The organism is Pseudomonas sp. Q12-87, from assembly GCF_001269755.1.
Taxonomy (GTDB): domain Bacteria; phylum Pseudomonadota; class Gammaproteobacteria; order Pseudomonadales; family Pseudomonadaceae; genus Aquipseudomonas; species Aquipseudomonas fluorescens_S.
The window spans coordinates 55,953-169,523 of the sequence record NZ_LHVI01000008.1; the positions used below are offsets into that span (position 1 = coordinate 55,953).

General features: G+C 61.1%; 105 protein-coding genes and 1 other RNA gene (2 of these 106 running past the window's edge). 63 read left to right on the forward strand and 43 right to left on the reverse strand.

The window, feature by feature from the left end; translation table 11 throughout:
* Window positions 1–307, forward strand: partial view of a helix-turn-helix domain-containing protein gene (locus AD663_RS04225; protein WP_003178143.1) — the 3' portion only. 146 nt of this gene lie to the left of the window's left edge; 307 of the gene's 453 nt are visible here — the last part of the coding sequence; its start codon lies off the left edge, out of view; it ends in the stop codon at window positions 305–307.
* Between the two features lie 137 nt (window positions 308–444).
* Window positions 445–1,182 (forward strand): OmpA family lipoprotein, encoded by a 738-nt coding sequence (locus AD663_RS04230; protein ID WP_003178145.1) that lies wholly within the window; start codon window positions 445–447, stop codon window positions 1,180–1,182.
* Window positions 1,183–1,440: 258 nt separating this feature from the next.
* Here the strand turns inward: AD663_RS04230 and ehuA are convergent, their stop codons facing one another.
* From ehuA to ehuB, 4 genes are all read right to left on the reverse strand, one after another.
* Window positions 1,441–2,235, reverse strand: a complete 795-nt coding sequence (ehuA, locus tag AD663_RS04235) for an ectoine/hydroxyectoine ABC transporter ATP-binding protein EhuA (RefSeq protein ID WP_033045918.1) — start codon at window positions 2,233–2,235, stop codon at window positions 1,441–1,443.
* 74 nt (window positions 2,236–2,309) lie between these two features.
* A complete protein-coding gene (gene ehuD / locus AD663_RS04240) occupies window positions 2,310–2,966 on the reverse strand; it encodes an ectoine/hydroxyectoine ABC transporter permease subunit EhuD (protein WP_003178148.1) in 657 nt (218 codons plus the stop codon).
* Window positions 2,963–3,622 carry an ectoine/hydroxyectoine ABC transporter permease subunit EhuC gene (gene ehuC, locus AD663_RS04245; protein ID WP_003178151.1) on the reverse strand — a complete coding sequence of 220 codons (660 nt, stop codon included), beginning with the start codon at window positions 3,620–3,622 and terminating at the stop codon, window positions 2,963–2,965. The genes ehuD and ehuC overlap by 4 nt, the downstream gene beginning before the upstream one ends.
* Before the next feature lie 80 nt (window positions 3,623–3,702).
* Window positions 3,703–4,560, reverse strand: a complete 858-nt coding sequence (gene ehuB / locus AD663_RS04250) for an ectoine/hydroxyectoine ABC transporter substrate-binding protein EhuB (protein ID WP_003178153.1) — start codon at window positions 4,558–4,560, stop codon at window positions 3,703–3,705.
* Between the two features lie 288 nt (window positions 4,561–4,848).
* Between ehuB and AD663_RS04255 the strand changes: the two genes are divergently transcribed.
* The 8 genes from AD663_RS04255 (at window position 4,849) to AD663_RS04290 (ending at window position 14,382) form a co-directional block, all read left to right on the forward strand.
* Window positions 4,849–6,243 carry a PLP-dependent aminotransferase family protein gene (locus AD663_RS04255; RefSeq protein ID WP_003178155.1) on the forward strand — a complete coding sequence of 465 codons (1,395 nt, stop codon included), beginning with the start codon at window positions 4,849–4,851 and terminating at the stop codon, window positions 6,241–6,243.
* Window positions 6,244–6,480: 237 nt separating this feature from the next.
* Window positions 6,481–7,452 carry a hydroxyectoine utilization dehydratase EutB gene (eutB, locus tag AD663_RS04260; protein WP_003178157.1) on the forward strand — a complete coding sequence of 324 codons (972 nt, stop codon included), beginning with the start codon at window positions 6,481–6,483 and terminating at the stop codon, window positions 7,450–7,452.
* Between the two features lie 35 nt (window positions 7,453–7,487).
* On the forward strand, window positions 7,488–8,480 hold the full coding sequence (locus AD663_RS04265) for a cyclodeaminase (RefSeq protein ID WP_003178159.1): 993 nt from the start codon (window positions 7,488–7,490) through the stop codon (window positions 8,478–8,480).
* Window positions 8,481–8,523: 43 nt separating this feature from the next.
* Window positions 8,524–9,714, forward strand: a complete 1,191-nt coding sequence (doeA, locus tag AD663_RS04270) for an ectoine hydrolase DoeA (RefSeq protein WP_003178163.1) — start codon at window positions 8,524–8,526, stop codon at window positions 9,712–9,714.
* A 3-nt stretch (window positions 9,715–9,717) separates the two neighbouring features.
* The gene (gene doeB, locus AD663_RS04275; RefSeq protein ID WP_053213331.1) at window positions 9,718–10,719 is read left to right on the forward strand and encodes a N(2)-acetyl-L-2,4-diaminobutanoate deacetylase DoeB; all 1,002 of its coding nucleotides are present in this window, start codon (window positions 9,718–9,720) and stop codon (window positions 10,717–10,719) included.
* A 183-nt stretch (window positions 10,720–10,902) separates the two neighbouring features.
* Window positions 10,903–11,382, forward strand: a complete 480-nt coding sequence (locus tag AD663_RS04280) for an Lrp/AsnC family transcriptional regulator (protein ID WP_003178167.1) — start codon at window positions 10,903–10,905, stop codon at window positions 11,380–11,382.
* A gap of 130 nt (window positions 11,383–11,512) precedes the next feature.
* The gene (locus AD663_RS04285) at window positions 11,513–13,000 is read left to right on the forward strand and encodes an NAD-dependent succinate-semialdehyde dehydrogenase (protein ID WP_003178168.1); all 1,488 of its coding nucleotides are present in this window, start codon (window positions 11,513–11,515) and stop codon (window positions 12,998–13,000) included.
* Window positions 12,997–14,382, forward strand: coding sequence for an aspartate aminotransferase family protein (locus tag AD663_RS04290; protein WP_003178170.1), 1,386 nt, complete (start codon window positions 12,997–12,999; stop codon window positions 14,380–14,382). The genes AD663_RS04285 and AD663_RS04290 overlap by 4 nt, the downstream gene beginning before the upstream one ends.
* A 255-nt stretch (window positions 14,383–14,637) precedes the next feature.
* Here the strand turns inward: AD663_RS04290 and AD663_RS04295 are convergent, their stop codons facing one another.
* A complete protein-coding gene (locus tag AD663_RS04295; protein ID WP_003178172.1) occupies window positions 14,638–15,075 on the reverse strand; it encodes a YhcB family protein in 438 nt (145 codons plus the stop codon).
* Between the two features lie 148 nt (window positions 15,076–15,223).
* Here AD663_RS04295 and AD663_RS04300 point away from each other — a divergent pair, with 148 nt between their 5' ends.
* The 3 genes from AD663_RS04300 to zapE all read left to right on the forward strand — a co-directional run bounded on the left by AD663_RS04300 (window position 15,224) and on the right by zapE (window position 18,428).
* Window positions 15,224–15,853, forward strand: a complete 630-nt coding sequence (locus tag AD663_RS04300) for an alpha/beta hydrolase (RefSeq protein ID WP_003178174.1) — start codon at window positions 15,224–15,226, stop codon at window positions 15,851–15,853.
* Window positions 15,854–15,876: 23 nt separating this feature from the next.
* Window positions 15,877–17,232 carry a tryptophan--tRNA ligase gene (locus AD663_RS04305; protein ID WP_003178176.1) on the forward strand — a complete coding sequence of 452 codons (1,356 nt, stop codon included), beginning with the start codon at window positions 15,877–15,879 and terminating at the stop codon, window positions 17,230–17,232.
* A 101-nt stretch (window positions 17,233–17,333) separates the two neighbouring features.
* On the forward strand, window positions 17,334–18,428 hold the full coding sequence (gene zapE / locus AD663_RS04310) for a cell division protein ZapE (protein WP_003178179.1): 1,095 nt from the start codon (window positions 17,334–17,336) through the stop codon (window positions 18,426–18,428).
* A gap of 191 nt (window positions 18,429–18,619) precedes the next feature.
* Here the strand turns inward: zapE and AD663_RS04315 are convergent, their stop codons facing one another.
* Window positions 18,620–19,516, reverse strand: coding sequence for a GlxA family transcriptional regulator (locus AD663_RS04315; RefSeq protein ID WP_172680580.1), 897 nt, complete (start codon window positions 19,514–19,516; stop codon window positions 18,620–18,622).
* Window positions 19,517–19,763: 247 nt separating this feature from the next.
* Here AD663_RS04315 and AD663_RS04320 point away from each other — a divergent pair, with 247 nt between their 5' ends.
* Entirely contained in the window at window positions 19,764–20,900 is a 1,137-nt protein-coding gene (locus AD663_RS04320) for an acyl-CoA dehydrogenase family protein (RefSeq protein ID WP_003178183.1), read from the forward strand.
* A 234-nt stretch (window positions 20,901–21,134) separates the two neighbouring features.
* Here AD663_RS04320 and AD663_RS04325 read toward each other — a convergent pair whose 3' ends face one another.
* Window positions 21,135–22,175, reverse strand: a complete 1,041-nt coding sequence (locus AD663_RS04325) for an NADP(H)-dependent aldo-keto reductase (RefSeq protein WP_003178185.1) — start codon at window positions 22,173–22,175, stop codon at window positions 21,135–21,137.
* Between the two features lie 245 nt (window positions 22,176–22,420).
* On the opposite strand from AD663_RS04325, the gene rplM reads away from it, so the two are divergent.
* From rplM to AD663_RS04365, 8 genes are all read left to right on the forward strand, one after another.
* The gene (rplM, locus tag AD663_RS04330) at window positions 22,421–22,849 is read left to right on the forward strand and encodes a 50S ribosomal protein L13 (protein WP_003178186.1); all 429 of its coding nucleotides are present in this window, start codon (window positions 22,421–22,423) and stop codon (window positions 22,847–22,849) included.
* 14 nt (window positions 22,850–22,863) lie between these two features.
* Window positions 22,864–23,256, forward strand: a complete 393-nt coding sequence (gene rpsI, locus AD663_RS04335; protein ID WP_003178188.1) for a 30S ribosomal protein S9 — start codon at window positions 22,864–22,866, stop codon at window positions 23,254–23,256.
* Window positions 23,257–23,512: 256 nt separating this feature from the next.
* Entirely contained in the window at window positions 23,513–24,106 is a 594-nt protein-coding gene (petA, locus tag AD663_RS04340; RefSeq protein WP_003178190.1) for a ubiquinol-cytochrome c reductase iron-sulfur subunit, read from the forward strand.
* Complete coding sequence (locus AD663_RS04345; protein ID WP_003178191.1) at window positions 24,106–25,317, forward strand: cytochrome bc complex cytochrome b subunit; 1,212 nt, start codon at window positions 24,106–24,108, stop codon at window positions 25,315–25,317. The genes petA and AD663_RS04345 overlap by 1 nt, the downstream gene beginning before the upstream one ends.
* Entirely contained in the window at window positions 25,317–26,099 is a 783-nt protein-coding gene (locus AD663_RS04350) for a cytochrome c1 (protein ID WP_003178193.1), read from the forward strand. The genes AD663_RS04345 and AD663_RS04350 overlap by 1 nt, the downstream gene beginning before the upstream one ends.
* Window positions 26,100–26,257: 158 nt before the next feature.
* Window positions 26,258–26,875 carry a glutathione S-transferase N-terminal domain-containing protein gene (locus AD663_RS04355; protein ID WP_003178195.1) on the forward strand — a complete coding sequence of 206 codons (618 nt, stop codon included), beginning with the start codon at window positions 26,258–26,260 and terminating at the stop codon, window positions 26,873–26,875.
* Between the two features lie 17 nt (window positions 26,876–26,892).
* A complete protein-coding gene (locus AD663_RS04360) occupies window positions 26,893–27,306 on the forward strand; it encodes a ClpXP protease specificity-enhancing factor (protein WP_003178197.1) in 414 nt (137 codons plus the stop codon).
* Window positions 27,307–28,292: 986 nt separating this feature from the next.
* On the forward strand, window positions 28,293–28,652 hold the full coding sequence (locus AD663_RS04365) for a DUF6124 family protein (protein ID WP_003178199.1): 360 nt from the start codon (window positions 28,293–28,295) through the stop codon (window positions 28,650–28,652).
* A 655-nt stretch (window positions 28,653–29,307) separates the two neighbouring features.
* On the opposite strand, the gene AD663_RS04370 is transcribed toward AD663_RS04365, so the two are convergent.
* From AD663_RS04370 to AD663_RS04385, 4 genes are all read right to left on the reverse strand, one after another.
* Entirely contained in the window at window positions 29,308–29,886 is a 579-nt protein-coding gene (locus tag AD663_RS04370; protein ID WP_003178201.1) for a BON domain-containing protein, read from the reverse strand.
* Window positions 29,883–30,476, reverse strand: a complete 594-nt coding sequence (locus AD663_RS04375; protein ID WP_007904374.1) for a phosphoheptose isomerase — start codon at window positions 30,474–30,476, stop codon at window positions 29,883–29,885. The genes AD663_RS04370 and AD663_RS04375 overlap by 4 nt, the downstream gene beginning before the upstream one ends.
* A gap of 103 nt (window positions 30,477–30,579) precedes the next feature.
* Window positions 30,580–30,942 (reverse strand): YraN family protein, encoded by a 363-nt coding sequence (locus AD663_RS04380; protein WP_003178204.1) that lies wholly within the window; start codon window positions 30,940–30,942, stop codon window positions 30,580–30,582.
* A complete protein-coding gene (locus tag AD663_RS04385) occupies window positions 30,942–32,753 on the reverse strand; it encodes a penicillin-binding protein activator (protein WP_003178206.1) in 1,812 nt (603 codons plus the stop codon). The genes AD663_RS04380 and AD663_RS04385 overlap by 1 nt, the downstream gene beginning before the upstream one ends.
* Window positions 32,754–32,933: 180 nt before the next feature.
* Here AD663_RS04385 and rsmI point away from each other — a divergent pair, with 180 nt between their 5' ends.
* The 18 genes from rsmI (at window position 32,934) to lpxC (ending at window position 52,414) form a co-directional block, all read left to right on the forward strand.
* Window positions 32,934–33,839 carry a 16S rRNA (cytidine(1402)-2'-O)-methyltransferase gene (rsmI, locus tag AD663_RS04390; protein ID WP_172680578.1) on the forward strand — a complete coding sequence of 302 codons (906 nt, stop codon included), beginning with the start codon at window positions 32,934–32,936 and terminating at the stop codon, window positions 33,837–33,839.
* 73 nt (window positions 33,840–33,912) lie between these two features.
* Window positions 33,913–34,266, forward strand: an RNA gene (rnpB, locus tag AD663_RS04810) — RNase P RNA component class A.
* 308 nt (window positions 34,267–34,574) lie between these two features.
* On the forward strand, window positions 34,575–35,030 hold the full coding sequence (mraZ, locus tag AD663_RS04395; RefSeq protein WP_003178209.1) for a division/cell wall cluster transcriptional repressor MraZ: 456 nt from the start codon (window positions 34,575–34,577) through the stop codon (window positions 35,028–35,030).
* Complete coding sequence (rsmH, locus tag AD663_RS04400; RefSeq protein ID WP_003178211.1) at window positions 35,027–35,974, forward strand: 16S rRNA (cytosine(1402)-N(4))-methyltransferase RsmH; 948 nt, start codon at window positions 35,027–35,029, stop codon at window positions 35,972–35,974. Before mraZ ends, rsmH begins: the two co-directional genes overlap by 4 nt.
* Complete coding sequence (gene ftsL, locus AD663_RS04405; RefSeq protein WP_003178214.1) at window positions 35,971–36,264, forward strand: cell division protein FtsL; 294 nt, start codon at window positions 35,971–35,973, stop codon at window positions 36,262–36,264. The genes rsmH and ftsL overlap by 4 nt, the downstream gene beginning before the upstream one ends.
* Window positions 36,264–38,003: a penicillin-binding protein 2 gene (locus tag AD663_RS04410; protein ID WP_172680581.1), complete on the forward strand. Its 1,740-nt coding sequence runs from the start codon at window positions 36,264–36,266 to the stop codon at window positions 38,001–38,003. The genes ftsL and AD663_RS04410 overlap by 1 nt, the downstream gene beginning before the upstream one ends.
* Window positions 38,003–39,466, forward strand: coding sequence for a UDP-N-acetylmuramoyl-L-alanyl-D-glutamate--2,6-diaminopimelate ligase (locus tag AD663_RS04415; RefSeq protein ID WP_053213332.1), 1,464 nt, complete (start codon window positions 38,003–38,005; stop codon window positions 39,464–39,466). Before AD663_RS04410 ends, AD663_RS04415 begins: the two co-directional genes overlap by 1 nt.
* Entirely contained in the window at window positions 39,459–40,826 is a 1,368-nt protein-coding gene (gene murF / locus AD663_RS04420; protein ID WP_053213333.1) for a UDP-N-acetylmuramoyl-tripeptide--D-alanyl-D-alanine ligase, read from the forward strand. The genes AD663_RS04415 and murF overlap by 8 nt, the downstream gene beginning before the upstream one ends.
* The gene (gene mraY / locus AD663_RS04425) at window positions 40,826–41,908 is read left to right on the forward strand and encodes a phospho-N-acetylmuramoyl-pentapeptide-transferase (protein WP_003178223.1); all 1,083 of its coding nucleotides are present in this window, start codon (window positions 40,826–40,828) and stop codon (window positions 41,906–41,908) included. Before murF ends, mraY begins: the two co-directional genes overlap by 1 nt.
* A gap of 5 nt (window positions 41,909–41,913) precedes the next feature.
* Window positions 41,914–43,260, forward strand: coding sequence for a UDP-N-acetylmuramoyl-L-alanine--D-glutamate ligase (gene murD / locus AD663_RS04430; protein ID WP_053213334.1), 1,347 nt, complete (start codon window positions 41,914–41,916; stop codon window positions 43,258–43,260).
* A complete protein-coding gene (gene ftsW / locus AD663_RS04435; RefSeq protein ID WP_003178227.1) occupies window positions 43,257–44,474 on the forward strand; it encodes a putative lipid II flippase FtsW in 1,218 nt (405 codons plus the stop codon). The genes murD and ftsW overlap by 4 nt, the downstream gene beginning before the upstream one ends.
* Window positions 44,464–45,534: an undecaprenyldiphospho-muramoylpentapeptide beta-N-acetylglucosaminyltransferase gene (murG, locus tag AD663_RS04440; RefSeq protein WP_003178228.1), complete on the forward strand. Its 1,071-nt coding sequence runs from the start codon at window positions 44,464–44,466 to the stop codon at window positions 45,532–45,534. Before ftsW ends, murG begins: the two co-directional genes overlap by 11 nt.
* Window positions 45,527–46,987 (forward strand): UDP-N-acetylmuramate--L-alanine ligase, encoded by a 1,461-nt coding sequence (gene murC / locus AD663_RS04445; protein ID WP_003178230.1) that lies wholly within the window; start codon window positions 45,527–45,529, stop codon window positions 46,985–46,987. The genes murG and murC overlap by 8 nt, the downstream gene beginning before the upstream one ends.
* Window positions 46,984–47,949, forward strand: a complete 966-nt coding sequence (locus AD663_RS04450; RefSeq protein ID WP_003178232.1) for a D-alanine--D-alanine ligase — start codon at window positions 46,984–46,986, stop codon at window positions 47,947–47,949. Before murC ends, AD663_RS04450 begins: the two co-directional genes overlap by 4 nt.
* A gap of 3 nt (window positions 47,950–47,952) precedes the next feature.
* The gene (locus AD663_RS04455; protein WP_033045919.1) at window positions 47,953–48,819 is read left to right on the forward strand and encodes a cell division protein FtsQ/DivIB; all 867 of its coding nucleotides are present in this window, start codon (window positions 47,953–47,955) and stop codon (window positions 48,817–48,819) included.
* Window positions 48,820–48,834: 15 nt separating this feature from the next.
* Entirely contained in the window at window positions 48,835–50,094 is a 1,260-nt protein-coding gene (ftsA, locus tag AD663_RS04460; protein ID WP_003178237.1) for a cell division protein FtsA, read from the forward strand.
* A gap of 102 nt (window positions 50,095–50,196) precedes the next feature.
* Window positions 50,197–51,390: a cell division protein FtsZ gene (gene ftsZ / locus AD663_RS04465; RefSeq protein ID WP_003178239.1), complete on the forward strand. Its 1,194-nt coding sequence runs from the start codon at window positions 50,197–50,199 to the stop codon at window positions 51,388–51,390.
* 112 nt (window positions 51,391–51,502) lie between these two features.
* Window positions 51,503–52,414 carry a UDP-3-O-acyl-N-acetylglucosamine deacetylase gene (lpxC, locus tag AD663_RS04470; RefSeq protein WP_003178240.1) on the forward strand — a complete coding sequence of 304 codons (912 nt, stop codon included), beginning with the start codon at window positions 51,503–51,505 and terminating at the stop codon, window positions 52,412–52,414.
* 214 nt (window positions 52,415–52,628) lie between these two features.
* Here lpxC and AD663_RS04475 read toward each other — a convergent pair whose 3' ends face one another.
* From AD663_RS04475 to AD663_RS04495, 5 genes are all read right to left on the reverse strand, one after another.
* The gene (locus AD663_RS04475; protein ID WP_003178241.1) at window positions 52,629–54,113 is read right to left on the reverse strand and encodes a sensor domain-containing diguanylate cyclase; all 1,485 of its coding nucleotides are present in this window, start codon (window positions 54,111–54,113) and stop codon (window positions 52,629–52,631) included.
* A gap of 245 nt (window positions 54,114–54,358) precedes the next feature.
* A complete protein-coding gene (locus AD663_RS04480) occupies window positions 54,359–55,726 on the reverse strand; it encodes a heavy metal sensor histidine kinase (RefSeq protein ID WP_053213335.1) in 1,368 nt (455 codons plus the stop codon).
* Complete coding sequence (locus AD663_RS04485; RefSeq protein WP_053213336.1) at window positions 55,713–56,396, reverse strand: heavy metal response regulator transcription factor; 684 nt, start codon at window positions 56,394–56,396, stop codon at window positions 55,713–55,715. The genes AD663_RS04480 and AD663_RS04485 overlap by 14 nt, the downstream gene beginning before the upstream one ends.
* 9 nt (window positions 56,397–56,405) lie before the next feature.
* Entirely contained in the window at window positions 56,406–59,519 is a 3,114-nt protein-coding gene (locus AD663_RS04490) for a multidrug efflux RND transporter permease subunit (RefSeq protein ID WP_053213337.1), read from the reverse strand.
* Window positions 59,516–60,673: an efflux RND transporter periplasmic adaptor subunit gene (locus tag AD663_RS04495; protein ID WP_003178249.1), complete on the reverse strand. Its 1,158-nt coding sequence runs from the start codon at window positions 60,671–60,673 to the stop codon at window positions 59,516–59,518. The genes AD663_RS04490 and AD663_RS04495 overlap by 4 nt, the downstream gene beginning before the upstream one ends.
* A gap of 235 nt (window positions 60,674–60,908) precedes the next feature.
* On the opposite strand from AD663_RS04495, the gene AD663_RS04500 reads away from it, so the two are divergent.
* Window positions 60,909–61,166 carry a hypothetical protein gene (locus AD663_RS04500; RefSeq protein ID WP_053213338.1) on the forward strand — a complete coding sequence of 86 codons (258 nt, stop codon included), beginning with the start codon at window positions 60,909–60,911 and terminating at the stop codon, window positions 61,164–61,166.
* 28 nt (window positions 61,167–61,194) lie between these two features.
* Here AD663_RS04500 and AD663_RS04505 read toward each other — a convergent pair whose 3' ends face one another.
* Window positions 61,195–62,163: a LysR family transcriptional regulator gene (locus AD663_RS04505; protein WP_003178254.1), complete on the reverse strand. Its 969-nt coding sequence runs from the start codon at window positions 62,161–62,163 to the stop codon at window positions 61,195–61,197.
* A gap of 310 nt (window positions 62,164–62,473) precedes the next feature.
* Between AD663_RS04505 and AD663_RS04510 the strand changes: the two genes are divergently transcribed.
* From AD663_RS04510 to AD663_RS04525, 4 genes are read left to right on the forward strand one after another with little or no spacing between them, the layout of a single operon-like run.
* Window positions 62,474–63,949, forward strand: a complete 1,476-nt coding sequence (locus tag AD663_RS04510; RefSeq protein ID WP_053213339.1) for an efflux transporter outer membrane subunit — start codon at window positions 62,474–62,476, stop codon at window positions 63,947–63,949.
* Between the two features lie 7 nt (window positions 63,950–63,956).
* Window positions 63,957–66,149 carry an FUSC family protein gene (locus AD663_RS04515; RefSeq protein WP_053213356.1) on the forward strand — a complete coding sequence of 731 codons (2,193 nt, stop codon included), beginning with the start codon at window positions 63,957–63,959 and terminating at the stop codon, window positions 66,147–66,149.
* On the forward strand, window positions 66,139–66,339 hold the full coding sequence (locus AD663_RS04520) for a DUF1656 domain-containing protein (RefSeq protein ID WP_003178261.1): 201 nt from the start codon (window positions 66,139–66,141) through the stop codon (window positions 66,337–66,339). Before AD663_RS04515 ends, AD663_RS04520 begins: the two co-directional genes overlap by 11 nt.
* Window positions 66,340–66,349: 10 nt before the next feature.
* The gene (locus AD663_RS04525) at window positions 66,350–67,207 is read left to right on the forward strand and encodes an HlyD family secretion protein (protein ID WP_053213340.1); all 858 of its coding nucleotides are present in this window, start codon (window positions 66,350–66,352) and stop codon (window positions 67,205–67,207) included.
* Window positions 67,208–67,403: 196 nt separating this feature from the next.
* On the opposite strand, the gene AD663_RS04530 is transcribed toward AD663_RS04525, so the two are convergent.
* The 14 genes from AD663_RS04530 to AD663_RS04595 form a co-directional block, all read right to left on the reverse strand.
* Window positions 67,404–68,228, reverse strand: a complete 825-nt coding sequence (locus AD663_RS04530; protein ID WP_053213341.1) for an SDR family oxidoreductase — start codon at window positions 68,226–68,228, stop codon at window positions 67,404–67,406.
* A 36-nt stretch (window positions 68,229–68,264) separates the two neighbouring features.
* Window positions 68,265–68,729, reverse strand: a complete 465-nt coding sequence (locus tag AD663_RS04535; protein ID WP_003178267.1) for a hypothetical protein — start codon at window positions 68,727–68,729, stop codon at window positions 68,265–68,267.
* Between the two features lie 161 nt (window positions 68,730–68,890).
* Entirely contained in the window at window positions 68,891–70,342 is a 1,452-nt protein-coding gene (locus tag AD663_RS04540; RefSeq protein ID WP_033045920.1) for a mannose-1-phosphate guanylyltransferase/mannose-6-phosphate isomerase, read from the reverse strand.
* Window positions 70,343–70,559: 217 nt separating this feature from the next.
* Entirely contained in the window at window positions 70,560–71,225 is a 666-nt protein-coding gene (locus AD663_RS04545) for an alginate O-acetyltransferase AlgF (RefSeq protein ID WP_003178270.1), read from the reverse strand.
* A gap of 14 nt (window positions 71,226–71,239) precedes the next feature.
* Window positions 71,240–72,415: an alginate O-acetyltransferase gene (locus tag AD663_RS04550; RefSeq protein WP_053213342.1), complete on the reverse strand. Its 1,176-nt coding sequence runs from the start codon at window positions 72,413–72,415 to the stop codon at window positions 71,240–71,242.
* 11 nt (window positions 72,416–72,426) lie between these two features.
* Window positions 72,427–73,992 (reverse strand): MBOAT family protein, encoded by a 1,566-nt coding sequence (locus AD663_RS04555; RefSeq protein WP_053213343.1) that lies wholly within the window; start codon window positions 73,990–73,992, stop codon window positions 72,427–72,429.
* Between the two features lie 222 nt (window positions 73,993–74,214).
* Window positions 74,215–75,339 carry a mannuronate-specific alginate lyase gene (locus tag AD663_RS04560; protein WP_053213357.1) on the reverse strand — a complete coding sequence of 375 codons (1,125 nt, stop codon included), beginning with the start codon at window positions 75,337–75,339 and terminating at the stop codon, window positions 74,215–74,217.
* Window positions 75,340–75,362: 23 nt separating this feature from the next.
* Window positions 75,363–76,814 (reverse strand): alginate O-acetyltransferase, encoded by a 1,452-nt coding sequence (locus AD663_RS04565; RefSeq protein ID WP_003178290.1) that lies wholly within the window; start codon window positions 76,812–76,814, stop codon window positions 75,363–75,365.
* Window positions 76,815–76,826: 12 nt separating this feature from the next.
* Window positions 76,827–78,416 carry a mannuronan 5-epimerase AlgG gene (algG, locus tag AD663_RS04570; RefSeq protein ID WP_053213344.1) on the reverse strand — a complete coding sequence of 530 codons (1,590 nt, stop codon included), beginning with the start codon at window positions 78,414–78,416 and terminating at the stop codon, window positions 76,827–76,829.
* Window positions 78,417–78,442: 26 nt separating this feature from the next.
* The gene (locus AD663_RS04575; protein ID WP_033046404.1) at window positions 78,443–79,927 is read right to left on the reverse strand and encodes an alginate export family protein; all 1,485 of its coding nucleotides are present in this window, start codon (window positions 79,925–79,927) and stop codon (window positions 78,443–78,445) included.
* A gap of 5 nt (window positions 79,928–79,932) precedes the next feature.
* The gene (algK, locus tag AD663_RS04580; protein ID WP_003178296.1) at window positions 79,933–81,438 is read right to left on the reverse strand and encodes an alginate biosynthesis TPR repeat lipoprotein AlgK; all 1,506 of its coding nucleotides are present in this window, start codon (window positions 81,436–81,438) and stop codon (window positions 79,933–79,935) included.
* 15 nt (window positions 81,439–81,453) lie between these two features.
* Window positions 81,454–82,623: an alginate biosynthesis protein Alg44 gene (locus AD663_RS04585; protein WP_053213345.1), complete on the reverse strand. Its 1,170-nt coding sequence runs from the start codon at window positions 82,621–82,623 to the stop codon at window positions 81,454–81,456.
* A 35-nt stretch (window positions 82,624–82,658) separates the two neighbouring features.
* Entirely contained in the window at window positions 82,659–84,140 is a 1,482-nt protein-coding gene (gene alg8, locus AD663_RS04590; RefSeq protein ID WP_003178299.1) for a mannuronan synthase, read from the reverse strand.
* Window positions 84,141–84,240: 100 nt separating this feature from the next.
* The gene (locus tag AD663_RS04595; RefSeq protein ID WP_003178301.1) at window positions 84,241–85,557 is read right to left on the reverse strand and encodes a nucleotide sugar dehydrogenase; all 1,317 of its coding nucleotides are present in this window, start codon (window positions 85,555–85,557) and stop codon (window positions 84,241–84,243) included.
* 471 nt (window positions 85,558–86,028) lie between these two features.
* On the opposite strand from AD663_RS04595, the gene AD663_RS28865 reads away from it, so the two are divergent.
* Window positions 86,029–86,313, forward strand: a complete 285-nt coding sequence (locus tag AD663_RS28865; protein WP_152632670.1) for a hypothetical protein — start codon at window positions 86,029–86,031, stop codon at window positions 86,311–86,313.
* Between the two features lie 53 nt (window positions 86,314–86,366).
* Here AD663_RS28865 and yaaA read toward each other — a convergent pair whose 3' ends face one another.
* Window positions 86,367–87,146: a peroxide stress protein YaaA gene (yaaA, locus tag AD663_RS04600; protein ID WP_003178303.1), complete on the reverse strand. Its 780-nt coding sequence runs from the start codon at window positions 87,144–87,146 to the stop codon at window positions 86,367–86,369.
* Window positions 87,147–87,414: 268 nt separating this feature from the next.
* On the opposite strand from yaaA, the gene AD663_RS04605 reads away from it, so the two are divergent.
* The 7 genes from AD663_RS04605 to AD663_RS04630 all read left to right on the forward strand — a co-directional run bounded on the left by AD663_RS04605 (window position 87,415) and on the right by AD663_RS04630 (window position 92,745).
* Entirely contained in the window at window positions 87,415–88,539 is a 1,125-nt protein-coding gene (locus AD663_RS04605) for a polysaccharide deacetylase family protein (protein ID WP_003178306.1), read from the forward strand.
* 4 nt (window positions 88,540–88,543) lie between these two features.
* A complete protein-coding gene (locus tag AD663_RS28870) occupies window positions 88,544–88,789 on the forward strand; it encodes a hypothetical protein (RefSeq protein WP_157062703.1) in 246 nt (81 codons plus the stop codon).
* Window positions 88,790–88,875: 86 nt separating this feature from the next.
* The gene (locus AD663_RS04610; RefSeq protein ID WP_003178308.1) at window positions 88,876–90,270 is read left to right on the forward strand and encodes a PhoH family protein; all 1,395 of its coding nucleotides are present in this window, start codon (window positions 88,876–88,878) and stop codon (window positions 90,268–90,270) included.
* Window positions 90,271–90,530: 260 nt separating this feature from the next.
* Window positions 90,531–91,004, forward strand: coding sequence for a cyclic pyranopterin monophosphate synthase MoaC (moaC, locus tag AD663_RS04615; RefSeq protein ID WP_003178310.1), 474 nt, complete (start codon window positions 90,531–90,533; stop codon window positions 91,002–91,004).
* The gene (moaD, locus tag AD663_RS04620) at window positions 91,001–91,243 is read left to right on the forward strand and encodes a molybdopterin converting factor subunit 1 (RefSeq protein WP_003178312.1); all 243 of its coding nucleotides are present in this window, start codon (window positions 91,001–91,003) and stop codon (window positions 91,241–91,243) included. The genes moaC and moaD overlap by 4 nt, the downstream gene beginning before the upstream one ends.
* A 3-nt stretch (window positions 91,244–91,246) precedes the next feature.
* Window positions 91,247–91,696: a molybdopterin synthase catalytic subunit MoaE gene (moaE, locus tag AD663_RS04625; RefSeq protein ID WP_003178314.1), complete on the forward strand. Its 450-nt coding sequence runs from the start codon at window positions 91,247–91,249 to the stop codon at window positions 91,694–91,696.
* Between the two features lie 272 nt (window positions 91,697–91,968).
* The gene (locus AD663_RS04630; RefSeq protein WP_003178316.1) at window positions 91,969–92,745 is read left to right on the forward strand and encodes an ABC transporter substrate-binding protein; all 777 of its coding nucleotides are present in this window, start codon (window positions 91,969–91,971) and stop codon (window positions 92,743–92,745) included.
* A 128-nt stretch (window positions 92,746–92,873) separates the two neighbouring features.
* Here AD663_RS04630 and AD663_RS04635 read toward each other — a convergent pair whose 3' ends face one another.
* The 5 genes from AD663_RS04635 to AD663_RS04655 form a co-directional block, all read right to left on the reverse strand.
* Entirely contained in the window at window positions 92,874–93,527 is a 654-nt protein-coding gene (locus AD663_RS04635) for a transcriptional regulator (RefSeq protein ID WP_053213346.1), read from the reverse strand.
* Between the two features lie 87 nt (window positions 93,528–93,614).
* A complete protein-coding gene (locus tag AD663_RS04640) occupies window positions 93,615–94,742 on the reverse strand; it encodes an FAD-binding oxidoreductase (protein ID WP_003178320.1) in 1,128 nt (375 codons plus the stop codon).
* A gap of 147 nt (window positions 94,743–94,889) precedes the next feature.
* Window positions 94,890–95,843 carry an ornithine cyclodeaminase family protein gene (locus AD663_RS04645; RefSeq protein ID WP_053213347.1) on the reverse strand — a complete coding sequence of 318 codons (954 nt, stop codon included), beginning with the start codon at window positions 95,841–95,843 and terminating at the stop codon, window positions 94,890–94,892.
* 124 nt (window positions 95,844–95,967) lie between these two features.
* Window positions 95,968–97,431 carry an ATP-dependent RNA helicase RhlB gene (gene rhlB, locus AD663_RS04650; protein WP_003178323.1) on the reverse strand — a complete coding sequence of 488 codons (1,464 nt, stop codon included), beginning with the start codon at window positions 97,429–97,431 and terminating at the stop codon, window positions 95,968–95,970.
* A 96-nt stretch (window positions 97,432–97,527) separates the two neighbouring features.
* Entirely contained in the window at window positions 97,528–98,184 is a 657-nt protein-coding gene (locus AD663_RS04655; RefSeq protein WP_003178325.1) for an alpha/beta hydrolase, read from the reverse strand.
* A 472-nt stretch (window positions 98,185–98,656) separates the two neighbouring features.
* On the opposite strand from AD663_RS04655, the gene AD663_RS04660 reads away from it, so the two are divergent.
* The 4 genes from AD663_RS04660 to AD663_RS04675 all read left to right on the forward strand — a co-directional run bounded on the left by AD663_RS04660 (window position 98,657) and on the right by AD663_RS04675 (window position 102,818).
* Complete coding sequence (locus AD663_RS04660; RefSeq protein WP_003178326.1) at window positions 98,657–99,688, forward strand: amino acid ABC transporter substrate-binding protein; 1,032 nt, start codon at window positions 98,657–98,659, stop codon at window positions 99,686–99,688.
* Between the two features lie 65 nt (window positions 99,689–99,753).
* Window positions 99,754–100,935: an amino acid ABC transporter permease gene (locus AD663_RS04665; RefSeq protein WP_003178329.1), complete on the forward strand. Its 1,182-nt coding sequence runs from the start codon at window positions 99,754–99,756 to the stop codon at window positions 100,933–100,935.
* Window positions 100,936–100,945: 10 nt separating this feature from the next.
* Complete coding sequence (locus AD663_RS04670; protein WP_003178330.1) at window positions 100,946–102,043, forward strand: amino acid ABC transporter permease; 1,098 nt, start codon at window positions 100,946–100,948, stop codon at window positions 102,041–102,043.
* Window positions 102,044–102,053: 10 nt separating this feature from the next.
* Window positions 102,054–102,818, forward strand: a complete 765-nt coding sequence (locus AD663_RS04675) for an amino acid ABC transporter ATP-binding protein (RefSeq protein WP_003178331.1) — start codon at window positions 102,054–102,056, stop codon at window positions 102,816–102,818.
* A gap of 59 nt (window positions 102,819–102,877) precedes the next feature.
* On the opposite strand, the gene AD663_RS04680 is transcribed toward AD663_RS04675, so the two are convergent.
* Both AD663_RS04680 and AD663_RS04685 read right to left on the reverse strand, forming a co-directional pair.
* Window positions 102,878–103,360: a type II toxin-antitoxin system MqsA family antitoxin gene (locus AD663_RS04680; RefSeq protein ID WP_053213348.1), complete on the reverse strand. Its 483-nt coding sequence runs from the start codon at window positions 103,358–103,360 to the stop codon at window positions 102,878–102,880.
* Window positions 103,357–103,668, reverse strand: a complete 312-nt coding sequence (locus tag AD663_RS04685; RefSeq protein WP_053213349.1) for a type II toxin-antitoxin system MqsR family toxin — start codon at window positions 103,666–103,668, stop codon at window positions 103,357–103,359. Before AD663_RS04685 ends, AD663_RS04680 begins: the two co-directional genes overlap by 4 nt.
* A 164-nt stretch (window positions 103,669–103,832) precedes the next feature.
* Here AD663_RS04685 and AD663_RS04690 point away from each other — a divergent pair, with 164 nt between their 5' ends.
* From AD663_RS04690 to AD663_RS04710, 5 genes are all read left to right on the forward strand, one after another.
* Entirely contained in the window at window positions 103,833–104,492 is a 660-nt protein-coding gene (locus AD663_RS04690; RefSeq protein ID WP_003178336.1) for a FadR/GntR family transcriptional regulator, read from the forward strand.
* A complete protein-coding gene (locus AD663_RS04695) occupies window positions 104,482–105,810 on the forward strand; it encodes a CynX/NimT family MFS transporter (RefSeq protein ID WP_053213350.1) in 1,329 nt (442 codons plus the stop codon). Before AD663_RS04690 ends, AD663_RS04695 begins: the two co-directional genes overlap by 11 nt.
* An 87-nt stretch (window positions 105,811–105,897) precedes the next feature.
* Window positions 105,898–106,368, forward strand: a complete 471-nt coding sequence (locus AD663_RS04700; RefSeq protein ID WP_053213351.1) for a nuclear transport factor 2 family protein — start codon at window positions 105,898–105,900, stop codon at window positions 106,366–106,368.
* Between the two features lie 39 nt (window positions 106,369–106,407).
* Window positions 106,408–106,731: a GIY-YIG nuclease family protein gene (locus AD663_RS04705; RefSeq protein ID WP_003178342.1), complete on the forward strand. Its 324-nt coding sequence runs from the start codon at window positions 106,408–106,410 to the stop codon at window positions 106,729–106,731.
* A 78-nt stretch (window positions 106,732–106,809) separates the two neighbouring features.
* A complete protein-coding gene (locus AD663_RS04710) occupies window positions 106,810–107,745 on the forward strand; it encodes a glutathione S-transferase family protein (RefSeq protein WP_053213352.1) in 936 nt (311 codons plus the stop codon).
* A 55-nt stretch (window positions 107,746–107,800) separates the two neighbouring features.
* Here the strand turns inward: AD663_RS04710 and AD663_RS04715 are convergent, their stop codons facing one another.
* Both AD663_RS04715 and yejK read right to left on the reverse strand, forming a co-directional pair.
* Window positions 107,801–108,160, reverse strand: coding sequence for a glutaredoxin family protein (locus tag AD663_RS04715; protein ID WP_053213353.1), 360 nt, complete (start codon window positions 108,158–108,160; stop codon window positions 107,801–107,803).
* Window positions 108,160–109,164 carry a nucleoid-associated protein YejK gene (gene yejK, locus AD663_RS04720; RefSeq protein ID WP_003178348.1) on the reverse strand — a complete coding sequence of 335 codons (1,005 nt, stop codon included), beginning with the start codon at window positions 109,162–109,164 and terminating at the stop codon, window positions 108,160–108,162. The genes AD663_RS04715 and yejK overlap by 1 nt, the downstream gene beginning before the upstream one ends.
* A gap of 396 nt (window positions 109,165–109,560) precedes the next feature.
* On the opposite strand from yejK, the gene AD663_RS04725 reads away from it, so the two are divergent.
* Window positions 109,561–109,842: an HU family DNA-binding protein gene (locus AD663_RS04725; RefSeq protein WP_003178349.1), complete on the forward strand. Its 282-nt coding sequence runs from the start codon at window positions 109,561–109,563 to the stop codon at window positions 109,840–109,842.
* Between the two features lie 147 nt (window positions 109,843–109,989).
* Here AD663_RS04725 and rlmF read toward each other — a convergent pair whose 3' ends face one another.
* Together rlmF and AD663_RS04735 are read right to left on the reverse strand one after the other, a co-directional pair.
* Window positions 109,990–111,015 (reverse strand): 23S rRNA (adenine(1618)-N(6))-methyltransferase RlmF, encoded by a 1,026-nt coding sequence (gene rlmF, locus AD663_RS04730; protein ID WP_003178351.1) that lies wholly within the window; start codon window positions 111,013–111,015, stop codon window positions 109,990–109,992.
* A gap of 256 nt (window positions 111,016–111,271) precedes the next feature.
* A protein-coding gene (locus AD663_RS04735; RefSeq protein ID WP_003178354.1) for a valine--tRNA ligase crosses the window boundary here: on the reverse strand, window positions 111,272–113,571 show its 3' portion. 547 nt of this gene lie beyond the right edge of the window; only the last 2,300 of its 2,847 coding nucleotides appear in the window; its start codon lies beyond the right edge, outside the window — the gene reads right to left on this strand; the stop codon is at window positions 111,272–111,274.

The following is a 113,571-nucleotide window of genomic DNA, read 5'->3' on the forward strand; positions in this document are numbered from 1 at the left end:
GGCGAAAAATATCCTCGCCTCGCGCCTCAAGGCGTTGGTTGAAGTCGGCGTGTTCGAGACCAGGCCCGCCTCCGACGGCAGCGCCTACAAGGAATACGCGCTGACGCAGAAGGGCCGCGAAGTTTTTCCCATCGTGGTGTCGATGCGTCAGTGGGGTGAGCGGCATTTGTTCGAGGTCGGAGAAACCCACTCGGTATTGCTGGATAAGGAGCATGATGAACCGATCGCACCGCTTGAGGTGCGTTCTGCCAACGGCAGGAAACTCGAGCCAGGCGACTGCCATCGTCGCCGGGTGAGCAAACCCTGAGCGATGCGGTTCCTGATTGTAAGTTCTAGGTAAACGCAGCGCAGCGGGTGGAATTTTTAATCTTTATCGCGTTCCAACGCCCGCCAGAGTCGATTGTCTACGCCCTGGCACTTCAGACTGAAAACCAGGAGCATTCCATGTTCACCTCGCGTCGCTTGATCGTTGTCGCTACCGCTGTGGCCTTGTTGTCCGGCTGCGCGTCGCCTAACCCCTATGACAATCAGGGGCAGGCCTCCACGGAATCTTCCGGCATGAGCAAGACCGCCAAGTACGGCGGCCTCGGTGCCCTGGCCGGCGCACTGGCCGGTGCGGCCATCGGTCACGATAACCGTGGCAAGGGCGCGTTGATCGGCGCTGCGGTCGTGGGGGCTTCGGCGGCCGGCTACGGCTACTACGCCGACCAGCAGGAAAAGAAACTGCGCGCCAGCATGGCCAATACCGGCGTTGAGGTTCAGCGCCAGGGCGATCAGATCAAACTGATCATGCCCGGCAACATCACCTTCGCCACCGACTCGGCGAACATCGCGTCCAGCTTCTACCAGCCGCTGAACAACCTGGCCGGCTCCCTCAAGGAGTTCAACCAGAACCAGATTGAAATCGTCGGCTACACCGACAGCACTGGCAGCCGCCAGCACAACATGGACCTGTCCCAGCGTCGTGCGCAGAGCGTGGCGACTTACCTGACATCCCAAGGCGTGAGCGGCGCCAACCTGTCGGCCCGTGGCGCCGGCCCGGACAATCCGGTGGCCAGCAACGCCGACGTCAATGGTCGCGCGCAGAACCGTCGTGTCGAGGTCAACCTCAAGGCGATCCCCGGCCAGCAATATCAGGGGGCGCCGCAGCAGCAGGGGCAGACTTACCAGCAGTACCCTTGATTGCTGCGCTGTAAATGAAACGGGGCCATGGAAACATGGCCCCGTTTTTTTGTGGCTGCCGCCACCCCTGCCTAGTCCGGGGACATGGTTTACACACAACCTGTGGCGAGGGAGCTTGCTCCCGCTGGGCTGCGCAGCAGCCCCAAAATCATTCACCTCGGTCCCCCTGGCACACCGCGTTCGCTGATTAGGGACTGCTGCGCAGTCCAGCGGGAGCAAGCTCCCTCGCCACAAAAGTGTTCACTTCAGTGAGTGGGTTCAGTTGGCCTCTTTCACCGCACTCAAAAATGCGCACGTGCGCTCCTGCTGCGGATGCTCGAAGATCTGCGCAGGAGTCCCTTGTTCGTGGATCTGCCCTTTATAGAAAAAGCACACCCGGTCGGCGAATTCCCGGGCGAAGCCCATCTGGTGAGTCACCATCAGCATCGTCAGGTTGTGCTCGGCCCCCAGCTTGCGGATCACGTTGAGCACCTCGCCGCACAGCTCCGGGTCAAGCGCCGAGGTCACTTCGTCGAACAGCATCACCTTGGGCCGCATCGCCAGTGCCCGGGCGATGGCCACCCGCTGCTGCTGGCCGCCGGACAACTGTGAAGGATAGTGGTCGAGCTTGCTGCCCAACCCCACCAGTTCCAGCAAATCGGCGGCACGCTCCCGGGCTTCTTTCGGGTTCATGCCCAGCACCTGCACCGGCGCTTCGATCACGTTTTGCAGCGCGGTCATGTGGGGGAACAGGTTGAAACTCTGGAACACCATGCCGATCTTGCCGCGCACTCGGCGAATGTGTCGGTCGTTGGCCGGCACCAGCACGCCGTTGCGGTTAGGCATGTGGGTCAGGGAATCATCCTCGATTCGGATCTGGCCCTGGTCGATGCCTTCCAGCGTCATCAGCACCCGCAGCAGCGTCGACTTGCCCGAGCCGCTGGGACCGATGATCGCGACCTTTTCTCCCGGTGCGACATCCAGGTTCAGATGGTCGAGCACCGTGAAGCTGCCGTAGCTTTTGGTCACGTCCTGGAAACTCACAATCGGCCGGGACGGAGTCGAGTCTTGCATAGCCGAGGCCTCCTGCTGCGACGCCAGCGTACTGCGCCGGGACAAATCGGTGGGCGTGGACTGAGGTAAAGTCATTAGCGTAGCTCCATGCGCGTTTCAAGGCGCCGTACCAGATAAGCCAAGGCAAGGCTCAGGGCGAGAAAAAACAGGCCAACCATGGTGATCGGTTCCAGGTAGCGGAAATTTTCCGAACCGATGTTCTTGGCCTGCTGCATGATTTCCACCACGGTGATCGCCGACAGCACCGGCGTGTCCTTGAGCATTGCCACCAGGTAATTGCCCAGCGGCGGCACGATCGGACGCAGCGCCTGGGGCAGGATGATGTTGCGGTAGGCGCTGTAGGGCGCGATGTTCAATGCCGTCACCGCTTCCCACTGCGCACGCGGCACCGCATCGAGGCCGCTGCGATAGACCTCGGCGATGTAGCAGGCGTAGTGCAGACCGATGCCGAGGATGCCGACCTGCATGGCCGTCAGGCTCAAGCCGTAGTTGGGCAGCACGTAATAGAGGAAATACACCTGGATCAGCAGCGGCGTGCTGCGGATGAACTCGATCACCGCCGTGGCCGGCCAGGACAGCCAGAGCTTGCGACTACGCCGGCCGATGGCGAGAAACAATCCCAGGACAATCGCGATCAGGAAGCCGATCAGGGTGATGCCCACGGTATTGAGGGAGGCGCGCAACAGGTCCGGCAGGATCTGTGCGGCGTAGGACCAGTCGAACAGCGTCATGACAGACCTCCACGCATCCGGCCCCGGCTCAGCCGTCGCTCGACTTTGCGCATGCCGAAGTTGATGGCCTGGGCCAGGATGAAATACAGCACCAGCGCCAGGCTGAAAATTTCCAGGGTCTGGAAGGTCGCCTGGTCCAGTTGTCGCGCTCGGAAGCTCAGGTCCGACAGGGTGATCAGCGACACCAGTGAAGTGTTCTTCAGCAGCTCAATCAACAGATTGGTTCCAGGCGGGATCGCCGCCAACAGAGCCTGGGGCAGGATGATCCGCTTGAAACGCGTGAAGCCGCTGAAATTCAGTGCCGTACAGGCTTCATATTGCCCCTTGGCCACCGAGCTGATCGCGCCGCGCATGACTTCGGCACCGTACGCGCCGATGTGCAGGCCCAGGCCGACAATCGCCACGGCGTAAGGGCTCAGCTCGATGTTGAATGGTGGTAGCGGCAACACGAAAAACAGCCAGAACAATTGCACCAGCAGCGAGGTGCCACGGAACACTTCGATATAGGTGATCGAAAACCAGCGCAGCGCTCGCCAGGGCGACAACCGCCCGAGGGCCGCCAGCACCGCGGCGACAATCGCCAGCAGCGAACCGAAGAACGTCACCTGAAGCGTGACCCAGGCCCCTTGAATCAATAACGGAAGTAATTCGCCCATGGTTCAACCCGATATCCGATGAAACAGGCAACAGGCATCACGCAACGCGCGTCACGCCTGTTTCGGCACGTCAGTCTCGACTATGGCTGAGCGCAAAGCTCGGCCGCAGTTTTGCTGGTGACGTTGGATTTGTCGAAACCGAATGGCGCCACGGCCTTGAGGTGTTCTTCGGAGCCCAGCCACTTCTTCAGTTCGGCGTTGACCGCGTCGCGCAGGTCCTTGTCTTCGGGGCGGAAGGCGAGGGCGCCGTAACCGATGTGGGAAGGGTCGTCCTTGAATTCGGTCATCGCCTCGACCTTGTCGCCGCCCTTGCCGGCCAGGCCTTTCATGGTCAGTTGCGTGCCGACGGCGGCATCGGCACGACCGGCGCGCACCGCTTGCAGTTGTGCGGTGGTGTCGGGGACCTGGAGGATCTGTTCATCCTTGACCCCGGAATCTCGAGCGTAAGCCAGGTTCACCGTGCCGGCCATGATCGCCAGCTTCACATCCGGTTGCTTGGCGATGTCTTCGTAGCTGTGGAGTTTCTTCGGGTTGCCCTTGGCCACGAGCAACGCATCGGGCAACTGGTATTGCGGGTCGGTGAACAACACTTGCTTGCAGCGCGCCGGGGTGATGTACATGCCGGCGGCAATCACGTCGAAACGACCGGCACGCAGGCCCGGGATCAGCGAGCCCCATTCGGTGAGTACACCGTTGACCTGCTTGATACCCATTTTGGCAAAAATGATCTTGGCGATTTCAGGCGATTCACCGGTCACGGTGCCGTCGGTTTCGGTGAAGGCGAACGGGGTTTCATTGGCGTAGCCGATCCGGATGCTGCTATTGCTTTTGACGGTGTCCAGGGTGGCCGCTTGAACGCTGCCGACCAGGCCGAGGACGGCGCAGGCCAGCAGGAGTCGACGCAGGGGCGCGCCGGTGCTGGGAAGAAAATTGCTCATCGATAAAATCTCCTGTTTCTTGTGGATCCGTCGTTGGACGGCTCTGTGGTAGGAGGCAGTGTTACAAGAGCAAAACGTACAGCGGCTGATCCAGGCTGGGCCATGGATCGGGAACGGCGCCGGTACAGGTCGATCCGGCTTTTTGTCAGGATAAGAACCTGCCTGGATGTCGACCTTGGACCGAGCATACAAAAGCCCCGACACCGATTGTATTGCACTAGGACAATTGCTTTGCCGTGATTGCCGCGCAATGCTGTGCGCACCAGAACACACGCGGGTTGCAGCGTCATGGATAAGTGGAAATCAGCCCTGGAAGTCGCCCGCAGCGGTGAATCCAAATACAAGATTCTGGTGCAGGCCATTGCCGATGACATCGAGCAGGGTGCCTTGGCCAACGAGCAACGCCTGCCGCCGCAACGGCAAGTGGCCGACGCCATGGGCATCAGCGTGCAGACCGTCACCAATGCCTATAAGGAATTGGAACGCCAAGGGCTGGTACGGTGCGAAGTGGGGCGCGGCAGTTTCGTTTCGCGGCGCATGAGTGATCGGGTCGCCACCTATATCCTCGACAGTCCCGAGCGGGCCCTGGTGGATTTTTCCATCACGCGAATCATGCACACCCGTGAACACGACCAGTTCTGGCGCGACACCTGCCTGGAGCTGAGCACCGAGGAAGACCAGCCGTGGATCCATGCGTTTCGTCCGATTGCCGGTTTTGAATCCCACCGTGAAGCCGCTGCGCAATGGATCGGCCGCCAGGGGCTGAAGGTCGATCGCAACGATCTCTTGATCACCAATGGCGCGGCCCACGGGATTTTCCTGGCCTTGGCGTCCCTGGCCGGCCCCGATGATGTGGTGCTCTGCGAAGGCGTGACCGACCATGGGGTGATCGGCAATTCACAAGTGCTGGGCTTCACCCTCAAGGGCCTGGAGATGGACCGCTACGGCATCGATCCCGAGCACTTCGAAGACATGTGCAGCAACGAGCGCATCACCGCGTTGGTGTGCACGCCGAACCTGAACAACCCCACCACCAGCCTGATGCCCGACGCCCGTCGGCGGGAAATCGCCGAGATCGCCCGACGCTTCGGCGTGCACATCATCGAGGACGACGTCTACGGCCCGCTGCTGGATGAACGCCGGGCGCCACCCATCAGCCATTACCTGCCGGAGCTGTCGTTCTATTGCACCAGCATGACCAAGTCGGTGCTCACGGGGCTGCGCATCGGCTATCTGGTGGTGCCCAAGCGCCTGGCCCTGCGCACAGAAAGCATCTTGCGGGTGAACAGCTGGATGGCCACGCCCATGGTTTCGGAGATTGCCGCGCGCTGGATTCGCGATGGACGCGCCGAGTCGCTGGTGCATCTGCAGCGCCGCTTGCTGTCGGGGCGCCAGGCGATGGTCAGCGAATACATGGGCGAGCACCTGCTGGGCCAGCATCCCCATGCGCTGAACGCCTGGATCGGCATCCCGCCCCATTGGGAAGTGGACAGCCTGGTACGGGCGCTGCGGCACAAGCATATCGCCGTGACCTCGCCCGATCCGTTCACCGTCCGTGGCACACCCAAACCCCGCGCGGTGCGGGTATGCGTCGGGGCCGAATGCAGCGATGAGGAAATGCGCGATGCGTTGATCGGCATGCGGGAGATCTTCAATCAGTATCCGCAGATCCATGATTTCTGATGTTGCTGGATTAATGCCCAACACAACCCCCTGTGGGAGCGGGCTTGCTCGCGAAGGCGGCGGCACATCCAGCATTGATGTGACTGGCAGACCGCTTTCGCGAGCAAGCCCGCTCCCACACTGGAATTGTGCTGTTCACGGGATCTGTGTCACTACAAACTAAATTGCCCTAGTACATTCATCACCACAATCCAGCCCTCTTAGACTGCGCCCAACACATCAGCTCGGGACGCGGTCATGGCAGTGTTGCAGCTTCAGGATATCTACCTCGCTCGCCAGCGCATCGCGTCGCTGGTCAGGCGCACGCCCATGGAACATTCCGCCAGCTTGTCACGGCTGATGGGGGTGGCGGTTTACCTCAAGCTCGAATCCCTGCAAATCACCGGCAGTTTCAAACTGCGCGGCGCGAGCAATGCCGTGGCGCAACTCAGCCCCGAGCAGAAGGCCCTGGGCGTGGTCACCGCATCGACCGGCAACCACGGCCGGGCGCTGGCCCATGCCGCTTCGCAGCAAGGGGTCAAGGCGATTGTCTGTTTGTCGAGCCTGGTGCCGGCCAACAAGGTGCAGGCAATTCGCGACCTCGGAGCCGAGGTGTGCATCGTCGGCCAGTCCCAGGACGATGCCCAGCGCGAAGCCGAACGCATCGCGAGGGAACAAGGCGCGACGTTTCTGCCGCCATTCGATCACCCAGCGATCATTGCCGGCCAGGGCACCCTCGGCCTGGAGATCCTCGAACAACAACCGGACGTGGCCCAGGTGCTGGTGCCGCTGTCTGGTGGTGGCTTGTTCGCCGGCGTGGCCTTGGCCCTCAAGAGCGCGAATCCAACAATCCAGGTCCATGGCATCAGCATGGCCCGTGGCGCGGCGATGCACGCCAGCCTCGCCGCCGGCCACCCGGTGGACATCGAAGAACTGCCGACGCTGGCTGACTCCCTCGGCGGCGGCATCGGTTTGGACAACCGCTACACCTTCGACATGACCCGCCAACTGAGCGATGACCTGCACCTGCTTTCGGAAGCCTCCATCGCCAATGCCATCCGCCACGCCTATCACCACGAACGCCTGGTCCTCGAGGGCGCGGCGGCGGTCGGCATCGCTGCGCTGCTCGACGGCCTGATCGAACCTCGCGGGCCCATCGTGCTGGTGGTCAGCGGGCGCAACGTCGACACCGAACACCATGCCCGCGTGATCGCGGGTGCCAACGCCTGATAACAACACCTGATAACTGCGCAACGGAGCCTGTCATGAGTGAAGTCATCCTATTGAGCGAAGCTGATCTGCGCAGTTGCGTGGCCCTCGACCTGCCCAGCATCGACGCCGTCGAACAGGCTTTCGTGCAACTGGCGACGGCCGCCGTGGCGATGCCGCCGATCCTGCGGTTGGACATTCCCGAACATAACGGTGAAGTGGATGTGAAGACCGCTTACCTGCCGGGCCTGGAACGCTTCGCCATCAAGGTCAGCCCTGGCTTTTTCGACAATCCCAAGCTCGGCCTGCCCAGCCTCAACGGCATGATGATGCTGCTCTCGGCGCGTACCGGTTTGCTGGATGCGCTGTTGCTGGACAACGGCTACCTCACCGCCGTGCGCACGGCGGCGGCGGGCGCGGTGGCGGCGCGTTGCCTGTCCCGCAAGGCGAGCCGCAGCGTCGCACTGATCGGCGCGGGCGAACAGGCGGCGTTGCAGCTCCAGGCGCTGCGTCTGGTACGGCCTATCGATGAAGTACGGGTCTGGGCGCGCGATGCGCAAAAGGCCCGTGCATTCAGCGCCGGACTGGCCCGCGACACCGGGCTTGCGGTCACGCCATGCGCCAGTGTCGACGAAGCCCTGGAAGGCGTGGACATCGCGATCACCTGCACGCCAAGCCGCGAGCCGCTGATCGAAGCCCGACACTTGCACCCCGGCCTGCACATCACCGCGATGGGCTCGGACGCGGAACACAAGAACGAGATTTCCCCGCAAGCCCTGGCGGCTGTCGATCGCTACGTCGCCGATCGCCTCAGCCAGACCCGCCTGCTTGGCGAACTGCACCACGCCCTGGCGGCCGGCGCCGTGGACGATGAGCTGGCGCTGATGGAACTGGGCCAAGTCCTGGCGGGGCAGCGGGCCGGGCGGACCAACGAGGCGCAAGTCACCCTGTGTGACCTCACCGGTACCGGCGCCCAGGACACCGCCATCGCCAACCTGGCTTTCGACCGGGCACGGGCGGCGGGCAAAGGCTTCGCCTTCGGGCGCTAAAGCTGTTTTTTCATTCGTGCGTCATTGATCAGAGGGCAGAGGGATGTCAGAGAAAGTCGTCAATCTTCCGTTCCAACGGGAGGAATACGCCCAGCGCCTGGCGAAGGTTCGCGCCGCCATGCAGGCCCAGGGCCTGGAGCTGTTGCTGGTCACCGATCCGTCGAACATGGCCTGGCTCACCGGCTACGACGGTTGGTCATTTTATGTGCACCAATGCGTATTGCTGGCGCTGGACGGCGAGCCGGTGTGGTTCGGTCGCGGCCAGGACGCCAATGGCGCCAAGCGCACGGTGTTCATGCAGGCCGATAACATCGTTGGCTACCCGGACATCTACGTGCAGTCCCGCGAGCGCCACCCCATGGACTACCTGTCCCGGGAAGTGATCATCGCCCGTGGCTGGGGCGCGCTGACCATCGGTGTGGAAATGGATAACTATTACTTCAGCGCCGCCGCCTACCTGTCGCTGCAAAAACACCTGCCCCAGGCAAAACTGGTGGACGCGGTGGGCCTGGTGAACTGGCAGCGGGCGGTCAAGTCGCCCCAGGAAATCGCCTACATGCGCATCGCCGCGCGCATCGTCGAGAACATGCACGGGCGGATCCTCGAACGGATCGAGCCGGGCATGCGCAAGAACGAATTGGTGGCCGAGATCTACAGCAGCGGCATCCTCGGTGCCGACGGCCATGGCGGCGATTACCCGGCCATCGTGCCGCTGTTGCCCACCGGCGCCGACGCCAGCGCGCCCCACCTGACCTGGGACGATTCGCCGTTCGAAAAGGGCGCCGGCACCTTCTTCGAAATTGCCGGTTGCTACAAGCGTTACCACTGCCCGTTGTCGCGGACGATCTACCTGGGCAAGCCGCCGGCGCATTTTATCGAGGGCGAAAAAGCCGTGGTCGAAGGCATCGCTGCAGGCCTGGACGCGGCCAAGCCGGGCAATACCACCGGCGACATCGCCGTGGCGTTTTTCAAGGTGCTGGAGAAATTCGGCATCCACAAGGACAGCCGTTGCGGCTACCCCATCGGTATCAGTTATCCGCCGGATTGGGGCGAGCGCACCATGAGCCTGCGTCCTGGCGACACCAGTGTGTTGCAACCGGGCATGACCTTCCACTTCATGCCGGGGCTGTGGATGGATGATTGGGGCCTGGAGATCACCGAGAGCATCTTGATCACCGAGACCGGCGTCGAGACGCTGTGCAACGTGCCCCGCCAACTGTTCGTGAAGGATTGAACGATGAGTGAACTGCCCGCCAATCCCATCAGCGCCACAGTCGATTTCACTCGCGAAGGCGTGCAGCACGGTTTTCTCAAGCTGCCGTATTCGCGGGATGATTCGGCCTGGGGCGCGGTGATGATTCCCATCACCGTCATCCAACGCGGCAGTGGCCCGACGGCGCTGCTCAGCGGTGGCAATCACGGCGACGAATACGAAGGTCCGGTGGCCCTGAGCAAACTGGCGCAGCAACTGACGGCTGAAGAGGTGAGTGGGCGGGTGATCATCGTGCCGTTCATGAACACCCCGGCGTTTCATGCCGGGCGCCGGACTTCGCCGATCGACAAGGGCAACCTGAACCGCAGCTTTCCTGGCAGGCCGGACGGCACTGTCACTGAGAAAATCGCTGATTATTTCAACCGCACGCTGCTGCCCTTGGCCGACGTCGTGTTGGACATTCATTCCGGTGGCCGGACCCTGGATTTCCTGCCGTTCGCCGCTTGCCATGTCTTGCCGGATAAAGAACAGCAGGCGCGCTGCGAGGCTGGGATGCTGGCGTTCAACGCACCGTATTGCATGCGCATGCTGGAGCTGGACGCCGGGGCGATGTACGACACCGCGGCCGAATCCCAGGGCAAGGTGTTTGTGACCACCGAACTGGGCGGCGGCGGCTCGTCGACAGCCCGCAGCGTGGCGATTGCCGAGCGAGGCGTGCGTAATTTGCTGATCCACGCCGGCATCCTGCGCGGCGCGATCGACCTGCAGCCTTCGCTGGTGCTCGACATGCCGGACGCCAGTTGCTTCATCGCCAGCGAGCACGACGGCCTGCTGGAAATGTGCCGCGACCTGGGTGAACACGTAACCCAGGGCGAGGTGGTGGCGCGCATTTACGACGCCACCCGCAGCGGCGTCGCCCCGGTCGAATACCGCACCGCCCGCAGTGGCCTATTGGCGGCCCGGCACTTCCCTGGGCTGGTGCAATGTGGCGATACGTTGGCGGTGATTGCCGATGTGTTGGCGTGATGCAGATTGCGCAGGCCCCTTGTGGCGAGGGAGCTTGCTCCCGCTCGGCTGCGAAGCAGTCGTCGCTTCTGACCTGAAGCCGGGAAGGAACCGAGATTAGGGCCGCTGCGCGACCCAGCGGGAGCAAGCTCCCTCGCCACAGTAATCGGTGTGATGTCTGAACTGACTGGAGAGCCCCGGCCCATGCACAAGCTCGATCGCTACGACCTCAAGATCCTGCAAATCCTCGCCGAGGATGGGCGGATTACCAAATCGAGCCTGGCCGAGGCCATCAATCTGTCGGTGACGCCGGCCTGGGAACGGGTGCGCAAGCTGGAGATGGCCGGGTTGATCACCGGTTATCGCGCGCAGATCGACTGGGGCGCGGTGTTCAAGCGCCAGCAGGTGCTGGTGGAGATCACTCTGGCCCGCCATACCGCCCAGGACATGCGCCGGTTCGAACAGCGTATGGCCAGCGCTGCGCAAGTCGCGTTCTGTTATGCCACCGGTGGCGGGGTGGATTACCTGGCGATGATCCAGGCGCCGGACATCGATTATTACCAGCGTTTCGTCGATCAGTTGCTGCTCGAAGACCTCGGCATCGAACGCTACTTCACCTACATCGTCACCAAGACCATCAAGACTGGCGGCGCCTTGCCGGCGGAGTTGAGCGAGCCATCCTGAGCACAGCAGAAAAGCCGCTTTCGCTGCCTGGATTCAGAAAAAAACCAGGGTTTGACCCACGGCAAACGCCCGATTACCCAAGCGCCGCTGCCCTAGCATGGATTCACGCACACGCTCTGGAGTGAACGTCATGACTTACCAACACCCGCTGCTGTTCAAGGCGCTTTGTTATATCGATGGCCATTGGGTCCACAGCGACAGCGGCCACAGTATCGCCGTGCATAACCCGGCCACGCGCACGGTGATCGGCCATGTGCCGATGCTCGACCAACCGCAGATTATCGCGGCGGTGGACGCGGCCCACCGCGCGTTCACGGCGTGGCGCGAGCAGAGCCTGGACGCCCGCGGCGCGATCCTGCGGCGCTGGGCGGCGTTGATGCTCGAACACCGCGAAGACTTGGCGCGCATTCTCAGCCTGGAACAGGGCAAGTCGTTGGCCGAGTCCCGGGGCGAAATCGCCTATGCCGCGAGTTTCATTCCATGGTTCGCCGAAGAGGCCCGGCGCCTGTACGGGCAAAACATCCCCAGCCACATTCCCAATGCACATCTGGGCACGGTCAAGGAACCGGTGGGGGTCTGCGCGTTGCTGACGCCATGGAATTTCCCGTCGGCGATGATTACCCGCAAGGCCGCCGCTGCCCTGGCTGCCGGGTGCACCGTGGTGATCAAACCGGCCCACGAAACCCCGTACTCGGCCCTGGCCCTGGCGCAATTGGCCGAGGAAGCTGGGTTTCCCGCCGGGGTGTTCAACGTCGTACTGGGCGAGCCGCAGATGACCATGGAAAGCCTGGTCAAGGATCGCCGCGTACGCTCGGTGAGTTTCACCGGGTCAACCCGGGTCGGCAAACTGGTGCTGCAAGCCGCCGCCCATGACGTGAAGAAAGTCGCCCTGGAGCTGGGCGGCAACGCGCCGTTCATTGTTTGCTCCGATGCGGACCTGACGCTGGCGGTCAAAGTCGCGGTGGAGGCGAAATTCCAGACCTCGGGCCAGGATTGCTGCGCGGCCAACCGGATCATGGTGCAGCGTCCGGTGTACCAGGCGTTTCTCTCGCGTTTTGCCGCGGCGGTGCGGGCCTTGCGTGTCGGCCCTGCGATGGTCGATCAACAGGAGCAAGACGTGGACGTCGGCCCGTTGATGCATCAGGCCGCGTTCGACGTGACCGCCGACCGGGTTGCCGACGCGCTGGCCCTTGGCGCGCAACGTCTTGTTGGTGGCGAGGCCCATGCCTTGGGCGGGTTGTTCTACCAGCCGACGGTGCTGGCTGATGTCACGCCGCAAATGCGCATCTACTGCGAAGAAAACTTCGCACCCATCGCCGGGGTAATGCCGTTCGACACCTTGGACGAAGCCATCGACATGGCCAACGACACCGAATACGGCCTGGCGGCCTATATTTGCTCGAACCGCCTGGACGTCATCTACCCGCTGATCCGCCGTCTCGACCACGCCATGGTCGCGGTCAACGGCGTCAAGTTCACCGGCCATCCGATCCCCTTCGGTGGCATGAAAGCCTCGGGCCTCGGCCGTGAGGGTGGCAATGAGGGCTTCGAGCCCTTCGTCGAAACCAAATACTTTTGCCTGCACCACCAAGGCCAGTTCCCAGGAGAGCCCGCATGAGCCAAGAACTCAACACACTGTTCGAACAAGACCGTGCGCATTTCATGCACCCGTCCACCCACGCCCATGATCACGCCAGCGGTGCGCTCAAGGGGCGGATCATCAAGAGCGCGTCGGGCATCCGCATTCGTGACCATGAGGGCCGTGACTTCATCGACGCGTTCGCCGGCCTCTACTGCGTGAACATCGGCTATGGCCGCACCGAAGTGGCCGATGCCATCTACAAGCAGGCCAAGGAGTTGGCCTACTACCACACCTACGTCGGTCACTCGAGCGAGGCGATCATCGAGCTGTCCAGCCGCATCATGGACTGGGCGCCTGAGGGCATGAAAAAGGTCTATTACGGTTTGTCCGGCTCCGACGCCAACGAAACCCAGGTCAAGTTGGTGCGCTATTACAACAACGTGCTGGGGCGGCCACTGAAGAAGAAAATCATCTCCCGCGACCGTGGCTATCATGGCTCGGGCATCATGACCGGCAGTCTGACCGGGCTCGCGGCCTTTCATCAGCATTTCGACCTGCCGGTGGAAGGGGTCAAGCACACCGTGTGTCCTCACTGGTATCGCAAGGCCCCGGCGGGCATGGACGAAGCGACGTTCGTGCGTTATTGCGCCGATGAGCTGGAAAAAATGATCCTCGCCGAAGGTCCCGACACAGTGGCGGCGTTCATCGGCGAACCGCTGATGGGCACCGGCGGCATCATTGTCCCGCCTGCCGGCTATTGGGATGCGATCCAGGTCGTGCTGAAAAAATATGACGTGCTGCTGATCGCCGATGAAGTGGTCTGCGCCTTCGGCCGCCTCGGCTCGAAAATGGGCAGCCAGCGCTACGGCATGAAGCCGGACCTGATCACCACCGCCAAAGGCCTGACCAGCGCCTATGCACCGTTGTCGGCAGTGATCATCGGCGAAAAAGTCTGGAGCGTGATTGAAAAGGCTTCCCAGGCCGAAGGTGCCATGGGCCATGGCTGGACCTATTCCGGACATCCGATCTGCGCGGCGGCGGCGTTGGCCAACCTCGATATTCTCGAACGGGAAAACCTCACGGCCAATGCCGAGGACGTCGGTGGTTATCTGAATCGCCGCCTGCGTGAAACCCTCGAGGGCCATCCGCTGGTGGGAGAGGTGCGCGGTGATGGCATGCTGGCGGCGGTGGAATTCATGGCCGACCGTGAGCAACGCACGGCTTTCGATCCGGCATTGAAGGTCGGCCCGAAAGTCTCGGCCGCCTGCCTGGAGCGCGGCATGATCGCCCGCGCCATGCCCCACGGCGACATCCTGGGCTTCGCCCCGCCGCTGATCCTGACTCGCGAAGATGCGGACCTGATCGTCGATATCACCAAAGGGGCCATCGATCAGGTGGCGGGTGAGGTGTTGGCTTGAGATTTGTGGTGAGCGCGAAATTTTTGAATATCTGGGATCCAGTGTGGGAGCGGGCTTGCTCGCGAAAACGGTCTGCCTGAACCTATGATGTTAGATGTACCACCGCCTTCGCGAGCAAGCCCGCTCCCACAGCAGATTGTCAGTAGTTGCAGGATTTGTGTTCACCACGACCAATCTCCCACAGGGGATTTTCTTGGGCTAAAAAAAAGCCCGCCCGATCTCTGATCGGGCGGGCTTTTTGGTGTCGCGCGTAAATTACTTCTTCAAACCGTAATGCTCATCGAGCATGCCGGGCGAATTGGGGGCCTTTGGGGCGTAGTCCCGCGGCGGTTCCTGGATCCCTTTTGGTGGGGTCAGGCGTTCTCGTGGAGTCTGTGTCGCATCGGCTTGCAGGGCGGCCAGCAGACGTTGGCGAGTCTGCTCATCCAAGGCCAGACGATTGGCGCCTTCGGACAAATGATCTTGGACTTCCTGGTAGCTCTGGGTGAGTTTCTTCACCAGAGAAGCGGTGCTGTTGAAATGGGTGACCACTTCATTCTGGTAACTGTCGAAACGTTCCTGGATGTCGTCCAGCTGACGTTGGGTGCTGTTGGGCACCGCGTTGGGCAGCAATCGGGCAAGCAGGAATCCAATGGCGACACCGGCAACCAGGGCAAGAGTCGGCAACAACCAAACTAAGAGCGAGTGTTCCACGAGTCCTTCCTCTATAAACGGCTTTGCTTTACGTTAACGGCTCGGACCTGCGCTGTATACCGCGAAGAACATCGCAATCATGCCAGGCACAGACTTTTAGCTAGACGAGTCGACCCTATTCGGGGTCACGGAGTTCTTTCCCTTGCTTATGCGCGAAACCCCTGTAGTCATCGATGGCCCCGTCGGCCAACTGGAAGCCTTGTACCTGGACAGCGAGGCCCCCCGTGGCCTGGCGCTGATCTGCCACCCGAACCCGGTACAGGGCGGGACCATGCTCAACAAAGTGGTCTCGACCCTGCAACGCACCGCCCGTGATGCTGGCCTGGTTACGTTGCGTTTCAATTATCGCGGCGTCGGCGCCAGTGCCGGCAGCCATGACATGGGCACCGGCGAAGTGGACGACGCCCAGGCGGCCGCCCAATGGTTGCAGGCAAAATACCCGCAGCTGCCCCTGACCCTGCTTGGCTTTTCCTTCGGCGGATTTGTCGCCGCCAGCCTCGGCGGACGCCTGCAAGCCCAAGGTCAGTCGCCCAGGCACCTGTTCATGGTGGCCCCGGCGGTGATGCGCCTGGACGAGCAATCGCCCTTGCCGATGAACGGTGAGTTGACCGTGATCCAGCCGGAAAACGACGAAGTCGTCGATCCCCAGCTTGTCTACGAATGGTCAGACGCGCTGCAACGTCCCCATGAGCTGCTGAAAGTGGCAGAATGCGGACACTTTTTTCATGGCAAGCTGACCGATCTCAAGGATCTGATCCTGCCGCGCCTCTCGAATTGACAGCAGTCTGAAAGCGATAACCCATGACGACGCGTACCCGTATCCTGACCGGCATCACCACCACCGGCACCCCACACCTGGGCAACTATGCCGGCGCCATCCGTCCGGCGATCCTCGCCAGCCGCGACAGCAATGCCGATTCGTTCTACTTCCTGGCCGACTACCACGCCCTGATCAAGTGCGATGACCCGCTGCGCATCCAGCGTTCACGCCTGGAAATCGCCGCCACCTGGCTGGCCGGTGGCCTGGACGTGGACCGCGTAACCTTTTATCGCCAGTCCGATATCCCCGAGATCCCGGAACTGACCTGGCTGCTGACCTGCGTCGCCGCCAAGGGGCTGCTCAATCGTGCCCATGCCTACAAGGCCTCGGTGGACAAGAACGTCGAGACCGGCGAAGACCCGGACGCCGGCATCACCATGGGCCTCTACAGCTATCCGGTGCTGATGGCGGCCGACATTCTGATGTTCAACGCCCACAAGGTGCCGGTCGGTCGCGACCAGATCCAGCACGTGGAAATGGCCCGCGACATCGGCCAGCGTTTCAACCACTTGTTCGGCCAGGGCAAGGAGTTCTTCACCATGCCCGAGGCGCTGATCGAAGAGAGCGTCGCCACGCTGCCGGGCCTCGATGGCCGCAAGATGTCCAAGAGCTACGACAACACCATCCCCTTGTTCAGCAGCGCCAAGGACATGAAGGACGCGATCTCGCGGATCGTCACCGATTCCCGCGCCCCGGGCGAAGCCAAGGATCCGGACAACTCGCACCTCTTCACCTTGTTCCAGGCCTTCGCCACTGCGGCCCAGTCCGCCGAATTCCGTAGCGAACTGCTGCAAGGCCTGGGTTGGGGCGAAGCCAAGAATCGCCTGTTCCAGTTGCTCGACAGCGAGCTGGGTGAAGCACGCGAGCGTTATCACCAGTTCATCGAGCGTCCGTCGGACCTCGAAGACATCCTGCAACTGGGCGCGAAAAAAGCCCGGGCCGTGGCGACGCCGTTCCTCAACGAGCTGCGCGAAGCCGTTGGCCTGCGCTCGTTTGTCAGCCAGGTCCAGGTGGCGGCCAGCACCAAGAAGAAAGCCGCCAAGGCGGCGCGCTTCGTGAGCTTTCGCGAAGACGACGGCAGTTTCCGCTTCCGTCTGCTGGCGGCCGATGGCGAGCAACTGTTGTTGTCGCGCAACTTTGCCGATGGCAAGACTGCCGGCCAGGTCACCAAGCAATTGCAGGCCGGCCAGCCACTGGATGTGCGCAGCGACGAGCTGGGTTTCAGCGTTTGGCTCGATGATGCATGCGTGGCAGACAGCCCGGCTTTCGCCGACAGTGCCGCCCGGGATGCCGCCATCGAGGCGTTGCGCGTCGCCCTGACGCCTGCCCAGGACTGATTCAGCGCGTTATCCGACCATCGGCTCGAGTAAGGGCCGATTGCCATTCCCTTGGGCCGTCGCTACAGTGACGGCCCGTTTTTGTTGCCTTGCTAACGAATATGACGCCCCTAGAACGATATCAAGCTGATCTGAAACGCCCGGAATTCTTCCACGACGCAGCCCAGGAAACGGCCGTGCGGCATTTGCAGCGCCTGTACGACGATCTGGTCGCCGCCTCGAACAACAAGCCGGGCTTGTTGGGCAAACTGTTCGGCAAAAAAGACCAGACCCCGGTCAAGGGCCTGTATTTCTGGGGCGGCGTCGGCCGTGGCAAGACCTACCTGGTGGACACATTCTTCGAGGCGCTGCCGTTCAAGGAAAAGACTCGGACGCACTTCCACCGCTTCATGAAGCGTGTGCACGAAGAGATGAAGACCCTGGGCGGCGAGAAGAACCCGCTGACCATCATCGCCAAGCGTTTCTCCGACGAAACACGGGTGATCTGCTTCGATGAGTTTTTCGTGTCCGACATCACCGATGCGATGATCCTCGGTACTTTGATGGAAGAGCTGTTCAAGAACGGCGTGACGCTGGTCGCCACTTCCAACATCGTGCCGGACGGTCTCTACAAGGACGGTCTGCAACGGGCGCGCTTCCTGCCGGCCATCGCACTGATCAAGGAACACACCGAAATCGTCAACGTCGACAGCGGCGTCGACTATCGCCTGCGCCACCTCGAACAAGCGGAGCTGTTTCACTTCCCCCTGGACGCCGCCGCCGAAGAGAGCCTGCGCAAGAGCTTCCGCGCCCTGACGCCGGAATGCACCCAGGCTGTCGACAATGATGTATTGATCATCGAGAACCGCGAGATCCGTGCGATTCGCACCTGTGACGACGTCGCCTGGTTCGATTTCCGCGAATTGTGCGACGGCCCTCGCAGCCAGAACGACTACATCGAACTGGGCAAGATCTTCCACGCCGTGTTGATCAGTGGCGTCGAGCAGATGAGCGTCACCACCGACGACATCGCCCGCCGCTTCATCAACATGGTCGACGAGTTCTACGACCGTAACGTGAAGCTGATCATTTCGGCCGAAGTCGAACTCAAGGACCTCTACACCGGCGGTCGCCTGACTTTCGAGTTCCAGCGCACGCTGAGTCGTCTGCTGGAAATGCAATCCCACGAATTCCTGTCACGGGCGCATAAGCCGTAGGGCGATTCGGAAAACAAAAAAGGCCTGCGATTGCAGGCCTTTTTTGTGCCCTCGAGATCAGTCGTTTACTGCAAACCCTGTGGGAGCGGGCTTGCTCGCGAAGGGGTCAGTCTATTCAACATAGACGCAAGCTGAGCCGCCGCCTTCGCGAGCAAGCCCGCTCCCACATTGGGTTGTATTCAATCCTCGGTTCAGGCTGCCTGTTGAAACTGCTGCCGATACTGGTTCGGCGACAGGTCGGTATGTTGCCGGAACAGTCGTGCGAAGAAGCTCGCGTCGTCGTAGCCGACTTCATAGCTGATGGTCTTGATGCTCTTGCGGCTGCCGGACAGCAGGCCCTTGGCGGTTTCGATCCGTAGCCGTTGCAGGTAGTGCAACGGTTTGTCGCCGGTGGCGGTCTGGAAGCGGCGCATGAAGTTGCGGATGCTCATGCCGTGTTCCCGGGCGACGTCTTCGAAGCGGAACTTGTCGGCGAAGTGTTCTTCGAGCCAGTGCTGAATCTGCAGGATGATCACGTCCTGATGCAGTTTTTGCCCCCCGAAACCGATCCTCCCGGGTGAATAGCTGCGCTGGACTTCGTACAGAATGTCCCGCGCTACGGCCTGGGCCACGTTGGCGCCGCAGAAGCGTTCAATCAGGTAGATGTACAGGTCGCAGGCCGAGGTGGTGCCGCCGGCACAGAACAGGTTGTCGGCGTCGGTCAGGTGCTTGTCCTGGTTCAGGTGAACCTGGGGGAAGCGTTCCTTGAAGGCGTTGAAGAAGCGCCAATAGGTGGTGGCTTCCTTACCATCGAGCAACCCGGCCTCGGCCAGCCAGAACACCCCGGTGGCTTCGCCGCAGAGTACGGCGCCGCGGGCGTGCTGGTCGCGCAGCCAGGGCAGGACTTGGGGATACCGTTGGCACAGGGAGGCGAAGTCATCCCAGAAGGCTGGAAGGATGATGACATCGGTATTTTCCAGGCCGCTGTCCACCGGCATGATCACATCGCTGAAGCTGTTCACCGGCTTGCCGTCGGGGCTGACCAGCCGGGTTTCGAATGCCGGCGTCAGGCCGTGGCCCAGTTGTTTGCCGTAGCGCAGGCTGGCCAGGTGGAAAAAATCCTTGGCTTGCATGAGGGTAGAGGCGAAGACCCGGTCGACTGCCAGGATGCTGACGCGCCGCAAGGGCGAGGTGGCGTGAATAGAGGGCATAAGTGATCTTTATTTTTATAGGGGAAAGTGGTCATTCGACGGCTGGATCGTCTTATTTTTTGTCGGATGTGTCCAGTGTCCTGTCGCACGCCGCAGGCTTAGGCTTTGTCGGATAACAACGCCCAACCCTCACGAAAGGTGCGCCATGATCCCGAGAACACTGTTCACCCCCGAGCACGAATTGTTTCGTGACAGCGTACGAACCTTCCTCGAAAAAGAAGCGGTGCCGTACCACAGCCAATGGGAAAAACAGGGGCATGTGGACCGTCAGCTGTGGAACAAGGCGGGGGCGGCGGGGATGTTGTGCTCCCATATTCCTGAGGCCTACGGTGGACTGGATGCCGACTTCCTCTACAGCACCGTGGTGATCGAGGAGATCGGGCGCCTGGGGCTGACCGGGATTGGCTTTTCGCTGCATTCCGACATCGTTGCGCCGTACATCCTGCATTACGGCAGCGAAGCGCTGAAACACAAATACCTGCCGAAACTGGTATCGGGTGAAATGGTCACGGCCATCGCCATGACTGAGCCGGGGGCTGGCTCCGACCTGCAGGGCGTAAAGACCACGGCGGTGCTGGAGGGTGACGAGTACGTTATCAACGGTTCGAAGACGTTCATCACCAATGGCTTCCTGGCTGACCTGGTGATCGTGGTCGCCAAGACCGATCCGAAGGCCGGCGCCAAGGGCACCAGCCTGTTCCTGGTGGAGGCGGGCACGCCAGGCTTCGAAAAGGGCAAGCGCCTGGAAAAGGTCGGAATGAAGGCCCAGGACACGTCGGAATTGTTCTTCCAAGATGTCCGTGTGCCGAAGGAGAACCTCCTCGGACAAGCCGGCATGGGCTTCGCCTATTTGATGCAGGAGCTGCCCCAGGAACGCCTGACGGTTGCCATTGGCGGCTTGGCCTCGGCTGAGGCGGCGTTGCAATGGACCTTGGACTACACCCGTGATCGCAAGGCGTTCGGAAAGTCCATCGCGGACTTCCAGAACACTCGTTTCAAGCTGGCGGAGATGGCCACCGAGATCCAGATAGGCCGGGTTTTTGTCGACCGCTGCCTGGAGTTGCACCTGCAAGGCAAGCTCGACGTGCCGACGGCGGCGATGGCCAAGTACTGGGGCACCGACCTGCAATGCAAGGTGCTCGACGAGTGCGTGCAGTTGCATGGCGGCTACGGTTTCATGTGGGAATACCCGATTGCCCGGGCGTGGGCGGATGCGCGGGTGCAGCGGATCTATGCGGGGACTAACGAGATCATGAAGGAGATTATTGCGCGGTCGCTTTGATTATGCGGTGACTGTCAGGCCGCCTTCGCGAGCAAGCCCGCTCCCACATTCGACCGCATTCTTTCAGGAGAACTTGGTTAAATGTGGGAGATTATTGCGCGGTCGCTTTGATTATGCGGTGACTGTCAGGCCGCCTTCGCGAGCAAGCCCGCTCCCACATTCGACCGCATTCTTTCAGGAGAACTTGGTTAAATGTGGGAGCGGGCTTGCTCGCGAAGACTTTTTACCTGGCGATCAAGGAGCAGGGTTTGGGTGATCCTTGTGAATCGCCTCGATCCCCGCCAGCACTTCATCCGATAGCTTCAGGTCGAAGCTGGCTATGTTGCTGTCCAGTTGTTCCAGCGTGGTGGCGCCGATGATGTTGCTGGTCACGAACGGCTGCTGGGTGACGAACGCCAGGGCCATCTGGGCTGGGTCCAGACCATGTTCGCGGGCCAGCGCCACATAACGGCTGCACGCCGCTTCCGATTGCGGATTGAAGTAGCGCGCGAAACGGCTGTAGAGCGTCAGGCGGCCCTTGGCCGGTCGTGCGCCGTTTTCGTATTTGCCCGACAGGAAGCCGAACGCCAGGGGCGAATAAGCCAGCAGGCCGCACTGTTCGCGAATGGCAATCTCCGAAAGGCCGACTTCAAAGCTGCGGTTGAGCAGGTTGTACGGATTCTGGATCGACACCGCGCGAGGCCAGCCGCGGGCTTCGGCCAAGGCCAGGAACTTCATGGTGCCCCACGGCGTTTCGTTGGATATGCCGATGTGGCGGATCTTGCCGGCGCGGACTTGTTCGTCCAGGGCTTCGAGGGTTTCTTCCAGTGGGGTGAACGATTCCTCGGCGTTGTGCTTGTAGCCCAGTTGGCCGAAGAAGTTGGTGCTGCGTTCCGGCCAGTGCAATTGGTAAAGGTCGATCCAGTCGGTCTGCAGGCGCTTGAGGCTGGCATCCACCGCTTCGACGATGTGGCGGCGGTTGTGCTTGAGATTCTTGTCGCGGATGTAGTCGATGGTGTTGCCCGGGCCGGCGATCTTGCTTGCCAGGATCCAGTCGGCACGGTCACCGCGGCTCTTGAAATAATTGCCGATATAACGCTCGGTGGTGGCGTAGGTCTCGGCCTTCGGCGGCACCGGGTACATCTCGGCGGTGTCGATGAAATTGATGCCGGCACCCTTGGCGCGTTCGATCTGGGCGAACGCCTCGGCCTCGCTGTTCTGCTCACCCCAGGTCATGGTGCCGAGGCACAGGGCACTCACGTTCAGATCGGTACGGCCTAGCTGGCGATAATCCATCGGGGACTCCTTGGGCAAAACAATCATAAAAGCAGGTTGAAAAATTTTTCGCAATCTGCATAATTGCGCACCTCTTTCTGCAGTGGAAGTGATGCGCCGCCGCCGAAGAATCTTGCCGTTGAACGGACGCGCCGACCCGAGCCCCCGAAAGCGTCTGTATCCGGCTGCCTTTGACTTGTCAAAGTACGCACTATTCAGTAAGATCCGCCGTCTAATTTACAGGGCGGCCCCTGAGGCTATAAAGAATGAAAACTTTTACTGCTAAACCGGAAACAGTAAAGCGCGACTGGTTTGTCGTCGACGCTGCTGGTCAGACCCTGGGTCGTCTGGCCACCGAAATCGCGAGCCGTCTGCGTGGCAAGCACAAGCCTGAGTACACCCCTCACGTTGACACCGGTGACTACATCGTCGTGATCAACGCTGAGCAAGTACGTGTTACTGGCGCTAAAACCACTGACAAAATGTACTACTCCCACTCCGGTTTTCCTGGCGGCATCAAGTCGATCAACTTCGAAAAGCTGATCGCCAAAGCCCCTGAGCGCGTGCTCGAGACCGCGGTTAAAGGCATGCTGCCTAAAAACCCACTGGGTCGCGACATGTATCGTAAGCTGAAAGTCTATGCGGGCGCTGCTCACCCTCATACTGCTCAGCAGCCCCAAGAACTGAAGTTTTAACGGAATAGTTCATTATGTCGGCGACTCAAAATTACGGCACTGGCCGTCGCAAGACTGCAACCGCACGCGTTTTCCTGCGTCCGGGCACTGGTAACATCTCCATCAACAACCGCACCCTGGATAACTTCTTCGGCCGCGAAACTGCCCGCATGGTAGTTCGTCAGCCGCTGGAACTGACCGAGACCGTCGAAAAATTCGACATCTACGTCACTGTTATCGGTGGTGGTGTAAGTGGTCAAGCTGGCGCAATCCGCCACGGCATCACTCGCGCCCTGATGGATTACGACGAAACCCTGCGCGGCGCCCTGCGCAAAGCCGGTTTCGTAACTCGCGATGCTCGTGAAGTTGAACGTAAGAAAGTCGGTCTGCGTAAAGCGCGTAAGCGTCCGCAGTACTCGAAGCGTTAATTTCGCTTCCGCTTTCAAAAGGCGCCCAGTTCCTCACGGAGCTGGGCGTTTTTTTATGCGTGAAAGAATTGCTCTGTGACAACTTGCCACATTCATAGAGCCCCTATACTACAAGGCTTAGCGGTTTGGCCGCTTGGTAATTACCTTGTCAGAATTGGGGGTTTTCATTACCATTCGGCAAAATTTTTATAAGTTCAGATTTTTACTTAGTAGACGCCTGATCTAACAGGCCACAAAGCTGATGGGAGAGGACTGAATGAGCAATGACGGCGTGAATGCAGGCCGGCGTCGCTTCCTGGTAGCAGCCACATCCGTGGTGGGTGCTGCAGGAGCGGTGGGGGCTGCGGTCCCGTTCGTGGGGTCATGGTTTCCCAGTGCCAAGGCGAAGGCCGCAGGTGCACCGGTGAAAGTGAATGTCAGCAAGATCGAGCCAGGCCAGCAGATGATTGCTGAGTGGCGCGGCCAGCCGGTGTTCATCGTCCGCCGTACAGAGGAAATCCTGGGGAATCTGAAAAAGATCGAGGGCCAGTTGTCCGACCCTTCCTCCAAGAACTCGACTCAACCGGAATATGTCAATCCTGAGACGCGCTCGATCAAGCCGGAAATCCTGCTGCTGATCGGCATCTGCACGCACCTGGGTTGCTCGCCAACGTTCCGTCCTGAAGTGGCCCCTGCCGATCTGGGCAAGGATTGGGTCGGTGGCTATTTCTGCCCTTGCCACGGCTCCCACTATGACCTGGCTGGTCGCGTCTACAAGTCGCAACCTGCACCTCTGAACCTGCCAGTTCCCCCGCATTCCTATGAGACCGACGACGTCATTGTCATCGGCGTCGATACGGAGAAAGCGTGATGAGCAAATTCATGGATTGGGTTGATGCGCGCTTTCCCGCGACCAAGATGTGGGAAGACCATCTCAGCAAGTATTACGCTCCAAGAAACTTCAACTTCTTTTATTTCTTCGGTTCCCTCGCACTGCTCGTTCTGGTCAACCAGATCGTCACTGGTGTCTGGCTGACCATGAGCTATACCCCGTCGGCTGAAGAAGCTTTTGCTTCCGTCGAATACATCATGCGTGATGTCGAGTACGGCTCGATCCTGCGTCTGCTGCACTCCACCGGCGCCTCGGCGTTCTTCATCGTGGTCTATCTGCACATGTTCCGTGGCCTGCTCTACGGTTCGTACCAGAAGCCTCGCGAGCTGGTGTGGGTTTTCGGCATGCTGATCTACCTGGCGCTGATGGCTGAAGCCTTCATGGGCTACCTGCTGCCGTGGGGCCAGATGTCCTACTGGGGGGCCCAGGTGATCATCTCGCTGTTCGGTGCGATCCCGGTCATTGGGAACGACCTGACCCAATGGATCCGTGGTGACTACCTGATCTCGGGCATCACCCTGAACCGCTTCTTTGCCCTGCACGTGGTAGCCCTGCCGATCGTGATTCTCGGCCTGGTGGTGCTGCACATCCTGGCGCTGCACGAAGTCGGCTCGAACAACCCGGATGGCGTGGACATCAAGAAACACAAGGACGAGAACGGCGTACCGCTGGATGGCATTGCCTTCCACCCGTACTACACCGTGAAAGACATCGTCGGCGTGGTGGTCTTCCTGTTCATCTTCTGTTCCATCGTGTTTTTCTTCCCGGAGATGGGCGGTTATTTCCTCGAGAAGCCGAACTTCGAACAGGCGAACGCATTCAAGACTCCTGAGCACATTGCCCCGGTCTGGTACTTCACGCCGTTCTACGCGATTTTGCGAGCTATCCCGGACAAGCTGATGGGCGTCATCGCCATGGGTGCGGCCATCGCCGTGCTCTTCGTCCTGCCGTGGCTGGACCGCAGTCCCGTCAAGTCGATGCGCTACAAAGGCTGGCTGAGCAAGATCTGGCTCGTGGTGTTCTGCATCTCGTTCGTGATCCTGGGCGTGCTAGGGGTACTGGCACCGACACCGGAGCGTACGTTGCTGTCGCAGGTTTGCACCTTCCTGTACTTCGCCTACTTCATTCTGATGCCGTTCTACACCAGGCTCGAGAAGACAAAACCGGTTCCGGAAAGGGTGACTGGCTGATGAAAAAGCTATTTGCTGTACTGATTCTTGCTGCCATGCCTGTACTGTCCTTCGCGGCCGAACACGGTGGTCCAGAGCTGGAAAAAGTCGACATCGACGTTTCCGATAAAGCGGCCATGCAGGACGGCGCGCGTACGTTCGCCAACTACTGCATGGGTTGCCACAGTGCCAAGTTCCAGCGCTATGAGCGCGTGGCTGACGACCTGGGCATCCCGCACGAGCTGATGCTGGAGAAGCTGGTATTCACCGGCGCCAAGCTGGGCGACCATATGACCATCGGCATGCAGCCTGCAGACGCCAAGACCTGGTTCGGCGCTGCGCCGCCGGACCTGACCCTGGTGGCACGGGTGCGCGGCACCGATTGGCTCTACGGTTACCTGCGTTCGTTCTATGAAGATCCTGCGCGTCCATGGGGCGTGAACAACAAGGTCTTCCCGAACGTCGGCATGCCTAACGTCCTGGTCGGCCTGCAGGGTCGCCAGGTGGTAGGCTGCAAGCAGGTCCAGATTGTCGAGCACGGCAAGAAGCAATTCGATCCGCTGACCGGCACCGCTTTGACCCACGAAGCCTGCGATCAGTTGACCATATTGCCGAACACCGGCAGCCTGACACCGGAGCAGTTCGACGAGAAGGTCAAGAACCTGGTGACTTTCCTAGCCTACTCGGCCAACCCGGTGAAGCTGGAGCACCAGCGCATCGGTACTTATGTATTGCTGTACCTGGCGTTCTTCTTCGTATTCGCTTACCTGCTCAAGCGTGAATACTGGAAAGACGTGCATTGATAACGCTGTAAGCTGCAAGCCGTTGCTGTTAATCGTGCGCGCCCAAGGGCGTCTCTGAAGGTGTAACGAGCCTGGCCAGCCAGGTGTTACGAGAGACGTCCTCTGGGCGCGCTCGTTTTTCCGTTTTTCGATAATTTCAACAAGCGAGGAGGATCGCCATGGGCGTGACCAATCGGTTGGCCTGTTACTCCGACCCCGCCGACCACTATTCCCACCGGGTACGTATCGTACTTGCAGAGAAGGGTGTCAGCGCCGAGATCATTTACGTTGAGGCGGGTCGTCAGCCGCCGAAGCTGATCGAGGTGAACCCTTACGGCAGTCTGCCCACCCTGGTCGATCGCGACCTGGCGTTGTGGGAGTCGACCGTGGTGATGGAATATCTGGATGAGCGTTATCCGCATCCACCTTTACTGCCGGTGTACCCTGTCGCGCGTGCCAATAGTCGTTTGCTGATTCATCGCATCCAGCGTGACTGGTGCGGGTTGGTTGACCTGATCCTGGATTCCCGGACCAAGGAGCCCGCGCGAGTCGTGGCGCGCAAAGAGCTGCGTGAAAGCCTGACTGGCGTGTCGCCGCTGTTCGTCGACAAGCCGTTTTTCCTCAGTGAGGAACAAAGTCTGGTGGATTGCTGCCTATTGCCCATACTCTGGCGTTTGCCGATTCTGGGTATCGAACTGCCGCGGCCCGCCAAGCCGCTGCTTGATTATATGGAGCGCCAATTTGCGCGTGAGGCTTTCCAGGCGAGTCTGTCTGGCGTCGAACGCGACATGCGCTAAAGGCTTAGGGAGCCGCTATGAACTCCAGTCGACCTTATTTGGTCCGCGCGCTCTACGAGTGGATTGTGGACAACGATTGCACCCCGCATATGCTGGTCAATGCCGAGTATCCGTCGGTGCAGGTGCCGCAGGGTTTTGCCAATGATGGGCAGATTGTCCTGAACGTTTCGCCGGCTGCCGTGCGTCATCTGCACATGGACAACGACGCGGTCAGTTTCGAAGGGCGCTTCGGTGGTGTGCCACACACTTTGTACGTGCCTATCGCGGCGATCCTGGGGATTTATGCTCGGGAGAATGGCCAGGGTATGGTGTTTGAGTTGGAAGCACCGTTGGATGGTGAAGATGAGCTTGAGGCGGATGATGATTTGCCGCCACCGGATGATGAGCCGCCGCGGCCTAGCGGTCGGCCTAGTCTTAAGGTGGTGAAGTAGCGGAGCGGGTGATCTGTTCGCTGTTGCTGTTCGCTGAGGAAAATGCCTGTGTCGTGAGATGTGGGCATTTTTTTTGGCTGTATTCACTGGTGGATTGGTGTGTATATCCGTTTCTTCGGTAACGGCTACTTAGGGTTCCGCCCTTACGGCCGGTCACTTTTGGAAGAGCCGGGAGCCGGACCAGCCAAAAGTAACCAAAAGCGCTTTGCCCCACCACTGGGCACCTCGCCTAGGCTCGGTGTGCCCTCACTCCGGCATTGCTCCGTGGGCCCGCCGCGAAGGGCCATCCATGGCCCAGCGCGGCTATCCCGGCATCCATGCCGGGATGCCCACTGCGCAGTGCCTGCGTTCGGCCCTTGTGGTTAACGGGGCGCCCAAGATCAAAAGCAAAGCAAAAGCGAGGCGGCCTAACGGCCGACCTGGCTCTCAGGGTGTATCCCCAGTGAAGCAAATGCCATAGCCGAGCAAAGCCCTGGATTGCGCCACCTATCCCTGTGGCGAGGGAGCTTGCTCCCGCTGGGTGGCGAAGCCGCCCCAAATCAGTGGCGCATTTCTTCAGCTAAACCACCTGAACCGGCCATACGACGGCTACGCCGCCGAGCGGGAGCAAGCTCCCTCGCCACAGGGGGCATCGTATGCCTTCAGATTAATGTTCGACTTTACCATTTTGCCCACATAACCCCACACATCCTTGCGCCTTTGCCTACAACTACGCCAGAATCCGCCCGCTTGTGCGCCTTGTCCCTGGGTTCTATTGTCTTCCTGCCACTGCCCATCAGTGGTCGGGTTTAGTAGCCCGGTAATTGCAACGGTTGCATGAGTCTCATCAGTCAGGCCTTCGCCTGCACTTGATGGTGGCTGTGCGCATGGCGCCTTAGGGCGCGCCGGGTTTCCGTTGCCTTACCGGTCTACTAACTTGCGCACAGCTGCCTCCTTTCGTTTAGTAGCGAGACGGTAGCTGCCTACTAACTTAAGGGAACGTAAAAATGTACAAAATAACTCCGAATCCCCCAGAAGCAGCCTCTACCGCACAATCCGAAAAATCCAAAGCCAAGCAGCAAGACGAAGCCACGAAACGTGTACTTGATCACTACTTGCTGCCAAAGCCGGATAAATCCCAAGACGCGCCAAAACCGGGCCAGGTATTCACCGTCGTGAAAGGCCTCGATAACGAATGCCTGCTCGCCAATCTCAGCGAAACCCTGGCCTCGGCGGACGCCATGGCCAACGAACTCGCATTCGACCTGGACGGCTCACGGCGTCATTTGGCGCTTGGCATTCAGCAGCTGATCGAGCTGAGTTCACTGCTGGCGAACCAGGTGCTGGATAACGTCGACCCGCGATAGCCATTAACGGCCAAGCCAGTTTTCGCCAGGCACTCTGTCTTCTGTGGGAGCGAGCTTGCTCGCGATGGTGTCAGGTCAGCACCATCGGCGTTGGCTGGCACACCGCAATCGCGAGCCAGCTCGCTCCCACAGTTGGATTGAGGTGCAGCCGGAGAGGCAGCTCGGCTGTCAGACCGCCTTCGCGAGCAAGTCCGCTCTCACATTTGGAACGGAGTACGACCGGAGAGACAGGTCGGCTTTAAGGCCGCCTCGCTCCGGTTTTTGATCTTGGGCGCCCCGTTAACCACGCTGGCCGAACGCAGGTATTGCGCAGTGGGCATCCCGGCATGGATGCCGGGATAGCCGCGCTGGGCCATGGATGGCCCTTCGCGGCGGCCCACGGAGCAATGCCGGAGTGAGGGCACACCGAGCCTAGGCGAGGTGCCGAGTGGTGGGGCAAGAGCGTTTTGCTTACTTTTGCGCTTCTCAAAAGTGAGCCGCTGTAAGAGCGGAACCGTCAGTGGCCGTTACCGCGGCAACGGATATACACACGAACCCCCGCCCATAACAGAAAAGACGAGCCCAAAAAAAACGGCGCCTCCCCACCCTGGAAGAAGCGCCGTTTTTTAGTAGTCCAACAAGCTGCGTCTCACAAAGCCCGCAACCGAACCACCCCTTAATCGATGTATTCAAACAACTTAACGATCTTCTGTACCCCGGAAACACCTTGCACCAGGTTAGTCGCCTGAGCGGCTTCTTTCTTGGTCAGCAAGCCCAGCAGATAAACGATGCCATTCTCGGTCACAACCTTGATGCGCGAGCCGGGAATGCTGGCGTCCGTGAGCATCTGGGTCTTGATCTTGGTGGTCAGCCACGCATCGTTCTGGCGTGCCAGCAGCGAGGAGGGTTGCAGGACTTGCAGCTCGTTATGCACGGTCTTGACCCGTTGCACGGCGCTGGCTTCCTGTTCGGCCTTGGCCTTGAGGTCGGCGCGTGGGGTCTGGCCGGCCAGCAGCACGACACCGTTGAAGCTGGTGACGACGATGTGCGAGTTGTTGTCCAGGTCCGGGTCGGCCTTGGCGATGTTCACTCCCACCTTGGTTTCGATCAGGGAGTCGTCGATCTTGCTGCCGAAGGTGCGGGTGCCGCGGTCGTCTTCAATCGGCTTTTCCCGGCTGGCGTTAACCACCGATGTGCAGCCGCTGATACCGAGGCACAGGGTCAGGGCCAGAAGGCCTAGGCGATTAGGGGTCATTCTTCACTCCCGAACAGTTGGCTGTCGATCAAGTCGCAAAGACAATGGATCGCCAGCAGATGGACTTCCTGAATACGTGCGGTGACATTGGCCGGTACGCGGATCTCGACGTCTTCAGGCAATAGCAGTGATGCCATGCCGCCGCCATCGCGACCGGTCAATGCTACGACAATCATTTCGCGATCATGTGCGGCCTGGATCGCTTGAATAATATTGGCTGAGTTGCCGCTGGTGGAGATCGCCAGCAACACATCACCGGGTTGGCCCAGGGCGCGGATCTGCTTGGAGAATATTTCGTTGTAGCTGTAGTCGTTGGCGATCGAGGTGATCGTCGAGCTGTCGGTGGTCAGCGCAATGGCCGGCAGGCTCGGGCGCTCGCGTTCGAAACGGTTGAGCAGCTCCGACGAGAAGTGCTGGGCGTCGCCGGCTGAGCCGCCGTTGCCGCACGAAAGCATTTTGCCCTCGTTGAGCAAGGCATTGACCATCACTTGGCTGGCTTGCTCGATGTGCGGTGCAAGTACGTCCATCGCCTGTTGCTTGGTGTCGATACTGGCCTGAAAAAGCTGGCGAATTCGCGATTGCATGTCCATCTGTGTGACCTTAAGTAGCGCGGCTTATCGGCACGAACATGTGCGGCGCGCAAAGCAAAGAGCAAAAAAGTTTAGGTGACGGTGTCCGGCTCGGCATGGGCGCTCAACTGTCGAAGGCGTTTTGCAGCCAGTTCAACTGGTCGGCGTTGCTGTCGATGGCAACCACGTCGAAGCGGCAGGGGTGATCGGCCCAGCGAGATTCGCGTTGCAGGAAGTGCTGCGCAGCGAAAACCAGCTTCTGGCGCTTGCGCTCGTCGATACTGGCGAGCGCGCCACCCCATTGAGTATTTTTTCTGTAGCGGACTTCGACGAATACTACTGTATCGCCGTCAAGCATGACCAGATCAAGCTCGCCGCGCTTGCATAGCCAGTTCTGCGCCACCAGCCGCAGTCCGTGCTGTTGGAGGTGCGCGAGGGCCAGGCCCTCGGCATCCCGTCCGCTTTGCTGGCGTGATCGGTCAGGCATCAGCGCTGGGTGTCCGGCAGGCGCTGGACCTGGCCGTTGACGAACTCTGCCCATGGCAGTTGACGTTGTACGCGCTGGGTCGGCGATACGGCCAGGCTACCCGACAGGCCTTCGATGCGGCTGTCCGGCAGGGTCTTGAGCTGGCCAAGGCGTGGCGCCAGTCGATAGGCGTCGGCACCCATCGCATACAGCCGGCCCAAACTGCCGCCTGCCTGGGGCCACTGGGCGGTAACCTGCTTGCGCAGCGGGTCATTGGCGTCGAGCAGCCAAGGGGTTTCGCAGAAACGAATGCCGCTCATGTCGTTGTACTGGTTCTGGTCGCCGCTGGCGCTGAACACGGACGACGTCGCGTAGACCGGCACGTCGCCGGCGTACTGGAAGTTCAGGGTCGGCTTGATCTGTTGGGCCTGCTGCGGGGTCGATGCCAGGAAAATGAACTCGATGTCCTGGCGACGCGAAGGCTGGGCCGCGACATTGGTGCCAACGGCGCTTTGCAGGCTCTTGGCGCGACCTTCGCTTTGGCGCAGCTGGAACATGTCGGCGATCTGCTGGGCCAGTTGCACGGGCTGATCGACGCGTTCGATAGCGATGATGGTGCCGCCGTTGCCCTGCCAATCCTGGCTGAAGGCCTTCAATACGCGGTCACCCCATTCACCCTTCGGCACCATCACAGCGGCACGGTGCAGGCCATCGGCACGGGCGCGACGGGAGACTTCCCGAGCCTCGTCTTCAGGAGCCAAGCCGAACTGGAACAGTTGGGGCGGGCCTTGTTCGCCTTCGCTGTAGTTCAGTGCCAGGGTAGTGATCGGCAATTGCGGGCGGGTACTGATCTGTTTGACCAGTGGCTTTTCCAGTGGTCCGACGACCAGTTGCACGCCGTCGGCCTGGGCCTTGCGATAAAACTCGTCCATGGAGGTCAGGCTGGAACTGTCATAAAACTGGATGCTCGGCGGCTTTTGCCCGGCCTGCTGGGCCTGGTAATGCGCTGCCATGAAGCCTTCACGCAAAGCCTTTGCGACGGCGGCCAATTGGCCATTCTGCGGCAACAGCAGGGCGATCTTGCTCAGCGGCTGGCTCGCCAGCTCCTTGAGCTTGACCAGCGGTGCCGGCAATTGAAGTGCGGCGGGGTGCTTGGGGTTCTGTTCGCGCCAATGATCGATCGCTGCCTGCTGTTGCTCCAAGGTGCCGGCGGTTTTTACCGCCAGCGCCAGGCTCAGCCAGCCACCCAAGTCATCGTTGGAGGTCGGTTGCAGTTGGTCGGTAGGCAACGAGGCGATCAAAGACCAGATGGCCTCGTGGTTTTTCGCCGCAGCGTCGTTTTCCAGTAGCGGTGCAATGAAGATGCGTTCCTTGGCCGCAGCCAAGGTCTGGCCGTCAGCCTCCAAGGCGCGGGCGCGGACAGTGCCTGTGCGGACCTGCTGGTCCACCGGCATTTCGCTCAGGTGTTGCAGGCTTGGATGGTTCAGGGCGGTCAGCGCGGCCTTGGGCTGGTTGCGCGTCATCGCCAGTTCAGCCGACAGCGTGCTGGCGAAAATCTGCTGGCCGGGCTTGAGTTGCTCCATCGGCACCTGTTGCAGGATTTGTGCGGACTGGCCGGCATTGCCCTGGCGGTAGGCCAGGTCTGCGGCGCTGAGGCGCAACAGGGCGGCTTTTTCCGGTGTTTTGCTTTGGGCGGCCTGTTCGAGCAACTGCTCGATACTGGCGTCCGGGGTCCGTGGAAGCTCGCCAAGGCTGGACGAGGGCGAGCTGGCGCAGGCCGCCAGGAGGGCAGCGAGACAGAGGGCGGAGAACAGCCGCAGGCAAGCGATCATGTAAATGTTCCTGATACGAGATCAAATTAGCGTCGAATTGTACCCAAGCACTGGCCGGGGCGCGATGTTAGTGGCGTGAATCGATCAATTTAGGTATTTCAAAGAGTGCGGTGCAGCACAAAAGGCAGGTATTGCCCCAATGGCTAATGTGAACAGCCGAGACCGTCAGCACACGCTACAATGGCGGTTTTTACCGACCGTGAGGTGTGCGTTTTGACTGCTCCAGGTGCTTTGAATTCCGCTGCCGGCTCGCTTTATGTGGTGGCGACGCCCATCGGCAACCTGGACGATATCAGTGCCCGGGCGCTGAAAATCCTGCAGGAGGTTGCGCTCATTGCGGCTGAAGACACGCGGCACTCGCAGCGCCTGTTGCAGCATTTCGGTATTTCCACGCCATTGGCGGCCTGCCATGAACACAATGAGCGCGACGAAGGCAGTCGCTTCATTACCCGGCTGCTGGCAGGCGATAACGTCGCGCTGATTTCCGATGCGGGGACGCCGCTGATTTCCGACCCAGGCTATCACTTGGTGCGCCAAGCCCGGGCGGCCGGCATCGCCGTGGTACCGGTGCCAGGTGCTTGTGCATTGATTGCTGCGCTGTCGGCGGCGGGTCTGCCGTCGGATCGCTTCATCTTCGAGGGTTTCCTGCCGGCCAAGGCGGTGGGGCGACGGGCGCGCCTGGAGGCTATAAAGGAAGAGCCGCGCACGCTGATCTTCTATGAAGCGCCGCACCGCATCCTTGAGTGCCTGCAAGACATGGAGCTGGTATTTGGCCCCGAGCGCCAGGCGCTGCTGGCCCGTGAGCTGACCAAAACCTTTGAAACCCTGAAGGGCCTGCCGTTGGCGCAGTTGCGTGCCTTTGTCGAAGGCGACAGCAACCAGCAGCGCGGCGAGTGCGTCGTGTTGGTGGCGGGCTGGACGCCGCCGGACAATGAAGACGCTGTCAGCAGTGAAGCGATGCGCATCCTCGACCTGCTGCTGGAGGAAATGCCTCTCAAGCGTGCTACTGCCCTGGCGGCGCAGATTACTGGTGAGCGCAAGAACGTGCTTTATCAGGTCGCGCTGGAAAAACAGAAGGGGCAGTGAGCCGGGACGACGGGCGGGCTAAAGGCTTTTAGCGCTTGTTCTTCAGGCGCTCTACCGTTAACCTTCGCGGCGGAGAGTCGATCGGACAGTCGCTGCCCCCTATGAAAATTAGGGGGGGGAGGAAAGTCCGGGCTCCATAGGGCGAAGTGCCAGGTAATGCCTGGGAGGCGTGAGCCTACGGAAAGTGCCACAGAAAATAACCGCCTAAGCGCTTCGGCGCCGGTAAGGGTGAAAAGGTGCGGTAAGAGCGCACCGCACGGCTGGCAACAGTTCGTGGCTAGGTAAACCCCACTTGGAGCAAGACCAAATAGGGTCCCAAGGCGTGGCCCGCGCTGGGACCGGGTAGGTTGCTAAAGATGTCCAGTGATGGCCATCGTAGACGAATGACTGTTCAAGACAGAACCCGGCTTACAGATCGACTCTCCACCTTTTCCCTCCCTGCCAGAATCACTGGCAGACGCAGTTCCTAATACCAAAAAAATCTTACTCTTAACAAATCACTTTAACTTGTGCGCGCAGCCTCCTGTGCTCTCTCGGGTTGAGGCGAATATTCCTACGTCAGATTCTTGTTGACCCTCCTGAAACGCTCCTAAATCTCCGATCTATAAGGCTTTTCCTTCAATCCGCGCCTTGACGGTGCGGTAGGCGCATTCCTATAGTGTGCGCAAGTGGCGGAAAGTGGCACGAAGTGGGTTTTTTTGAAGGTAAAACGCTAAAAAGTGGAGAAACGCTGACGTGTTTCGCGGAGCTAACGCTATCAGTCTCGATGCAAAAGGCCGTCTCGCCATGCCGAGCCGGTATCGTGACGAGCTCGTTTCGCGAAGTTCGGGGCAGTTAATCGTCACGATCGACGCCGTTGATCCATGTTTGTCTGTTTACCCTCTGGATGAGTGGGAAATCATCGAAACCAAACTGCGCGCGCTGCCTTCGCTGCGTGAAGAAAACCGTCGCTTGCAACGCCTGCTGATTGGTAATGCCGTTGATCTGGAGCTCGACGGCAGCGGTCGTTTCCTGGTGCCGCCGCGCCTGCGCGAGTACGCCAAGCTGGATAAGCGCGCGATGCTGGTCGGCCAACTGAACAAGTTCCAGCTGTGGGACGAAGATGCCTGGAATGCGGTTTCTGCCGCTGACCTGGCTGCTATTCAACAACCGGGCGCCATGCCTGATGAACTGCGTGATTTGATCCTGTGACTACTGATAGCGGCTTTAACCACATCACCGTACTGCTTGACGAAGCCGTCGAGGCTCTCGCCGTACGTCCTGATGGCTGCTATCTGGACGGCACGTTCGGGCGTGGCGGGCACAGCCGGCTGATTCTCAGCCAGCTCGGTCCGGACGGCCGGCTGCTGGGGTTCGACAAGGATCCTCAAGCGATTGCCACCGGGCAAGCGCTGGCGGCCGAAGACGGCCGCTTTGTCGTTGTGCAGCGCAGCTTTGCCGAGCTGGGTTCGGAGGTCGCCGGGCGCGGCCTGGCCGGCAAGGTCAGTGGTGTGCTGCTCGACCTGGGCGTGTCTTCGCCGCAACTGGATGATCCCGAGCGCGGCTTCAGTTTCCTCAATGACGGCCCGCTGGACATGCGCATGGACCCGTCCCGCGGGATCAGCGCCGCCGAATTCGTCAACACCGCCCCGGTGGAGGAAATCGCCCGTGTCTTCAAGGAATACGGAGAAGAGCGTTTCTCCGGCCGTATGGCCCGTGCCGTGGTCGAGCGTCGCGACATCAAGCCATTCGAGCGCACCGGCGACCTGGCCGAGGTGCTGAAAGTCGCCAACCCAGCGTGGGAAAAGGGCAAGAACCCGGCGACCCGCGCGTTCCAGGGGCTGCGCATCCACGTCAACAATGAACTGGGCGATCTGGAAGCCGGCCTTGAGGCAGCGCTTGAAGCGCTGGAGATCGGTGGCCGGCTGGTGGTGATCAGCTTCCATTCCCTGGAAGACCGTATCGTCAAGCTGTTCATGCGCAAACTTACCAAGGGCGAAGCCGATAATCTGCCACGCAACCTGCCGGTGCGTTTCGAAGCCTTCGTGCCAAAGATCAAGATTCACGGCAAGGCGCAGTTCGCCTCCGAGGCCGAGCTCAAGGCCAACCCGCGTGCCCGTAGCGCTGTCATGCGTGTTGCGGAGAAGTTGCGGTGAGCAAGCTCTTCGCCAAGCCTCTGCCTGGCGGCAGCTTTTTCATGCTGCTGCTATTTATTGGCGTGCTCGTGTCGGCCATCGCCGTGTCTTATAGCGCGCACTGGAACCGGCAGTTGCTCAATACCCTTTACAACGAACTGAGTGTGCGCGACAAGGCGCAGGCCGAGTGGGGTCGGTTGATCCTGGAGCAGAGCACCTGGACCGCCCATAGCCGCATCGAAGTATTGGCCACCGAGCAGTTGAAGATGCGCATCCCCGGTGCCGCTGAAGTACAAATGGTGGCGCCATGATGAAACTCGAAGGGGCACTGTTCCCGTGGCGGTTCCGTCTGGTCCTGGGTTTGCTTGGGGTCATGGTCGCGGCGATTTCCTGGCGCATCATTGACCTGCAGGTTGTCGACCGCGACTTCCTCAAGGGGCAGGGCGATGCGCGCAGCGTGCGGCATATCCCGATTCCGGCGCACCGTGGCTTGATTACCGACCGCAATGGCGAACCGTTGGCCGTGAGTACTCCGGTGACGACCCTGTGGGCAAACGCCAAGGAAATGCAGCTGGCCAAGGAAAAGTGGCCTGCGTTGGCTGCCGCCCTTGGCCAGGATCCGAAGGCTCTGGCCGAGCGCCTTGAAGCCCAGGCCAACAAGGAATTCATTTATCTGGTGCGCGGGTTGACGCCCGAGCAGGGCCAGAGCGTGCTCGACCTTAAAGTGCCAGGCGTATATGGCATCGAAGAGTTCCGGCGTTTTTATCCGGCAGGTGAAGTCACGGCCCACATGGTCGGGTTCACCGACATCGATGATCGAGGCCGCGAAGGTGTCGAGCTGGCCTATGACGAATGGCTCGCCGGAGTCGCCGGCAAGCGCCAGGTCATCAAGGACCGGCGCGGCAGGCTGATCAAGGATGTCCAAGTCACCAAAAACGCCAAGGCCGGCAAGCCCTTGGCGTTGTCCATTGACCTGCGCCTGCAATACCTGGCCAACCGTGAGCTGCGCAATGCCATCGTCGAGAACGGTGCCAAGGCTGGCAGCCTGGTGATCATGGACGTGAAGACCGGCGAGATCCTCGCCATGGTCAACCAGCCCACCTACAACCCGAACAACCGTCGCAACTTGCAACCAGCCATGATGCGCAACCGGGCGATGATCGACGTGTTCGAACCGGGTTCGACCATGAAAGCCGTTTCCATGGCTGCGGCCCTGGAAACCGGGCGCTGGAAGCCGAGCGACACCGTCGAGGTTTATCCGGGCACGCTGCAGATCGGCAAGTACACCATCCGCGACGTTTCCAAGACCGAAGGCCCGGTGCTTGACCTGACCGGCATCCTGATCAACTCCAGTAACGTGGGCATGAGCAAGATTGCCTTCGACATCGGCGGCGAGACGATCTACCGCCTGGCACAGAAAATCGGCCTTGGCCAGGATACCGGCCTGGGCTTCCCGGGCGAACGCGTCGGCAACCTGCCGAACTACCGCGACTGGCGCAAGGCTGAAACGGCGACCTTGTCCTACGGCTACGGTGTTTCCGTGACGGCAATCCAGTTGGTCCATGCGTTTTCCGCGCTGGCCAACAATGGGCGCATGGCACCGCTGACCCTGATCAAGACCGACAAGGCGCCGCAGACGACCCAGGTGATTCCGGAGAATGTCGCCAAGACCATGCAAGGCATGCTGCAACAGGTGATCGAAGCTCCGCGTGGCGTGTTCCGCGCCCAGGTTCCGGCCTATCACGTAGCAGGCAAGTCGGGTACGGCCCGTAAAACCTCCGTGGGCACCAAGGGCTATGCCGAGAACTCCTACCGTTCGCTGTTCGCCGGCTTCGGCCCGATGAGCGATCCACGCTATGCAATCGTCGTGGTCATCGACGAGCCGAGCAAGGCCGGCTACTTCGGTGGCCTGGTGTCGGCGCCGGTATTCAGCAAGGTGATGTCCGGCACCCTTCGCCTGATGAACATTACCCCGGATAACCTGCCGCCGACGCAGCAGGCCAATACCGCGCCGGTCATACCCTTGAAAGCCGAAGGAGGGCGTGGCTGATGTCCCTGAGCCTGAACAAGATCTTTGCCCACGCCGGCCACGACCTGTTGATCCGCGAGTTGGCCCTGGATAGCCGCAATGTACGTGCCGGGGACCTGTTCCTGGCGGTGCCGGGTGCTCGTTTCGATGGTCGTGCCCATATCGCCGATGCGTTGAAGCGCGGCGCGGCAGCCGTGGCTTATGAAGTGGCAGGCGCGACCGTGCTGCCGATCACTGACGTTCCGCTGATACCGGTCAAGGGGCTGGCGGCGCAACTGTCGGACATCGCCGGGCGTTTCTACGGCGACCCGAGTCGCCACCTGAACCTTGTTGGCGTGACCGGCACCAACGGCAAGACCAGCGTGACCCAACTGGTGGCCCAGGCTTTGGACCTGCTCGGCCAGCATTGCGGCATCGTCGGTACCCTGGGCAACGGTTTCCATGGCGCGCTGGAAAGCGGCCTGCACACCACGCCGAACCCCATCGCCGTGCAAGCGACCCTGGCGGACCTGAAGAAGGCCGGCGCGAAGGCCGTTGCGATGGAAGTCTCCTCCCACGGCCTGGACCAGGGGCGAGTGACTGCGCTGGCGTTCGACGTCGCCGTGCTGACCAACCTGTCCCGTGACCACCTGGATTACCACGGCACCATGCAGGCCTACGGCGAAGCGAAGGCCAAGCTGTTCGCCTGGAATGAGCTGAAATGCCGGGTCATCAACATCGATGACGAGTTCGGCCGGCAATTGGCTGCCGACAAGCGCGAGTCCCGCTTGATCACCTACAGCCAGGAAGATGCCAGTGCCTACTTATATGTACGCCAGGCGCAATTCACCGATGAAGGTGTGCTCGCCACGCTGGTTACGCCCCGGGGCGAGCATCATTTGCGCAGCACCTTGCTGGGACGCTTCAACCTGAGCAACGTACTGGCCGCCATTGGTGCCTTGCTCGGCCTGGACTATGCGCTGGACGAAATCCTCAAGGTCCTGCCGAAGCTCGAAGGGCCGGCGGGGCGCATGCAACGCCTGGGTGGCGGTACGCAACCGCTGGTGGTGGTCGATTACGCCCATACTCCCGATGCCCTGGAAAAAGTCCTGTCGGCCCTGCGGCCTCACGCCAAGGGCAAGTTGCTGTGCTTGTTCGGTTGCGGTGGCGATCGTGATCGCGGCAAGCGTCCGCTGATGGCCGAAGTGGTCGAACGCCTGGCCGACGGCGTGCTGGTCACCGACGACAACCCGCGCAGCGAAGACCCGTTGCGAATTTTCGATGACATCCGCGGCGGTTTCTCGGCCGTGGACAACGTCACCTTCGTGGCCGGTCGCGGCCAGGCCATTGCCCAGTTGATCGCCAGCGCGTCGGCGGACGACGTCATCGTCCTGGCCGGCAAGGGGCACGAGGACTATCAGGAAATCAATGGCGAACGCTATGCTTTTTCCGATCTGGTGGAAGCCGATCATGCCTTGACCGCGTGGGAGGTGGCCCATGCTTAAGGCCTTGAAACTGAGCGAACTGACCAACGCCCTGAATGCGCGTCTCGTCGCTGCCGACGCCAGCTTCGATGGCGTCAGCATCGACAGCCGGGCCATTGCGCCTGGGCAGTTGTTCGTGGCCCTCACCGGGCCGCGTTTCGACGGCCATGATTACTTGAACGAAGTCGCGACCAAGGGCGCGGTCGCTGCACTGGTCGAGCGGGAAGTGACCAACAGCACGTTGCCGCAATTGCTGGTCAGCGACACCCGCCAGGCCCTGGGCCAGCTCGGTGCGCTGAACCGCGCGGCCTATGCCAACCCGGTCGCGGCAATCACCGGTTCCAGCGGCAAGACCACGGTCAAGGAAATGCTTGCCAGCATCCTGCGCACCCGCGGTCCGGTGCTGGCAACCCGTGGCAACCTGAACAACGACCTCGGCGTACCGCTGACCCTGCTGGAACTGGCGCCGGAACACAGCGCCGCGGTCATTGAACTGGGCGCTTCACGCCTTGGCGAGATCGCCTACACCGTGGGCCTGACCAAGCCTCACGTGGCCGTACTCAATAACGCCGGGACTGCCCACGTTGGTGAGTTCGGCGGCCCGGAAAAAATCGTCGAGGCCAAGGGCGAGATCATCGAGGGGCTGGCTGCCGATGGCGTCGCCGTGCTGAATCTTGACGACAAGGCTTTCGAAATCTGGAAGACCCGTGCGGGCGAGCGCAAGGTGCTGACTTTCGCCCTGAGCAATCTTGCCGCGAATTTCTACGCCAGCGACCTGGATCGTGATGCCCGCGGCTGCCCAGCCTTCAATCTGCACAGCCCCGACGGCGTCGAGCGGGTCCAGTTGAACCTGCTCGGCACCCATAACGTTGCCAATGCCCTGGCGGCTGCGGCGGCTGCCCATGCCCTCGGCGTTTCGCTGCCGGGCATCGTCGCCGGGCTGAACGCGGTGCAACCGGTCAAGGGACGCACCGTCGCGCAACTGGCCAGTAATGGCATGCGCGTGATCGACGACACCTACAACGCCAACCCGACGTCCATGTGCGCGGCGGTGGATATCCTTGCCGGTTTCTCCGGCCGTACCGTGCTGGTGCTGGGAGATATCGGCGAGTTGGGCGAATGGGCGCAACAGGGCCATCACGACGTCGGCGCCTATGCCCGCGGCAAGGTCGATGCGCTTTATGCAGTGGGCCCGATGATGGCCCATGCGGTCGCCGCGTTTGGCGAGCACGCGCAGCACTTCACCACTCAGGCCGAACTGATTCAGGCGCTGAGTGCCGAGCAGGACCCGAACACCACCTTACTGATCAAGGGCTCACGCAGTGCGGCGATGGAAAACATCGTCGCGGCATTGTGCGGCACCCCGATGGAGAAACATTAATGCTGCTGCTGCTAGCGGAGTACCTGCAACAGTTCCACAAAGGTTTCGCGGTCTTCCAGTACCTGACCCTGCGCGGGATCCTGGGTGTACTGACTGCGCTGTCGTTGTCGCTGTTCCTGGGCCCGTGGATGATCCGCACTTTGCAGAACCTGCAAATCGGCCAGTCGGTCCGTAACGACGGCCCGCAATCGCACCTGTCCAAGTCCGGCACCCCGACCATGGGCGGCGCGTTGATCCTGTCGTCCATTGGCATCAGCACCTTGCTCTGGGCTGACCTGGCGAACCGTTACGTCTGGGTCGTGCTGCTGGTGACACTGCTGTTTGGCGCCATCGGCTGGGTCGATGACTACCGTAAGGTGATCGAGAAGAACTCCCGTGGGCTGCCAAGCCGCTGGAAATATTTCTGGCAATCGGTGTTCGGCCTCGGCGCGGCGATCTTCCTTTATATGACCGCCGCCTCGCCGGTGGAAACCACCCTGATCCTGCCGATGCTCAAGGATTACAGCATTGCGCTGGGCGCAGGTTTCATCGTGCTGACCTACCTGGTCATCGTCGGTTCGAGCAACGCGGTCAACCTCACCGATGGCCTTGACGGCCTGGCGATCATGCCGACGGTGATGGTCGGCGGCGCGCTGGGGATCTTCTGCTACCTGTCGGGCAACGTGAAGTTCGCTGAGTACCTGTTGATCCCGTATGTGCCCGGGGCAGGCGAGCTGATCGTGTTCTGCGGTGCGCTGATCGGCGCCGGCCTGGGCTTCCTCTGGTTCAACACCTACCCGGCGCAAGTCTTCATGGGCGACGTCGGTGCGTTGGCGCTGGGCGCAGCCTTGGGCACCATCGCCGTCATCGTTCGCCAGGAAATCGTCCTGTTCATCATGGGCGGCGTATTCGTAATGGAGACCCTGTCAGTCGTCATTCAGGTTGCCTCCTTTAAATTGACCGGCCGCCGGGTATTTCGCATGGCGCCGATCCACCACCACTTTGAACTCAAGGGCTGGCCCGAGCCGCGTGTGATCGTCCGTTTCTGGATCATCACCGTGATCCTGGTCCTGGTCGGCCTTGCCACCCTGAAGCTGAGGTAGAACGAGTGTCCCTGATCGCTTCTGACCACTTCCGCATCGTTGTCGGCCTCGGCAAGAGCGGCATGTCCCTGGTTCGCTTCCTGGCGAACCGGGGCGTGTCGTTTGCCGTGGCCGATACGCGGGAAAATCCTCCTGAGCTGGCCACGCTGCGGCGTGACTATCCACAGGTGGACGTGCGTTGTGGCGAGCTGGACGTCGAGTTCCTGTGTCGCGCCGATGAGCTCTACGTGAGCCCTGGCCTGGCCCTGGCGACCCCGGCCCTGCAGGCGGCGGCTGCCCGTGGCGTGAAACTGTCCGGCGACATCGAGCTGTTTGCGCGTAACGCCAAGGCACCGATCATTGCCATCAGCGGCTCCAATGCGAAAAGCACGGTCACCACCCTGGTGGGCGAGATGGCGGCAGCGGCTGGCAAGCGTGTCGCCGTGGGCGGTAACCTCGGCACTCCGGCGCTGGACCTGCTCAGTGACGACGTCGAGCTGTACGTGATGGAACTGTCGAGCTTCCAACTCGAAACCACCGACCAGTTGAATGCCGAAGTGGCAACCGTGCTCAACATCAGCGAAGACCACATGGACCGCTACAGCGGCCTGCCGGCTTATCACCTGGCCAAGCACCGGATCTTCCGGGGCGCCCGGCAAGTGGTGTTCAACCGTCAGGACGCGCTGACCCGTCCGCTGATCGGCGAAGGGCTGCCGTACTGGACCTTCGGCCTCGGTGTTCCGGATTTCAAAGGCTTCGGTTTGCGCGAAGAGAACGGCGAGAAATACCTGGCCTTCGAATTCCAGAACCTGATGCCGGTGCGCGAATTGAAAGTCCGTGGTGCTCACAACCAGGCCAATTCCCTGGCGGCCCTGGCCTTGGGCCACGCGGTCGGCCTGCCGTTCGAGGCGATGCTGTCGGCATTGCGTAACTTTGCCGGCCTGGAACACCGTTGCCAGTGGGTGCGCGACCTCGATGGCGTGGCCTGGTACAACGATTCCAAGGCCACCAATGTTGGTGCCGCGCTGGCCGCCATTGAAGGGTTGGGGGCGGATATCGAGGGCAAACTCGTGCTGATCGCCGGCGGCGACGGCAAAGGGGCAGACTTCAAGGACCTGCGCGATCCGGTGGCGGCCAACTGCCGTGCCGTGGTGTTGATGGGCCGCGACCGCGAACTGATCGCCCAGGCACTCGGCGATGCCGTGCCGCTGATTCGGGTCGCTTCGCTGGACGAAGCGGTGCAGCAGTGCCGCGCCCTTGCTCAACCGGGCGACGCAGTCCTGTTGTCGCCGGCCTGTGCCAGCTTCGACATGTTCAAGAATTACGAAGAACGTGGGCAGTTGTTCGCCCGGGCCGCGGAGGACTTGGCATGAGCCTGATGAACATCATCAAGCCGTACCCGTCGCCGCTGATCACCGGGCGCGGCATCGACCTGGACTTCCCGATGCTCGCCGGCTGCCTGGCATTGTTGGGCCTGGGCCTGGTGATGATCACGTCGGCGTCGTCGGAAGTGGCCGCCGTGCAGTCGGGCAACACGCTTTATCACATGATCCGCCACCTGGTTTACCTGGTGATCGGCCTGGGGGCGTGCATTGTCACCATGATGGTGCCGATCGCCACCTGGCAACGCTTGGGCTGGTTGATGCTGATCGGCGCCTTCGGCTTGCTGGTGATGGTGCTGTTGCCGGGGATCGGTCGCGAGGTCAACGGCTCGATGCGCTGGATCGGCTTCAGCTTCTTCAACGTGCAGCCGTCGGAAATCGCCAAGGTGTTCGTGGTGATCTACCTCGCCGGTTATCTGGTGCGTCGCCAGAAAGAAGTGCGCGAGAGCTGGATGGGCTTTTTCAAACCGTTCATCGTGTTGCTGCCGATGGCCGGGCTGCTGCTGATGGAGCCGGACTTCGGTGCCACGGTGGTAATGATGGGCGCGGCGGCGGCGATGCTGTTCCTGGGCGGCGTCGGGTTGTTCCGTTTCACCCTGATGGTGGCGCTGGCAGTGGCGGCCGTGACGGTGCTGGTGCAGGCGCAACCTTATCGGATGGCGCGACTGATCACCTTTACCGATCCGTGGGCCGACCAATTCGGTTCCGGCTATCAATTGACCCAGGCGTTGATCGCCTTCGGTCGCGGCGAATGGCTGGGTGTGGGCCTGGGCAACAGCGTGCAGAAGCAGTTCTACCTGCCCGAAGCGCACACCGACTTCGTGTTCTCGGTCCTGGCCGAAGAACTGGGTGTGGTGGGCTCGTTGTGCACCGTTGCCTTGTTCGTATTCGTCTGCGTGCGCGGCATGTACATCGGCTTGTGGGCCGAGAAGGCCAAGCAATTTTTTGCCGCCTACGTGGCCTACGGCTTGTCGTTCCTGTGGATCGGTCAGTTCTTGATCAACATCGGCGTGAACGTCGGCCTGTTGCCGACCAAGGGCCTGACACTGCCGTTCCTCAGTTATGGCGGCAGCTCCCTGGTGATCTGCTGTGCCTGCCTCGGCTTGCTGCTGCGCATCGAATGGGAGAGTCGAACCCACCTGGGCAGCGAAGAGATGGAATTCCAGGAAAGCGACTTCGCCGAGGAGCCGACCCATGGGCGCTAATGTGCTGATCATGGCCGGCGGTACCGGCGGGCATGTGTTCCCGGCGCTGGCTTGTGCCCGGGAATTCCAGGCGCGCGGCTACACCGTGCACTGGCTGGGTACGCCACGGGGCATCGAGAACGAACTGGTGCCCGGCGCCGGCCTGGAGCTGCATCGGATCGATGCAAGCGGCCTGCGCGGCAAGGGCAAGCTGTCGTTGCTCAAGGCGCCGCTGATGCTGCTCAAGTCGATCTGGCAGGCGCGGGCGATCATCCGTCGGTTGCGGCCGGTCTGTGTGGTCGGGTTTGGCGGTTATGTGACCGGTCCTGGTGGTGTCGCGGCAAAACTGGCCGGTGTGCCGGTGATCGTTCACGAGCAGAACGCCGTGGCCGGTACCGCCAATCGGTTACTGGTGCCGTTGGCCGCTCGGGTCTGTGAAGCCTTTCCCGACACCTTTACCCTGTCGGGCAGCCGCCGCACCACCGGTAACCCGGTGCGCAACGAGCTGTTCCTGGATACACCGCGCCCGGCCCTGGCCGGACGCAAAGCGCGTTTGCTGATCCTCGGTGGAAGCCTGGGAGCAGAGCCGTTGAACAAATTGCTGCCCGAAGCCTTGTCGCAGGTCGCCACCGAACTGCGCCCGGAGGTGTTTCACCAGGCCGGCAAAAACCACGATGAAGTGACTGCCGAGCGCTACCGCGCCGCCGGTGTCGAGGCGCAGGTGCAGCCGTTCATCAAAGACATGGCCCAAGCCTATGGCTGGGCCGACCTGGTGATCTGCCGCGCAGGCGCGCTGACCATCAGTGAACTGGCTGCCGCCGGTCTGCCCTCGATGCTGGTGCCTCTGCCCCACGCCATTGACGATCACCAGACCCGCAATGCCGATTATTTGGCCCGTGAAGGCGCTGCCTTCCTGATGCCGCAAAGAACGACTGGCGCTGCGGATCTTGCCGCCCGCCTGACAGAGGTTTTGATGCAGCCGCAACGACTTGAAGACATGGCTCGCGCCGCGCGCCGCCTGGCCAAACCCGATGCCACGGCCCAAGTGGTCGATACCTGCCTGGAGGTGGCCCATGGTTGAGAATCGCAAAGCCATGCCCCAACCGGAAATGCGCCGTATCCGCCGCATCCACTTCGTCGGTATCGGCGGCGTGGGCATGTGCGGGATCGCCGAAGTGCTGCTGAACCTGGGTTACCAGGTCTCGGGTTCCGACCTGAAGGCATCCCCGGTTACCGAGCGCCTGGAGTCCTTCGGCGCACAGATCTTTATCGGCCACCGTGCCGAGAACGCCGCCAATGCCGATGTGCTGGTGGTTTCCAGCGCCGTGAACACCTCCAACCCGGAAGTCGCCACCGCCCTGGAGCGTCGCATTCCCGTGGTCCCGCGCGCCGAGATGCTGGCCGAACTGATGCGCTACCGCCACGGCATCGCCGTCGCCGGTACTCACGGCAAGACCACCACCACCAGCCTGATCGCCTCGGTGTTTGCCGCCGGTGGCCTGGACCCGACGTTCGTCATCGGTGGCCGTCTGAATGCCGCTGGCACCAATGCCCAGTTGGGCACCAGTCGCTACCTGATCGCCGAAGCCGACGAGAGCGATGCGAGCTTCCTGCACCTGCAACCGCTGGTGGCCGTGGTGACCAACATCGACGCCGACCACATGGCGACCTACGACGGTGACTTCAACAAGCTGAAGAAAACCTTCGTCGAGTTCCTGCACAACCTGCCGTTCTACGGTTTGGCGGTGGTATGCCTGGACGATCCGGTGGTGCGCGAAATCCTGCCGCTGATCAAGCGTCCGACCGTGACCTATGGCTTTGGCGAAGATGTCGACGTGCGCGCCATCAACGTACGCCAGCAGGGCATGCAGACCTTCTTTACCGTGCTGCGCCCTGATCGCGAGCCGCTGGATGTGTCGGTGAACATGCCCGGCAACCACAACGTCCTCAACGCGCTGGCGACCATTTGCATTGCCACCGACGAAGGCGTCGGCGACGACGCCATCGTCCAGGGCCTGTCCGGGTTCCAGGGCGTAGGCCGACGCTTCCAGGTCTACGGCGAACTGCCGGTGGACGGCGGCAACGTGATGCTGGTGGACGACTACGGCCATCACCCGACCGAAGTCGCGGCTGTGATCAAGGCCGTGCGCGGCGGTTGGCCGGAGCGGCGCCTGGTGATGGTCTACCAACCACACCGCTATAGCCGCACCCGCGACCTGTACGACGATTTCGTCCAGGTGCTGGCGGACGCCAACGTATTGCTGCTGATGGAAGTCTATCCGGCCGGCGAAGAGCCGATCCCGGGTGCCGACAGTCGTCAGCTATGCCACAGCATTCGCCAACGCGGACAGTTGGACCCGATCTACATCGAGCGCGGCGTGGACCTCGCACCGCTGGTCAAGCCGTTGCTGCGCGCCGGTGACATCTTGCTGTGCCAGGGTGCCGGCGACATCGGAGGCCTGGCCCCGAAACTGTTGAAAAGTCCGTTATTCGCTGGGGCAATCGTGGCTTCCAGCGAGGGGAAACTGAAATGACTGCTGCCTACGCCAATCTGGTCTCGACCATAGAGCCGAAAGCCTTCGGTCGTGTTGCCGTGCTGTTCGGCGGCAAGAGCGCCGAGCGCGAGGTGTCCCTCAAGTCCGGCAACGCCGTGTTGCAAGCCCTGCAAAGCGCCGGTGTCGACGCCTTCGGCATCGATGTGGGCGACGATTTCCTGCAGCGGCTGCTGAGCGAAAAAATCGACCGCGCCTTCATCATTCTTCATGGTCGCGGCGGTGAAGACGGCAGCATGCAAGGCCTGCTCGAATGCCTGGGCATTCCCTACACCGGCAGCGGCATCCTCGCGTCTGCCTTGGCCATGGACAAGTTGCGCACCAAGCAGGTCTGGCACAGCCTCGGTATTCCGACGCCGCGTCACGCTGTTTTGGCGAGCGAGGCCGATTGTATTTCGGCGGCGACGGAACTGGGGTTTCCTTTGATCGTCAAACCGGCCCATGAAGGTTCAAGTATCGGCATGGCGAAAGTGAATTCGCTGCCTGAGTTGACCGCGGCATGGAAAGACGCCAGTTCCTACGATTCGCAAGTGTTGGTCGAGCAATGGATCACCGGTCCCGAGTTCACCATCGCCACCCTGCGTGACCAGGTGTTGCCCCCGATTGCCCTGGGCACGCCCCACACGTTCTACGACTACGACGCCAAATACATCGCCAACGATACCCAGTACCGCATTCCCTGCGGGCTGGACGCCGCCAAGGAAAAACAACTGATGGACCTCACGGCCAAGGCCTGTGAGGCGCTGGGTATTGCCGGTTGGGGCCGGGCGGACGTGATGCAGGATGCCGACGGGCAGTTCTGGTTCCTGGAAGTCAACACCGCGCCGGGCATGACCGATCACAGCCTGGTGCCAATGGCGGCCCGTGCTGCCGGCCTGGATTTCCAGCAACTGGTGTTGTCGATCCTGGCGGCCAGTGTCGGCCATCAAGAGCCAAGAGGTTAAGCCATGCAAGGCGCATCGCTTCGTCATCAGCCCACCGCACCCGGCCGCAAGCCGGTGCCGCGGGGTGCCAGCCGGATGGTGGCCAAGGAGCCGATGTCGGCGCGCCTGCCGAAAGCCAATTTTGGTTTTCTCAAGAGCCTGTTCTGGCCGGTACTGCTGGTGGTGTTGGGGTTCGGTACGTATGAAGGCGCACAACGGCTGCTGCCTTATGCCGACCGGCCGATTGCCCGGATCAACGTGCAGGGCGACTTGAGCTATATCAGCCAGCAAGCGGTGCAGCAGCGGATCGCCCCCTACGTGGCGTCGAGCTTCTTCACCATTGACCTGGCGGCCATGCGCACCGAACTGGAACAGATGCCCTGGATCGCCCATGCCGAAGTACGGCGGGTATGGCCAGACCAGGTGTCTATTCGCCTGGAAGAGCAACTGCCAGTGGCCCGTTGGGGCGACGAGTCGTTGCTGAACAACCAGGGCCAGGCGTTCACGCCGCGGGAACTGGCGAACTACGAACATTTGCCACAACTGTTCGGTCCTCAGCGGGCCCAGCAGCAAGTGATGCAGCAATACCAGGTGTTGAGTCAGATGTTGCGGCCTCTGGGCTTCTCCATCGCGCGCCTGGAATTGCGTGAGCGCGGCAGCTGGTTCCTGACCACTGGCGCGGGCAGCTCGGGACCGGGCATCGAGCTGCTGCTCGGTCGCGGCAACCTGGTTGAAAAGATGCGCCGCTTCATCGCCATCTATGACAAGACGCTCAAAGAACAGATTACGAACATTGCGCGCATCGATCTGCGCTACGCCAACGGCCTCGCTGTTGGCTGGCGCGAACCTGTAGCGCCGACGACGGCCGCACCCGCCGTCGCGAAGAATTAAGAAGAGGCAGGACCCATGGCAAACGTGCAAAGCGGAAAAATGATCGTCGGTCTGGATATCGGCACTTCCAAGGTGGTAGCGCTGGTAGGCGAAGTCGCGGACGACGGCACGCTGGTCATCGTCGGGATCGGTACGCACCCGTCCCGCGGCTTGAAAAAAGGCGTGGTGGTGAACATCGAGTCCACCGTGCAATCGATCCAGCGCGCCATCGAAGAAGCGCAGCTGATGGCCGGTTGCCGGATCCACTCGGCGTTCGTCGGCGTGGCGGGCAATCACATCCGCAGCCTCAACTCCCACGGCATCGTGGCGATTCGTGATCGCGAAGTCAGCTCCGCCGACCTCGAACGCGTGCTCGACGCGGCCCAGGCCGTAGCGATCCCGGCCGACCAGCGTGTGCTGCACACCCTGCCGCAGGATTACGTGATCGATAACCAGGAAGGCGTGCGTGAGCCCCTGGGCATGTCCGGCGTGCGCCTGGAAGCCAAGGTCCACGTGGTCACCTGTGCCGTGAACGCGGCACAGAACATTGAAAAATGCGTGCGCCGCTGCGGCCTGGAAATCGACGACATCATCCTTGAGCAACTGGCCTCGGCCTACTCGGTGCTGACCGACGACGAGAAAGAGCTGGGCGTGTGCCTGGTGGACATCGGCGGCGGCACCACCGACATCGCGATCTTCACCGAAGGCGCCATTCGCCACACGGCGGTGATCCCGATTGCCGGCGACCAGGTGACCAACGACATCGCCATGGCGCTGCGCACCCCGACCCAGTACGCCGAGGAAATCAAGATCCGCTACGCCTGCGCCCTGGCGAAACTGGCCGGTGCCGGTGAAACCATCAAGGTGCCAAGCGTCGGCGACCGTCCACCGCGCGAACTGTCCCGCCAGGCCCTGGCCGAAGTGGTCGAGCCGCGCTACGACGAATTGTTCACGCTGATCCAGGCCGAGCTGCGTCGCAGCGGCTACGAAGACCTGATCCCGGCCGGCATCGTGCTGACCGGCGGTACGTCGAAGATGGAAGGCGCGGTCGAGCTGGCCGAAGAGATTTTCCACATGCCGGTGCGCCTGGGCGTGCCCCATGGCGTCAAGGGCCTGGATGACGTGGTTCGCAACCCGATCTATTCCACTGGCGTGGGCCTGTTGATGTACGGCCTGCAAAAGCAGTCCGACGGGATTTCGTTCTCAGGCATCGGCAGCCGCGACAGCTACAGCAACGACGAGCCGAAGGCGCCGCTGTTCGAGCGGCTCCAGGCTTGGGTGAAAGGCAATTTTTAACACAGGTTCAAAGCTTCGAGCGGCAAGTTTCAGGCTTGGCGCTGGAAGGCGGTAAAAAACGCAGTAGGCGAAAAAAAACTAGAGAATGTAAGGAGAGGGAAAATGTTTGAACTCGTAGACAACATCCCCGCTAGCCCGGTTATCAAAGTAATCGGAGTCGGCGGTGGCGGCGGCAACGCTGTCAACCACATGGTCAAGAGCAACATTGAAGGCGTTGAATTCATCTGCGCCAACACTGATGCCCAGGCACTGAAATCCATCGGCGCGCGGACCATCCTGCAACTGGGCACTGGCGTAACCAAAGGCCTGGGCGCCGGCGCCAACCCTGAAGTCGGTCGTCAGGCCGCTCTCGAAGACCGTGAGCGCATTGCCGAAGTCCTTCAGGGCACCAACATGGTGTTCATCACGACGGGCATGGGCGGCGGTACCGGTACCGGTGCGGCGCCGATCATTGCCGAAGTGGCCAAGGAAATGGGGATCCTCACCGTTGCGGTGGTGACTCGTCCGTTCCCGTTCGAAGGCCGCAAGCGCATGCAGATTGCCGACGAAGGTATCCGTCTGCTGTCTGAAAGCGTTGACTCGTTGATCACCATCCCCAACGAGAAGCTGCTGACCATCCTCGGTAAAGACGCGAGCCTCCTGTCGGCTTTCGCCAAGGCTGACGATGTACTGGCCGGTGCCGTTCGCGGTATCTCCGACATCATCAAGCGTCCGGGCATGATCAACGTCGACTTTGCCGACGTACGGACAGTCATGAGCGAAATGGGCATGGCGATGATGGGCACTGGCTGCGCCAGCGGTCCGAACCGTGCACGCGAGGCCACCGAAGCGGCCATTCGCAACCCATTGCTCGAAGACGTGAACCTGCAAGGCGCACGCGGCATCCTGGTGAATATCACCGCCGGTCCTGACCTGTCCCTGGGTGAGTACTCCGACGTGGGTAGCATCATTGAAGCCTTCGCTTCCGAGCACGCGATGGTCAAGGTCGGTACCGTTATCGATCCAGACATGCGCGATGAGCTGCACGTCACCGTGGTTGCCACCGGTCTGGGCGCGAAAATCGAGAAGCCTGTGAAGGTCATCGACAATACCGTTCACACCTCCATGGCTTCGCAACCGCAACAACAAGTGTCTGCCCGTCAGGAAGCGCCTGCGGTGAACTACCGTGACCTGGACCGTCCGACCGTCATGCGCAACCAGGCCCAGGCCGGTGCTGCGACTGCCGCGAAGATGAATCCACAAGACGATCTGGATTACCTGGACATCCCGGCATTCCTGCGTCGTCAGGCCGATTGATGGAATGTATCAGGGGGATACGGGTGATTGGTGTTCAGCAAAGGTCTGGTCTGCTATCATCGCCAGCCTTTGTTGATACCAGTTCGCAATTTGCGCTGAAGCGGCCCATGCCATGATTAAACAACGCACCCTGAAGAATATTATCCGTGCCACAGGTGTCGGCTTGCACTCCGGCGAGAAGGTCTACCTGACCCTCAAGCCCGCGCCTATCGATACCGGCATTGTGTTTTGTCGTGCCGACCTCGACCCTGTGGTGCAGATCCCTGCTCGCGCGGAAAACGTTGGTGAAACCACTATGTCGACCACGTTGGTCAACGGTGACACCAAAGTGGATACGGTGGAGCATTTGCTCTCGGCCATGGCTGGCCTGGGCATCGATAACGCCTACGTCGAGCTCTCCGCGTCCGAAGTCCCGATCATGGATGGCAGTGCCGGACCCTTCGTATTCCTGATTCAATCGGCTGGCCTGGAAGAGCAGGACGCTGCCAAGAAGTTCATCCGTATCCTGCGGGAAGTGACAGTGGAAGATGGCGACAAGCGCGCCACTTTTGTCCCTTTCGAAGGTTTCAAGGTGAGCTTCGAGATCGATTTCGATCACCCGGTTTTCCGTGACCGCACCCAGAGTGCAAGCGTGGATTTTTCCAGCACTTCGTTCGTAAAAGAAGTCAGCCGCGCCCGTACCTTTGGTTTCATGAGTGACATCGAGTATCTGCGCAAGCACAACCTCGCACTCGGCGGCAGTGTTGAAAACGCGATCGTGGTCGATTCCGATGGTGTTTTGAACGAAGACGGCCTTCGTTATGAAGACGAATTCGTCAAGCACAAGATCCTCGATGCAATCGGCGACCTCTACCTGCTGGGCAATAGCCTGATTGGTGAGTTCAAGGGCTTCAAGTCCGGCCATGCACTGAACAACCAGCTGCTGCGCAAGTTGATTGAGCAGAAAGACGCTTGGGAAGTCGTGACGTTCGAAGACGCCAGCACCGCACCAATCTCTTACATGCGCCCTGTCGCGGCCGTGTAAGCAAAAAACCTCTCTAGTTTTTTAAGGGCTGCCTTCGGGTGGCCCTTTTTTATGAGCGCGATTCCTCGGAGTGATGCACTTGTGGCGAGGGAGCTTGCTCCCGCTGGGGCGCGCAGCGGCCCTGAGACTTGGCGCTGCGGTGTATTGGGGCTGCTACGCAGCCCAGCGGGAGCAAGCTCCCTCGCCACGGAGGTGGTGGCGGTTGTAACGGCTGCTACATCGCACAAACCACCCGATTACGCCCACTGGCCTTGGCCTGGTACAGCGCCTTGTCGGCGGCGTGCAGCAATTGTTCCAGTTCGCCGTACGGGCCTTGAACCCACGTGGCGATGCCGATGCTGACAGTCATCGGCACGTCCCCCGGCAACTGTTCCACGGCTTCGCGAATATTCTGGGCCATGGTGAAGGCGCCTGCGGTAGTCGTCTCTGGCAGCACCACCGAGAATTCTTCACCGCCGTAGCGCGCGGCAAGGTCAGCGGGGCGCCGGACATGTTCGCCGATCAACTGCGCCAGGGCTCGCAGGGCCTCATCCCCCCGCTGGTGGCCATGGCGATCGTTGAACGCCTTGAAGTGATCGGCATCGATCATCAGGACAGACAGCGGTTGGCCCGAGCGTTGGGCTCGTAGCCATTCCTGTTGCAGCATCTGGTCCAGTGTTCGCCGGTTGGCCAACCCTGTCAGCGAGTCGATTGAAGCCAGTTGCGCCAATTCCCGCTCGGCATTGTGGCGGCGTCTCAATTCGCGGCGCAGCAGCCAGGTGAGCCAGAGCAAACTGATGCACAGCGCGCCCGTGGCGCCGCTGACCAGTAATGCCGTGCGTTTCCAGGATGCAAATACCTCTTGGGAGGAGAGCGCCACCACGACGATCAGTGGCAGGTTGCCGACCTGGGAAAAAGTGTACAGGCGCTGCGTCTGGTCGACGCTGGATATGCCGGTAAAGCTGCCGTTGCCTTCGTGCAGGATGCGCACGAAGTTTGGTCGGCTGCTGAAATCCTTGCCAATCATGTCTTCGGCCAAGGGTGGTTCTTGTGCCAATAGAATACCGTCGCGGCTGACCAGGTTGACCGTCCCGCCGTGGCCGATGTTCAGGCTCTTGAACAGTTGGCTGAAGTAGCTCAGGCGCATCGCGGCCTCGGCCACGCCCAGGAAGTCACCCTGCTCGTCGCTCAGTCGGTAGCTGAAACTGATGCGCCAGTCCTGGGCGATACTTCTGGAGCGGAACGGGCGGCTGATCATCATGCCCGGCTTGGGATCCTGGAGGTGGGACTGGAAATATTCGCGATCGGCGTAGTTGCCTTTGCGCGGTTCGATCGAGGCGGAATCGGCAATCACATCGCCGCGCTTATCGAGCAGCAGTATGTCGCCTTTATAAGGCGCCGCCGTGGCGCGGTCGAACAGGGCCAGATGGCGAATCGTCGGCGAAACATCCTTGAGGTCGTCACGTTTTGCGGTAGCGATCAGGCCTTGCAGCGACAGGTCGTAGAGTTCGACGTTGCGCAGCACGTCGGCGTCGATCAGTTGCACGATGTTGGTTGCCGCCCGTGTCGCCGCTTGCTGGGCACTGGCGTGCTCGCGAATCAGCAAGAAGGTCACGATGCCCAGGATGGCGATGACGACCAATGAACTGGCCAGTACGAGTACCCGTTCCGAGCGTATCGAAGAGGGGGGATTGCGGGGTGTCGCACTGCTCGCGCTCATGGTTCCGATGTCTGCATTGTCGTGTGGCTGGGATCCGTCCCAAAAGCGGGCATCACTGGGAGTGAGCCAGATACTGGCCTTTTGCTGAATTGTGCTTGGATCGGTGCAAGCGGGCAATCAATGTTCGCGCAATGACCTATAGGAGCGAGGCAAGGCCGTTGGATTCCGATTCTGCTCCAGTTGGCTTTCGCCCAGCATTCAATGGGCTGGAAAATTCGCCAGGGAGGCAGCGTGGGGCGAATGCGTCAGGCCGGTAAACGGATCCCGAAGGTATTGGCGCCATGGTCACTGCGCACGAACACATCTCCACCGTGCATCAGTGCTATCGCCTTGACGATGGCCAGCCCCAAGCCGTGGTTGGCGCCGCTGTTGCTGCGCGAGGCGTCCACCCGATAGAAGCGTTCGAACAGGCGCGGCAGGTGTTCGCCGGCGATCGGTTCGCCGGGGTTGGTAACGGCGAGGATGATCTGGTCGCCAAGGGCTTCGATGCGCACGTCGATCACCTGGCCTGGGGCGGTGTGCTGCACGGCGTTGCTCAGGAGGTTGATCAACGCGCGACGCAGGTGGGCGATCTCGATGTTGGCCCTGGCGTCGCCGCTGACCCGGACTTGGACCTGGGCGTCTTCGAGGATGAAATCCAGGTAGTCGAGGGTGGTTGCCACTTCACCGGCCAGGGACGTGCTGGTCAGCTTGGTGGCCTTGCTGCCCTGGTCGGCACTGGCCAGGAACAGCATGTCGTTGATGATCGAGCGCAGTCGTTCCAACTCTTCGAGGTTGGATTGCAGGACCTCGAAGTAGTGTTCGGCCGACCGCCCACGGGTCAGCGCCACCTGGGTCTGGCCGATGAGGTTGGTCAGGGGCGAGCGCAGTTCATGGGCAACATCGGCATTGAACGATTCGAGCCGCGAATAGGCCTGCTCGACCCGGTCGAGGGTGGCGTTGAAGGAACTGACGAACTGGCTGAGTTCCGGCGGCAGCGGCGTCAGTTGCAAGCGCCCGGACAGACGAGGAGGGGCCAGGCGCTGGGCTTCGTCGGAGAGTTTTATCAGGGGCTTGAGGCCGATTTTCGCCACCCAATAGCCCAGCAACGAAGCCAGCAGCACCCCGACAATCGCCAGGCTCACCAGGGCCACCAGCAGACGGTGCTGGGTCTGGTAGAAGGTCTCGGTGTCGATGCCGATCATGAAACGCAGCGGCGGACGATGGTCCTTGGCCGGGAACTGGCTCACCAGCACTTTCATTGGATAGTGCCGATGGGGCAGCTTCAGGTCGCGTTTACCCAGCGGCCCTTGGGCAAAGGCGCGGATCCGTGCATCGGGATTGCCGTATTCAAAGTGCGGATCACCGCTGACGATCCAGAAATGGATGCGTTTGTCTTCCTCGCCCAGCAGGCGCAGTTTGTTATTGATCTTGACCCAGTGCTCAGCCGTGCCGTAACGGCCAACGGTGGATTCCAGGACGCTGTAGCGGGCATCGAGCTCGGCTTCGGGCAGCAGGCCAAGGCCCTTGACGACCTGCTGGTACAAGGCGCCGCCAATCAACAGGAATACCAGCGCCGCCACCAGCGTGAACATGCCACTCAGGCGCAGGGCGATGCTGTTAGGGTTGGTCATCGCTTCGACTCTCCAGCACGTAGCCCATCCCGCGGATGGTGTGCAGCAGCTTCTGTTCGAACGGCCCGTCGAGCTTGGCCCGCAGGCGCTTGATTGCCACTTCCACGACGTTGGCGTCGCTGTCGAAATTGATGTCCCAGACCATTTCGGCAATGGCGGTCTTCGACAGGATCTCGCCCTGGCGGCGCGCCAGCACGCTGAGCAGAGAGAACTCCTTGGCCGTCAGGTCCAGGCGCTGGCCGGCGCGGGTGGCCTTGCGGCTGATCAGGTCGATCCACAGGTCGGCGATGCTCACCAGCACCGGTTCGTGGCCGCCACTGCGACGGGTCAGGGCCTGCAGGCGGGCCACCAGTTCCAGGAAGGAGAATGGCTTGCCAAGGTAATCGTCGGCGCCGTCGCGCAGGCCCTTGATGCGGTCTTCGACCCGTTCCCGGGCGGTGAGCATGATCACCGGTGTCTGCTTGCGCGCGCGCAGGGCTCGCAGCACGCCGAAGCCGTCCAGGCCCGGCAGCATCACGTCGAGCACGATCACTGCGTAATCGCTTTCCAGGGCCAGGTGCAGGCCCTCGATACCGTCTGGCGCAACGTCCACGGTATAGCCCTGTTCGGTCAGGCCGCGGTGCAGGTAGTCCGCGGTTTTTTCTTCGTCTTCGATGATCAGAACGCGCATGGCCCCGCCTCAGTCTGTGGTCGTCTGTGCCATGGCCGGCGCGGATCCGGGCGAATGGGCGGGCCGATGAAACAGGCGCTCCAGCCACAAGTATATGACCGGTGTGGTGAACAGCGTCAGCGCCTGGCTCACCAGCAGGCCGCCGACCACCGCGATGCCCAACGGCTGGCGCAGCTCCGCGCCAGGGCCATAGCCGAGCATCAGCGGCAGGGCACCGAGCAGGGCGGCCAGGGTGGTCATCATGATCGGGCGGAACCTGGTCAGGCAGGCCTGGAAAATTGCCTCCTGGGGCGCCATTGCACCGTTGCGCTGGGCGTCGAGGGCGAAGTCGATCATCAGGATGCCGTTCTTCTTGACGATGCCGATCAGCAGGACCAGCCCGATCAGCGCCATGATCGAAAAATCCTGGCCCAGCAACCACAGCATGATCAAGGCGCCAAGACCGGCCGAAGGCAAGGTGGAAATGATCGTCAATGGATGCACGAAACTCTCGTAGAGCACACCGAGGATGATGTACACCGCCACCAGCGCGGCGAGGATCAGCCACGGCTGGCTGGCAAGAGAACTCTGGAATGCCTGGGCCGCGCCCTGGAAGTTACCGGTGATGGCGGCCGGCATGCCGATCTCGTTCTTCGCCTGGTCGAGGATGCGCACCGCATCGCCCAGGGCCACGCCGGGCGCCAGGTTGAACGACAGGTTCGCAGCCGGGAACATGCCATCGTGGGCGATGGACAACGGGCCGTTGCTCGGGGTATCGAATCGGGCCAGGGCCGAGAGCGGCACCATTTCCCCGCTCAGGGGCGAGCGCAGGTAGAAATACGCCAGGCTTTGCGCCTTGCCCCGTTGCGCGGTGTCGAGTTCCAGGATCACGTTGTACTGGTTGGTCTCGGTCTGGAATTCATTGATCTGCCGCTGGCCGAAAGCGTCATAAAGGGCCTGGTCGACATCGGTGGCGGTGAGGCCGAAGCGTGCCGCCGCGCTGCGGTCGATGTTGATGTGGGTGACGCTGCCGCCCAGTTGCAAGTCGTTGGAAATATCACGGAACGCCGGATTGCCCCGCAACTTGTCGGTGAGTTTCTGCGCCCAGGCGTTGAGGCTCGGCCCGTCGTTGCTCTTGAGCACGTATTGATACTGGGCGCGGCTGGGGCCGGAACTGAGGTTGATGTCCTGCCCAGCGCGCAGGTACAGCACCACGCCGGGGATCTTCAGCAGTTTCGGGCGGATCCGGTCGATGAAGCCGCTGGCCGATACGTCACGTTCGCCCCGGGGCTTGAGGGCGATCCAGAAACGGCCGTTGGCGATGGTCTGGTTGTTGCCCGAAACACCCACGGAGTGGGAAAAGGTCTGCACCGCCGGGTCGGCGGCGACGATCTCGGCCAGGGCCTTGTGCTTGGCCACCATGTCCGGGAACGACACATCCGCCGCCGCTTCGCTGGTACCCAGCACCAGGCCGGTGTCCTGTACCGGGAAAAAACCCTTGGGAATGAACACGTAGCCCACCACCGCCAGCGCCAGGGTCAGGCCGAACACGCCGATCATCAACTTTTGATGGGCCAGTGCCCGGCGCAGGCCGCGTTCATACCAGCCGAGCAGGCGTTCGCCAAACCCTGCCTTGCCGTGGGTGTGATGCACCGGGGCGCGCATGAACAACGCGGCCAGGGTCGGTGCCAGCGTGAGGGACACCACCACTGAAATCAGAATGGTCGAGGTGGCGGTCAGGGCAAATTCCTTGAACAGGCGACCCACCACGCCACCCATGAACAGCAGCGGAATGAACGCTGCCACCAGGGAGAAACTGATGGAGACGACGGTGAAGCCGATCTCGCCGGCCCCCTTGATCGCCGCTTCACGCATGCCGTCGCCGGCCTCCAGGTGCCGGTGGATGTTCTCCACCACCACAATCGCATCGTCCACCACGAACCCCACCGAGATGACGATCGCCACCAGGGTCAGGTTGTTGAGGCTGAAGCCCATCACGTACATCAGCGCGAAACTGGCGGTCAGCGACACCCCCAATACCGCCGAGACGATCAAGGTCGCAGAGAGCTGGCGCAGGAACAGCGCCATGACCGCCACCACCAGCATCACGGCAATCAGCAAGGTGATCTCGACCTCGTGCAACGAGGCGCGGATGGTCTGGGTGCGGTCGATCAGCACCTTGACCTGCACGGCGGCAGGCAACATGGCTTGCAAGGTGGGCAAGGCCGCCTGGACACGGTCGACGGTTTCGACGATGTTCGCCCCTGGTTGGCGGAAGATCACCAGGTTGACCCCTGGTTCGTTGTCGGACCAGGCCTGGACGTAGGCGTTTTCCGAGCCGTTGACGACTTTGGCGATGTCCCTGAGCTGGACCGGCGCCCCGTTCCTGTACGACACGATCAGGTCGCCGTATTCCTCAGGCTGGAACAACTGGTCGTTGGTGGACAGGGTGGAAACACTCGACTCGCCGTACAGCGCGCCCTTGGCCAGGTTGAGGCTGGCTTGCTGCAGCGCCACGCGGATGTCGGCCAGTGTCAGGCCGATGGCGGCGAGCCGGTCAGCGGAGGCCTGGACGCGGATCGCCGGACGCTGCTGGCCGGTAATGTAGATCTGGCCTACGCCATCGATCTGGCTGATCTGGCGAGAAAGCAAGGTCTCGACGTAGTCGCTCAGCTCCGTGCCGGGCATCAGGGTCGAGCTGATGCTGAGGATCAGCACGGGGCTGTCGGCTGGGTTGACCTTGCGCCAGGTCGGCAGGTTCGGCATATCGCTGGGCAGTTTGCCGGCGGCGGTATTGATCGCCGCCTGCACTTCCTGGGCGGCGGTGTCGATGCTTTTGTCGAGGCTGAATTGCAGGATCAGGTTGGTCGAGCCCAACGCACTGCTGGAAGTCATCTGGGTGATGCCGGGGATGGCGCTGAATTGCACTTCCAGCGGTGTCGCCACCGACGACGCCATGGTTTCGGGGCTGGCGCCGGGTAATTGGGCATTGACCTGGATAGTCGGGAATTCAGCTTCCGGCAACGGCGCCACGGGCAGGCGAGGAAACGCGATCGATCCCAGCAGGACCAGGGCGAAGGTCAGCAGAACCGTGGCGATGGGGTGATCGATGCACCACGCCGAAATCGAACCGCGGCCCTTCATGGTTGCGGCTCCGAGGTCTTGGCCAGGGCTGGCGGGTCACTGAGCACCTGGATGCTGGTACCCGGCTTGAGCCGTGACTGGCCGTCGCTTACCAACTGGTCGCCGGCATTCACCCCTTTGACGATGTGGATGTCGCTGTCCTGGTAAACAATCGTCACCGGGACGCTTTCGACCTTGTCGCCCTTGACCCGGTACACGAAGGCTTGCTCCAGGCCACGCTGGACGACGGTCGGAGGCACCACCAGCGCGTCCTTGTCGAGGGCGGTCTGGATCTTGAGTGTCACCAACTGCCCGGGCCATAGCCGTTGCGCGGCGTTGTCGAATTCCGCCTTGGCCCGCAGGGTGCCGGTGTTGGCGTTGATCTGGTTGTCGATCAGGCTCAGGCGCCCTTCGGCAAGCGCTTCCCCGGTGGCGCCCTCGGCGCCGATATAGGCCTTGACCAAGGCTTGCTCGGGGGCGGCGATCAATCGCTGCAACGTAGGCAACATTTGCTGGGGCAGGGAGAACTCCACGGCGATCGGGTCGATCTGGGTCACACTGAAGAGGCCTTCGGCATCGCTGGTGCGCAGGAAATTGCCTTCGTCCACATTGCGAATACCAACGCGACCGGTCACCGGAGAGCGGATCTGGGTGTAGGACAACTGCACCTGTGCCGAGTCGATGGCTGCCTGATTGCCTTGGACGGTGGCCTTGAGTTGGTTGACCAATGCCTGTTGCTGGTCGTAGGTCTGCTTCGACACGCCGTCGTCGACACTCAGTAGTTTGTAGCGCTTGAGATTGACTTGGGCCACCGCCAGTTGTGCCTGGCTCTCGCCGAGCTGGGCTCGGGCCTGGTCGAGGCTGGCGCGGATCGAGCGGTCGTCGATGGTCGCCAGCAAATCACCCTTTTTGACCAGTTGCCCTTCCTTGATCAACAGTTTGGTGAGGATGCCGTCGATTTGTGGGCGGATCACCACGCTGTGCAGCGACAGCACCGTGCCAATCCCGCTGGCGAAGCGCGGCACATCCTTTTGCACCACGCTGACGACCCGTACCGGAACGGCGGCGGGAGCGCCGGGCTTGGCGGTGACCGGCTTCATGACAAACCAGAGGACGAGGGCCGCCAGGGCGACCAGCAGTGCGACGAGCAGGACAGTTTTCTTCTGGATGCGCATGGATATGAAGGGCCGGTTCGGGACTCAGGATTTATAGCTTTCTTATATAGCGTTGCGAGCCGGTCAGGAAGGTGACGGCTAACTGTCAGGCTTGTCAGTTTCGTCTCGGTTGATGGTCGGATGAATCGTTGTTGCGCATCAATCTGCCCGCGCACTGCGATAACGGGCAGGTATACTGGCGCCTTTCACGGCTCGCCCTGCGGACCGACTTGCACGCATTACCCCGGAGCTTTACATGAATTCCCCGATACCTTCGCCTGCGGACGAGCTCCCGGGCGGCGAACAGGCCGGCCTGCCCGACAGTGACGCTTCCAGCACCGAGAGCGGCAACGCGGCAATACCTGCGTTCAAGTTCCCGTTCAAGCCCGGCGAGCTGGCCTCGGCCAAAGGCGCCGCGCAGCAACCGTGGTACAAGAACGGCGCAAAGAACGGCCATACCAAGACCCCAGGCGCCGCGCCTCCCGGCACACGCCGCTCGATGGGCAAGCGCTGACACTCATTCCCCGAGCACGGCGGCGGCTTCAGTTCGCTGCCCGTGCCCCCGCCAGGCTTCCACTCAGTTCATAGGCCGTCAGCTCGGCCTGGTGCGCCGCCAGGATCTCCGGCAATGAGCCTCGCAGGTACTCGACCCAGGTCTTGATCTTCGCATCCAGGTATTGGCGCGAAGGGTAGATTGCATAGAGGTTGAGTTCCTGGGAGCGGTAGTTGGGCATGACCCGCACCAGCGTGCCGTTGCGCAAGCCTTCGATGGCGGCGTACACCGGCAATACCCCCACGCCCATGCCGCTGGTGATCGCGGTTTTCATCGCATCGGCAGAGTTCACCAAGAACGGTGAGCTGTTGATAGTGACCATCTCCTGGCCTTCCGGGCCGTCGAACACCCATTTTTCCAGCGGAATGACCGGGCTGACCAGGCGCAGGCAGGCGTGGTTGAGCAGGTCGCTGGGCTTTTGCGGGCAGCCGCTGGCTTTCACGTAGGCAGGTGAAGCGCAGACGATGCTGTAGGTGATGCCCAGGCGCTGGGAGACGAAGCCCGAGTCTGGCAACTCGCTGGCAAGCACGATGGAGACGTCGTAGCCCTCATCCAGGATGTCCGGTACGCGGTTGGCCAGGGTCAGGTCGAAGGTCACATCCGGGTGGGTCTTGCGGTAGCGGGCGATGGCGTCGATCACGAAATGCTGGCCAATGCCGGTCATCGTATGGACTTTCAACTGCCCGGCGGGGCGGGCATGGGCATCGCTGGCCTCGGCTTCGGCTTCCTCGACATACGCCAGGATCTGCTCGCAGCGCAGCAAGTAGCGTTTACCGGCCTCGGTCAAGGCAATGCGGCGGGTCGTGCGGTTGAGCAGGCGCGTTTGCAGATGGGCTTCCAGGTTGGAAACCGCACGCGAGACATTGGCGGTCGTGGTGTCCAGTTGCACGGCGGCGGCGGTGAAGCTGCCGGCTTCGGCAACGCAGCTGAACGCGCGCATGTTTTGCAAGGTGTCCATGAAGGGCTCTCTTGGGAGGTGGCAAATTGTGACATGAAGTTACAGAGCTGCGGGACCCCGACTAATGGATTATCGCGTTTACGGTAACAAAGATTCGCAGAAAGGTCGGCTTATCGCCGTTGGGGGCGATGCCTAGAATTGCCGCCACTGTGACGCAGGTTCGTTCTGATGTCTGGCGCAGAACTTGTGGAAGCGGGCTTGCTCGCGAAGGCGATGGACCTGGCCACGACGATGTTGAATGTTAGTTCGTCTTCGCGAGCAAGCCCGCTCCCACAGGATGTTCGTTTTCTCTCCTAGGAATTTTGCGCAAGTGCCGCGTTGCATCAGCAGAGAGCTGAAGACTCTCAGTGTTTGGGTTTTGACATTAACCATCAGCGGTTGCCTCGGCACAGGCGGGATCGCCCCGCAAGGCGAGGCGATGTCGGCCAATCAGTTGGCCACCGATGCCGCCATCCGCGAAGCCGCCCGCGACGCCCATTGGCCCACTCGCCAGTGGTGGCAAGCCTATGGCGACCGACAACTGGATCGCTGGATCGATCTGGCCGTGCAGGACAGTCCAAGCCTGGCCATGGCTGCGGCCCGAGTGCGTCAGGCCCGGGCACTGGCGGGTATCGCCGAGGCCGCCGAGTCGCTGCAGGTCAACGCCGAGTCGGCCCTCAAGCGCCACAACTGGCCCACCGATCAGTTCTATGGGCCTGGCGAGCTGGCCGACACCACCACCTGGGACAATAACGCAGGCCTGGGCTTGAGCTACGCCCTGGATCTATGGGGCCGTGAGCGCAACGCCAGCGAACGGGCCGTCGACCTGGCTCACGTCAGCGTTGCCGAGGCACGGCAGGCGCAACTGGAATTGCAGAACAACATCGTGCGCGCCTACATCCAGTTTTCGCTGCACTACGCCCAGCGCGATATTGTCGTCGCGACGCTTCGCCAGCAGGAACAGATCCTCGATCTGGCCCAAAAACGCCTGGACGGTGGCATCGGTACCCATTTCGAAGTCAGCCAGGCCCAGGCGCCGCTGCCCGAAACCCATCGGCAACTCGATGCCCTCGACGAAGCCATTGCCTTGAGTCGCAATCAATTGGCCGCGCTGGCCGGCAAGGGCCCGGGGGAGGGCGCGCGCTTGCAGCGTCCAACCCTGGCCCTCGGTGCGCCCTTGAAATTGCCGTCGGCCTTGCCCGCCGAACTGCTCGGCCAGCGTCCGGACGTGGTTGCCGGGCGTTGGCAGGTGGCGGCCCAGGCCCGCGGCATCGATGTGGCCCGCGCCGGCTTCTATCCCAACGTCGATCTGGTGGGGAGCTTGGGTTACATGGCCACCGGCGGTGGTGCGCTGGAGTTTTTGACCGGCAAGAAACTCACCTACAGCGTCGGGCCGGCCATCTCGCTACCGATCTTCGATGGCGGGCGCCTGCGCTCACAATTGGGGGAGGCGGCGGCCGGTTATGACGTCGCCGTGGCGCACTACAACCAGACGCTGGTAAACGCGCTCAAGGGCCTTTCCGATCAGTTGATCCGTCGCGAGTCCCTGGACAAGCAACAAGCCTTCGCCGCCGAATCGGTGGCCGCCGCGCAGCGCACCTATGACATCGCGCTGGTGGCGTTCCAGCGTGGGCTGACTGACTACCTCAACGTGCTCAACGCCCAAAGTCTCTTATTCAAGCAGCAACAAGTGCAACAGCAAGTGGAAGCGGCGCGCCTGACGGCCCATGCCGACCTGGTGACCGCGCTGGGCGGTGGGCTGGAGGCAGGCAGCGACAGTCCTGACCTGAGCCACAATGCTGAGTAGTCCCTTCATGACGTCTTTACTCGCCCCCGCATGCTGGTTGTATCGCCTTGAATGGCGCCGTGGCTTTTTCGAATGGGCGCGCAGCGATGGCGTGACCTGGGTCTACATGTTCAAGGTCCTGTTTGCCGCGTTCCTGACGCTGTGGCTGGCGATGCGCCTGGAGTTGCCGCAACCGCGCACGGCCATGATCACCGTGTTCATCGTGATGCAGCCCCAAAGTGGCCAAGTCTTCGCCAAGAGTTTCTATCGCTTGCTCGGTACCCTGGCCGGCTCGGCGGTGATGGTGGCGTTGATCGCCTTGTTCGCCCAGAACACCGAGCTGTTTCTTGGCTGCCTGGCGATCTGGGTCGGCATTTGTTCGGCGGGGGCGGCGCGCTATCGCAACTTTCGCGCCTATGGCTTCGTGCTGGCGGGCTATACCGCCGCGATGATCGGCCTGCCGGCCCTGGCCCATCCGGAAGGAGCGTTCATGGCGGCGGTCTGGCGGGTGCTGGAGATTTCCCTGGGGATTCTCTGCGCCACGTTGGTCAGCGCCGCGATCCTGCCGCAGACCGCCAGCGCTGCCATGCGCAATGCCTTGTACCAGCGCTTCGGGGTGTTTGCCCTGTTCGTCACTGACGGTCTGCGTGGACGCAGCAAGCGGGAGGCCTTCGAGGCCGGCAATGTGCGTTTCATCGCCGAAGCCGTCGGCCTGGAGAGCCTGCGCAGCGTGACGGTGTTCGAAGACCCGCACATGCGTCAACGCAACGGCCGACTCAGCCGCTTGAACAGCGAATTCATGGGTATTACTACCCGCTTCAACGCCTTGCACCAGTTGCTCGAGCGCTTGCGCAGCAGCGCGGCGGACCACGTAGTGAACGCCATCAAGCCGGGCCTGCAAACCCTGGCTGAATTGCTCGACGGTTTCAGCGCGCGAGCCCTGACCGATGCCGATGCGGCGCGCCTGGCGGCGGCGCTGGCCGACTACAAGGCCGATTTGCCGGCCCAGGTGCGAAGGCTGCGGGCGCTGTTCCAGGAAACCGCACCGAGCGATGACCAGCAACTGGATTTCCACACCGCCTACGAGTTGCTCTATCGCTTCGTCGACGACCTGCATGGCTACGCCCTGACTCACGCCTCCCTGGCCGACCATCGCCACGAACGCGAGCGCTGGGACGAACCGTTCGTACCACAGACCAATTGGCTGGCGGCGACCGCATCGGGGGTTCGGGCTGCCTTTATTTTGCTGGTCCTGGGCAGCTATTGGGTCGCTACGGCCTGGCCGAGCGGCGCAACCATGACGATGATCGCCGCCGCCACCGTGGGCTTGTCGGCCGCCACGCCGAACCCTAAGCGCATGGCCTTCCAGATGGCTTGCGGCACGCTGTTCGGGGCGTTGATCGGCTTCGTCGAGATGTTCTTCATCTTTCCGCTGATCGACGGTTTCCCGTTGCTCTGCGTGATGCTCGCGCCGGTCATCATGCTGGGGTCATTCCTCAGTTCGCGCGCGCAATATGCCGGGGTCGGGCTGGGGTTGCTGATCTTTTTCTGCACAGGTTCCGTGCCGGACAACCTGACGGTCTACAACCCCTACGCCTTCATCAACGACTACATCGCGATGATCCTCGGCATGCTGGTGTGCGCCGCTGCCGGGGCAATCATCCTGCCGCCCAACAGCCGCTGGATGTGGCACCGTCTGGAGCAGGATCTGCGCGAGCAAGTGGTGTTCGCCATCAGCGGCGGGCTCAAGGGCCTCGCTTCGGGTTTTGAAAGCCGCACCCGTGACTTGCTGCACCAGGCCTACGGGCTGGCGGCGGGCCAACCCCGGGTGCAGCGCGATCTCTTGCGCTGGATGTTCGTGGTGCTGGAAGTCGGCCACGCGATTATCGAGTTGCGCAAGGAACAGGCGATTCTGCCGGTGCATCCGGCTTATGCCGAAAGCCAGCCATGGCGCCAGGCGATCCGGGTGATGGGGCGCGCGCTGGTGCGGCTGTTCCGCCAGCCGGGCCAGAGCAATCTGGAGCGTGCGCTGGTGGCGGTGGATCACGCCATCAGCCGCGTGCAGGCCACCGACGAGCCCTTCGCCCCCCATTTCGACACTTCGGCCCTGCGCCGGGTGAAAAGTTACCTGCATTTCATCCGCACCTCGCTGCTCGACCCGCAATCACCCATGGCGGCCTATGCCAGGCCGCTGCTCCAGGAACCTGAACATGCCCCGTGAATTCGCCTTCCATGGCGTGTATATGCCCACCATGACCTTGATGTTTTTCATCGCGGCGGCCCTGGCCTGGGCCCTCGACCGCTTTCTCTCGGGGCTGGACCTGTACCGCTTTTTCTGGCACCCGGCGTTGCTGCGCCTGAGCTTGTTTACCTGTCTGTTCGGCGCCCTCGCGCTGACGGTCTACCGTTGAGAACGATGCGATGAAAAAGTTTTTCAGCCTCCTGGCGACGCTGTTAGTGCTGGCCCTGGCGCTGTGGATCGGCCGTACGTTGTGGGTGCACTACATGAACACGCCCTGGACCCGCGATGGCCGGGTGCGGGCCGACATCATCAACGTCGCCGCGGACGTCAGCGGCGAAGTGGTCGAGGTGCCGGTGCGGGATAACCAGACAGTGAAGAAGGGCGACTTGCTGATGCGCATCGACCCGGAGCACTACCGCATCGCGGTCAAGCAGGCGCGCTCCCTGGTGGCGTCGCGCAAGGCCACTTGGGAAATGCGCAAGGTCAATGCCCACCGTCGCGCAGACTTGGACAGCCTGGTGATCTCCCGGGAAAACCGCGACGACGCGAGCAACATCGCCGACTCGGCCCTGGCCGATTACCAGCAGGCCCAGGCGCAACTGGAGGCGGCCGAACTGAACCTCGCACGCACCGAAGTGCGCGCTGCGGTGGATGGCTACGTCACCAACCTCAACGTGCACCAGGGTGACTATGCCCGCATCGGCGAAGCGAAAATGGCGGTGGTCGACATGCATTCGTTCTGGGTCTACGGCTACTTCGAAGAAACCAAATTACCCAAGGTGCGGATCGGGGATGCGGCGCAGTTGCAATTGATGAGCGGTGAGTTACTCAAGGGCCATGTGGAAAGCATCTCCCGCGGCATCTACGACCGCGACAATCCCCAGAGCCGAGAGCTGGTCGCCGACGTCAACCCAACCTTCAACTGGGTGCGCCTGGCCCAGCGGGTGCCGGTGCGCATTCATCTGGATGAAGTGCCGGAAGATGTGCTGCTGGCGGCGGGGATGACCTGTACGGTGGTGGTCGAGCCGCGGGGTTAGCGCTCATACCATCAAACCCCTGTGGGAGCGGGCTTGCCGCGAAGGCGTCGGGACACTCGACATTGCTGCAAGCTGACACACCGCTTTCGCAAGCAAGCTCGCTCCCACATGGATTTCGGGTGGCTGCGAGATTTCAATTAGTGGCCAATTCCCCCGTGGCGAGGGAGCTTGCTCCCGCTGGGCGGCGAAGCCGTCCCTAAAGCGACCCACCCAACCCAAATCGCTTCATCAACCCTTTCTCCAGCAACCCCTTGGGCAGCAAGCCAGCCATCAACGGCAATGCCCGGCTGCCATTGCCCAGGCGCAGCAGGCGCGGCGGCCTGGGTTGTTGCGCGGCTTTGAGCAACCCGGCGGCAAATTCGCTGGCCGGGGTCGGGTTGTCCTGGGACGCCTTGGCCCGGGCGCGAATGCCGTCGCGCAGGGGCCACCAGGGCGATTGCTCGCTGATCAGCTGTTCGGCTTCATGGCCGGCGTTCTTGGCGAAGCTGGAGGCAATGGCGCCGGGCTGGACTTCCATCACCCGGATGCCGAACGGCGCCAGCTCCATGCGCAGGGCATCGCTCAGGGCATGCACCGCTGCCTTGGAAGCGCAGTAGGCGCCGGCGAACGGCGTGACCAGCACACCGGAAACGCTGCCGATATTCACCACCATTCCCTTGGCCCGGCGCAACACCGGGAACAGCGCGCGGGTCACCCCGACGACCGCGAACACATTGGTTTCGAACTGACGCTGCATCGCCGGTACGCCGCCGTCCAGCAGCGGCCCCATGGCACCGTAACCGGCGTTGTTGATCAACACATCGAGGCCACCGTGCTGTTGGTTGATCCGCTCGCTCAACTGCTCCAGGGCCGAGCCATCGTTGACGTCCAGTTGCTCGGCGTTGAAACCGGCGGCGCTGAGCTGCGCCACGTCTTCAGCCTTGCGTGCCGTCGCCCAAACTTGGTAGCCGGCGGCCTTGAAGGCATCGGCCAGGGCGCGGCCGATGCCGCTGGAACATCCGGTAATCAACGCAACGGGCATGGCGCATTCCTTATGCAAAAAGTCAGGAGAGGAAAATCAGTTGGAGAAAGTACCGTGCAATCGCTCGGCGCGAAACTCCAGTGTCTGCGGGCGATAGCCGGGACGCAGCGGCGGCAGGGGCAGGCAGTCTTGCCAGTTGGCGCCAGCCTGCAACGCGCCGGGGCCACGGTAGCGCGGAGCATCGTAGGGGTTGTCGGCCAGGTTGATGGTGTCGCCGGGCGCATAGGCTGCGATTCGCCAGCGCAATTCAGTCAGCGGCACGTCGTTGCCGTTGTTGAGATTCAGCGACAGCGGTCGGTCGGCGGGGCAGTGTTCGGGGGCATAGGTGATGCGCAGCTCCAGGCGATCCAGCTGCCGGTTTTCACGGTTCTCCTGCCAGAGCACCCAAGCGGCTACCAGTCCCAGCCCGACGAACGCCGCCAGGGACACCGGCAGTGCCTTGGCCGGATAGCGCAGCAACAGGATGAGCCAGGTGATGACCAGCAAAACGCCGATAAGCATGGTTGAAGCCTCCGATAGCATCGTCACATCCTACCGAAGGGAACGGGCAATGTTGAAGCGATGATGGGCCGGCGGCAAAGGCTCCATAAAAAAGCCCCCGGCCAACCGGCTGCGGATAGGGGACGCAGTCGGCTGGGCGAGGGCTTCTTGTTTGGCTGGTCTTACTGCGCGATGGTTTTCACCGATACGCCGCGTTCGACCGGGGTGGAGCGACCGTAGATGTCTTCGAAGCGTTCGATGTCGTCTTCGCCCAGGTAGCTGCCCGACTGGACTTCGATGATTTCCAGCGGGATCTTGCCTGGGTTGCGCAGACGGTGGACCGAGGCGATCGGGATGTAGGTCGACTGGTTCTCGCAGAGTAGGAACACGTTCTCGTCGCAGGTCACTTCAGCGGTGCCGCTGACCACGATCCAGTGCTCGGCACGGTGGTGGTGCATCTGCAGCGACAGGCACGCGCCTGGCTTGACCGAGATGTGCTTGACCTGGAAGCGGCCACCCATGTCCACCGAGTCATACGAGCCCCACGGACGATAGACTTCGCAGTGGTTCTGGGTCTCGGTACGGCCCTGGGCGTTGAGGGTGTTGACCATCTGCTTGACGCCTTGGACCTTGTCCTTGTGGGCGATCATCATGGCGTCCTTGGTTTCGACGACCACGATGTTTTCCAGGCCGATCACCGATACCAGCTTGCCGTTGCCATGGATCATGCAGTTGCGGCTGTCCTGGACCACCACGTCGCCCTTGGTGACGTTGCCGTTGGCGTCCTTTTCATTGACTTCCCACAGCGACGCCCAGCAACCGACATCGCTCCAGCCGGCGGACAGCGGCACCACGCAGGCGCGCTGGGTTTTTTCCATCACGGCGTAGTCGATGGAGTTGTCCGGGCAGCAAGCGAAAGTGGCTTCGTCGAAGGTGATGGTGTCGGCCGTTTGCTCACTGCGCTCCAGGGTCAGCAGGCAGGTGTCGTAGATGTCCGGGTCGTGCTTTTTCAGCTCTTCGAGGAAACGGCTGGCACGGAACAGGAACATGCCGCTGTTCCAGAAATAGCCGCCGGCCTCGACGAACTCGGTGGCGCGCTTGACGTCGGGTTTTTCGACGAAGTGCGAGACGCGGCTCACGCCTTCGGGCAGCAGCGCGTCGTTGGTCGACTTGATGTAGCCGTAGCCGGTTTCCGGTTTGGTCGCCGGTACGCCGAACAGCACCATTTCGCCGCGCTCGGCAGCCACGGTGGCCAGGGCCAGTGCGCGCTGTAGGGCTTTCTGATCGTCGATCACGTGGTCGGCCGGCAGCACCAGCATCAGCTCATCGCGGCCTTCGTTGACCAGCATCATCGCCGTCAGCGCCACGGCCGGTGCGGTGTTGCGCCCGAACGGTTCCATCAGGACGCGCTGGACTTCGAGCTTGCGATTGGCCAACTGCTCGTTGACGATGAAACGGTGGTCTTTGTTGCAGACCACGATCGGGGTGTCCATGCCTTCGAACACCAGGCGCTCGAGAGTCTGCTGGAACAGGGTGTGTTCACCGGTCAGGGCCAGGAACTGTTTAGGGAACTGCTTGCGCGAAAGCGGCCAAAGACGTGAGCCGCTACCACCTGACAAGATCACCGGAATCATGTGTGTTACTCCTTTGAAGCGAAATGGTTTTAGAGCTACTGCGTTCTGTCGTTTCACTCTCTTGTTGTTGTTTCGTACCCGACTGACACCCCGATTCAGGGTGGGAGCGGGCTTGCTCGCGAAAGCGGTGGTTCAGCCAACATCAATGTTGAATGTGAGACCGTATTCGCGAGCAAACCCGCTCCCACAGGGGTAATGCGTCAGTCGAGTGAATCTGTCAGCGGGTTGACACTGGACGCTTTACCCAGACCGGCGACAAGCTGCTTCCGGAGCCAGTGACGTACAGCACCGCTGCTTCACCGCGCTCAAGCGCGACAGGCTTGAGGTCGCCAACTTTCTTGTCGCCTTCGAACAGCGCCAGGCTCACTTTCACCGGGTTGATTTCACGCTCGCCACGGCCCTTGGCCGCCACGTTCGGTACCACTTCGGTCTTGCCGTCGGCGGTCTTGAGCGTCAGTGCCTTGTCGGTGAGGTTCTGTACGCGGACCAGGGACTTCTGCTTGTTCTTGAACGGCGGCTCTTCGATCAGTTGAGGCTGGCCGCTGGCGTTGTTGACCAGGGTGTAATAGTGATCGGGGGCCAGTTTTACCGGGACGGTCTGGCTGCCGACCTTGGCGCTGTAGTCACCGCCAGGCATGAAGCTGAAGTCGCTGCTGGCCAGGGGAGCCACGTCGTTGAGGTTGGTGCTGCCGACGGTGGCGCTGACTTCGGCGTTGCTGGCGTTGTAGATGCGCACGAAGCTCGAGCCTTTTGGCGCGACCGGGCCGTACAGGGCCGAGTCACCGGCGAAGGCGGACAGCGAGAGGGCGCTCATGCTGGCGACCAGGGCAACAGCCTTGAAGGAGCGAGCGGCGAGACGGCGAGGAGTAGTGTTGAAAGTCATGGTGGACCTCTCTTTCAGTTTTGCGCCCGGTCGGGCGTCTCGGATTGAGTGTTAGCGGCGACGTTCTGTTGATTTACGCCGGCTTGTTTGAGCTCTGCGACCCACTGCGGGTCCGCATCGCCGATATCGTTGTTCACGGGCAGGTAGCGCTCGGGGAATTCCCAGATCACCACTTGTGGCGGGCTGTTCTTGAAGGCATCGCTCTTGAGGTAGCTGAGCATCGGCAGAATCGGGCCATGGCCGTCTTCGGCGTAGTTCACCACGTCGCTGTGCAGGGCCTGCTTGAGTGCGCCGACGAAGTTCCAGTTCGGGTTGGCGCTGTAGCTGGTACCGATCAGGGCCACAGGCACCTGGGCGTCGGCGAACAGTGCGTCGTCGCCGGCCGGCTGGTCATCGGCTTCACGGGTGTTGCGCTTGACCAGTGGTTCCTGGGCAGGCATCAGGTTTTCAAACAACGGGTCCAGCGGCAGGAACTGGCGCAGGTCGCCCTTGTGGGTGATTTTTTCCGCAGGTTCGGTGACGAAGCGCTGTGGCGCACCGTTGAGTGGCGTTTTTTCTGCGATGGCCTTGGCCAGGTTCTCGGCGGCCACTTGCGCGCCTTCCGGGGTCCAGTGGGTGTCGGTGCGCAGGAACACTTGCTGGCCGCTTTGCTTGGCCTGTTGCAACGGGCCTAGCAAGTCGGGGGCAAGGATCTTGTCAGCTGCCACGCGGGCATGGAAATCCTGGTACAGGTTGGCGTGGATGCTGGATGGCTTCACTTCGCCCAAATGCTCTGGATACAGGCGCGCCTTGGCAGGCACGATCGCCATCACCAGGGTGATGCCTTGTTCCTTGAGCTTTTGGCGCACGCCTTCGACCAGGGCGTAGTTGCCTTGCAGGTTCAGCTCTTCGTTGACGATCGGGTTGAACTCTTCGTCGCTGTACAGCCATTGGTCGCGGCCCAGGACCACGCCTTTGCGGCCTTCATTGAACAGCTTGTAGTCCAGCGCAGCCCAGATGTTGGTGCCCAGGCGCTTGATCGGGAACTCGTCGTCGTAATGAGTTTCCACGGCCTTGGCCCAGCGTCCGTTGAGTACGGTCGCGTCGGGGTTGGTGCTGAAGCCGAAGAAACTGCGCATCGACCACAGGCCCAGTGCTGTCAGGATCAGCATGAACAGTGCGATGTAAAAGATGCGTAATGAGCGGGTCATGGTCAGATCCCTCAGAACTGGAAGTAAAGGAACGGCGAGAAGCTTTGCGCCGAAAGTTTGAGAATCGAAGCGATGAACAGCAGCAGTACGAGGGCGCGCATCACGTAGCGCGACCAATCCACAGTCCAGTAGGCCGGTTGCACCTGGGCTTCGACACCCACGGTGTAGCCCGGTTCGTGGATTGTGGCCGGGTTATCGCCCGGTACGGCTTTGATCAACCCCGGTTGTGCGGTGGCCGGGCCGTTGGCCTCGGTATTGACCTCAGGCTTGGTCTTGACCGGCGGACGGTTGGTGTAGAAGTCCCGCAGGCCGAAGAAGGCGAGGGTGATGTAGGCCACCACCAGCGTGGCGATCTGCAGGCCGGTGAGGTTGGCACGGGTCAGTTCCGACAACGACCAGTCGCCGAAGCTGAACATGGCGCCGTACATGCGACCGGCCACGTGCAGGTTCTCGGCCCGGAAAATCACCCAGCCCATCACCACCAGCAGGAAGGTCAACGCCCAGCGGATCGGGTTGATGCTGCGTGGCGTGGTGTTGATGCCCACCGCTTTTTCGATGGCCAGCCAGATACCGTGCCAGGCACCCCAGATGATGTAGGTGAAGTTCGCGCCGTGCCACAGACCACCGAGCAACATGGTCAGGAACAGGTTGCGATAGGTCATCAACGTGCCTTTGCGGTTACCGCCCAGGGTGATGTAGAGATAATCGCGCAGCCAAGTGGACAGGCTGATGTGCCAGCGGCGCCAGAACTCGGTGATCGACTGGCTGATGTAGGGCTGCTTGAAGTTTTCCATGAAACGGAAACCCATCATCAGGCCCAGGCCGATGGCCATGTCGCTGTAGCCGGAGAAGTCGAAGTACAGCTGTGCGGTGTAGGCCAGGGCGCCGAGCCAGGCATCTCCCGTGGTCGGGTTCTGCAGGGCGAAGCAATGGTCGGCCACCACCGCCAGGGTGTCGGCGATGAACACTTTCTTGATGAAGCCCTGCATGAAGCGGGTGCAGCCTTCGGAGAACTTGTCCAGGGTGTGGGTGCGGTTGTTGAACTGGTCGGCCAGGTCGCGGAAACGCAACACGGGGCCGGCGATCAGGTGCGGGAAAATGGCCACGAACGCTGCGAAGTCGATCAGGTTGCGGGTCGCCGGGGTGTCACCGCGATAGACGTCGATGATGTAGCTGATGGACTCGAAGATGTAGAACGAGATCCCGATCGGCAACAACACATGGGTCAGGATGAACGGCTCCAGGCCGAAACTGGTCATGATCGCGTTGAGGCTGTCGACGCCGAAGTTCGCGTACTTGAAGTAGCCCAGGATGCTCAGGTCCACTGCCACGCCGAGCAACAGCCAGCGTTGGGCCGGTTTGGTGCGCACGCCGGCGGCACCCACCTTCAGGCCGATCCAGTAGTTCCACAGCGTTACGCCGGCGAACAGCGCCAGGAAGTCCACCCGCCACCAGGCGTAGAACACGTAGCTGGCGATCAGCAGCAGCAGGTTGCGATAGCGTTGCCCGCTCAAGTAGTACAAGCCGAGAAAGATCGGCAAGAACAGAAACAGGAACACATTGGATGAAAATACCATCCCGATCTCTCCATGTTGAATCAACAGTCAAGGGCCAGAGCCCCCCCAAACCCCCCCGTGAAAACCGGGGGGCGTAACACAGTTCATTTCTGATACTGCCCCTGTGGGAGCGGACTTGCTCGCGAAGGCGGTGTATCAGTCGACATCATTGTTGAATGTCAGACCGAATTCGCGAGCAAGCCCGCTCCCACAAGGGTTCCCTGCCGAGCAGGGATAAGGGTGTCAGCTTCCTTTCTCACCTTTTTCCCGCGATGGGTCGTACACCCGGGTCAAGTCGCCGCCGAGGCGGAAGGTCTTGAACGGCTGCATTTCATGCTTGCGTTCCAACACATCCTCGGGGCAGGTGTAGAGGCTGCAGAACGGCTCGAGCCAGGCGAATTTGGAGTCGATCTTCAAATCCTTCATGTCCTGTTCGTCGCCGTTCTTCTTTTCGAAGATGTCCGGGTCTTTCACCCCGGCCAGCACCCGATCACCCAGGCGCTTGAGGGCACCGTTGTTTTCCTGGCGCAGGTCCACGCCGTTGACCTGGGCAAAACTGGCGATCATCGCCAGCGGCGGCAGGGCATAGTTGTGGTAGGACAGGGCCCGTTGCTTGCGCTTGAGTTCGTTGGGCAGGAAGCCATCGGCATCGATCTGGTTGACGCCGACCTTGTATTCCTTGACGGCCCAGTCGAACAGGTCGCGGCGGTTGGTTGCCACGGAAGTGGCCATCACCGACCAGGCGGCCCAGTAGGAGTGGTTGTTGGTCTTGTCCAGCGGCAGGTTGTCCCAGTCACTGACCACCTGATCGGCCATACGGCTGAACCAACCCTCGATCAGTTGGGTTTGTTGCGGGTAATTGGCCAATGGGTGGGAGTCTGAAAACTTCAGGCGCACATAAGCCGAAGCCATGCTGCCCAGGGCCCATTTGCGCATGGACTTGCCGGTGTGGTTGAAGTCCTTGGACATCAACGCATCGGCCTGGGCCCAAGTGGTCAGCCAGTTCAGGGTGCATTGCAATTGTTCGGGGCGACCGTCACGCATGAATTGCATCACCTGCTTGCTGACGCCGCGCTCGATCTTGGTGATGTCGGCGGTGCTGTCACGGAAGGCTTTTTCCGATTGCACGTTCAGCGTGGCGCGGGCCTTGTCGGAGCCCTCGTACTTGCTGCGAAATTGCAGCGAGCCGGTGTAGGGCGCCGGAACCGCATCGCAGCCTTGGGCAGGTTCGCCCACCTTGACCTTCTCGATCGGGGCGAAGTAACCCTGTGGCGGGCGCAGCGGGGCGGCGGCCTGGGTGGCCCCGGCGAACATCGCCAGGGTCAGCAGGGACGGTGCCAACAGATTTTTCAACGTTCGGGTGCGCATGGTTCTGGTCATGAGACGAGACCTCATTGTCCGATCTGAGCCGTGGTTTGCTCGGCTTGCGGAGATGCGTTGCGTTTGCAGACTTTCGCTTCTACCTGCAGTGGCGCTGCACCGGCGTCGGGACCCTGGACTTCGACAGCCAGCAGGTTTTGCGAGGCCCAATCGTCGTCGGTGCGCAGTTGGAAGGCGAAACGCCCATCGGTGTCGGAGGTATCCGGTTTTTCAATCTTGATATCCTCGTGGCGCCCATTCATGTACCAGAGGGTGGCTTGCAAGGTTTTCACCGACGTGTCGGCGAAGCGGATGTCGACCTGGTGGCTGCTGTTACGCAGATCCATGTTCTTGCTATTGACCATCAATTCGTTCTTGCCGGGCTTGAGCGCGGTCTTGCTGCTCATCACCGCCGGCTTGCCTTCGCAACCGTTGTTGTCCAGCAGCGCCATCATCTGGCGGTAGATGGTTTCCTGGTCCAGGCGGTACAGCGGCGAGAATTCCCAGATCAGGATTTTCGGCGGGTTCTTCTGGAACTCTTCGCTGCCCAGGTACTGGATCATCGCACCTTCGAAACCGCCGCCAGGGAAGGCAACGTTGAGGATGTCGGCGCCGATGGCCTCTTCCAGGAAACCGGCAAAGTTGTAGTTCTTGCCGCTGTGACTGGTACCCACGAGGGTGATCTGCGGGTTACCGGAATCACCGAACAGGTCGCCGTCACCGGCTTCGCCCTTGGGCTCGGTGGTGAACTGGTCCATGTACTGGATCGCGTAGCTGGTACCGCACAGTTGCCCGGCCATATTGTGCAAGGTGCCGGTCTTGCCCATGCGGCCGGACTTCTTGGTCTCGAACTCACGCTTGGGAATGTCGGCGAAGGCCGGCAGCTGCTTGACCTTTTCGGCAACGATCTTGGCGGTGCGCTGGGCGCCGTATGGCGTCCAGTGCTGGTCGCCACGGAAGTAGAAGTCGTGGGCCGGCAGGGTTTCAGGCTGGTTTTCGTTGGTCAGCGGCGACAGGTCCGGCACCACATAACCCATCTGGGCGAAACGACCCAACATGGATTTGTAGTTGGTCAGGGCTTTCTCGTAATCGAAAGCGGCCTTTTCCTGTGGGTTGAGCTTGTTGCGGTTCACCAGGCCACGGGTTGGCTGGTAGACCAGCACCAGCTCGACGCCTTTTGCCTTGAACGCATCATGCAGCTGTTGCAGACGCTTGTAGCCGGCCGGGGTGGTGTTGAACTCGGTACGCAGGTCTTCCTGGGTACGGAACAGCCAGTCGCCCTGGGCCTGCACCAGCGTGGTGAAGTTTTGCTGGTAGCGCGTGGTGTAGTTCTTTGCATCGTGAGCGGCAGGGCACAGGTTGCAGCACGGTTCGGCGGTGAAAGTCGGCGCCTGGGTTTCATCGGCGCGGGCGCCGCTTGCGGCAGCGAGAATGCCGGCAGTCAGGGCGGACAGGCCCAGAAATTTAATCATCTGTGGGTTCATAAAGGTCATTCCTCAGTCCCGCATTTCGGTCTGGCGTTCGACAGGGTCGATCAGCACGGCTTTCTGCTGGCGCACCAGCAGGTCGAGAATTTCATCCTGGCGTTCGCCAAGAATCCCCGTGAAGCTGATGCCGCTGGATTTGGTCGGCGCGAGCATGGACACGCGGTACAGCTCGACGCTCAACGGCGAGTCGATGGACAACGGACCGCTGCCATTGCCGGCCAGTTCGCCACCGACCACGATCAGCGACACTTCAGCGTCGAACGGGTCGAGCTTGATGTCCCGGTCGGTGTCCGACAGGTCCTTGATGTGGCCGTAGAGGCCGGTCAGGCCGTTGGCCATGGACAGGTTTTCGTAGAGGCGGATGTTCACGCTGTTACGAATCCGGATGCCGTGGCGCTGGTTGCTGATCACTTTGTTGCCCCACAACAGGTTGTCAGCACTCTCATAGAGGGTGATGCCGTCGGTGTGGTTCTTGTAGATCTCGTTGTAGGCGATCAGGTTGTTCACGCTGTTACGGTCGATCACCACGCCCGAGAGTTTGTTGTCGTAGCTGCGGTTGTTGATGATGAAACTGTCGTTGACCTCACGGGAAATAATGATCCCGTGCTTTTTCTTGGTCCCGTAGACGGTGTTGTCGGCGATGATCAGCCGATGCGAACGGTCGTGGGGGTCAATGCCATAGACGATGTTGTCTTTGTAGGTGTTGCTCTTGACCACGAAGTCGCGGGTTTCATAGCAGTAGAAGCCGTACCACATGTCCGAAAACTCGGAACCGATGATCCAACCGGTCGGTTCCGGGCGCTTGAGCACCTTGGCCATGTTCGGGGTGTACTGGGAAATACTCACCCCATACGACTTACTGTTGGAGTAGCCGAAGCTGGCCATCTTGGTGTTGACGATGTAGGTCTCGGTACCACCCCAGGCCAGCAGGAACGGACGGAATTCCTTGGGCGAACGGAACGTGGCGGGGCCATTGTCCTTTTCACGCCAGCCGGTGACCTTGGTGTCGCGGATGAACATGTGGCCATCGTTGACCAGGAACGAACCGCCCTCCTGGGACAGGCGCAGTTCCTGGGTCTGCTTGTCGATTTCGAGGATGCCTTTCTGGCCGACGACAATCGGAATCTTCGCCAGGTAGACACCTGGCGAAGTTTCGATGATGTACTTCGGCACTTTCTTGGCCAAGTCCTTGAGGTTCATGTAGCCGTCGTCAACGAAGATGGCCTGTGGGATGCCGTGCTGACGCACGACCCACTCGGCCATCTTGTTGTCGCCGCCGATGAAGTCCTTCAAGGCGTTTTCCTGCATCATCCGGCGCACGCTGATCTTGCCGGGCTTGCTGCGCACGATCTTGGCCGCGACCGCTTCGGCGGTATAGCCTTTGAGGTCGGGCAGGGTCGGCTTGGCCAGCTCCAGCGGTTCGGTCGGCGCGCTGCTGACGGTGTAGGTCTTGGCCCGTTGCAGTTCTTTGACCACGTTGCCCGGCTTGACCGCCGGTTCAACGTTGGCGAACGCCGGCGAGCCGGCCAGCAGCATGGCTGCGACCAACAGGCTGATCGAACCTTTCATCGCCTGGCTGTTCCTGAGGTAGCGGTTCATATCGGGCACTCCCATGGCCATTCGCATCAGAAGCGCCAGATCACGTCGACGAAGGCACGATGCATATACGAATCGACCTCTTTGCCGTAGGCGTCGCCTGGCTTGAACACGCCGCCACGAAAGCGCACCAGCGCCGACGGCTCATCAATTGATTGACTCAGCGCAGCCGGCAGCAGGCCTTGCTTGAAGTACTTGGTGACCACCAGGTCGACTTCCTGGCCCAGGTCCTTGTCGCCGTCACGCAGCGGCAGGGTCGAGGTGGAGAGGATCGCGCCGGTCACGTCGTCGGTGTTGTTCTCCACGGCGTTGATGCCGTTGCTGCCCACCGGCTTGTTGCCGTCCACGCGCCAGAACTTGTGGTACACCAGGCTGGCGTCGTACTCGTCACGCAACTGCCAGGAACCGAACAGGCTGGCGCTCTGGGTGTTGGCCATTTCGCCACGGAAGGCTTCGCCGAAACGGTGGACGCGCGAGCGGGTGCCGGTGAAGTTCGAACGGTTGCTTTGCAGGCCGTTCTGTTCGTAGTCCTCGCTGGCCCGGGCATAAGCCGCACCGACCTGCCATTGCGGGTCGAGGCGCAGGCGAATACCCAGGTCGGTGGCCCAGCCGTCCACGTCATCGCTGTGCTTGGCTTGCGCGGGGCGCGTGCCGTCGGCGTTGAGCGGGTTGACGGTGTCACGGTCGCCGGTCATGCCGGTCAGGCTGGCCCAGTAGTTGATGGTGTTGGTGTTGCGCCAGTTGTAGGCGTCGCTGTTGGCTTCCAGGCCCAGCCAGGTCAAGTCACCGTTCTGGGTCTTGTCCAGGGTGTCGGTGGGCTCGCCCGGGGTCGGGTAGTCGAGGCTGCCGTTGTCATGGGTGTGGTGGGCACGGATACCGGCCCACTGGCCTGGCATCCACTGGTAGCTCACATCACCGTAGACGTGCAGGCGATCCTTGTCCTTGGGGGACAATTCCTTGAGGTCGGTGCGGTATTCGCTGAACCGCTCGGCGACGCCGAGGTTGGCCCGCAACAGGGTGGTGTCGAAGATCCAGTTCAGGGCTTCGATATTGGTGTCGCGCCATTGGCCGTCGTCGTTGCGCAGGCGCTGGCGGCCGAACTTCAACTGCTCGCCCGGGTAGGGGGTCAGGCCGCGATAGCCAATCCAGAATTCGCGCATGGCCAGGTAGCTTTTCTTGGCTTCGCGGTCGCCACTGTCGGTTTGCTGGTTGGCGCCATCGGACTGTTGCAGGGTATCGGTCTCGATAATGTCGGAGGACGTCACGGCCTGGGCCATGGCGTAGGCGCTCCAGGCACCGCTTTCACCGTAGACCCATGGGCGCAGGTCCAGGCCGATACCGTTGACGTCGCCACCGCTCTGGGTGCCGAGGTCACGGTCGTCTTCGGACTGGCCGGTGATTTTCACTTCCAGGCCAAAGTTCTTGGTGTCCGTCAGGGCCGCCAGGGTCGGGCAGGACCACAGCAGGGCGCACGTCAGGCCAATACCGGCCTGTACAAAAGGATTGAGCTTCAAAAGCTTCATAGAGGTTCCTCGCCGTCATCTTCTTTTAGGGCTTGCAGTTCCAGCGTATCGGGGCTCATGGCGCCGCGAATGGCCTGCTCTTGTTGTAGCAGGCGTTTCGCTTGTGCAAGTTGTTCCGGCGGTAATTGTGCTTCGAGGGTCTGGGCAAGCTCGATCGCCTGCGGGGTGTTTTGCACCTTGGCCAACTGGCTGAAAACGTAGGCGTTGACCGGGTTGGGCTTGGTGCCCTTGCCTTGGGAAAAGAGCTGGGCGATAGCGAAATCGGCGCTGTTCTGGCCGTTGCGGGCGGCCTTGAGCAGATGGTCCAGGGCTTTTTGCGAGTACACCTGGCCCAGGTAGCCGCGGCGATAGATCTGGCCGAGGTAGTAGTCGGCGGCCACTTCGCGGCCAACGGCTTTCTGGAAATGCTCCTCGGCAGCCTTGGCGTCGGCTGGCACCCACTTGCCCTCGTAGTAAAGCTTGCCCAGCAACAGTTCGGCGCGCGGCTGGTCGGCGGCGCGGCCGTTGTCCAGGTATTGCATCATCTTGTCGACGTCACCCAATTCAGGGAAGTCGTAGAGCAGTTGCGCCAGGCTGACCCAGGCGGCGGGGTAGCCAGGGGCGATGCCTTCGAGCAACGACTGGGCGGTCTTCTCGTCCGTCTTGCCCAGGCTGGCATCGGCCAGTACGCGAGCGACGCTGTCCACGCGCTGTGCGGACACGACGCCACGGCTGTGACCGGCCTGCATTTGCTGGATCAACTGGGCCTGCTGGTCCGCCTGGCCGCGTTTCTGATAGACCGTGGCCAGTTCGACGTAGCAGATGTCAGTCGTGGCCAACGCGGCCTTGCAGACCTTCTCGACTTCGTCCAGATGCTGGTCATAGGTGCCCTGGGTGCGATAGAGCAGAATCTGCGCCAGGCCCGCTTCCGGGTAACCGGCGCTGCGCCATTGGTTGATCTGCTGCTGGGCGTTGACGTTCGGGAAACTGTGGGGGTATTGCAGGTACAGCATCGCCAGTGGGATGAGCGTGTTGCCTTCACCGTTGGCGAAGGCTTTCTTCAACAGGCCTTCGGCTTCGTGTTTTTCAGCTTCGGTGGAGCCGGGCTTGGCCACCAGCAGGCGACCCAGGCGGGCCTGGGCCCGTGGCGAGATATCGGCCGCGGCGCGATAAGTTGCCTCGGCTTTTTTCATCTGCTCGGGATCGCGGCTGTCCACCTGGATATCGGCCAGGCCGACCTGGGCTTCGCTGTAGCCCAGGTCTGCCAGTTGCTGATAGTTCTGCTGCGCCAGCGCCGTGTCGCCACGCTTGAGCGCTTCGTTGGCCAGGCGCTGGTCAGGCAAGCCTGCGCAGCCGCCAAGGCCGATAGCCAGCGCCAGTGCGCACAGTGCATGTCCCGTGTGGGAGCGGGCTTGCTCGCGAAGCAGGCGCTGCGTTGCCACGGTGAGACCGCGTTGATCCTTTCGCGAGCAAGCCCGCTCCCACAGGAGCTGTGGGGTGGTCAGGATTTTTGTAATGGTCACGGGCATATCCTCGACTTAACGACCGACGGCCATGGCTTTGTCCATCAGCCAGTTCAGGCTTGGACCACGGTCGCTGTGGACTTCGACCGGACGGCCGGCCAGCGAGCTGTCCAGGGGTTCGTCAGGCTTGATCAGCACGCGGATATCGGAGGACAGGTCTTCGCTTTTCAGGCTGGTGCTGCTGACGATCTTGCCGGTACGGGTGGTGTCTTCGCCGGCGACCTGGAAGCTCACCGCAGTGCCTGGACGCACGTCGCCGAACTGGCGATAGGAGAAGCGCGCTTCGACGTTGGCTTCGGTGCCGCGTGGAACCAGTGTGAAGATCACGTCGCCCTTGCTGGCGTACTGACCGTTGGATACCAGCTGTTGGGACACGATGCAGTCGCATGGAGACGTCAGGGTGCCGGTCATTTGCTTGCCGAACAGTTCTTCAACCTTGGCCGGCTGCAATTGGTTGTCGTCCAGATGACCCTTGAGCACGTCGAGCATGCTGGTGCTGAAGGTCGCCAGCGGGGCGCCCTTGGCGGCAACGCCGTCAGCCTTGACCAGGCTTTGCACGGTGCCGTCACGTGGCATGGTGATGGACATGCCTTGGACGTTCACCAGGCCGGCCTGGGCATGGCTGACGAAGTACATGCCGTACACCGACTTGAAGATGAAACCGAACGCGGCCAGGCCGACGAGGAAGATCGCCAGGCTGAAGGTCACGGCCCGCAGGCGACCCAGGACGGTCATGCCGCCGTTCTGGTCCTTTTGCTTGCGCGCCTTGGTGAAGTTGTCGCGCTGCAGGGTCGCCAGCACATCGCCGACGCCGACGATATCGCCGGCCAGGTGCGAGGTGATGATGTGGCGCAGTGTCGAGATGTCCCGCGGCTCCAGGTTCTGGAACTGGCAACCGGTGCGGCCGGTCTCGCGGTCGTAGGAGCGGATCTGCAGCTCCACATCCATGGCCAGGCCAAGGTTGTCGATGACGAACTGCAGGCGGGCCTTGTAGGTTTCACCGATTCTCAGCGGCGTCTGGCCGGCGTTGAAGCACAGCCCGCCCGCGGACAGGTCCAGGACCTTGACTTCCATGGGTGTACGGTCTGGGCCGAAGAAACGCAGCTTGGCCGGGATTTTTACCCGGGCGTGCTGGCGCTGGGCTTCTGATTCATGCACTACGTTGACATTCACGGCGGTGTTCATAGGGGCGATTTCCTAGTTAATTCATGCAAGTCCGGTCAGACCATCGTCAGCAGCACGGCGACAAAAATGCTGCCGGCGGAGAAGGTCATGGTCCGAGACGACCAAGTGTTGAACCAACGTTGAAAGCTGGCGAGATCACGGGTCAGGTGGGTGGGCTGGCGAGTCCAGGACTGTTGGTCGAGGCGGAAGAACACGTAGATCTTCACCAGCGCGCCGACGATCTGGTTGTAATAGAGAATCGCCGGGTAGGCAGGGCCGATCCGGTGACCGGAGCACGACAGCAGCAAGGTCAGGATCAACCGTGTGATGCCGATCCACAGCAGGTACACCAGGATGAACGCGGTGCCGTACTTGAAGCTGGCGATCAAGGCCACGGTCAGGCCCAGCAGCGAAGTCCACATCGATACACGCTGGTCGAACAGCACCACCGAGGTGAACAGGCCCAGACGTCGCAAGCCCAGGCCCAAGGCCCGGGAGTTTTGCCGCAGGTTGTTGCCGTACCAGCGGAACATCAGCTTGCGACTGGCCTTGATGAAGCTCTTTTCCGGCGGGTGCTCGACCGTGTTGATCGCTGCATCAGGCACGTAGAAAGTGTCGTAGCCCAGGCGCATCAGGCTGAACCAGCTCGATTTGTCGTCACCGGTGAGGAACTTGAAGCGGCCCAGGCGCCAGTGTTGCAGCGAGTCGCTTTCCACGTCGGCGATGAAGTCCGGGTTCGTCACCACGGTGGCGCGGAACACCGACATACGCCCGGTCATGGTCAGCACGCGCTTGGACAGGGCCATGGAGCACATGTTGATGTGACGCTGGGCGAAACGCAGTTTGTGCCATTCGCTCATGATGTAGCCGCCACGCACTTCGCAGAACTCGTTGGTGGTCAAGCCGCCGACGTTGCCGAACAGCTGGAACCACGGCACGGTCTTGCGCACGACGCCTTCGGCGAGCACGGTGTCGCCGTCGATCACTGCAACCACTGCACGGTCGTCCGGCAGATGGCGGGAGATGGCGCGGAAACCGAAGGCCAGGCCGTCACGTTTGCCGGTGCCGGGGATGCGCACGAAATCCAGCTTGACGTGCGCTGGCGGGTTCATGCGGGCCCAGAGGCTCTTGACCAACAGTTCGTCGGACATTTCCACGATGGAGCAGACCACGGTGGTGGGCAGCCCGCAGTCGATGGCTTCGCGGATCACCGAGCTGTACACCTGGGCGGTGGTCAGCGCGTCGATCCGAAAGCTGGTGACCATCAGGTACACATGGGACGGGTCTGCCGCGCTGCCCAGCTTGCGTACCTTGCGGCGCAGGTGCGGGTAGACGATGTACAGGAAGATCATGCCGCGCACGAAATGCGTTGCTCCCATGGAGTAACGCCAAATGCCCACGGCACCGATCAGGAAGATGAAGTCCTTGGATTCGGAGTCGAACGTGGACGTGGGCAGCGCCGTGGCGATGCCCATCAATAAACTCAAGTAAAACAGCCAACCGGCGGCCTGAAGCAGGCCGTGCTTTAGCCTGTGCATAATCTGCATCCGTCTCTATCTCGGGCGGGCCTTGTGGGCGGCCCGATGGGTTAAGGCAGGCGAAAGGCCGGCCAGGGCAAGCCCTGGCCGGCAAACAGACTTACCAGCAGATGCCTTCGGTCCGGCCACTCGGGTTGGTGGCCTTGGACATGAAACCGACCAGGTCGATGACTTGCTTGCCTTCCGGTACGTTCTCGGTCAGCGCGCGGAACTTCTCGTCGCGGTTGCCCAGGATGATGATGTCGGCGTTGTCGACCACTGCGTCGAAATCGGAGTTGAGCAAGGACGAGACGTGAGGAATCTTCGACTCGATGTAATCCTTGTTCGCACCGTGGACACGGGCGTATTCGACGTTGCTGTCGTAGATGCGCAGGTCGTAACCCTTGCCGATCAGCATTTCCGCCAGTTCTACCAGCGGGCTTTCACGCAGGTCGTCGGTACCGGCCTTGAAGCTCAGGCCCAGCAGGGCGACTTTGCGCTTGTCGTGGCTGGAAACGATGTCGAAGGCGTTCTGTACCTGGGACTCGTTACTGCGCATCAGCGAGTTGAGCAGTGGAGCTTCCACGTCCAGGGAACCGGCGCGGTAGGTCAGGGCGCGAACGTCCTTGGGCAGGCACGAGCCGCCGAAGGCGAAGCCTGGGCGCATGTAGTACTGGGACAGGTTCAGGGTCTTGTCCTGGCAGACCACATCCATCACTTCACGGCCATCGACGCCGACGGCCTTGGCGATGTTGCCGATCTCGTTGGCGAAGGTCACCTTGGTGGCGTGCCATACGTTGCAGGTGTACTTGATCATCTCGGCGACGGCGATGTCCTTGCGGATGATCGGTGCGTCGAGCTCTTCGTACAGCGATTGCAGAACGTCGCCAGAGGCTGTGTCGAACTCGCCGATGACGGTCATCGGAGGTTGATCGTAGTCTTTGATCGCGGTGCTTTCGCGCAGGAACTCAGGGTTGACCGCGACGCCGAAATCAACGCCAGCCTTCTTGCCGGAGCAGTCTTCTAGGATCGGGATGACCACATTGGCAACGGTGCCCGGCAATACGGTGCTGCGAACCACGATGGTGTGGCGGGTGGTCTTGTCGCGCAGGACAAAACCGATCTCGCGGCATACCGCTTCGATGTAGTTCAGTTCCAGGTCGCCGTTCTTTTTGCTGGGAGTACCCACGCAAATCATCGACAGATCAGTATCACGAATCGCTTCGGCGAAGTTGGTGGTTCCGCGCAGTCGGCCTGTTTGAATACCTTGCGCCAGCAACTCGCCAAGACCCGGTTCAACGATCGGCGACTTACCCGCGTTGATCATGTCGATTTTGTCTTTGGCGACATCCACGCCAACTACATCATGGCCCCGTGCAGACAGGCAACCGGCACATACTGCACCGACGTAACCCAAACCAAATATGCTAATGCGCATCGCATTTACCTCTGTTTTTCACGCCATTAAATGGCCGGAGTTAATAGTGTCCAGCGGTCATAGTGCACTCGGAAATGTGGAATGCAGGCGCCACAAGTCCGTGTGCAGGCATACTAAGTTCCGAGTGTCCAAATAATTGCACTCAAGTTGTGCGCAAAATGGCCTAGTTGTTATGACCTGCCCTGTTATGCAGCCAGTCCTCGTTGTCGGGAACGTTCGTGCAAAGGTCGTTCACCTCTGATCCCTGGCAAAAAGCCCACAAAATCAGAAGCTTGTGTGCTCAGGAGAGCACGTTATAGGGGCGCAGCCTTGGCCTTGTAGGGGATAGTAATGGTGCGTTATCTCCCATCCTTTAAGGGTGGATCCAATAAGACGACCGTTTCGCTAAGTTGCCATGACAACTTGGTTACTTCGTTCGACGTCCTCTGTAAGTTATCTCTTACACGTACGGCGAGAATCGTTACGGGTGGTATGAGCCGTGCAATTTCACATAGTTCCGATCCGCTCATCGCGATTTTCGAAATTTTTCGAAATATTATCGAAGATGGCACTGCTCGCAATATGATGGCACTCGCCGTTTCGCCCTTTATGAATAGGGAGTTAGAGGGGGTGGATATACTTTTGCCACTACGGAAGAAAAAAATCGGTGCCACTACGCAAAAAACTGACGAGTGTCGAGTGAAAGAAAAGTTAGCAGGGGAGTGGGTCGATTTATTGGCGCCATGGAACTGGCGAAAGAGGAAGGAATTAAAATGACAAGTCGCCGATTGATCGAGGCCCCCAATCAGGGGGCGTTATAAGGTTATGCTTTATTCAGGGGCGTGGTCGCGCAGGAATACGAATTTGTCCGGGCTCGACTGTTGGGCGTTGAAGCGGTAGCCCTGTATGTCGAATTGCTTGAGTTGTGCAGGATCATTGATGCGTTCCTGAATCACGAAGCGACTCATCAGACCCCGGGCTTTCTTGGCATAAAAACTGATGATCTTGTGCTGGCCGTTCTTCAGGTCCCTGAATTCGGTATCGATGACGCGCGCTTTAAGTGCGCTGCGCTTGACTGCCGAGAAATATTCATTGGAAGCCAGGTTCAACAGCATGTCATCGCCCTGGTCGGCCAGGGCTTCGTTCAGCCATTCGCTGATCCGGGTGCCCCAGAACGCATAGAGGTCCTTGCCGCGGGCGTTGGCCAGCTTCGTGCCCATTTCCAGGCGATAGGGCTGCATCAAATCCAGCGGGCGCAGCAAGCCGTAAAGACCCGACAGCATGCGCAGATGCTGCTGGGCGTAATCGAAGTCGGCTTCGCCAAAGCTTTGCGCGTCCAGGCCGGTATACACGTCACCTTTGAAAGCCAGCAGCGCCTGCTTGGCGTTCGCGGGGGTAAAGGCTGGCGTCCAGCTGCCGAACCGCGCGGCATTGAGGCCGCCGATCTTGTCGGAGACGTGCATCAGTTCGCTGATTTGCGCCGGCGAAAGTTCACGCAGCTGTTCGATCAGCTCCTGGGAGTGATCTAGGTACTGCGGCTGGGTAAAACGCTCGGTGGCCGGCGGTGTTTCGTAGTCGAGGGTCTTGGCGGGGGAAATCACCATCAGCATGCAATCGTCTCCTTCAAAGGTGCGGCGATTCTAGGGGGTTGTCCGGGTGGACTCCAGCTATTGGGGTGATAGGTGATGGGTGGTGAGTAATGGTGGGGGCTTTCGTGGCGAGGGAGCTTGCTCCCGCTCGAGCGCGAAGCGGTCGCCAGCTATCTTGGGGCTGCTTCGCAACCCAGCGGGAGCAAGCTCCCTCGCCACGCAAGCTGCAAAATGAGTTCGCCAGGATCAGCTATGATGCCGCGCAAGTTTCGTTATGGAGACATCCCTTTTGCGCATTGCCCTAATGTTATCGGCTTGGCTGTTGAGCCTCGCAGCCATGGCCGCGCCCAACGACGTCGCGACCCTGGACCGCAGCACCTGGCCGGAGCAATTGAGCAATCCGACCCTGTTCGATGTGGCCTCGCGGGCCGAAATCCTGATGTTCGCCCGGGTCCTGCTGGACACCGACGCCATGGATGAAATTGCGCTCAAGCAGTACCTGGGGCTGCGCACGGTCAATATGCCCGCAGTCGAGGCGTTGCGTGCGCGGTTGTGGCAGCGGTTGCTTGCCAATTACAACTTCGCCCAGCAGAGCTGCGACCAGGACGCTTCCTTCTGTTACCTGGTCGAGAACATGGCGACCCTGCGTGAAGAAGCGCGCCGGTTTCACCTCGATGAAGACTCCTACTACTTCAAGTGGGCCGGGCCAAGCCAGATCTTCCATACCCAATACCGGGACGAATTGTTGCGCAAAGCCGCGCTTTTTCCCCAGACCAGCAGCGAAATCGAACGTTTCGGCGATTACGAACGCAACGGCGCGGACATGCACGACCGACTGTTCCTGCTCACGTTTGACAGCGGTGCCAACGTTGCGCCGGATAACACCCCGTGGCTGACCGAATATCTGCGCAAGTCGAACATGAACGGCACGTTCTTCGTGCTGGGCAAGGACATCCAGGCACGGCTGGCGGAGCGCTCTGTCAACAGCTTGCAGGCGCTCTACTCGGGACAATGCGTGGGTGTGCAGGGGTGGGAGTTCCGTTCCCACAGCCACTGGCAGGACTGGCAGGACTCGGTGCGGCGCAGTGTCGAGATGGTCAAGGGCAAGCTGCCTGAGAACTACGTACCGCTGTTCCGTCCGCCCCAAGGCCAGCGTCGTGGCGACGCCGAATCGTTCTTCAGGCAACAAGGCTTGCAAGTGGCGCTATGGGACATCGATCCACAGGACGGAAACGGTCGGCTCAAGCCCGAGCAGAGCGCCCAGCGCACGCTGACGCTGATGCTGCTGTGGCGTCACGGGGTGATCAACTTCAATGCCAAGCAGGATGGGGTGAAAACGGCGATGCCCTGGCTCATCACGCAGACGGCGCAAAGCGGGATCGGATGGGCGGACTGCCAGGAAGCGTTTCGCTGAAGCCATGAAAGGCCCGGAAACATTGGGGGGAGCGGAAATTTCGGCGCACATTCATGACAACCGGACTTCCGACTTTAACGGTGCGGTGGCGGTACGCCAAGGGTTATTCGTCACTCTGAAAAATAAACTTCAAAAAAGCGTCAAAGTGCTTTTTCCTGTCATGGGTTTTGGAGTATCAAGAAGCCAGACCGCCGAAACCTGCAACACAGGTGGCGTCTTCCAAGACCCAGGTTGTGTGCAGTTCACCTGAATCCTCGCGGGTGAATTCGGTGGCTACTTCGAGGCGCAGCACTGTCACGGTATTGCGTCGAATGGCCCCCACATAGGTGACCGAGTATGGATGACCACGGACGTAGCCCTTCCTCCAACCAGCCAATCCTCTATGTACTCGATACCAACGTATTGATCCACGATCCAAACGCGCTCCTGAACTTCGAAGAACACCACGTTGCCATCCCGATGACTGTCCTTGAGGAACTCGACAAACTCAAGAGCGGCCACCACAGCGTTGCGGCCGAATGCCGGCAGGCGATCCGCCTGATCGACAAGACCCTCGGCGATGCCTCCCCGGAAGACGTTGAGCTCGGCGTGCCGATCCAGCGCGGCAAAAGCGGCCCCAAGGGTCTGCTCTCGATCTTGATGAGCAAGCGCACCGAACCCAACCTGGTGCTGCCTGAACACTTGAACGACAACATCATCATCAACCAGTTGATCGACCTGCACGCGCGCAACAAGGACCAAGCCGTGGTGCTGGTGACCAAAGACATCAACATGCGCCTCAAGGCCCGCGCCTGCGGGATCGCGGCGGAGGACTACAGCACCGACCAGTTGGTCGACGACGTCTCGCTGCTGCCCAACGGCTACCACAACATGACCGGCTCCTTCTGGGACCGTGTAAGCAAGGTCGAAACCCGCCAGGACCACGGCCGTACCTGGCACCAGGTGCAACTGATCGACAACCTGCCGGCGGTGCACATCAACGAATTCATCATCGACGAACAAGGATTCGTCGGCTGGATCAAGGAAATCCATGTCGACAAACTGCTGATACTCGACCTGCATCAAGAGCCCCTGCTGCACCAGGAGGCCTGGGGCCTTAAGCCGCGTGACATCTATCAGAGCCTGGCCCTGTTCGCCTTGCTCGACCCGGACATTCACCTGGTCAACCTGTCCGGCGCCGCCGGTTCCGGCAAGACCATCCTGGCCCTGGCCGCCGCCATTGAGCAGACCATGGTCAGCAAACGCTACCGGCGCATTATCGCCACCCGCAGCGTGCAGGGCCTCGACCAGGAAATCGGTTTCCTGCCCGGCACCGAAGCGGAGAAAATGGAGCCTTGGCTGGGCGCCATCACCGACAACCTCGAAGCCTTGCACATGGATGACGAAAGCACCCATGGCAGCGTTGACTACATCCTCAGCAAAGTGCCGTTGCAGTTCAAATCCCTCAACTACATCCGGGGGCGCAGCTTCCAGCAGAGCCTGATCCTGATCGACGAATGCCAGAACCTGACCCCTCACCAGATGAAAACCATCATCACCCGTGCCGGTGCCGGTTCCAAAGTGGTGTGCCTGGGTAACCTGGCGCAGATCGATACCCCTTACCTGTCCGCGACCAGCTCCGGGCTGACCTACCTGACCGAACGTTTCAAGGACTTCCCCAACGGGGTGCACATCACCCTGCAGGGCGTGCCGCGCTCGATCCTTGCCGAATACGCTGAATCGCACCTGTAACTCCAGCCAAACCGGGCGACTTCAGCGTCGCCCGGTTTTTTTGCGCCCGATAAGCAGGCTCTGTGGGAGCGGGCTTGCTCGCGAAGGCGGTGTAACAGCTATAAATAGGCTGTCTGACACTCCGCTTTCGCGAGCAAGCCCGCTCCCACAAGGGTTCTGCAATGATTGGATAGATGCGGACCGCCACCGGTGCGACAATCAGTCCTGCCGGAATCTGACCCACAGGTTTACAATCGACGCTCCCGATCAGGAGTAACCCTGTGCTGACTCATCTCGATTCCCAAGGTCGCGCCAACATGGTCGACGTGACCGACAAGGCCGTGACGTTCCGTGAGGCTACGGCCGAAGCTTTTGTGCGCATGTTGCCCGACACGCTGCAGATGATCGTCAGCGGTGGTCACCCCAAGGGCGATGTCTTCGCCGTCGCACGCATCGCCGGCATCCAGGCCGCGAAGAAAACCAGCGACCTGATTCCACTCTGTCATCCGTTGATGCTGACCAGCGTCAAGGTCGAGCTTACCGCTGAAGGGGAGGACCGGGTGCGTATCGTGGCCCGGTGCAAACTGTCCGGGCAGACCGGGGTGGAAATGGAAGCGCTGACCGCTGCCAGCGTTGCCGCGCTGACCATCTATGACATGTGCAAGGCCGTGGATCGGGGCATGATCATCGAAGGCGTGCGGGTATTGGAAAAGCTCGGCGGTAAAAGTGGCCACTTCCAGGCGGAGGCCCAATGAACATCACGGTGAAGTTTTTCGCTCGATATCGCGAGGCCTTGGGCGTGGACTCGGTAAAGGTAGAGGGCGATTTCGCCACGGTCGACGACGTGCGCGCGCTGCTCGCCCAGCGCGACGGTGCCGAGGTGCTGAGCGAGCAAAACCTGATGTGCGCGCGTAACGAAGATTTGTGCCAGCTCGATGAGCCGCTGGCGGACGGCGACGAAGTCGCATTCTTTCCCACCGTCACCGGAGGCTGAGCCATGGCGATTCGTGTGCAGGCCGATCCGTTCGACCCGGGCGCTGAAGTCAATGCGATGCACGCAGCCAACGTCGGCGTCGGGGCGGTGGTGAGTTTTGTCGGTTACGTGCGCGACTTCAATGACGGCCTCGACGTGTCCGGAATGTTCCTGGAGCATTACCCGGGCATGACCGAAAAGGCCTTGGGCAAGATCGCCACCGAGGCCGAGCAGCGCTGGCCGTTGCTCAAGCTGGAAGTGCTGCACCGCATCGGCGCCCTGGAACCGGGCGAGCCGATTGTTTTCGTGGCAGCCGCCAGTGCCCATCGCCAGGCAGCGTTCGATGCCTGCGCCTTTGTCATGGATTACCTCAAGACTCGCGCGCCGTTCTGGAAGAAGGAAAACACAATCGACGGCCCGCGTTGGGTCGAAGGGCGCGACAGTGATCATGCGGCGGCGGATCGCTGGAAGTAGTAGATACCCTGCAGTTCTTCATTGATTGTTATGCCGCCTTCGCGAGCAAGCCCGCTCCCACATTGGATGGATGTCGTACACAGTATTTGTATTCGACGCAGTTTCCTTGTGGGAGCGGGCTTGCTCGCGAAGAGGCCACCAGCCTCCCATCACTTTCTCCTGGTCCCCAATTGACGGTGTGTACATTAAAGTCCAGTATGGATTTATAAGTACAAAACACCGCTGGGCCTACTTTCTCTGCCAAACCAACAACAACCCGCGAGAGATCGATCATGAAGAAGCTTCCCCTCATCACCGGCCTGGCCTTGAGCCTGTTGGCCTCCGGCAGCCTGTTCGCCGCTGAAAAAAATCTGCGCATCGGCATCGAAGCGGCTTATCCGCCGTTTGCGTCCAAGACTTCAGAAGGGAAGATCGAAGGGTTCGACTACGACATCGGCAACGCTCTCTGCGCGCAGATGAAGGTCAAGTGCGAGTGGATCGAAGGCGAGTTCGACGGGCTGATTCCGGCGCTGAAAGTGAAGAAGATCGACATGGCGCTGTCGTCCATGACCATCACCGAAGAGCGCAAGAAATCGGTGGATTTCACCCACAAGTATTACTTCACCTCGTCGCGGTTGGTCATGAAGGAAGGCGCCGTGGTCGATGACCAATACGCCAGCCTCAAGGGCAAGACCGTGGGTGTGCAACGTGCTACCACCACCGACCGCTTCGCCACGGAAGTCTTCGAGCCCAACGGCATCACCGTCAAGCGCTACAGCAATAACGAAGAAATCTACATGGACCTGGCGTCGGGTCGCCTGGACGCGATTTTCGCCGACACCATTCCGCTGGAAGACTTCCTGTCGATGCCACGCGGCAAGGGCTACGCCTTTGTAGGCCCCGAGCTCAAGGATCCGAAGTACGTCGGTGAAGGCGCCGGTATCGCGGTGCGCAAGGGCAATACCGAACTGGTGGCGGACTTGAACAAGGCCATTGATGGGATTCGGGCCAGTGGCGAGTATCAGAAAATCCAGGCCAAGTATTTCAAGTCGGACATCTACGGCGACTGAAACATCGCCTTCGCGAGCAAGCCCGCTCCCACATTGGATCTTCGTTGGACATAAATCTTGTGTTCAACGCAAATCCTTTGTGGGAGCGGGCTTGCTCGCGAAGGCGTCAGCAAAGGCAACCCAAGGTCTCAGCCCTTCAACTCCTTCAACTCCTTCAACTCCTTCAACTCCTTCAAATGCTTGTACACCGTCGCCCGGCCCATGTTGAGTATATTCGCCACATAGTTGGACGCGCTCTTGCCCTTGAAAGCGCCTTCGGCATGCAACGCCAGCACCAGCTCGCGTTTGTGGTCGCGGGTCAGCAGGTTCAGGCTCAGCTGGCGCTCGCGCATCCAGGCGTGGAGAAAGGTATTGATCCGCTCCTGCCAGTCATCGCGAAACAATGAGTCCGGCTGGGGAATCAACTTGCCCGGCGAGAGGAACAGATCCAGCGCGGCCTTGGCATTCTCGAACAGCGAAATATTCAGGTTGATGCACAGCACCGCCAGCGGATGGCCGTCGGCGTCGCGCAATACGCTGGTGAGGCTGCGAATTTTCTGCCCATCCCAATTCAGCTTTTCGTACGGCCCGATATTTCGCTCGCTGACATCCTCGCTGAGCATGTCTTCCAGGGACGAATCGTCGCCGATCTCACGCTTGGACAGGTTATTGGCGATGTAATCGACTTTCTGCGTGCGCAGGTCGTGCAGCACCACTTCGGCGTGTGGATAGAAGAGCGTGGCGATGGCGTCGGCGATGGTGTGGAAATTATCCAGTGCCGGATCGGGTAGCGGGGCGTTCATGACAGGGCTCCTGGCAGCGTCAGCGCCCCGTGGAACAGGGGCGCGGGGAGTGTGCCGCAATCGAGGCGATGCGTCACCTGGGTGGGATCAACCCAGGCGTATCGGCGACAGCATGGCGTTGCTCAGGCCGAAACGGGTCAAGGCCTCGGGCAACGGTTCGCCACGCACCAGCGCCGCGCTGGCCTGGCCCATGGCTGGAGAGGTCTGGATGCCGTAGCCGCCTTGGGCCGCGACCCAGAACAGTCCGGGCACTTGTGAGTCGAAACCGGCTACCAGGTCACCGTCGGCCACGAAACTGCGCAAACCGGCCCAGGTGCGGGTCGGTCGGCGGATGGTCAGGGTGGTGGCTTCTTCGATTTGGTAGATCCCCATGGCGATGTCCAGTTCTTCAGGCTGCACGTCGTGAGGTTCCACCGGGTCGGCGTTGGCCGGTGAGCCGAGAAACATGCCGGCGTCGGGCTTCATATAGAAGGATTCGTCGAGGCTGACCAGCATCGGCCAGTCATGAATATCCACACCCTCTGGGCCGGCGAAGATAAAGGCCGCGCGCCGCTTGGGTTGCAGCCCCAGCTTCCGGGCGCCGGCCATGTCGGCGACCTGGTCGGCCCAGGCACCGGCTGCATTGATCAACACAGGTGCGCTGAAGGTCTGGCTGGCGGTCTCCACGTGCCACAATCCCTGGTCGTCGCGACTCAAGCCCAGCACTTCACTGTCGGTATGCACTTCACCGCCATTGCGGCGAATACCGCGCAGGTAGCCTTGGTGGAGCGCGTCGGTATCGATGTCACAAGCCGTGGGGTCGTAGATCGCGCCGTGGACCTTGTCCCGCCGCAGGATCGGCAGCCGCACGCAGGCTTCTTCGGCGCTGAGCAGTTGCATCTGCGGCACCGTCGCCTTGGCGCTGAGGTACTGATTGTTCAACTCGGCCGGGTCGCCGGTGAAGTCCACGGTCATTTCGCCCCGCGCGGTGAGCAAGGGATGTTCGCAGAAGCCACTTGGCGGGGCATCGAAAAAGTCCCGGCTGGCCTGGGTCAGCGCCCGCACCTGTGGCGTGCCATAGGCCGCGGTGTACAGCGCCGCCGAACGTCCGGTGGAATGGTAGGCCGGATGGGATTCGCGTTCGAGCACCATGACCCGCCCGTGGGGGGCCAGCCAGTAACCGGTGGAAGCACCGGCGATACCGCCGCCGATGATGATGAAGTCTGCTGAAGCCATGAAGCTCTCCTGTCGAGCACGGTGCCGGGCGTTCGCCAAACCCTGTGGGAGCGGGCTTGCTCGCGAAAGCGGTGTAACAGCCACATCAATGGTGAATGTGCTGCCGTCTTCGCGAGCAAGCCCGCTCCCACAGGGGAACAGTTTGGGTCAGATTTGCTGGTGCATCCGGTAAAGCGCATTCGCCAGCGCAACGTCTTCCAGCCCCAGGCCGATGGAGCGGAAGAACACGTGGCGGTCATAGTTCGGTCGCGCGACTCGTTCGCTGAGCAGGTCGGGCAAGTCGCCGACAACGCTCGACGCCTGCCAGCCGAACTGTTCGCCGGCGATCAGCATTTCCCCGGCAGAGCCTGGCGTGGTCTGGCGATAGTCGCAGAACACGTCCATGTCGCTGAGGCTTTGGGGCGGTACTTCGTGCGCTCGCGGCGCATTGGTGCTGATGGAGGTGATCAGGGTTGGCTTGCCGAGCGTGCTCGGGTCGAGCACCGCTTTGGCGGACGACGTGCAGAGCATCACCACATCGGCGTCCTTCAAAGCGGCTTGCAGGCTGTCGGCGATTTGCAGGCGTGGGTCCAGGCCGGTGAGCAACGCCAGTTCCTGTGCCGTTTTGCCTTTCAGGCTGGGCGAATAGAGGCTGATACCTTGCCAATCCCTCAGGCCCTTGACGTATTGCACGTGCGCCCGCGCTACCGCACCGCTGCCGATGACCGCCAGGCGTCGGGCTTGGAGCGGGGCGAGGGCATCCACGGCAACGGCGGTGGTGGCGGCGGTGCGAGCGGTCGTCAGTTCGCTGGCATCACACAGCAGCAGCGGCTGGCCAGTCTGCATCGACATCAGCAACGTCCAGGCGGTAACCAGCGCACCTTGTTCGCGCACGATGTAGGGCGAGGTCTTGATCCCGTAGACCTGGTCTTCGGCCAGCACGCCCAGATAATTGATGAAGTCCCCGGCGCCCTGGGGAAATTCCACGAGTTGCTGGGACGGTTGCACCGCTTTCCCGGCGGCGAGGTCGCGAAACAGCTTGCGCAGGGTTTGCGGCACATCGACGTGTCCGAGCAGTTCTCGGGCCTGGGCTTGGGTCATCACATAGGGCGTGGTGGTCATGGGGGCTCCGGGTGCTTTTTATAAACTAATTTGTCCATTATGGACTTTTAGTTTAATCGGGCAATATCCCAGGCGAAAAAAAACGCAGCCATTTCGGCTGCGTTTTCAGGATCGGCGATAGCGATTAAGGCCGCTTGCGCTCAACCGCCCGCAATAGATGCGTCGGCGGGGTTTCGCAGTTGATCTTTTTCCCCAGCAGCGCCTCGATGGACGGCAACTGATAGGAGTCATCCTCACCGGCGAAGCTGATCGATACACCCGCGGCGCCCGCACGACCGGTACGGCCGATGCGGTGCACGTAGTCATCCGGCACTTCCGGCAGGGTGAAGTTGATCACGTGGCTGATGCCGTCGATGTGAATGCCGCGACCGGCCACGTCGGTGGCGACCAGCACGCGGATCTTGCCTTCGCGGAAACCTTCCAGGGTCTTGATGCGCTTGTGTTGGGGCACGTCGCCCGACAGTTGGGCGGCATTGACGCCGTCGCGCACCAGGCGTTCCTCGATACGCCGCACTTCGTCCTTGCGGTTGGCGAACACCATCACCCGCTCCCAGCCGTTGTCGTTGACCAGGTTGTAGAGCAGCTTGTACTTGTCGGCACCGGCCACCGCATAGATGTGCTGCTCGACGTTTTCGCTGGCGACGTTCTCGGCTTCGATCTCGACGATGGACGGGTCGGTGGTCCACTGCTTGGCCAGGTTCATCACGTCTTCGGTGAAGGTCGCGGAAAACAGCAGGGTCTGGCGTTCGCTTTTCGGTGGGGTCTGGCGAATGATCTGGCGCACCTGCGGGATGAAGCCCATGTCGAGCATGCGGTCGGCTTCGTCCAGCACCATCACTTCGACCATGTCCAGGTGCACGTCGCCGCGCTGGTTGAAATCCAGCAGGCGGCCCGGTGTGGCGACCAGGATGTCGCAATGGCGGGCTTCGAGGTGCTTGAGCTGCTTGTCGAAGTCCATGCCGCCCACGAACGTCATGACGTTCAGGCCGGTGTACTTGGTCAGGTCGGCGGCGTCCTTGGCGATCTGCACCACCAGCTCGCGGGTCGGCGCGATGATCAGCGCTCGCGGCTCGCCCATGTAGCGTTCCTTGGGCGGCGGGGTCTGGAGCAGTTGGGTGATGATGGAAATCAGGAATGCGGCGGTCTTGCCGGTGCCGGTCTGGGCGCGACCGATGGCGTCCTTGCCGGCGAGGGTATAGCCCAGCACTTGCGCCTGGATGGGCGTGCAATACGGGAAACCCAGGTCCTGGATGGCGTGCATCAATTCTGGGGCGAGCTTGAAATCGTGGAAGCGGGTCTTGCCTTCCTGGGGTTCTACGACGAAGTCCTCGAGCTTCCAGGCGACGACCGGCGGTTTTGGCGCGCGTTCGCGGCGTGGCTTGGGGGCGTCGTTGCGTGGTTTTTCGGGTTCTGGAGCGATAAGAGGCTGGGCGGCGGGCTCTTTGTTTGCCTGTGCAACGGGGGCAGCCCGGCGCGGTTGTGGCGCATCGGTACGGCTCGGGGCGTGGACAGGGGCGCTTGCGCCAGGCGCGAGCTGCTCGGCCTCGCTTTTACCGAACATCTTCTTGAGTGCTTTGAGCACGGTCATCTCATCGATTGGTTAAGGAATGTACGCCGGCCAGTGTAATGCAAGAAACGGGCGCGGCGTAGTGTGATCATCAAAGGGCTGGCGTGGCGATTGGCCTCAGCGCAACCGCTCGGCCAGCCAGTTGCCGATGTCGCGAATCTCCTCGGGTAACACTTCGTGGCCCATTGGGTATTCCTGCCATATCACGGTGACACCATGCTGCTTCAAATACTCTTTCGCCGTCCGCCCCATGGGGTTAAGTACCACTTCATCGTACTGTCCGTGCAGCGCCAGCACCGGAATACGTTGCTGGCTGGCCGACAGCTGCAGTTCTTCGCTGAAAGTCGGTGCATAAGTGGAGAGTGCGATCACGCCCCCCAACGGGCCCTGCCATTTCACGAAAGCCGTGTGATAGACCACCGCGCCGCCTTGGGAAAATCCCGCCAGGAAAATCCGCGAGGCGTCTATTCCGCTGGCTCGCTGGGTTTCGATCAGATCGATGACCCGTTGTGCCGAAGCTTCCAGCTGCTGTTCATCGATGGCCCGGGCCGGGCTCAAGGCGCGGATATCGTACCAACTGGGCATGGCGTAGCCGCCGTTGATCGTTACGGGTTGGGTCGGCGCCTGGGGTAGAACGAAACGTGTCGTGAGCAGGCTTTGCTGCAACATTTCAGCGACCGGCATGAAGTCATAACGATCGGCGCCCAAGCCGTGGAGCCAGATAACACACGCGTCGGCAGTGCCGCTGGGCTCGAGAATCAGGGGGTCGGTCATGGTTGTGCTCCAAATTTGTGCGGGTGCGCCCAATCAGTGCGTGATTACAGTGCGTTCCCGGTGCCTCAGTTAATTAGATGTCGCAAAGTTGAAAGTTTTTGTCTTGACGTGTTTTGCATGGCCTAAGCGCAGCGGTCTGGTACGGGCTTTGCTATGGGGATGCTGAGTGATGATTCTTACGCTGCGCGGTAACACTATCAGTTAGCCGCGCCGCATGGGATATCAGAAATCCGGTGATGAATGTTCGCCAATAGCCGCTACGGGCTTCGCGAACGTGAAGGGCTACAGCCCGTTCGGCCGTTTGGTGAGAGATGGGCATGACCACTGTTTACGGACATCCTCATTATTAGACTCATAGCGAAGGTCCAGACGTCGGTTGACCCTAAAAAAAGCCAACAAGGGTCGGCAATGCCCCAAAAGGGTGCGACAGGGCTCGAGCTCCGACACAACAAGAGCAAAACTGGAGGTTTGAATGAAGTTACTGAAATCCACCCTGGCTGTCGTGACTGCTGCAGCAGTACTCGGTGTCAGCGGGTTCGCTCAGGCGGGTGCAACCCTGGATGCCGTGCAGAAGAAAGGCTTTGTGCAATGCGGCGTAAGCGATGGCCTGCCGGGTTTCTCGGTGCCTGATTCGACCGGCAAGATCGTCGGCATCGACGCTGACTTCTGCCGTGCCGTGGCCGCTGCGGTATTTGGCGATGCGACCAAGGTCAAGTTCAGCCAGTTGAACGCCAAGGAGCGCTTCACCGCGCTGCAATCGGGCGAAATCGACATGCTCTCGCGCAACTCCACCATGACCAGCTCCCGTGACGCGGGCATGGGCCTGAAGTTTCCAGGCTTCATCACCTACTACGACGGCATCGGTTTCCTGGCCAACAACAAGCTGGGCGTCAAGAGCGCCAAGGAACTGGACGGTGCAACCATCTGCATCCAGGCCGGTACCACCACTGAACTGAACGTTTCCGACTACTTCCGCGCCAACGGCCTGAAGTACACCCCAATCACTTTCGACACCTCCGATGAAAGCGCCAAGTCGCTGGAATCCGGTCGTTGCGACGTACTGACCTCCGACAAGTCCCAGCTGTTCGCCCAGCGCAGCAAGCTGGCTTCGCCGAAAGACTACGTCGTTCTGCCGGAAACCATTTCCAAGGAACCACTGGGCCCAGTCGTGCGCAATGGCGACGACGAGTGGCTGGCCATCGTGCGCTGGACAGGCTACGCCTTGCTCAACGCCGAAGAAGCCGGTGTGACCTCGAAAAACGTTGAAGCTGAAGCCAAGTCCACCAAGAACCCTGACGTCGCTCGTATGTTGGGTGCTGACGGTGAATACGGCAAAGACCTGAAACTGCCGAAAGACTGGGTCGTACAGATCGTCAAGCAAGTCGGCAACTACGGCGAAATGTTCGAGCGCAACCTCGGCAAGGGCACTCCGCTGGAAATCGATCGCGGCCTGAACGCGCTGTGGAACGCTGGCGGCATTCAATACGCACCACCAGTGCGCTGATGGTTCTATCACCCGGTGGGCCAACCACCGGGTGATGTTCTGTTCCATTCTTTGCGGGGCACTTCATGCAAAATTCAATCGGCGCACCTAAGCAGAGGCTCAGCCTCAGCGATCCACGAGTGCGTGCGTGGGTATTTCAAGTCGTCACTGTCGTGGCGGTTATCGCGCTGGGCTGGTTTCTGTTCGATAACACACAGACCAATCTTCAACACCGGGGCATCACTTCCGGTTTCGGCTTCCTGGAGCGCAGTGCCGGTTTCGGCATTGCCCAACACCTGATCGACTACACCGAAGCGGACAGCTATGCCCGCGTCTTTGTCATCGGGTTGCTCAACACGCTGCTGGTGACCGTCATCGGCGTGATCCTGGCGACCATCCTCGGGTTCATCATTGGCGTGGCGCGCCTGTCGCAGAACTGGATCATTTCCAAGTTGGCGACCGTTTATGTAGAGGTTTTCCGTAATATCCCGCCGCTGCTGCAAATCCTGTTCTGGTACTTTGCCGTATTCCTCAGCATGCCCGGCCCGCGCGCTGCCCATAACTTCGGCGATACCTTCTTTGTCAGCAGCCGGGGCCTGAACATGCCGGCCGCGCTGGTGGCCGAAGGGTTCTGGCCGTTCGTGATCAGCGTTGTGCTGGCGATTGTCGCCATCGTGCTGATGACGCGCTGGGCCAACAAGCGTTTCGAGGCGACCGGCGAGCCGTTCCATAAGTTCTGGGTCGGCCTGGCGCTGTTCCTGGTGATTCCGGCATTGAGCGCGCTGCTTTTTGGTGCGCCGGTGCATTGGGAAATGCCTGAACTCAAGGGCTTCAACTTCGTCGGTGGCTGGGTGCTGATCCCGGAACTGCTGGCCCTGACCCTGGCGCTGACGGTGTACACCGCAGCGTTCATCGCCGAGATCGTACGCTCGGGCATCAAGTCGGTGAGCCACGGCCAGACCGAAGCGGCCCGTTCCCTGGGGCTGCGCAACGGTCCGACCTTGCGCAAGGTGATCATCCCGCAAGCCTTGCGTGTGATCATTCCGCCACTGACCAGCCAATACCTGAACCTGGCGAAAAACTCCTCCCTGGCGGCCGGTATCGGCTACCCGGAAATGGTTTCGCTGTTTGCCGGCACAGTGTTGAACCAGACCGGCCAGGCCATCGAGGTGATTGCGATCACCATGAGTGTGTACCTGGCGATCAGTATCAGCATTTCCTTGCTGATGAACTGGTACAACAAGCGCATTGCGCTGATCGAGCGGTGAGGAAACGCGCATGACGACTCATACTTTCAAACCTGATATGCCCCCGCCGGGCAGCAGCATCGGCGTGGTGGCGTGGATGCGCGCCAACATGTTCTCCAGCTGGATCAACACGCTGCTGACGCTGTTCGCGTTCTACCTGATTTACCTGATCGTCCCGCCGCTGCTGCAGTGGGCCATCCTCGATGCCAACTGGGTCGGTACCACCCGCGCCGATTGCACCAAGGAGGGCGCCTGCTGGGTGTTCATCCAGCAGCGTTTTGGTCAGTTCATGTACGGTTACTACCCGACGGACCTGCGCTGGCGCGTAGACCTGACCGTGTGGCTGGCAGTGATCGGCGTAGCGCCGCTGTTCATCTCGCGCTTCCCGCGCAAGGCGATCTACGGCCTGAGCTTCCTGGTGCTGTACCCGATCATTTCCTGGTGCCTGCTGCACGGTGGCGTGTTCGGCCTGGACACCGTAGCGACCAGCCAATGGGGCGGCCTGATGCTGACCCTGGTAATCGCCACGGTCGGTATTGTCGGCGCGCTGCCGCTGGGCATCGTCCTGGCCCTGGGGCGCCGCTCGAATATGCCGGCGATTCGTGTGGTCTGCGTGACCTTCATCGAGTTCTGGCGCGGCGTGCCGTTGATCACGGTGTTGTTCATGTCCTCGGTGATGCTGCCGCTGTTCCTGCCCGAAGGCATGAACTTCGACAAGCTGCTGCGGGCGTTGATCGGAGTGATCCTGTTCCAGTCGGCCTACGTGGCCGAAGTGGTGCGCGGCGGCCTGCAAGCCATCCCCAAGGGCCAGTACGAAGCGGCCGCAGCGATGGGCCTGGGTTACTGGCGCAGCATGGGCCTGGTGATTCTGCCGCAAGCCCTGAAGCTGGTGATCCCGGGTATCGTCAACACCTTCATTGCGTTGTTCAAGGACACGAGCCTGGTGATCATCATCGGCCTGTTCGATCTGCTCAACAGCGTGAAACAAGCTGCCGCCGACCCGAAATGGCTGGGCATGGCCACCGAAGGCTATGTGTTTGCCGCCCTGGTGTTCTGGATTTTCTGTTTTGGTATGTCCCGCTATTCCATGCATTTGGAACGCAAGCTGGACACTGGCCACAAGCGTTAGGAGTTGACTCATGAGTGAAGCGATCAAACAGCCTGTGAGCCCTGAAGGCATTATTCAGATGCAGGGCGTGAACAAGTGGTACGGCCAGTTCCACGTGTTGAAGGACATCAACCTGAACGTCAAGCAGGGCGAGCGTATCGTGCTGTGCGGCCCGTCGGGTTCCGGCAAGTCCACCACCATCCGCTGCCTCAACCGCCTCGAAGAGCACCAGCAAGGGCGCATCGTGGTCGACGGCGTGGAACTGACCAACGACCTCAAGCAGATCGAAGCGATCCGCCGTGAAGTCGGCATGGTGTTCCAGCACTTCAACCTGTTCCCGCACCTGACCATCCTGCAGAACTGCACCCTGGCGCCGATGTGGGTGCGCAAGATGCCCAAGCGCAAGGCCGAGGAAATCGCCATGCACTACCTGGAACGCGTACGCATTCCAGAGCAGGCGCACAAATACCCGGGCCAGCTCTCCGGCGGTCAGCAACAGCGTGTGGCCATCGCCCGTGCCCTGTGCATGAAGCCAAAGATCATGCTGTTCGATGAGCCGACTTCTGCGCTCGATCCGGAAATGGTGAAGGAAGTACTCGACACCATGATCGGCCTGGCTGAAGACGGCATGACCATGCTCTGCGTGACCCACGAAATGGGCTTTGCCCGCACCGTGGCCAACCGCGTGATCTTCATGGACAAGGGTGAAATCGTCGAACAGGCCGCGCCGAACGACTTCTTCGACAACCCGCAGAACGACCGCACCAAGCTGTTCCTGAGCCAGATCCTGCATTGATCCGGCCTTAGGCAGTGAAACAAACCCGGACTCGTCCGGGTTTGTTTTTAATGGGCCGCTCAGCAAGCCGTGAGGGTCTCGTGTTCCTTGTGCACCGTCGTTTTGAATTGCCGCAAGTCTGCGTCTTCAGCGAAGGCATGGACATCGGCAAGCAAATGCGGATAGCGATCAAGCAGGCGCATCAGCAAGATCAACGCCTTGGGTGGCACTACCTCGCCGCGCTCGTAGCGGGAAAACGCATTGTGTCCACCGCCCGATAGCAGCAGTACCGCTTCCTTTTGCGATAGATGCAGTTTGCGCCGGACACGTTTGATCTCTTCGCCGATCATTCGCCTGGCCGCGTTGACCAGCTCATCACCTGCGTGGTCGTAGCGATCCGAGCAGCTTGAATCGAGCTCGACTTCGCCGCACATCCGACATTCCCAGCCAGACAAGTCATCGACCCGGCGTTCCAGTCCCTTGACGCTCATGGTTTCGCCGCGACCTTCGAAATGCAACATGCCTTCCGGGGCTCCACAGCTGAAGCATTGCTGGTGTTTCATGAGTTTTTCTCCTTGAAGGAAATTACCGGTGGGCCTCCGCTGGGGCGGTACGTCACCTTCAGGTAAATCTGCAGACCGTGTGAATTGGCGTGGTAGACGTCATGCCAGACTCGATGATCGTCATAGGTGGTCATCGATTTGTAGAATTGTTTTCGCTCAAGCCCATGGATGACCTGCTGCATGTCTGAGACGTTTAAACCGAGCGTCCGAGCAGTGTTCTTCGCAGTGCTGGTGAAAGCTTTCCCTTTAAGCCGCCTGACATCTGCCTGTATCGCCGCCAAGGCGTAGTGGGGTGTGTTCTTTTCCATAGAACGGCGTGCCTTGTCCTTAAAATTACCCTCAAAGGGTAATTTTGACTAATCGAAAATCTCGTTTCTTTACCTCCCGTTGACCCTAGGCGGTTGTCGTCCTACGCGAAGCTGACTAACATGTCAGAAAATTCATCCTATGATTGGATGAAAGAGTGGGTTCCATGTCAGACATTTCTCCATTAATTAAGCGATCCTTGGTCGATCAGGCGCTGGACCAGCTGCGCCAGCGCATCAGCGATGGCGTGTGGGTCGTGGGGCAACGGTTGCCCACCGAGCCCGAGTTGGTGGCCGAGCTGGGTATCAGCCGCAACACCGTGCGCGAAGCCATGCGCGTGCTGGCTTTTTCCGGGTTGATCGAAATCCGCCAGGGCGACGGCAGTTATGTCCGGGCGACGGTGGATCCGCTGGACACTCTCAAGGTGCTGTCTCGCTGTTCATTGGATCAGGCCCGTGAAACCCGGCATATCCTCGAAGTCGAGGCCATCGGCCTGGCTGCGTTGCGGCGCACCGATGATGATTTGCGTGCCTTGCGCCAGGCGCTGAGAACCAGTGGCGAGCATTATCACGGCGATCTGGAGCACTACATCGCCTGCGACCTGGTGTTCCACCGTCTCCTTGTGGATGCCGCGCACAACCCGGCCCTCAGCGAGTTGTATCGCTATTTTTCCAGTGTGATCGGCGCGCAACTGCGCCAGAGCCTCAACATCGTTCCTCGTCATCAACATGTGTTCGACCTGCACGGCGAAATCCTCGACGCCGTCGAACGACAGGATCCGCAACGGGCCAAGGCCCTGTGCCGACAGTTGATCAATGAACCCTGAATCCGAGCGTTCCATGTCCCGCAATCTGCTTGACCGTACCCCTTCGACGGCGCCCAAGCGCGCCGCCGAACTCGAAGAACTGCTGATCGACGCCGAAGCCGACGACGCGCAGGTCCAACAAAGCCATCCGCTGGTGCGCAGGCCCTGGCTATTGCTGCTTGGGCTGATTCTGGTGGCGCTGAACTTGCGTCCTGCGTTGTCGAGCATGGCGCCATTGCTCAGCGAGGTTTCCAAAAGCCTCGGTCTGTCGGCTGCCCAGGCCGGTTTACTGACAACGCTGCCGGTGCTGTGCCTGGGCCTGTTCGCGCCGCTGGCGCCGGTGTTGGCGCGGCGCTTTGGTGCCGAGCGCGTGGTGTTGGGGATTTTGCTGACGCTGGCTGGCGGAATCATTTTGCGCAGTTCTTTCGGCCAGGTCGGGCTGTTCGCCGGCAGTATCCTGGCAGGCGCGAGCATTGGCGTGATCGGCGTCCTGTTGCCGGGTATCGTCAAGCGCGACTTTGCCAAGCAGGCCGGCGCCATGACCGGTGTCTACACCATGGCGCTGTGCCTGGGTGCGGCGATGGCTGCGGGCGCGACGGTGCCCTTGAGCGAGCACTTGGGCGACAGCTGGTCACTTGGCCTGGGTTTCTGGGTGGTTCCGGCGCTGCTGGCCGCGGTGTTCTGGTTGCCGCAAGTGGGTTCCAGGCACGGCGCCCACCAGGCGGCGTATCGGGTGCGTGGCTTGCTGCGTGATCCCCTGGCCTGGCAGGTGACGTTGTACATGGGGTTGCAATCTTCCCTGGCCTACATCGTGTTCGGCTGGCTGCCCTCGATTCTCATTGGGCGAGGCCTGACGCCGACCCAGGCCGGGCTGGTGCTGTCCGGCTCGGTTATCGTGCAGTTGATCAGTTCCCTGGCGGCGCCCTGGTTGGCAACGCGCGGCAAGGACCAGCGCCTGGCGATTGTGATCGTCATGGTCATGGCCTTGGGCGGGCTGTTCGGTTGCCTTTATGCACCCCTTGAAGGTTTGTGGGGCTGGGCCATCCTGCTGGGCTTGGGACAAGGCGCGACGTTCAGCCTGGCGCTCACACTGATCGTGCTGCGTTCGCGCGATGCCCACGTCGCCGCCAACCTGTCCAGCATGGCCCAGGGTTTCGGTTATACGCTGGCATCGCTCGGGCCGTTCGCGGTGGGCGTGGTCCACGACCTGACCGGGGGTTGGAATGCCTTGGGCTGGATCTTCGGGCTGATAGGGCTGGGCGCGATCATTGCGGGTGTCGGGGCCGGTCGGGCGTTGTACGTGGGCGTCACCAGCGAAAGGGCTACGGATCTTCGCTGATATCATTTTCATGGCGAATGACGATAGTGTTTCCGGCAGCGGCAGATTAACGTGCAGGTTTACTGAAACATTTTTCGGAGTTTGCCCATGAGTGATGCCCACAACGCTTTGATCCCCCGTTTCTACCAGGCCTTCCAGCGCCTGGACGCCGAGGCCATGAGCGCGTGCTACACCGACGACGTGGTGTTCAGCGATCCGGCGTTCGGCGAGCTGCGTGGGCGTGATGCCGGCGACATGTGGCGCATGCTCACCACCCGGGCCAAGGACTTTTCCCTGACCTTCGATAACGTGCGCAGCGATGAACGTACCGGCGGCGCTCACTGGGTGGCGACCTACCTGTTCAGCCAGACCGGCAATGTGGTGATCAATGACATCCAGGCGCGGTTCGTCTTTCGCGACGGCAAGATCTGCGAGCACCACGACAGCTTTGACCTGTGGCGCTGGTCGCGTCAGGCGCTGGGCACCAAGGGCCTGCTGCTGGGCTGGACACCGTTGGTGCGCAACGCGGTCAGGGCCCAGGCGCTCAAGGGGCTGCGGGCGTTCCAGGCCAGTCGCTGATAAGATCGCCGCTGGTTCCCACATACCCGTTGAACATCTGTGACGACTGCCATCGAATCTTCCGACTTGCCTGTGCAAGGCCCGGTCGCACCGGACAAGCCTTGGTTCGTCTATTTGGTGCGGGCCGCCAACGGCTCGCTGTACTGCGGCATCAGCGATGATCCGGTGCGGCGTTTCGCCAAGCATCAAAGCGGCAAGGGCGCACGATTCTTTCTTTCCAGCCCGGCGGTGGCGCTGGTGTATACCGAAGCCTGTCGCGACAAGGGCGAAGCCCTGCGCCAGGAACGGCTGATCAAAAAACTCAGGAAAAGCGCCAAGGAATGCCTGGTCGCGAGTGCCGCGCAGGTTCATCAGCCAGGCTGATAGGCGCTTATCAGGAGGGTAGGCCGCCCGACCATGGCGCGCTAAGCTGCGGGCTTACTTCCTGCAGTGGCGAATCTCATGTCAGAGCTGATCCTTCATCATTACCCGACGTCTCCTTTCGCGGAAAAGGCCCGTCTGTTGCTGGGTTTCAAAGGGCTGTCCTGGCGCTCGGTGCATATCCCGCCAATGATGCCCAAGCCCGACCTGACAGCGCTGACGGGCGGCTACCGCAAGACCCCGGTATTGCAGGTCGGTGCGGATATCTATTGCGATACATCCCTGATCGCCCGTCGACTGGAACAGGAAAAAGCCTCGCCGGCGCTGTTCCCTGAAGGCCGGGAAATGATCGCGGCGTCCTTCGCAGCGTGGGCCGATTCGGTGGTGTTCCAGCATGCGGTGAGCCTGGTGTTCCAGCCGGAATCGGTCGCCGTGCGTTTTGCCAAGCTGCCACCCGAAGCGATCAAGGCGTTCATCAGTGACCGCGCGGGGCTGTTCAGTGGCGGCACCACCACTCGCTTGTCTGCCGAACAAGCCAAGCACCAGTGGCCAACGATCATGGCGCGCCTCGAGCAACAGCTGCAGCGCGAGGAAGGCGACTTCCTGCTGGGTGACCCTTCGATTGCCGATTTCGCCATGGCCCATCCGCTGTGGTTCCTCAAGGGCACGCCGGTGACTTCACCCTTGGTGGATGCGTATCCGGCTGTCTCGGCATGGTTGGCGCGGGTGTTGGGGTTCGGCCATGGTGCGTCGAGTGCGATGAGTTCCGAAGAAGCCCTGGAAGTGGCCCGCAACGCTGCACCCGCGGCGCTGCCGGATGAGTCGTTCGAAGAGCCGAACGGGTTTGCGAAGGGGCAGCAAGTATCGATCGCCGCGACTGACTATGGCGTCGATCCGGTGGCCGGGGAGTTGCTGTTTGCCGGTCGCGAAGAACTGATCCTGCGCCGCGAAGACGGGCGTGGCGGGTCGGTGCATGTGCACTTCCCGCGGTTCGGGTTCCGGATTGAGGCTCGCTGAGCAACGAATGACCTGTGGGAGCGAGCAAGATCGCTCCCACAGGGGGTGGTGGCGGTTAACGGGTGGCGGTCAGTGCCTTGAGAATGTTTTCCGGCTCATACCCGCGAATCAACGTGCCATTCACGTCAAGGATCGGGATTCCCCGGCCGCCCAGCGCCTCGTAGGCCTTGCGCGCCTCGGCGTCTTTTTCGATATCGAATTCTCGAAACGGCACGCCTTTTTCATCCAGGAACCGCCGGGTCGCCTTGCAGTAGCCGCACCAGTCGGTGGCGTACAACACGACCCTGGCGTTGCCCCGGACCTGCTCGGAAACCATTTGTGACGGGTTGAACACTCGCTCGATCTTCCCCCAGTTCTGATACGCCACAACCACCAGCAGAATCAGCAGGAATTTCTTCAGGACCCCACCGAGCATCAATTACGCCGCTTGAGCTGGTCAGTCAGCGATGTCGGCAAGCCCTTGATGATCAACGTGCCGGCTTCTTCGTCATATTCAATCTTGGAACCCAGCAAGTGCGCTTCGAAGCTGATGGACAACCCTTCGGCACGGCCCGTGAAGCGGCGGAACTGGTTGAGGGTGCGTTTATCCGCAGGGATTTCCGGCGACAACCCGTAGTCCTTGTTGCGGATATGGTCGTAGAAGGCTTTCGGGCGATCCTCGTCGATCAATTCGGAGAGTTCTTCCAAGCCCATCGGCTCGCCGAGCTTGGCCTGGCTGCTGGCGTAATCCACCAGGGTCTTGGTTTTCTCTCGGGCGTCATCTTCGGGCAGGTCTTCGCTCTCGACGAAATCACTGAAGGCCTTGAGCAGGGTGCGGGTCTCGCCGGGGCCGTCGACGCCTTCCTGGCAACCGATGAAGTCACGGAAATATTCCGAGACCTTCTTGCCATTCTTGCCCTTGATGAAGGAGATGTACTGTTTGGATTGTTTGTTGTTCTGCCATTCCGACACGTTGATCCGCGCCGCAAGATGCAGTTGGCCCAGGTCCAGGTGGCGGGACGGGGTCACGTCCAGCTCATCGGTCACCGCCACGCCTTCGCTGTGGTGCAGCAGGGCGATGGCCAGGTAGTCGGTCATGCCCTGCTGGTAATGGGCGAACAATACGTGGCCGCCCACCGACAGGTTGGATTCTTCCATCAGTTTTTGCAGGTGCTCCACCGCCACGCGACTGAAAGCGGTGAAGTCCTTGCCGCCGTCGAGGTATTCCTTCAGCCAGCCGCTGAACGGATGTGCGCCGGACTCGCCATGGAAAAAGCCCCAGGCCTTGCCTTGCTTGGCGTTGTAGCTCTCGTTGAGGTCGGCGAGCATGTTCTCGATGGCCGTGGACTCCGCCAGTTCGGAGTCGCGGGCATGGAGCACGGCAGGGGTGCCGTCGGGTTTCTTGTCGATCAGGTGGACGATGCAATGACGGATCGGCATGGGTTTCTCGGCTGATGAAAGAGAGGAGGGCGTGCTCCCCGAAAAAGGGCCCAGTGTACCGCAATCACTGGTTTTGGAACCCGGCAAAGCCCCTTTCAGACCCTTCCGACAACCCATATGCACTTTTTTACCGTTTTAGCGCAAGAAACCTGACCAAATGGGTAGCTAGAGGCGGATATTTCACAGGCGTTGTGCTAGTTTTGCCCGGTCTTACGCGAACTCACTGCGTTAAGCGTGCATTCAGCATTTGTCAGGTCGAACCAAACCCGGTTTTCGGCATCTATTACCCCGATCCGTCGCGGTGATTGCCGAGGGTGCCTGATCAAGAGAGATCGGGCTCGATGGCTGACACTGCACTCTGCAATCCATATGAATTTGATAGGGAAGGAACACTACATGGCTCTTACTAAAGACCAACTGATCGCTGATTTGGCTGAAGCTGTAGACGCGCCGAAAACCACCGTGCGTGCACTGCTGGACCAACTGGGCCAAATCGTTGCCGATCAGCTGGAAAACGGCGGCGAACTCACTCTGCCAGGCGTTGGCAAGCTGAAAGTCACCGAGCGTCCTGCCCGTACCGGCCGCAACCCTTCGACTGGCGCTGCCATCGAAATCGCTGCCAAGAAAGTGATCAAGCTGGTTGTGGCCAAAGGCCTGACCGACGCGGTCAACAAGTAAGACCGCTGTAAAAAAACCGTGCTGCGGAGCGATCCGGGCACGGTTTTTTATTGCCTTGGATAAAGGGGCCTGTGGTGAGGGGATAAATCCCTCATGGCGCGGCTTTTGTGGCGAGGGAGCTTGCTCCCTCGCCACAGGAGGTCGCCTTCAATCCTTGCGAATCCAGCGCGCCTGGCGCCAGGCCTGCTGCTGGGCCTCGGTCTGGAAGGTCCAAGCGACGAAACGACTTTGCTTCTGACCCTGGGACATTTCCACCACTTGGCTGTGCACGGCGCCGGCCTTCTTCAACGCGGCCTGAATCGCCGGCAGGTTCGAAGCCTTCGACACCAGCGTGCTGAACCACAGCACTTGCCCGGCCAGTTGCGCGCTTTCGCCAATCAGTTGCGTGACGAAGCGTGCTTCCCCACCCTCGCACCACAGCTCCGCGGCCTGGCCGCCGAAGTTCAGCACCGGCAATTTGCGTTTCGGGTCGGCCTTGCCCAATGCGCGCCATTTGCGTTGGCTGCCCCGGGTCGCTTCTTCCAGGGAGGCGTGGAACGGTGGATTGCACATCGTCAGGTCGAACCGCTCGGCGTCCTCCAGCAGGCCGAGGAGGATCTGCTTGCGGTTGGCCTGTTGGCGCAACTGGATGGCCTTGTTCAACCCGTTGGATTGCACGATGGCCTTGGCCGAGGCGATGGCCGTCGGGTCGATCTCCGAGCCCAGGAAGTGCCAGCGGTAATCGCTGTGGCCGATCAGCGGATAGACGCAGTTCGCGCCAGTGCCGACATCCAGCACCTTCACCGCCGCCCCGCGTGGGATTTCGCCTTCGTTATGCTCAGCGAGCAGATCCGCCAGGAAATGCACGTAGTCCGCCCGGCCAGGTACTGGTGGGCACAGGTAATCGGCGGGGATATCCCAATGGGCAATGCCATAGAAAGACTTGAGCAGCGCCCGGTTGAACACCCGCACGGCTTCGGGACTGGCGAAGTCGATGCTTTCCTTGCCATAGGGGTTGATGATCACAAACCTGGCCAACTCAGGCGTGGATTTGATCAGCGCTGGGAAGTCATAGCGGCCCTGGTGGCGATTGCGCGGGTGCAGGCTGGCTTTCTCGCGTGGTGCCAAGGGTTTGTCCTGCGGGGCAGACTTGGGTTTTTGGCGGGCAGGCTTGGGTGTGCGGGGGGTGGTCATGGGCGGGTCGATTCGGGGGGTGGCTCAAGAATGGCGGGCATTGTCCCACATCCAGCCTGGTCTTGAGGCCTGCACCGATTAAATGTGGGAGCGGGCTTGCTCGCGAAGGCGGTGTGTCAGTTAACAAATAGGCTATCTGATCCACCGCTTTCGCGAGCAAGCCCGTTCCCACAGAGGAGTGTGCAGCGGTAGTAAGAAAGTGCCAGGCAAAAAAAAGGAGGCCACCAGGGCCTCCTTTTTTCAATGCAAACCGCCGTTACAGACTGGCAATCCGCGCGTGCTGCTCGGCCAGCTTGCCCAAGGCCTGTTCCGCCTCGGCCAGTTTGGCCCGTTCCTTCTCAATGACTTCGGCCGGAGCCTTGTCGACGAAGCCGGCGTTGGACAGCTTGCCGCCGACGCGCTGCACTTCGCCTTTGAGGCGCAGGATTTCCTTGTCCAGGCGCGCCAGTTCCGCCGCCTTGTCGATCAGGCCGGCCATCGGCACCAGCACTTCCATCTCGCCGACCAGGGCAGTGGCCGACAGTGGCGCTTCTTCGCCGGCCGCCAGGACGGTCACCGATTCCAGCTTCGCCAGTTTCTTGAGCAGGGCCTCGTTCTCGTTGAGACGGCGCAGGTCTTCGGCGTTGGCGTTCTTCAGGAACAGGGTCAACGGCTTGCCCGGGCCGATGTTCATTTCGGCGCGGATGTTGCGCAGGCCTAGCATGAAGGTCTTGAGCCACTCGATGTCATCTTCGGCCGCCGGATCGATGCGGGTTTCGTTGGCCACAGGCCAAGGTTGCAACATGATCGTCTTGCCTTGGATGCCCGCCAGCGGTGCGATGCGCTGCCAGATTTCCTCGGTGATGAACGGCATGAATGGATGCGCCAGGCGCAGGGCCACTTCCAGCACGCGCACCAGGGTGCGACGGGTGCCGCGCTGGCGTTCGACCGGTGCGTTTTCATCCCACAGCACAGGCTTGGACAGCTCCAAGTACCAGTCGCAATACTGGTTCCAGATGAACTCGTACAAGGCTTGTGCGGCCAGGTCGAAACGGAACTGGTCCAGCTGGCGCGTCACTTCGGCCTCGGTGCGTTGCAACTGCGAAATGATCCAGCGATCGGCCAGGGTCAATTCATAGGCTTCGCCGTTCTGGCCGCAGTCCTCGCCTTTATCCAGCACGTAGCGCGCGGCGTTCCAGATCTTGTTGCAGAAGTTGCGGTAGCCTTCGACGCGGCCCATGTCGAACTTGATGTCGCGACCGGTGGATGCCAGCGAGCAGAAAGTGAAGCGCAGGGCGTCGGTGCCGTAGCTGGCGATGCCCTCGGCGAATTCTTCGCGGGTGGCTTTCTCGATCTTCTTCGCCAGTTTTGGCTGCATGAGGCCGGAGGTGCGCTTCTGCACCAGGCTCTCCAGGTCGATGCCGTCGATGATGTCCAGCGGGTCCAGGACGTTGCCCTTGGACTTGGACATCTTCTGGCCTTGGCCGTCGCGCACCAGGCCGTGGACATAGACGGTCTTGAACGGCACTTGCGGGGTGCCGTCCTCGTTTTTCATCAAGTGCATGGTCATCATGATCATCCGGGCGACCCAGAAGAAAATGATGTCGAAGCCGGTGACCAACACGTCAGTGGAGTGAAATTTTTTCAAGAACTCGGTCTGTTGCGGCCAGCCCAGTGTAGAGAAGGTCCACAGGCCCGAGCTGAACCACGTGTCGAGTACGTCGTTGTCCTGTTGCAGCGCAACGTCCGGACCCAGGTTGTGCTTGGCGCGGACTTCGGCTTCATCGCGGCCGACATAGACCTTGCCCGACTCGTCGTACCAGGCCGGGATGCGATGGCCCCACCACAGCTGACGGCTGATGCACCAATCCTGGATGTCGCGCATCCACGAGAAGTACATGTTTTCGTATTGCTTGGGCACGAACTGGATGCGGCCGTCTTCCACCGCGGCAATCGCTGGCTCGGCCAGCGGCTTGGTGGACACGTACCACTGGTCGGTCAGCCACGGCTCGATGATGGTGCCGGAGCGGTCGCCTTTGGGGACTTTCAGGGCGTGATCATCGACGCTGACCAACAGGCCGGCGGCGTCGAATGCCGCGACGATCTGCTTGCGCGCTTCGAAGCGATCGAGGCCGGCATATTCGGCCGGGAGCTTGCCGTCGACGCTTTCGTTCAGCGTGCCGTCGAGGTTGAACACCTGAGCCGCCGGCAACACGTTGGCGTTCTTGTCGAAGATGTTCAGCAGCGGCAGGTTGTGGCGCTTGCCGACTTCATAGTCGTTGAAGTCGTGGGCCGGGGTGATTTTCACGCAGCCGGTGCCGAATTCTGGGTCGCAGTAATCATCGCCGATGATCGGGATGCGCCGGCCCACCAACGGCAGTTCCACGAACTGGCCGATCAGCGCCTTGTAGCGCTCGTCGTTCGGGTTTACGGCGACGGCAGCGTCGCCGAGCATGGTTTCCGGACGCGTGGTGGCGACGATCAGGTAATCGTTGCCTTCGGCGGTCTTGGCGCCGTCGGCCAACGGGTATTTGAGGTTCCACAGGAAACCTTTCTCGTCGTGGTTTTCCACTTCGA

What these genes read in the sequence shown, in the direction of transcription:
- AD663_RS04230 (WP_003178145.1), top strand. Translation starts at nt 445, where the DNA reads ATGTTCACCTCGCGTCGCTTGATCGTTGTCGCTACCGCTGTGGCCTTG.
- ehuA (WP_033045918.1), bottom strand. Translation starts at nt 2,235, where the DNA reads ATGCAAGACTCGACTCCGTCCCGGCCGATTGTGAGTTTCCAGGACGTG.
- ehuD (WP_003178148.1), bottom strand. Translation starts at nt 2,966, where the DNA reads ATGACGCTGTTCGACTGGTCCTACGCCGCACAGATCCTGCCGGACCTG.
- ehuC (WP_003178151.1), bottom strand. Translation starts at nt 3,622, where the DNA reads ATGGGCGAATTACTTCCGTTATTGATTCAAGGGGCCTGGGTCACGCTT.
- ehuB (WP_003178153.1), bottom strand. Translation starts at nt 4,560, where the DNA reads ATGAGCAATTTTCTTCCCAGCACCGGCGCGCCCCTGCGTCGACTCCTG.
- AD663_RS04255 (WP_003178155.1), top strand. Translation starts at nt 4,849, where the DNA reads ATGGATAAGTGGAAATCAGCCCTGGAAGTCGCCCGCAGCGGTGAATCC.
- eutB (WP_003178157.1), top strand. Translation starts at nt 6,481, where the DNA reads ATGGCAGTGTTGCAGCTTCAGGATATCTACCTCGCTCGCCAGCGCATC.
- AD663_RS04265 (WP_003178159.1), top strand. Translation starts at nt 7,488, where the DNA reads ATGAGTGAAGTCATCCTATTGAGCGAAGCTGATCTGCGCAGTTGCGTG.
- doeA (WP_003178163.1), top strand. Translation starts at nt 8,524, where the DNA reads ATGTCAGAGAAAGTCGTCAATCTTCCGTTCCAACGGGAGGAATACGCC.
- doeB (WP_053213331.1), top strand. Translation starts at nt 9,718, where the DNA reads ATGAGTGAACTGCCCGCCAATCCCATCAGCGCCACAGTCGATTTCACT.
- AD663_RS04280 (WP_003178167.1), top strand. Translation starts at nt 10,903, where the DNA reads ATGCACAAGCTCGATCGCTACGACCTCAAGATCCTGCAAATCCTCGCC.
- AD663_RS04285 (WP_003178168.1), top strand. Translation starts at nt 11,513, where the DNA reads ATGACTTACCAACACCCGCTGCTGTTCAAGGCGCTTTGTTATATCGAT.
- AD663_RS04290 (WP_003178170.1), top strand. Translation starts at nt 12,997, where the DNA reads ATGAGCCAAGAACTCAACACACTGTTCGAACAAGACCGTGCGCATTTC.
- AD663_RS04300 (WP_003178174.1), top strand. Translation starts at nt 15,224, where the DNA reads ATGCGCGAAACCCCTGTAGTCATCGATGGCCCCGTCGGCCAACTGGAA.
- AD663_RS04305 (WP_003178176.1), top strand. Translation starts at nt 15,877, where the DNA reads ATGACGACGCGTACCCGTATCCTGACCGGCATCACCACCACCGGCACC.
- zapE (WP_003178179.1), top strand. Translation starts at nt 17,334, where the DNA reads ATGACGCCCCTAGAACGATATCAAGCTGATCTGAAACGCCCGGAATTC.
- AD663_RS04320 (WP_003178183.1), top strand. Translation starts at nt 19,764, where the DNA reads ATGATCCCGAGAACACTGTTCACCCCCGAGCACGAATTGTTTCGTGAC.
- AD663_RS04325 (WP_003178185.1), bottom strand. Translation starts at nt 22,175, where the DNA reads ATGGATTATCGCCAGCTAGGCCGTACCGATCTGAACGTGAGTGCCCTG.
- rplM (WP_003178186.1), top strand. Translation starts at nt 22,421, where the DNA reads ATGAAAACTTTTACTGCTAAACCGGAAACAGTAAAGCGCGACTGGTTT.
- rpsI (WP_003178188.1), top strand. Translation starts at nt 22,864, where the DNA reads ATGTCGGCGACTCAAAATTACGGCACTGGCCGTCGCAAGACTGCAACC.
- petA (WP_003178190.1), top strand. Translation starts at nt 23,513, where the DNA reads ATGAGCAATGACGGCGTGAATGCAGGCCGGCGTCGCTTCCTGGTAGCA.
- AD663_RS04345 (WP_003178191.1), top strand. Translation starts at nt 24,106, where the DNA reads ATGAGCAAATTCATGGATTGGGTTGATGCGCGCTTTCCCGCGACCAAG.
- AD663_RS04350 (WP_003178193.1), top strand. Translation starts at nt 25,317, where the DNA reads ATGAAAAAGCTATTTGCTGTACTGATTCTTGCTGCCATGCCTGTACTG.
- AD663_RS04355 (WP_003178195.1), top strand. Translation starts at nt 26,258, where the DNA reads ATGGGCGTGACCAATCGGTTGGCCTGTTACTCCGACCCCGCCGACCAC.
- AD663_RS04360 (WP_003178197.1), top strand. Translation starts at nt 26,893, where the DNA reads ATGAACTCCAGTCGACCTTATTTGGTCCGCGCGCTCTACGAGTGGATT.
- AD663_RS04365 (WP_003178199.1), top strand. Translation starts at nt 28,293, where the DNA reads ATGTACAAAATAACTCCGAATCCCCCAGAAGCAGCCTCTACCGCACAA.
- AD663_RS04370 (WP_003178201.1), bottom strand. Translation starts at nt 29,886, where the DNA reads ATGACCCCTAATCGCCTAGGCCTTCTGGCCCTGACCCTGTGCCTCGGT.
- AD663_RS04375 (WP_007904374.1), bottom strand. Translation starts at nt 30,476, where the DNA reads ATGGACATGCAATCGCGAATTCGCCAGCTTTTTCAGGCCAGTATCGAC.
- AD663_RS04380 (WP_003178204.1), bottom strand. Translation starts at nt 30,942, where the DNA reads ATGCCTGACCGATCACGCCAGCAAAGCGGACGGGATGCCGAGGGCCTG.
- AD663_RS04385 (WP_003178206.1), bottom strand. Translation starts at nt 32,753, where the DNA reads ATGATCGCTTGCCTGCGGCTGTTCTCCGCCCTCTGTCTCGCTGCCCTC.
- rsmI (WP_172680578.1), top strand. Translation starts at nt 32,934, where the DNA reads ATGGCGGTTTTTACCGACCGTGAGGTGTGCGTTTTGACTGCTCCAGGT.
- AD663_RS04410 (WP_172680581.1), top strand. Translation starts at nt 36,264, where the DNA reads ATGAAACTCGAAGGGGCACTGTTCCCGTGGCGGTTCCGTCTGGTCCTG.
- AD663_RS04415 (WP_053213332.1), top strand. Translation starts at nt 38,003, where the DNA reads ATGTCCCTGAGCCTGAACAAGATCTTTGCCCACGCCGGCCACGACCTG.
- murF (WP_053213333.1), top strand. Translation starts at nt 39,459, where the DNA reads ATGCTTAAGGCCTTGAAACTGAGCGAACTGACCAACGCCCTGAATGCG.
- mraY (WP_003178223.1), top strand. Translation starts at nt 40,826, where the DNA reads ATGCTGCTGCTGCTAGCGGAGTACCTGCAACAGTTCCACAAAGGTTTC.
- ftsW (WP_003178227.1), top strand. Translation starts at nt 43,257, where the DNA reads ATGAGCCTGATGAACATCATCAAGCCGTACCCGTCGCCGCTGATCACC.
- murG (WP_003178228.1), top strand. Translation starts at nt 44,464, where the DNA reads ATGGGCGCTAATGTGCTGATCATGGCCGGCGGTACCGGCGGGCATGTG.
- murC (WP_003178230.1), top strand. Translation starts at nt 45,527, where the DNA reads ATGGTTGAGAATCGCAAAGCCATGCCCCAACCGGAAATGCGCCGTATC.
- AD663_RS04450 (WP_003178232.1), top strand. Translation starts at nt 46,984, where the DNA reads ATGACTGCTGCCTACGCCAATCTGGTCTCGACCATAGAGCCGAAAGCC.
- AD663_RS04455 (WP_033045919.1), top strand. Translation starts at nt 47,953, where the DNA reads ATGCAAGGCGCATCGCTTCGTCATCAGCCCACCGCACCCGGCCGCAAG.
- ftsA (WP_003178237.1), top strand. Translation starts at nt 48,835, where the DNA reads ATGGCAAACGTGCAAAGCGGAAAAATGATCGTCGGTCTGGATATCGGC.
- ftsZ (WP_003178239.1), top strand. Translation starts at nt 50,197, where the DNA reads ATGTTTGAACTCGTAGACAACATCCCCGCTAGCCCGGTTATCAAAGTA.
- lpxC (WP_003178240.1), top strand. Translation starts at nt 51,503, where the DNA reads ATGATTAAACAACGCACCCTGAAGAATATTATCCGTGCCACAGGTGTC.
- AD663_RS04475 (WP_003178241.1), bottom strand. Translation starts at nt 54,113, where the DNA reads ATGAGCGCGAGCAGTGCGACACCCCGCAATCCCCCCTCTTCGATACGC.
- AD663_RS04480 (WP_053213335.1), bottom strand. Translation starts at nt 55,726, where the DNA reads ATGACCAACCCTAACAGCATCGCCCTGCGCCTGAGTGGCATGTTCACG.
- AD663_RS04485 (WP_053213336.1), bottom strand. Translation starts at nt 56,396, where the DNA reads ATGCGCGTTCTGATCATCGAAGACGAAGAAAAAACCGCGGACTACCTG.
- AD663_RS04490 (WP_053213337.1), bottom strand. Translation starts at nt 59,519, where the DNA reads ATGAAGGGCCGCGGTTCGATTTCGGCGTGGTGCATCGATCACCCCATC.
- AD663_RS04495 (WP_003178249.1), bottom strand. Translation starts at nt 60,673, where the DNA reads ATGCGCATCCAGAAGAAAACTGTCCTGCTCGTCGCACTGCTGGTCGCC.
- AD663_RS04500 (WP_053213338.1), top strand. Translation starts at nt 60,909, where the DNA reads ATGAATTCCCCGATACCTTCGCCTGCGGACGAGCTCCCGGGCGGCGAA.
- AD663_RS04505 (WP_003178254.1), bottom strand. Translation starts at nt 62,163, where the DNA reads ATGGACACCTTGCAAAACATGCGCGCGTTCAGCTGCGTTGCCGAAGCC.
- AD663_RS04515 (WP_053213356.1), top strand. Translation starts at nt 63,957, where the DNA reads ATGACGTCTTTACTCGCCCCCGCATGCTGGTTGTATCGCCTTGAATGG.
- AD663_RS04520 (WP_003178261.1), top strand. Translation starts at nt 66,139, where the DNA reads ATGCCCCGTGAATTCGCCTTCCATGGCGTGTATATGCCCACCATGACC.
- AD663_RS04525 (WP_053213340.1), top strand. Translation starts at nt 66,350, where the DNA reads ATGAAAAAGTTTTTCAGCCTCCTGGCGACGCTGTTAGTGCTGGCCCTG.
- AD663_RS04530 (WP_053213341.1), bottom strand. Translation starts at nt 68,228, where the DNA reads ATGCCCGTTGCGTTGATTACCGGATGTTCCAGCGGCATCGGCCGCGCC.
- AD663_RS04535 (WP_003178267.1), bottom strand. Translation starts at nt 68,729, where the DNA reads ATGCTTATCGGCGTTTTGCTGGTCATCACCTGGCTCATCCTGTTGCTG.
- AD663_RS04540 (WP_033045920.1), bottom strand. Translation starts at nt 70,342, where the DNA reads ATGATTCCGGTGATCTTGTCAGGTGGTAGCGGCTCACGTCTTTGGCCG.
- AD663_RS04545 (WP_003178270.1), bottom strand. Translation starts at nt 71,225, where the DNA reads ATGACTTTCAACACTACTCCTCGCCGTCTCGCCGCTCGCTCCTTCAAG.
- AD663_RS04550 (WP_053213342.1), bottom strand. Translation starts at nt 72,415, where the DNA reads ATGACCCGCTCATTACGCATCTTTTACATCGCACTGTTCATGCTGATC.
- AD663_RS04555 (WP_053213343.1), bottom strand. Translation starts at nt 73,992, where the DNA reads ATGGTATTTTCATCCAATGTGTTCCTGTTTCTGTTCTTGCCGATCTTT.
- AD663_RS04560 (WP_053213357.1), bottom strand. Translation starts at nt 75,339, where the DNA reads ATGCGCACCCGAACGTTGAAAAATCTGTTGGCACCGTCCCTGCTGACC.
- AD663_RS04565 (WP_003178290.1), bottom strand. Translation starts at nt 76,814, where the DNA reads ATGAACCCACAGATGATTAAATTTCTGGGCCTGTCCGCCCTGACTGCC.
- algG (WP_053213344.1), bottom strand. Translation starts at nt 78,416, where the DNA reads ATGAACCGCTACCTCAGGAACAGCCAGGCGATGAAAGGTTCGATCAGC.
- AD663_RS04585 (WP_053213345.1), bottom strand. Translation starts at nt 82,623, where the DNA reads ATGAACACCGCCGTGAATGTCAACGTAGTGCATGAATCAGAAGCCCAG.
- alg8 (WP_003178299.1), bottom strand. Translation starts at nt 84,140, where the DNA reads ATGCACAGGCTAAAGCACGGCCTGCTTCAGGCCGCCGGTTGGCTGTTT.
- AD663_RS04595 (WP_003178301.1), bottom strand. Translation starts at nt 85,557, where the DNA reads ATGCGCATTAGCATATTTGGTTTGGGTTACGTCGGTGCAGTATGTGCC.
- AD663_RS28865 (WP_152632670.1), top strand. Translation starts at nt 86,029, where the DNA reads ATGAGCCGTGCAATTTCACATAGTTCCGATCCGCTCATCGCGATTTTC.
- yaaA (WP_003178303.1), bottom strand. Translation starts at nt 87,146, where the DNA reads ATGCTGATGGTGATTTCCCCCGCCAAGACCCTCGACTACGAAACACCG.
- AD663_RS28870 (WP_157062703.1), top strand. Translation starts at nt 88,544, where the DNA reads ATGAAAGGCCCGGAAACATTGGGGGGAGCGGAAATTTCGGCGCACATT.
- AD663_RS04610 (WP_003178308.1), top strand. Translation starts at nt 88,876, where the DNA reads ATGGATGACCACGGACGTAGCCCTTCCTCCAACCAGCCAATCCTCTAT.
- moaD (WP_003178312.1), top strand. Translation starts at nt 91,001, where the DNA reads ATGAACATCACGGTGAAGTTTTTCGCTCGATATCGCGAGGCCTTGGGC.
- moaE (WP_003178314.1), top strand. Translation starts at nt 91,247, where the DNA reads ATGGCGATTCGTGTGCAGGCCGATCCGTTCGACCCGGGCGCTGAAGTC.
- AD663_RS04630 (WP_003178316.1), top strand. Translation starts at nt 91,969, where the DNA reads ATGAAGAAGCTTCCCCTCATCACCGGCCTGGCCTTGAGCCTGTTGGCC.
- AD663_RS04635 (WP_053213346.1), bottom strand. Translation starts at nt 93,527, where the DNA reads ATGAACGCCCCGCTACCCGATCCGGCACTGGATAATTTCCACACCATC.
- AD663_RS04640 (WP_003178320.1), bottom strand. Translation starts at nt 94,742, where the DNA reads ATGGCTTCAGCAGACTTCATCATCATCGGCGGCGGTATCGCCGGTGCT.
- AD663_RS04645 (WP_053213347.1), bottom strand. Translation starts at nt 95,843, where the DNA reads ATGACCACCACGCCCTATGTGATGACCCAAGCCCAGGCCCGAGAACTG.
- rhlB (WP_003178323.1), bottom strand. Translation starts at nt 97,431, where the DNA reads ATGACCGTGCTCAAAGCACTCAAGAAGATGTTCGGTAAAAGCGAGGCC.
- AD663_RS04655 (WP_003178325.1), bottom strand. Translation starts at nt 98,184, where the DNA reads ATGACCGACCCCCTGATTCTCGAGCCCAGCGGCACTGCCGACGCGTGT.
- AD663_RS04660 (WP_003178326.1), top strand. Translation starts at nt 98,657, where the DNA reads ATGAAGTTACTGAAATCCACCCTGGCTGTCGTGACTGCTGCAGCAGTA.
- AD663_RS04665 (WP_003178329.1), top strand. Translation starts at nt 99,754, where the DNA reads ATGCAAAATTCAATCGGCGCACCTAAGCAGAGGCTCAGCCTCAGCGAT.
- AD663_RS04670 (WP_003178330.1), top strand. Translation starts at nt 100,946, where the DNA reads ATGACGACTCATACTTTCAAACCTGATATGCCCCCGCCGGGCAGCAGC.
- AD663_RS04675 (WP_003178331.1), top strand. Translation starts at nt 102,054, where the DNA reads ATGAGTGAAGCGATCAAACAGCCTGTGAGCCCTGAAGGCATTATTCAG.
- AD663_RS04680 (WP_053213348.1), bottom strand. Translation starts at nt 103,360, where the DNA reads ATGAAACACCAGCAATGCTTCAGCTGTGGAGCCCCGGAAGGCATGTTG.
- AD663_RS04685 (WP_053213349.1), bottom strand. Translation starts at nt 103,668, where the DNA reads ATGGAAAAGAACACACCCCACTACGCCTTGGCGGCGATACAGGCAGAT.
- AD663_RS04690 (WP_003178336.1), top strand. Translation starts at nt 103,833, where the DNA reads ATGTCAGACATTTCTCCATTAATTAAGCGATCCTTGGTCGATCAGGCG.
- AD663_RS04695 (WP_053213350.1), top strand. Translation starts at nt 104,482, where the DNA reads ATGAACCCTGAATCCGAGCGTTCCATGTCCCGCAATCTGCTTGACCGT.
- AD663_RS04700 (WP_053213351.1), top strand. Translation starts at nt 105,898, where the DNA reads ATGAGTGATGCCCACAACGCTTTGATCCCCCGTTTCTACCAGGCCTTC.
- AD663_RS04710 (WP_053213352.1), top strand. Translation starts at nt 106,810, where the DNA reads ATGTCAGAGCTGATCCTTCATCATTACCCGACGTCTCCTTTCGCGGAA.
- AD663_RS04715 (WP_053213353.1), bottom strand. Translation starts at nt 108,160, where the DNA reads ATGCTCGGTGGGGTCCTGAAGAAATTCCTGCTGATTCTGCTGGTGGTT.
- yejK (WP_003178348.1), bottom strand. Translation starts at nt 109,164, where the DNA reads ATGCCGATCCGTCATTGCATCGTCCACCTGATCGACAAGAAACCCGAC.
- AD663_RS04725 (WP_003178349.1), top strand. Translation starts at nt 109,561, where the DNA reads ATGGCTCTTACTAAAGACCAACTGATCGCTGATTTGGCTGAAGCTGTA.
- rlmF (WP_003178351.1), bottom strand. Translation starts at nt 111,015, where the DNA reads ATGACCACCCCCCGCACACCCAAGCCTGCCCGCCAAAAACCCAAGTCT.